96 protein-coding genes, 9 pseudogenes and 1 CRISPR repeat array are annotated in these 112,891 nt (G+C 68.2%); of the genes and pseudogenes, 58 read left to right on the forward strand and 47 right to left on the reverse strand.

Features of this window, described 5'->3' with window-relative positions; translation table 11 throughout:
* Positions 1-68: 68 nt before the first annotated feature.
* On the forward strand, positions 69-1,187 hold the full coding sequence (locus tag ACIRRY_RS46975) for a hypothetical protein (RefSeq protein ID WP_403985725.1): 1,119 nt from the start codon (positions 69-71) through the stop codon (positions 1,185-1,187).
* Positions 1,188-1,288: 101 nt separating this feature from the next.
* A complete protein-coding gene (locus ACIRRY_RS46980) occupies positions 1,289-1,762 on the forward strand; it encodes a nuclear transport factor 2 family protein (protein WP_403985727.1) in 474 nt (157 codons plus the stop codon).
* 77 nt (positions 1,763-1,839) lie between these two features.
* Here ACIRRY_RS46980 and ACIRRY_RS46985 read toward each other — a convergent pair whose 3' ends face one another.
* The 6 genes from ACIRRY_RS46985 to ACIRRY_RS47010 all read right to left on the reverse strand — a co-directional run bounded on the left by ACIRRY_RS46985 (position 1,840) and on the right by ACIRRY_RS47010 (position 8,008).
* Positions 1,840-2,844 carry an IS3 family transposase gene (locus tag ACIRRY_RS46985; RefSeq protein WP_403985729.1) on the reverse strand — a complete coding sequence of 335 codons (1,005 nt, stop codon included), beginning with the start codon at positions 2,842-2,844 and terminating at the stop codon, positions 1,840-1,842.
* A 17-nt stretch (positions 2,845-2,861) separates the two neighbouring features.
* Complete coding sequence (locus ACIRRY_RS46990; RefSeq protein ID WP_403985731.1) at positions 2,862-3,251, reverse strand: transposase; 390 nt, start codon at positions 3,249-3,251, stop codon at positions 2,862-2,864.
* A 267-nt stretch (positions 3,252-3,518) separates the two neighbouring features.
* The gene (locus ACIRRY_RS46995; protein WP_403985733.1) at positions 3,519-4,346 is read right to left on the reverse strand and encodes a recombinase family protein; all 828 of its coding nucleotides are present in this window, start codon (positions 4,344-4,346) and stop codon (positions 3,519-3,521) included.
* A gap of 570 nt (positions 4,347-4,916) precedes the next feature.
* On the reverse strand, positions 4,917-5,954 hold the full coding sequence (locus tag ACIRRY_RS47000) for a hypothetical protein (RefSeq protein WP_403985735.1): 1,038 nt from the start codon (positions 5,952-5,954) through the stop codon (positions 4,917-4,919).
* Positions 5,955-6,258: 304 nt separating this feature from the next.
* Positions 6,259-7,077: an SDR family oxidoreductase gene (locus tag ACIRRY_RS47005; RefSeq protein WP_356049675.1), complete on the reverse strand. Its 819-nt coding sequence runs from the start codon at positions 7,075-7,077 to the stop codon at positions 6,259-6,261.
* A 112-nt stretch (positions 7,078-7,189) separates the two neighbouring features.
* Positions 7,190-8,008 carry an SDR family NAD(P)-dependent oxidoreductase gene (locus ACIRRY_RS47010; RefSeq protein WP_403985738.1) on the reverse strand — a complete coding sequence of 273 codons (819 nt, stop codon included), beginning with the start codon at positions 8,006-8,008 and terminating at the stop codon, positions 7,190-7,192.
* 93 nt (positions 8,009-8,101) lie between these two features.
* Between ACIRRY_RS47010 and ACIRRY_RS47015 the strand changes: the two genes are divergently transcribed.
* A complete protein-coding gene (locus tag ACIRRY_RS47015; protein WP_403985740.1) occupies positions 8,102-8,722 on the forward strand; it encodes a TetR/AcrR family transcriptional regulator in 621 nt (206 codons plus the stop codon).
* 73 nt (positions 8,723-8,795) lie between these two features.
* Here the strand turns inward: ACIRRY_RS47015 and ACIRRY_RS47020 are convergent.
* Together ACIRRY_RS47020 and ACIRRY_RS47025 are read right to left on the reverse strand one after the other, a co-directional pair.
* A pseudogene (locus ACIRRY_RS47020) lies at positions 8,796-9,700 on the reverse strand (Tn3 family transposase); the annotation flags it as partial.
* 184 nt (positions 9,701-9,884) lie between these two features.
* Positions 9,885-10,460: pseudogene (locus ACIRRY_RS47025) on the reverse strand (transposase); the annotation flags it as partial.
* 126 nt (positions 10,461-10,586) lie between these two features.
* Here ACIRRY_RS47025 and ACIRRY_RS47030 point away from each other — a divergent pair.
* Together ACIRRY_RS47030 and ACIRRY_RS47035 are read left to right on the forward strand one after the other, a co-directional pair.
* Positions 10,587-12,011 carry an RICIN domain-containing protein gene (locus ACIRRY_RS47030; RefSeq protein WP_403985743.1) on the forward strand — a complete coding sequence of 475 codons (1,425 nt, stop codon included), beginning with the start codon at positions 10,587-10,589 and terminating at the stop codon, positions 12,009-12,011.
* Positions 12,012-12,055: 44 nt separating this feature from the next.
* Positions 12,056-12,532, forward strand: a pseudogene (locus ACIRRY_RS47035) (transposase).
* Positions 12,533-12,732: 200 nt separating this feature from the next.
* Here the strand turns inward: ACIRRY_RS47035 and ACIRRY_RS47040 are convergent.
* Complete coding sequence (locus ACIRRY_RS47040) at positions 12,733-13,098, reverse strand: hypothetical protein (protein WP_403985745.1); 366 nt, start codon at positions 13,096-13,098, stop codon at positions 12,733-12,735.
* A gap of 754 nt (positions 13,099-13,852) precedes the next feature.
* On the opposite strand from ACIRRY_RS47040, the gene ACIRRY_RS47045 reads away from it, so the two are divergent.
* Positions 13,853-14,191 carry a MerR family transcriptional regulator gene (locus ACIRRY_RS47045; protein ID WP_403985747.1) on the forward strand — a complete coding sequence of 113 codons (339 nt, stop codon included), beginning with the start codon at positions 13,853-13,855 and terminating at the stop codon, positions 14,189-14,191.
* Positions 14,192-14,208: 17 nt separating this feature from the next.
* Here ACIRRY_RS47045 and ACIRRY_RS47050 read toward each other — a convergent pair whose 3' ends face one another.
* Both ACIRRY_RS47050 and ACIRRY_RS47055 read right to left on the reverse strand, forming a co-directional pair.
* Positions 14,209-14,811, reverse strand: a complete 603-nt coding sequence (locus tag ACIRRY_RS47050) for an ATP-binding protein (protein ID WP_403985749.1) — start codon at positions 14,809-14,811, stop codon at positions 14,209-14,211.
* Between the two features lie 13 nt (positions 14,812-14,824).
* Positions 14,825-15,142 (reverse strand): hypothetical protein, encoded by a 318-nt coding sequence (locus ACIRRY_RS47055; RefSeq protein ID WP_403985751.1) that lies wholly within the window; start codon positions 15,140-15,142, stop codon positions 14,825-14,827.
* Positions 15,143-15,336: 194 nt separating this feature from the next.
* Between ACIRRY_RS47055 and ACIRRY_RS47060 the strand changes: the two genes are divergently transcribed.
* On the forward strand, positions 15,337-15,633 hold the full coding sequence (locus ACIRRY_RS47060; RefSeq protein WP_403985753.1) for a DUF4240 domain-containing protein: 297 nt from the start codon (positions 15,337-15,339) through the stop codon (positions 15,631-15,633).
* Positions 15,634-16,007: 374 nt separating this feature from the next.
* Positions 16,008-16,217: a CRISPR direct-repeat array (repeat unit 28 nt; unit sequence GACACACCCCCACGCGTGTGGGGAAGAC).
* Between the two features lie 501 nt (positions 16,218-16,718).
* Here the strand turns inward: ACIRRY_RS47060 and ACIRRY_RS47065 are convergent.
* Positions 16,719-17,129: a hypothetical protein gene (locus ACIRRY_RS47065; protein ID WP_403985755.1), complete on the reverse strand. Its 411-nt coding sequence runs from the start codon at positions 17,127-17,129 to the stop codon at positions 16,719-16,721.
* Positions 17,130-17,267: 138 nt separating this feature from the next.
* On the opposite strand from ACIRRY_RS47065, the gene ACIRRY_RS47070 reads away from it, so the two are divergent.
* From ACIRRY_RS47070 to ACIRRY_RS47110, 9 genes are all read left to right on the forward strand, one after another.
* Positions 17,268-19,820: a hypothetical protein gene (locus tag ACIRRY_RS47070; RefSeq protein ID WP_403985757.1), complete on the forward strand. Its 2,553-nt coding sequence runs from the start codon at positions 17,268-17,270 to the stop codon at positions 19,818-19,820.
* 857 nt (positions 19,821-20,677) lie between these two features.
* Complete coding sequence (locus ACIRRY_RS47075) at positions 20,678-23,539, forward strand: CRISPR-associated endonuclease Cas3'' (RefSeq protein ID WP_403985759.1); 2,862 nt, start codon at positions 20,678-20,680, stop codon at positions 23,537-23,539.
* Between the two features lie 626 nt (positions 23,540-24,165).
* Positions 24,166-25,776 (forward strand): type I-E CRISPR-associated protein Cse1/CasA, encoded by a 1,611-nt coding sequence (gene casA / locus ACIRRY_RS47080; protein ID WP_403985761.1) that lies wholly within the window; start codon positions 24,166-24,168, stop codon positions 25,774-25,776.
* A gap of 46 nt (positions 25,777-25,822) precedes the next feature.
* Positions 25,823-26,515: a type I-E CRISPR-associated protein Cse2/CasB gene (locus ACIRRY_RS47085; protein WP_403985763.1), complete on the forward strand. Its 693-nt coding sequence runs from the start codon at positions 25,823-25,825 to the stop codon at positions 26,513-26,515.
* Position 26,516: 1 nt separating this feature from the next.
* Positions 26,517-27,731, forward strand: coding sequence for a type I-E CRISPR-associated protein Cas7/Cse4/CasC (cas7e, locus tag ACIRRY_RS47090; RefSeq protein ID WP_403985765.1), 1,215 nt, complete (start codon positions 26,517-26,519; stop codon positions 27,729-27,731).
* On the forward strand, positions 27,728-28,510 hold the full coding sequence (cas5e, locus tag ACIRRY_RS47095) for a type I-E CRISPR-associated protein Cas5/CasD (RefSeq protein ID WP_403985767.1): 783 nt from the start codon (positions 27,728-27,730) through the stop codon (positions 28,508-28,510). Before cas7e ends, cas5e begins: the two co-directional genes overlap by 4 nt.
* Positions 28,507-29,223 carry a type I-E CRISPR-associated protein Cas6/Cse3/CasE gene (gene cas6e / locus ACIRRY_RS47100; RefSeq protein ID WP_403985769.1) on the forward strand — a complete coding sequence of 239 codons (717 nt, stop codon included), beginning with the start codon at positions 28,507-28,509 and terminating at the stop codon, positions 29,221-29,223. The genes cas5e and cas6e overlap by 4 nt, the downstream gene beginning before the upstream one ends.
* Positions 29,224-29,263: 40 nt before the next feature.
* A complete protein-coding gene (locus ACIRRY_RS47105; RefSeq protein WP_403985771.1) occupies positions 29,264-30,850 on the forward strand; it encodes a transposase family protein in 1,587 nt (528 codons plus the stop codon).
* Entirely contained in the window at positions 30,847-31,707 is an 861-nt protein-coding gene (locus ACIRRY_RS47110) for an AAA family ATPase (RefSeq protein ID WP_403985773.1), read from the forward strand. The genes ACIRRY_RS47105 and ACIRRY_RS47110 overlap by 4 nt, the downstream gene beginning before the upstream one ends.
* A gap of 399 nt (positions 31,708-32,106) precedes the next feature.
* Here ACIRRY_RS47110 and ACIRRY_RS47115 read toward each other — a convergent pair whose 3' ends face one another.
* The 10 genes and pseudogenes from ACIRRY_RS47115 to ACIRRY_RS47160 all read right to left on the reverse strand — a co-directional run bounded on the left by ACIRRY_RS47115 (position 32,107) and on the right by ACIRRY_RS47160 (position 44,274).
* Positions 32,107-32,724, reverse strand: a complete 618-nt coding sequence (locus ACIRRY_RS47115; RefSeq protein WP_403985775.1) for a hypothetical protein — start codon at positions 32,722-32,724, stop codon at positions 32,107-32,109.
* On the reverse strand, positions 32,721-33,071 hold the full coding sequence (locus tag ACIRRY_RS47120; protein ID WP_403985777.1) for a hypothetical protein: 351 nt from the start codon (positions 33,069-33,071) through the stop codon (positions 32,721-32,723). Before ACIRRY_RS47120 ends, ACIRRY_RS47115 begins: the two co-directional genes overlap by 4 nt.
* Positions 33,072-33,096: 25 nt before the next feature.
* Positions 33,097-36,138 (reverse strand): CHAT domain-containing protein, encoded by a 3,042-nt coding sequence (locus ACIRRY_RS47125; RefSeq protein ID WP_403985779.1) that lies wholly within the window; start codon positions 36,136-36,138, stop codon positions 33,097-33,099.
* A 514-nt stretch (positions 36,139-36,652) separates the two neighbouring features.
* The gene (locus ACIRRY_RS47130; protein WP_403985781.1) at positions 36,653-37,114 is read right to left on the reverse strand and encodes a hypothetical protein; all 462 of its coding nucleotides are present in this window, start codon (positions 37,112-37,114) and stop codon (positions 36,653-36,655) included.
* Between the two features lie 263 nt (positions 37,115-37,377).
* Positions 37,378-37,917, reverse strand: a complete 540-nt coding sequence (locus ACIRRY_RS47135) for a hypothetical protein (protein WP_403985783.1) — start codon at positions 37,915-37,917, stop codon at positions 37,378-37,380.
* A gap of 164 nt (positions 37,918-38,081) precedes the next feature.
* A pseudogene (locus ACIRRY_RS47140) lies at positions 38,082-38,315 on the reverse strand (helix-turn-helix domain-containing protein); the annotation flags it as partial.
* A gap of 585 nt (positions 38,316-38,900) precedes the next feature.
* A pseudogene (locus ACIRRY_RS47145) lies at positions 38,901-40,078 on the reverse strand (transposase); the annotation flags it as partial.
* Positions 40,079-40,210: 132 nt separating this feature from the next.
* The gene (locus ACIRRY_RS47150) at positions 40,211-40,624 is read right to left on the reverse strand and encodes a hypothetical protein (RefSeq protein ID WP_403985785.1); all 414 of its coding nucleotides are present in this window, start codon (positions 40,622-40,624) and stop codon (positions 40,211-40,213) included.
* A 1,771-nt stretch (positions 40,625-42,395) separates the two neighbouring features.
* Positions 42,396-43,025 carry a hypothetical protein gene (locus ACIRRY_RS47155; RefSeq protein WP_403985787.1) on the reverse strand — a complete coding sequence of 210 codons (630 nt, stop codon included), beginning with the start codon at positions 43,023-43,025 and terminating at the stop codon, positions 42,396-42,398.
* Between the two features lie 127 nt (positions 43,026-43,152).
* Positions 43,153-44,274 (reverse strand): hypothetical protein, encoded by a 1,122-nt coding sequence (locus ACIRRY_RS47160; RefSeq protein WP_403985789.1) that lies wholly within the window; start codon positions 44,272-44,274, stop codon positions 43,153-43,155.
* Positions 44,275-44,467: 193 nt separating this feature from the next.
* Here ACIRRY_RS47160 and ACIRRY_RS47165 point away from each other — a divergent pair, with 193 nt between their 5' ends.
* The 4 genes from ACIRRY_RS47165 (at position 44,468) to ACIRRY_RS47180 (ending at position 47,730) form a co-directional block, all read left to right on the forward strand.
* Positions 44,468-44,731 carry a helix-turn-helix transcriptional regulator gene (locus ACIRRY_RS47165; protein WP_403985791.1) on the forward strand — a complete coding sequence of 88 codons (264 nt, stop codon included), beginning with the start codon at positions 44,468-44,470 and terminating at the stop codon, positions 44,729-44,731.
* 169 nt (positions 44,732-44,900) lie between these two features.
* On the forward strand, positions 44,901-45,749 hold the full coding sequence (locus ACIRRY_RS47170; RefSeq protein WP_403985793.1) for a DUF6083 domain-containing protein: 849 nt from the start codon (positions 44,901-44,903) through the stop codon (positions 45,747-45,749).
* On the forward strand, positions 45,746-46,228 hold the full coding sequence (locus ACIRRY_RS47175; RefSeq protein WP_403985795.1) for a hypothetical protein: 483 nt from the start codon (positions 45,746-45,748) through the stop codon (positions 46,226-46,228). Before ACIRRY_RS47170 ends, ACIRRY_RS47175 begins: the two co-directional genes overlap by 4 nt.
* Positions 46,225-47,730, forward strand: coding sequence for a UvrD-helicase domain-containing protein (locus ACIRRY_RS47180; protein WP_403985797.1), 1,506 nt, complete (start codon positions 46,225-46,227; stop codon positions 47,728-47,730). The genes ACIRRY_RS47175 and ACIRRY_RS47180 overlap by 4 nt, the downstream gene beginning before the upstream one ends.
* Here ACIRRY_RS47180 and ACIRRY_RS47185 read toward each other — a convergent pair.
* The gene (locus ACIRRY_RS47185; protein WP_403985923.1) at positions 47,721-47,870 is read right to left on the reverse strand and encodes an MBL fold metallo-hydrolase; all 150 of its coding nucleotides are present in this window, start codon (positions 47,868-47,870) and stop codon (positions 47,721-47,723) included. The genes ACIRRY_RS47180 and ACIRRY_RS47185 overlap by 10 nt on opposite strands.
* Positions 47,871-48,026: 156 nt before the next feature.
* Between ACIRRY_RS47185 and ACIRRY_RS47190 the strand changes: the two genes are divergently transcribed.
* Both ACIRRY_RS47190 and ACIRRY_RS47195 read left to right on the forward strand, forming a co-directional pair.
* Positions 48,027-48,272: a DUF3761 domain-containing protein gene (locus ACIRRY_RS47190; protein WP_403985799.1), complete on the forward strand. Its 246-nt coding sequence runs from the start codon at positions 48,027-48,029 to the stop codon at positions 48,270-48,272.
* 503 nt (positions 48,273-48,775) lie between these two features.
* Positions 48,776-49,153: a hypothetical protein gene (locus ACIRRY_RS47195; protein ID WP_403985801.1), complete on the forward strand. Its 378-nt coding sequence runs from the start codon at positions 48,776-48,778 to the stop codon at positions 49,151-49,153.
* 258 nt (positions 49,154-49,411) lie between these two features.
* On the opposite strand, the pseudogene ACIRRY_RS47200 reads toward ACIRRY_RS47195, so the two are convergent.
* Positions 49,412-51,109: pseudogene (locus tag ACIRRY_RS47200) on the reverse strand (PP2C family protein-serine/threonine phosphatase); the annotation flags it as partial.
* Positions 51,084-51,623 (reverse strand): RNA polymerase sigma factor, encoded by a 540-nt coding sequence (locus tag ACIRRY_RS47205; protein WP_403985803.1) that lies wholly within the window; start codon positions 51,621-51,623, stop codon positions 51,084-51,086. The pseudogene ACIRRY_RS47200 and the gene ACIRRY_RS47205, both read right to left, overlap by 26 nt.
* 1,979 nt (positions 51,624-53,602) lie before the next feature.
* On the opposite strand from ACIRRY_RS47205, the gene ACIRRY_RS47210 reads away from it, so the two are divergent.
* From ACIRRY_RS47210 to ACIRRY_RS47235, 6 genes and pseudogenes are all read left to right on the forward strand, one after another.
* Positions 53,603-54,019, forward strand: coding sequence for a hypothetical protein (locus ACIRRY_RS47210; RefSeq protein WP_403985805.1), 417 nt, complete (start codon positions 53,603-53,605; stop codon positions 54,017-54,019).
* The gene (locus ACIRRY_RS47215) at positions 54,006-54,962 is read left to right on the forward strand and encodes a helix-turn-helix domain-containing protein (protein ID WP_403985807.1); all 957 of its coding nucleotides are present in this window, start codon (positions 54,006-54,008) and stop codon (positions 54,960-54,962) included. The genes ACIRRY_RS47210 and ACIRRY_RS47215 overlap by 14 nt, the downstream gene beginning before the upstream one ends.
* An 89-nt stretch (positions 54,963-55,051) precedes the next feature.
* Positions 55,052-55,390, forward strand: coding sequence for a relaxase domain-containing protein (locus tag ACIRRY_RS47220; RefSeq protein WP_403985809.1), 339 nt, complete (start codon positions 55,052-55,054; stop codon positions 55,388-55,390).
* A gap of 26 nt (positions 55,391-55,416) precedes the next feature.
* Positions 55,417-56,484, forward strand: a complete 1,068-nt coding sequence (locus ACIRRY_RS47225) for a hypothetical protein (RefSeq protein WP_403985811.1) — start codon at positions 55,417-55,419, stop codon at positions 56,482-56,484.
* 105 nt (positions 56,485-56,589) lie between these two features.
* Positions 56,590-56,806 (forward strand): annotated as a pseudogene (locus ACIRRY_RS47230) (DUF6207 family protein).
* 53 nt (positions 56,807-56,859) lie between these two features.
* Positions 56,860-57,141 carry a hypothetical protein gene (locus tag ACIRRY_RS47235; protein ID WP_403985813.1) on the forward strand — a complete coding sequence of 94 codons (282 nt, stop codon included), beginning with the start codon at positions 56,860-56,862 and terminating at the stop codon, positions 57,139-57,141.
* A gap of 346 nt (positions 57,142-57,487) precedes the next feature.
* On the opposite strand, the gene ACIRRY_RS47240 is transcribed toward ACIRRY_RS47235, so the two are convergent.
* Complete coding sequence (locus tag ACIRRY_RS47240; protein ID WP_403985815.1) at positions 57,488-57,955, reverse strand: DUF5959 family protein; 468 nt, start codon at positions 57,953-57,955, stop codon at positions 57,488-57,490.
* Between the two features lie 274 nt (positions 57,956-58,229).
* On the opposite strand from ACIRRY_RS47240, the gene tap reads away from it, so the two are divergent.
* The 4 genes from tap (at position 58,230) to ACIRRY_RS47260 (ending at position 62,695) form a co-directional block, all read left to right on the forward strand.
* Positions 58,230-60,482: a telomere-associated protein Tap gene (gene tap / locus ACIRRY_RS47245; protein WP_403985817.1), complete on the forward strand. Its 2,253-nt coding sequence runs from the start codon at positions 58,230-58,232 to the stop codon at positions 60,480-60,482.
* Positions 60,483-60,495: 13 nt separating this feature from the next.
* Positions 60,496-61,053 carry a telomere-protecting terminal protein Tpg gene (gene tpg / locus ACIRRY_RS47250; RefSeq protein ID WP_403985819.1) on the forward strand — a complete coding sequence of 186 codons (558 nt, stop codon included), beginning with the start codon at positions 60,496-60,498 and terminating at the stop codon, positions 61,051-61,053.
* Positions 61,054-61,337: 284 nt separating this feature from the next.
* Positions 61,338-61,886, forward strand: a complete 549-nt coding sequence (locus tag ACIRRY_RS47255) for a hypothetical protein (protein WP_403985821.1) — start codon at positions 61,338-61,340, stop codon at positions 61,884-61,886.
* Positions 61,887-61,963: 77 nt separating this feature from the next.
* On the forward strand, positions 61,964-62,695 hold the full coding sequence (locus tag ACIRRY_RS47260) for a GNAT family N-acetyltransferase (RefSeq protein WP_403985823.1): 732 nt from the start codon (positions 61,964-61,966) through the stop codon (positions 62,693-62,695).
* Here ACIRRY_RS47260 and ACIRRY_RS47265 read toward each other — a convergent pair.
* Both ACIRRY_RS47265 and ACIRRY_RS47270 read right to left on the reverse strand, forming a co-directional pair.
* On the reverse strand, positions 62,668-63,213 hold the full coding sequence (locus ACIRRY_RS47265; protein WP_403985825.1) for a hypothetical protein: 546 nt from the start codon (positions 63,211-63,213) through the stop codon (positions 62,668-62,670). The two genes, ACIRRY_RS47260 and ACIRRY_RS47265, sit on opposite strands and share 28 nt — an antisense overlap.
* Positions 63,214-63,305: 92 nt before the next feature.
* On the reverse strand, positions 63,306-63,593 hold the full coding sequence (locus ACIRRY_RS47270; protein ID WP_403985827.1) for a nucleic acid-binding protein: 288 nt from the start codon (positions 63,591-63,593) through the stop codon (positions 63,306-63,308).
* Between the two features lie 123 nt (positions 63,594-63,716).
* Here ACIRRY_RS47270 and ACIRRY_RS47275 point away from each other — a divergent pair, with 123 nt between their 5' ends.
* Positions 63,717-63,953, forward strand: coding sequence for a hypothetical protein (locus ACIRRY_RS47275; protein WP_403985829.1), 237 nt, complete (start codon positions 63,717-63,719; stop codon positions 63,951-63,953).
* 140 nt (positions 63,954-64,093) lie between these two features.
* On the opposite strand, the gene ACIRRY_RS47280 is transcribed toward ACIRRY_RS47275, so the two are convergent.
* Positions 64,094-64,852: a hypothetical protein gene (locus tag ACIRRY_RS47280; protein ID WP_403985831.1), complete on the reverse strand. Its 759-nt coding sequence runs from the start codon at positions 64,850-64,852 to the stop codon at positions 64,094-64,096.
* A gap of 759 nt (positions 64,853-65,611) precedes the next feature.
* Here ACIRRY_RS47280 and ACIRRY_RS47285 point away from each other — a divergent pair.
* The 8 genes from ACIRRY_RS47285 (at position 65,612) to ACIRRY_RS47320 (ending at position 75,461) form a co-directional block, all read left to right on the forward strand.
* Complete coding sequence (locus tag ACIRRY_RS47285) at positions 65,612-69,253, forward strand: CHAT domain-containing protein (RefSeq protein ID WP_403985833.1); 3,642 nt, start codon at positions 65,612-65,614, stop codon at positions 69,251-69,253.
* Between the two features lie 820 nt (positions 69,254-70,073).
* The gene (locus ACIRRY_RS47290; RefSeq protein WP_403985835.1) at positions 70,074-71,423 is read left to right on the forward strand and encodes a hypothetical protein; all 1,350 of its coding nucleotides are present in this window, start codon (positions 70,074-70,076) and stop codon (positions 71,421-71,423) included.
* A gap of 37 nt (positions 71,424-71,460) precedes the next feature.
* Positions 71,461-72,051: a telomere-protecting terminal protein Tpg gene (gene tpg / locus ACIRRY_RS47295; RefSeq protein WP_403985837.1), complete on the forward strand. Its 591-nt coding sequence runs from the start codon at positions 71,461-71,463 to the stop codon at positions 72,049-72,051.
* A gap of 217 nt (positions 72,052-72,268) precedes the next feature.
* Complete coding sequence (locus ACIRRY_RS47300) at positions 72,269-72,922, forward strand: hypothetical protein (protein WP_403985839.1); 654 nt, start codon at positions 72,269-72,271, stop codon at positions 72,920-72,922.
* A 498-nt stretch (positions 72,923-73,420) separates the two neighbouring features.
* Positions 73,421-74,266, forward strand: coding sequence for a hypothetical protein (locus ACIRRY_RS47305; RefSeq protein ID WP_403985841.1), 846 nt, complete (start codon positions 73,421-73,423; stop codon positions 74,264-74,266).
* 159 nt (positions 74,267-74,425) lie between these two features.
* Positions 74,426-74,659 carry a hypothetical protein gene (locus tag ACIRRY_RS47310; protein ID WP_403985843.1) on the forward strand — a complete coding sequence of 78 codons (234 nt, stop codon included), beginning with the start codon at positions 74,426-74,428 and terminating at the stop codon, positions 74,657-74,659.
* A complete protein-coding gene (locus tag ACIRRY_RS47315) occupies positions 74,659-74,928 on the forward strand; it encodes a hypothetical protein (RefSeq protein WP_403985845.1) in 270 nt (89 codons plus the stop codon). The genes ACIRRY_RS47310 and ACIRRY_RS47315 overlap by 1 nt, the downstream gene beginning before the upstream one ends.
* A 17-nt stretch (positions 74,929-74,945) precedes the next feature.
* Positions 74,946-75,461 (forward strand): hypothetical protein, encoded by a 516-nt coding sequence (locus ACIRRY_RS47320; protein ID WP_403985847.1) that lies wholly within the window; start codon positions 74,946-74,948, stop codon positions 75,459-75,461.
* Between the two features lie 102 nt (positions 75,462-75,563).
* Here ACIRRY_RS47320 and ACIRRY_RS47325 read toward each other — a convergent pair whose 3' ends face one another.
* Positions 75,564-76,439, reverse strand: a complete 876-nt coding sequence (locus ACIRRY_RS47325; RefSeq protein WP_403985849.1) for a hypothetical protein — start codon at positions 76,437-76,439, stop codon at positions 75,564-75,566.
* A gap of 568 nt (positions 76,440-77,007) precedes the next feature.
* On the opposite strand from ACIRRY_RS47325, the gene ACIRRY_RS47330 reads away from it, so the two are divergent.
* The 4 genes from ACIRRY_RS47330 (at position 77,008) to ACIRRY_RS47345 (ending at position 81,669) form a co-directional block, all read left to right on the forward strand.
* Positions 77,008-78,894, forward strand: coding sequence for an ATP-binding cassette domain-containing protein (locus ACIRRY_RS47330; RefSeq protein ID WP_403985851.1), 1,887 nt, complete (start codon positions 77,008-77,010; stop codon positions 78,892-78,894).
* Between the two features lie 165 nt (positions 78,895-79,059).
* Entirely contained in the window at positions 79,060-80,469 is a 1,410-nt protein-coding gene (locus ACIRRY_RS47335) for an IS701 family transposase (RefSeq protein WP_403985853.1), read from the forward strand.
* Positions 80,470-80,578: 109 nt separating this feature from the next.
* Entirely contained in the window at positions 80,579-81,154 is a 576-nt protein-coding gene (locus ACIRRY_RS47340; protein ID WP_403985855.1) for a transposase, read from the forward strand.
* A 23-nt stretch (positions 81,155-81,177) separates the two neighbouring features.
* The gene (locus tag ACIRRY_RS47345; protein WP_403985857.1) at positions 81,178-81,669 is read left to right on the forward strand and encodes a transposase; all 492 of its coding nucleotides are present in this window, start codon (positions 81,178-81,180) and stop codon (positions 81,667-81,669) included.
* Positions 81,670-81,698: 29 nt separating this feature from the next.
* Here ACIRRY_RS47345 and ACIRRY_RS47350 read toward each other — a convergent pair.
* Positions 81,699-82,929 (reverse strand): annotated as a pseudogene (locus ACIRRY_RS47350) (IS256 family transposase).
* A gap of 38 nt (positions 82,930-82,967) precedes the next feature.
* Here ACIRRY_RS47350 and ACIRRY_RS47355 point away from each other — a divergent pair.
* Positions 82,968-83,468 (forward strand): hypothetical protein, encoded by a 501-nt coding sequence (locus ACIRRY_RS47355; protein WP_403985859.1) that lies wholly within the window; start codon positions 82,968-82,970, stop codon positions 83,466-83,468.
* A 5-nt stretch (positions 83,469-83,473) separates the two neighbouring features.
* Here ACIRRY_RS47355 and ACIRRY_RS47360 read toward each other — a convergent pair.
* A pseudogene (locus ACIRRY_RS47360) lies at positions 83,474-83,890 on the reverse strand (transposase); the annotation flags it as partial.
* On the opposite strand from ACIRRY_RS47360, the gene ACIRRY_RS47365 reads away from it, so the two are divergent.
* Positions 83,843-84,316: a hypothetical protein gene (locus tag ACIRRY_RS47365; protein WP_403985861.1), complete on the forward strand. Its 474-nt coding sequence runs from the start codon at positions 83,843-83,845 to the stop codon at positions 84,314-84,316. The pseudogene ACIRRY_RS47360 and the gene ACIRRY_RS47365 sit on opposite strands and share 48 nt — an antisense overlap.
* A 72-nt stretch (positions 84,317-84,388) precedes the next feature.
* On the opposite strand, the gene ACIRRY_RS47370 is transcribed toward ACIRRY_RS47365, so the two are convergent.
* From ACIRRY_RS47370 to ACIRRY_RS47385, 4 genes are read right to left on the reverse strand one after another with little or no spacing between them, the layout of a single operon-like run.
* A complete protein-coding gene (locus tag ACIRRY_RS47370) occupies positions 84,389-87,817 on the reverse strand; it encodes an SAV_2336 N-terminal domain-related protein (RefSeq protein ID WP_403985863.1) in 3,429 nt (1,142 codons plus the stop codon).
* On the reverse strand, positions 87,814-88,839 hold the full coding sequence (locus ACIRRY_RS47375) for an AAA family ATPase (RefSeq protein WP_403985865.1): 1,026 nt from the start codon (positions 88,837-88,839) through the stop codon (positions 87,814-87,816). The genes ACIRRY_RS47370 and ACIRRY_RS47375 overlap by 4 nt, the downstream gene beginning before the upstream one ends.
* Positions 88,832-90,781 carry a trypsin-like peptidase domain-containing protein gene (locus tag ACIRRY_RS47380; protein ID WP_403985867.1) on the reverse strand — a complete coding sequence of 650 codons (1,950 nt, stop codon included), beginning with the start codon at positions 90,779-90,781 and terminating at the stop codon, positions 88,832-88,834. The genes ACIRRY_RS47375 and ACIRRY_RS47380 overlap by 8 nt, the downstream gene beginning before the upstream one ends.
* Positions 90,782-90,826: 45 nt before the next feature.
* Entirely contained in the window at positions 90,827-91,198 is a 372-nt protein-coding gene (locus ACIRRY_RS47385) for a CU044_2847 family protein (RefSeq protein ID WP_403985869.1), read from the reverse strand.
* Between the two features lie 196 nt (positions 91,199-91,394).
* On the opposite strand from ACIRRY_RS47385, the gene ACIRRY_RS47390 reads away from it, so the two are divergent.
* Complete coding sequence (locus tag ACIRRY_RS47390) at positions 91,395-91,628, forward strand: hypothetical protein (protein WP_403985871.1); 234 nt, start codon at positions 91,395-91,397, stop codon at positions 91,626-91,628.
* A gap of 203 nt (positions 91,629-91,831) precedes the next feature.
* Here the strand turns inward: ACIRRY_RS47390 and ACIRRY_RS47395 are convergent, their stop codons facing one another.
* Both ACIRRY_RS47395 and ACIRRY_RS47400 read right to left on the reverse strand, forming a co-directional pair.
* Complete coding sequence (locus tag ACIRRY_RS47395) at positions 91,832-92,527, reverse strand: transposase (RefSeq protein ID WP_403985873.1); 696 nt, start codon at positions 92,525-92,527, stop codon at positions 91,832-91,834.
* Positions 92,528-92,535: 8 nt separating this feature from the next.
* A complete protein-coding gene (locus ACIRRY_RS47400; RefSeq protein ID WP_403985875.1) occupies positions 92,536-93,459 on the reverse strand; it encodes an ISL3 family transposase in 924 nt (307 codons plus the stop codon).
* A gap of 151 nt (positions 93,460-93,610) precedes the next feature.
* On the opposite strand from ACIRRY_RS47400, the gene ACIRRY_RS47405 reads away from it, so the two are divergent.
* The gene (locus ACIRRY_RS47405; RefSeq protein WP_403985877.1) at positions 93,611-93,871 is read left to right on the forward strand and encodes a transposase; all 261 of its coding nucleotides are present in this window, start codon (positions 93,611-93,613) and stop codon (positions 93,869-93,871) included.
* A 33-nt stretch (positions 93,872-93,904) separates the two neighbouring features.
* Here ACIRRY_RS47405 and ACIRRY_RS47410 read toward each other — a convergent pair whose 3' ends face one another.
* The 4 genes from ACIRRY_RS47410 to ACIRRY_RS47425 all read right to left on the reverse strand — a co-directional run bounded on the left by ACIRRY_RS47410 (position 93,905) and on the right by ACIRRY_RS47425 (position 100,086).
* Positions 93,905-94,222: a hypothetical protein gene (locus ACIRRY_RS47410; RefSeq protein ID WP_403985879.1), complete on the reverse strand. Its 318-nt coding sequence runs from the start codon at positions 94,220-94,222 to the stop codon at positions 93,905-93,907.
* Between the two features lie 413 nt (positions 94,223-94,635).
* Positions 94,636-96,534 carry a protein kinase gene (locus ACIRRY_RS47415; protein ID WP_403985881.1) on the reverse strand — a complete coding sequence of 633 codons (1,899 nt, stop codon included), beginning with the start codon at positions 96,532-96,534 and terminating at the stop codon, positions 94,636-94,638.
* A 267-nt stretch (positions 96,535-96,801) separates the two neighbouring features.
* Positions 96,802-97,800, reverse strand: a complete 999-nt coding sequence (locus ACIRRY_RS47420; RefSeq protein ID WP_403985883.1) for an S-4TM family putative pore-forming effector — start codon at positions 97,798-97,800, stop codon at positions 96,802-96,804.
* Positions 97,801-97,869: 69 nt separating this feature from the next.
* Positions 97,870-100,086 carry a hypothetical protein gene (locus tag ACIRRY_RS47425; RefSeq protein WP_403985885.1) on the reverse strand — a complete coding sequence of 739 codons (2,217 nt, stop codon included), beginning with the start codon at positions 100,084-100,086 and terminating at the stop codon, positions 97,870-97,872.
* Positions 100,087-100,523: 437 nt separating this feature from the next.
* Here ACIRRY_RS47425 and ACIRRY_RS47430 point away from each other — a divergent pair, with 437 nt between their 5' ends.
* The 4 genes from ACIRRY_RS47430 (at position 100,524) to ACIRRY_RS47445 (ending at position 102,633) form a co-directional block, all read left to right on the forward strand.
* Positions 100,524-101,321, forward strand: a complete 798-nt coding sequence (locus ACIRRY_RS47430) for a 2'-5' RNA ligase family protein (protein ID WP_403985887.1) — start codon at positions 100,524-100,526, stop codon at positions 101,319-101,321.
* Positions 101,318-101,623 (forward strand): hypothetical protein, encoded by a 306-nt coding sequence (locus ACIRRY_RS47435; RefSeq protein ID WP_403985889.1) that lies wholly within the window; start codon positions 101,318-101,320, stop codon positions 101,621-101,623. Before ACIRRY_RS47430 ends, ACIRRY_RS47435 begins: the two co-directional genes overlap by 4 nt.
* 80 nt (positions 101,624-101,703) lie before the next feature.
* Complete coding sequence (locus tag ACIRRY_RS47440; protein ID WP_403985891.1) at positions 101,704-101,949, forward strand: DUF6207 family protein; 246 nt, start codon at positions 101,704-101,706, stop codon at positions 101,947-101,949.
* Between the two features lie 87 nt (positions 101,950-102,036).
* Entirely contained in the window at positions 102,037-102,633 is a 597-nt protein-coding gene (locus ACIRRY_RS47445; protein WP_403985893.1) for a hypothetical protein, read from the forward strand.
* 9 nt (positions 102,634-102,642) lie between these two features.
* On the opposite strand, the gene ACIRRY_RS47450 is transcribed toward ACIRRY_RS47445, so the two are convergent.
* Together ACIRRY_RS47450 and ACIRRY_RS47455 are read right to left on the reverse strand one after the other, a co-directional pair.
* Entirely contained in the window at positions 102,643-103,509 is an 867-nt protein-coding gene (locus tag ACIRRY_RS47450; RefSeq protein WP_403985895.1) for a DNA ligase, read from the reverse strand.
* 235 nt (positions 103,510-103,744) lie between these two features.
* Positions 103,745-104,449: a hypothetical protein gene (locus ACIRRY_RS47455; RefSeq protein WP_403985897.1), complete on the reverse strand. Its 705-nt coding sequence runs from the start codon at positions 104,447-104,449 to the stop codon at positions 103,745-103,747.
* Between the two features lie 184 nt (positions 104,450-104,633).
* Between ACIRRY_RS47455 and ACIRRY_RS47460 the strand changes: the two genes are divergently transcribed.
* From ACIRRY_RS47460 to ACIRRY_RS47480, 5 genes are all read left to right on the forward strand, one after another.
* Complete coding sequence (locus tag ACIRRY_RS47460) at positions 104,634-105,665, forward strand: YaaC family protein (protein ID WP_403985899.1); 1,032 nt, start codon at positions 104,634-104,636, stop codon at positions 105,663-105,665.
* Positions 105,666-105,793: 128 nt separating this feature from the next.
* On the forward strand, positions 105,794-106,126 hold the full coding sequence (locus ACIRRY_RS47465; protein WP_403985902.1) for a hypothetical protein: 333 nt from the start codon (positions 105,794-105,796) through the stop codon (positions 106,124-106,126).
* A 316-nt stretch (positions 106,127-106,442) separates the two neighbouring features.
* Positions 106,443-106,688 carry a hypothetical protein gene (locus tag ACIRRY_RS47470; protein WP_403985905.1) on the forward strand — a complete coding sequence of 82 codons (246 nt, stop codon included), beginning with the start codon at positions 106,443-106,445 and terminating at the stop codon, positions 106,686-106,688.
* Between the two features lie 12 nt (positions 106,689-106,700).
* Positions 106,701-106,925: a hypothetical protein gene (locus tag ACIRRY_RS47475; protein ID WP_403985908.1), complete on the forward strand. Its 225-nt coding sequence runs from the start codon at positions 106,701-106,703 to the stop codon at positions 106,923-106,925.
* 604 nt (positions 106,926-107,529) lie between these two features.
* The gene (locus tag ACIRRY_RS47480) at positions 107,530-108,099 is read left to right on the forward strand and encodes a hypothetical protein (RefSeq protein ID WP_403985911.1); all 570 of its coding nucleotides are present in this window, start codon (positions 107,530-107,532) and stop codon (positions 108,097-108,099) included.
* A gap of 86 nt (positions 108,100-108,185) precedes the next feature.
* Here the strand turns inward: ACIRRY_RS47480 and ACIRRY_RS47485 are convergent, their stop codons facing one another.
* From ACIRRY_RS47485 to ACIRRY_RS47495, 3 genes are all read right to left on the reverse strand, one after another.
* Positions 108,186-108,476, reverse strand: coding sequence for a hypothetical protein (locus ACIRRY_RS47485; RefSeq protein WP_403985914.1), 291 nt, complete (start codon positions 108,474-108,476; stop codon positions 108,186-108,188).
* 485 nt (positions 108,477-108,961) lie between these two features.
* Complete coding sequence (locus ACIRRY_RS47490) at positions 108,962-111,499, reverse strand: Helicase associated domain protein (RefSeq protein WP_403985917.1); 2,538 nt, start codon at positions 111,497-111,499, stop codon at positions 108,962-108,964.
* On the reverse strand, positions 111,474-112,118 hold the full coding sequence (locus ACIRRY_RS47495) for a hypothetical protein (protein ID WP_403985920.1): 645 nt from the start codon (positions 112,116-112,118) through the stop codon (positions 111,474-111,476). The genes ACIRRY_RS47490 and ACIRRY_RS47495 overlap by 26 nt, the downstream gene beginning before the upstream one ends.
* Positions 112,119-112,891 lie beyond the last annotated feature (773 nt).

Genomic DNA, 112,891 nt, shown 5'->3' on the forward strand with positions numbered 1-112,891 from the left:
TCGACACCTCGAAGCGTGAAGAACGGCCGTCCTGCTGTCTCACGAACACAGCAAGATCAGCAGGTCGAGTGACCAGCGAGGATAAACGCCAAGCTAAGTACCTCGCCTACCAGCTCGCCGAGGCCCGTGGCTGGGGACGCGGCATCCGCATCGCCGTCAACCGCGGCCTGGCCCTCGTGCTCACCGGCTACGTCGAGGGCGACGTCATCCGACACACGGAGACCTTCGCCCCGCTGCGGGCCCTGGACCTGCGGTTCGGCCACGTCGTCACGGTCCTGGAGGAAATGGGGATCTTCGAGAACGACAGCGAACCCTCCTTCGAGAGCTGGCTCGCCGAGAGGCTGGAGGGACTCGTACCCGGCATCCGCTCGGAAGCCGAGCGCTGGACCCGCGTCCTGCACGACGGCGGCCCCCGCAGCCTCCCGCGACGGGAAGACACGGTCTGGCTCTACCTCAACCGAGTCCGCCCGGCCCTGCTGGAATGGTCGAACCGCTACGACCACCTGCGGGAAGTGACCCGCGACGACGTCCTCACCTACGTCAAGACACTGCACGGCCGCCACCGACATGACCAACTCGTGGCCCTGCGTTCGCTGTTCACCTGGGCCAAGCGGAACGGGCTGCTCTTCCGCAACCCGACCAGCCGGATCAGGGTCGGCCAGTACGAGTACGCCGTGCTGCAACCGCTCGTCCCCGAACAGATTGACCGCTCCGTCGCGGCGGCCACCACCCCGGCGACGCGGCTCATCCTCGCCTTCGCCGCGGTCCACGCCGCCCGGGTCGCCCAGATCGCCACCCTCATGCTCGACGACGTCGACCTCGGCAACTGCCGACTGACCATCGCCGGCCGTGTCCGCCCGCTCGATGACCTCACCCTGAAACTGCTGCTGGACTGGCTGGAGCACCGGCGAAGCCGGTGGCCGAACACCGCGAACCTCCACCTGCTGATCAACAACCAGACCGCCACCAAGACCAGCCGTGCCAGCAACCACTGGGTCAGTGCCTCGATGCGCGGGCAGGACGCGACGCTGGAGCGGCTCCGCGTCGACCGGCAACTCGAAGAGGCCCTGGCCCACGGGGCCGATCCGCTCCACCTCGCCGAGGTGTTCGGGCTCGACGAGAAGACCGCGATGCGCTACGCGGACTCCGCCCGCCGACTCCTGGAGCGACCCGTCGAGCGGCTATGACTGCCGTGCCACGTCGAAGATGACGGCGCGTTCACGGGCCGGGGGAATCTGGAGCCAAAAAGCTATCGCGATGCCCCACAGAGGGCTGGTAGCAATTGATGATGCCGACTGAAGCCCTTGACCCGATGGAACGTCTCTTCGCCGAGCGAGCCTGCGAGCGTCTGATCGTCGAGTTCGTGCGCCGCCTTGACCTGGGAGATCCGAGCAGCGTCGCGGACCTCTTCACACCTGACGGGGTGTGGGAGTGGCCTCACGGCGACCGCAGGGTGGAAGGGCGTGAGGCGCTCCGCAGCTACTTCGGTTCGCGACCCAAGGACCGGCTGTCACGCCGCATGTCTACGAACATCCTGGTCATGGTGAATTCTGTGTCGGCGGCTACCGCTACCTCCTACTTTGCCACTTACCGAGTCGACGGCTATACCGATGGCATGGTGCCCCCGAGGCTCCCCGCGAACGTGGGCCACTACGAGGACACGTTCCGGAAGGTCGAGGACACCTGGCTCCTCACCAGCCGAGTCACGCACCTACCATTCGGCGGAGAGACGGCGCGACTCAGTCACTCCGACCAGTCCTGACTGCGGGGCCCAGCCTGGCTATGTCCACCCGCCGCCGTCGCACCGGAAGCTGTCAAGTCAAATGAGACGGTTTGCGGTCATGCATTCTGTTGTGCGGAGTCTGTCTCCTGCTTCGGTTCGTTGATCCAGACCTGCTTGGGTATCGGGGGCGGTTCGGGTTTGCGCGCGAAGCGTGCGGGGTGGCGGGCGTATGCCTCGGCGAGTGTCACGGCTCGCTGTTCGCGGACCAGGTCGGCGGTGGCGAAGTGGACGGAGGCCGGGGTGTGCAGTCCGATGCCGGAATGACGGTGTTCGTGGTTGTAGTACGCGATGAAGCTCTCGCACCATTCCCGTGCGTGGCCAAGGGAGTTGAAGGACTCCGGGTACTCGCCGCAGTACTTGATCGTTTTGAAGTTCGCTTCGCTGAAGGGATTGTCGTTGGACACCTTCGGGCGTGAGTGGGAGCGGGTCACGCCGAGATCGATCAGCAGCTGGGAGACCTTCTTCGAGGTCATCGAGGTGCCCCGGTCGGCATGCACGGTCTCGGGGACGATCCCGTTGCGTTCGATGGTCTCCCGTATCAGCTCCTCGGCGCGCTCGGCCGATTCGGCCCGCTCGACGGTGAAGCCGCAGATATAGCGGCTGAAGATGTCGATGATCACGTAGAGGTGGTACCACTCACCCTTGTCCGGACCACGGAGTTTGGTGATGTCCCAGGTCAGGACCTGGCACGGGGCATCGGCCTGCAGCTGCGGAACGGTCTTGGCCGGGTGGGTGGCCTGGCGGCGGCGCTCGCCGCTCTGTCCGGACGCGGCAAGGATGCGGTACATCGTCCGCTCCGAGCACCAGTAGCGCCCCGCGTCCAGCTCGCGCGCCCAGACCTGGGCCGGCGGCAGGTCCGCGTACTCCGCCTTGTTCAGCACCGCCAGAATCTCCGCCCGCTCGACGCCGGACAGGGCCGAGGGCGGCGACGGTCTGGGCTTGCGCACCCGCGGCACCGGATGACGATGGCGGTAGTGGGTGGCGCGCGAGCGTCCCGTCAGCCGGCAGGCCACCGCAATGCCCAACTGCCCCTGAACGCCGGTGAACGCGTCGTCGACCACCGGGTCGGCGGCATGCTTCAGTCCGCGCTCTCGGAGAGCAGTTCCAAGAGCGCGTTGGCTTTTCCCATGACCTCCAGCGCGGCATCGCGGCGGGCCAGGTCCTTCTCCAGACGGGCGACCTTCTTGCGCAGCCGCTCCAGCTCGGCCTGCTCGGCCGCCTTCTTCGGCCGCACCGCCGAAGTCCGCCGGTCGGTGAGCGCGCCAAGCGCACCGGCCTCGCGGGCCTGACGCCACTCGATGATGTGCGAGTGATACAGCCGCTCCCGGCGCAGGACCGCACCCTTCTCGCCGGGCGGGGCGGCGTCGTACTCGGCGACCATGCGCAGCTTGTACTCGGCGGTGAACGTGCGTCGCTTCGGACGCGGCGCCGGATCCGATCCGGAGCTGGTGGGGGTGGTGCTGGCCATGCCGGGGTGTACTCCTGTCTCGCCCATCCAGGCTAACCCGACAAAACGGGTGCCTCAGCCGAGGCTGTCAGAGAGGGCACTGGCCTCGCGACTTCGCCACGAACCCACGGATCCGATGTCGCGAGGCACGGCGACAGACCCTCGGGTTCCCGCCGAGAACCCTTCAGTTTTCGCGAACTCGCGGGGCTCCTCGGGTATGAGACTGGTAGGAACATCGGTACAGCGGTTGGCGCTGAGATTGATCTTGATGGTTGCTTGCCCTGAGTCTCATGCTCCCGCCGCCGGGGCGGCCTGTTCGTCGTGCTCCCGCAGCATCCTCATGACGGTGGCGGGCGAGGGGGGCTGGCCCTTCTTCACGCCCGTGGTGATGACGAGCCGCTTGGCGATGTCGCGCAGGCTCATTTCCTGGTCGCGCAGGTGGAGGGCCATGGACAGCATGGACTCGTCGGTGACGCTGGCCCCGCCGATGGTCTTGCCGCGCTTGCGGGCGGACCCGTGGCCTTCGAGGGTGCGGTCGCGGATGTACTCGCGCTCCATGCCGGACATTGCGGCGAGCACCGTGAACACGATCCCGGAGGGATCGTGCGAGCCCTTCAGTTCTCCGGTGAGGAACTCCAGGCCGACGTCGCTGGCCTTCAGTTCCTCGGCGAGCATGGCGAGTTCGATGCCGCGGCCGAGGCGCTTGTGCTCGTGTACGACGAGGGTGACGGCGACGCCGGAGGAGTGGATCTCCCCGGCGAGCTTCACGGCGGCCTCCAGCTCCGGTCGTCTGGTGGCGCGGGTGGAGATCTTCTCCGAGAAGACGCGGGTGACCCCCGCCTCGGTGAGGGAGTCGAGTTGTGCGTCGAGGGACTGCCGGGCGGTCGAGGCGCGGGCGTAGCCGAGGCGGACGTGTCCGACCGGTTCGGTGCCGGCGCGCACGGGTCGGGGCAGTTCGGTCCACGCCGAGCCCGGCTTGCGTATGGCTGGGGTCGGCACGCTCAGCGCCTTGGCGAGTTGGGGTACGAGGCGGAAACGTGCGGTGTGGTACTGGATGGCCACCTTGTTCTTCCCGGTCTGGCACGGGGAGCCCGCGGGTGCGGCGCAGGTGGACATCGGGCAGGGTTGCGATCCCACGCGCTTGAAGTCGTCGCTCACAAGCTCGGACTGTTTCATGAGGGCGTTTCAGACGCCCAGTCGTTTGCAACAACTCATGAAACACGATCGCCGCAGTTGGACCGCCGGGCGGCCGGGTGTTTCATGAGCGGTCACCTATGCAACATCCCGTTCCGGGTGGGAAAGGCGATCAACCAGTCCGCGGGGCACCGGGGCGGCATGGCTGCCTGACTTCTGGCCGCTGCGGCGGCGCGGCGCAGACGCGCCCTGCCCTTGAGGGACAGAGCGCGGAGCGCGGGCGGACAACGTGCGCGCCGGCGTGAAGGCACTCGTCGCCGACTGTCTGGCCCAGGGGCAGCAAAGCCCCGACCGGAGGCCCGCAAGCGCATGGTCGACCTGGCGTGCGCGGCCCTGCGCGCCCAGCGGTAGCGATGTCTGCCGACCGCGCCCAGGATCGGGCGGGGCCGTTATCGCACGGTGCCGCAGGGCGTCCGGGGCGTCGAAGGCGTACCTGTTCTCGCTGCTTGACCGCATCGTTGGCTGCCTGATCGGCACGGCGAGTGGTCGTGGCTACGCGTTCGCCTGCTTGCTGTCGGCCCGGCGGGAAGCGGGGCTGTGGGTGAGGATGCGGCGGAGTTCGGCGGTCTGCTTGTCGACGGCCTGCGGGCCGTTGCCGGTGAGCAGCCGCACGGTCGGCTCGTAGGCGGTTTGCGGGGCGGACATGTTGAGGGAGGACGCGACGGTGAAGCCGGCTTCCTTGATGGCCACGTCGACGAAGTAGGGGAGTCGGGTCTTCTTGCCCGGGACGTGCGGGTAGAGAAAACTCAGCGCGAACAGCTCGCCCGTCTTGGGGACGGTCGAGATGGGGGCGGCGAGGAACGGGTTGTCCTTCACGGAGTAGGCGGCGCCCTGCGCGTCGATGCGCTGCCGGGTGGAGGTCACCGCGATGGGCGCGTGGCAGATCAACGAGATGGTGACGCCGTTCTCCCGGGCCACGTGGAGGGTTTCGCCGAGCCACGGATTGTCGCGGAAGTCGACCATGGGGGCGTGACCGCCGGGGGTGTGGATGAAGTCGAAGTCGGCGAAGGTGAACGCGTCGGCCGCGTCGCGGTGGCGCTGGACGAGGTCCTGCAGCGAGTGGAAGGTGCCCTCGGGCAGCTTGTCGAGGCGGCGGACCAGTTCGGGGCGGTACTCGGCGAGCTCCGGTTCGCTGTTGGGCAGGAGGTCGGAGACCGGGATCCGGCCGATGTGCCGCTCAAGCAGCCCAACTTCCTGCTCGCGGCGGGCGACCAGCTCGGGGTAGCGCTCCCGGAAGCCGTTGACGGTGAACGAGCGGCGGCGCTGCTGCATGCGCAGGGGGATCGTCCTGGCGCCGATCTTTTCGATGTAGTGCATGGACAGGGCCATGCCGTTGATATCGAGTTGCGGGGCGTTGCCGTCGGGCGTGGCGAAGGTGAACTCGTAGTCGTCCTCGAACTCCTTGAGCACTTGAGCCACCTCCACCAGGAAGAACCCGGTCGAGATCGACTTGACCTCGGCCGGCGCTGCCAGCGGCAGCCGGTGGCCGGACGAGATGATGATCAGTGCGCGACGCTTGGTGGTGGGCATTACGGGGCTCCCTTCAGTGGGCCTCGATGGCGTGGGCTGGGTGGGCCCGGTCGGCCCACTCCTGGTTGTGTTGCTGTTTGTTGTGCGGGACGAGTTGCTCGGACTACCGGCCGAGAGGCATCCGCAACGGGGTCGGCATGGTGCTTGCGGAAGCAGGGGATGTCGCATCCCGCTGGGGAAGGGCCTGCTGCCTGCGGGGGTGAGGGAGCCTGGGCGGGTGTGCCGCCCGGGCTCCCTCAGGTGTCGGCGGTGCGGTGACACGCCGTGGTGCGGGCGTGTCATGGCCCCGCGGGCCGGGCGTTTTCTACTTGCCTTCCGCGGCCTTGGACACGTGCGCCCACTGATCCCACTCGGCCAGGCGCTGCTGGTACACCGCGGGTATCCACTGGGTGGGCTGCTCGCCGAAGAACACGCGCAGCGGCGGCTCCTCGGCGTCGACGAGCGTGAGGATCGCGGACTTGAAGCCGATCGGCTCCGGGAGTACGACCTGCGCCCGCTGCGCGGCCATGTTCTCGTGCAGAGCCGCGTACGCGGGATGCGCGTCGGCGACGATGGCGGATGCACCGGACCAGTCGGTGGCGAAGCCGCCGGGTTCGACCAGGGTGACCTTGATGCCGAAGCCGGCGACTTCCTGGGCGAGTGCGTCCGTCATCCCTTCCAGCGCCCACTTCGACGCGTGGTAGGCACCGAGGGTCGGGTACGCGATGATGCCGCCGATGGTCGAGATCTGGATGATGTGGCCCGCGCGCTGCTCGCGGAGGATCGGGAGGACCGCCTGCGTGACATGGAAGACACCGAACAGGTTCGTCTCGATCTGGTCGCGCAGCTGCTGCTCGGTGATCTCCTCGACCGTTCCGAAGAGCCCGTAGCCCGCGTTGTTGATGACGACGTCGATCCGCCCGAACTTCTTGTGCGCGGACTTCACCGCGGCGAACACCTGGTCGCGGTGGGTGACGTCGAGCTCGACCGGGAGGACGGCGTCGCCGTACTGCTCGACCAGGTCACGCAGAGTGTCCGTGTTGCGGGCGGTCGCTGCGACCTTGTCGCCACGCTCGAGGGCGCCGAGGGCGAACTCGCGGCCGAAGCCTTTCGATGCGCCGGTGATGAACCAAACTTTGCTCATGATGTAGACCTTCTCTTCGTGTGGTGGGTGTGCCGCCCGGGCTCGCTCAGGTGTCGGCGGTGCGGTGACACGCCGTGGTGTGGGCGTGCCATGGCCGCGGGCCGGGCGCTGCCTAGTTGCCTTCCGCGGCCTTGGACACGTGCGCCCACTCTGCCCAGGTGTCCAGGCGCTGCTGGTACACCGCGGGTATCCACTGGGTGGGCTGCTCGCCGAAGAACACGCGCAGCGGCGGCTCCTCGGCGTCGACGATCTTCAGGATCGCCGCGCCGACCCCCTCGGGGTCGGGTGCCTGGGCGGAGGCGCCCATCTCGGTCAGCGACGCGTACAGGGGGCCGTAGGCGTCCTGGCCGTGCGCGGTGAAGACCGCCGAGCTCGCGAAGTCGGTGGCGAAGGCGCCGGGCTCGATCAGCGTGACCTTGATGCCGAAGGGCGCAACCTCCTGGGAGAGGGCCTCGCTCATCCCTTCCAGCGCCCACTTGGAGGCGCTGTAGCCGCCGGTGCCGCCGAAGGTGGCCACCCCCATGGCCGAGGAGATCTGGACGATGTGGCCGCTGCCCTGCGCCCGCAGGACGGGCAGTACCGCCTGGGTGACGTGGAAGACGCCGAAGACGTTGGTCTCCAGCTGGTCGCGCAGCTCCTGCTCGCCGAGGTCCTCCACGGCGCCGATCAGGGAATAGCCGGCGTTGTTGACTACCACGTCCAGCCGGCCGAACCGCTCTGTGGCCGCCGCGACCGCCTCGAACACCTGGGGGCGGTCGGTGACGTCCAGCTGCAGCGGCAGCACCGCGTCACCGAACCGCTCGGCCAGGTCTGCCAGCGCCTTGGTGTTGCGGGCGGTGGCCGCGACCTTGTCGCCGCGCCGCAGGGCGGCCTCGGCGAACTGGCGGCCGAAGCCGCGCGAGGAACCCGTGATGAACCAGATCTTGCTCATGGGAACACCCCTACTCGAAACAACGTCTTACGTGAAGACTGTAACTCAACTTGAGACGCAGTATCAAGTTGAGATTTCGTGTACTCTGCGGGTATGAGTGACTCCGCCGCTACGCCCACCCGCTCCACGGCCAAGCCCGGGCTGCGCGAGCGCCAGCGCGCCACGATCCGGGCGGAAGTGACAGTCGTGGCCCTCAGGCTCTTCGCCGAGCAGGGATTCGACCGGACGACCGTCGACCAGATCGCCGCCGAAGCCGGGCTGTCGCGCGCCAGCCTGTTCCGCCATTTCGGCACGAAAGAAGACATCGTTCTGGCCGACCTGGACGAGATCGGCCGCCAGGTCACCGACGCGCTCGCCGCCCGGCCCGACGCAGAGCGGCCCTGGGAGGCACTGCGCCGCGTGTTCGATGTGATGACGCGGATGCTCGAGGCGGAACCCGAGCGGATGCTCAGCTATCTGCGGATGCTCCAGGAGACGCCCTCGCTGCGCGCCCGGCACTTCGAGAAGCAGATGCACTGGCAGGAGATAATGGCCCCGGAGATCGCACGCCGGCTGGGGGCCAGTCCCGGCCAGCTGGATGATCCCCGGCCGGCGGCCCTCGTCGCGGCCGCCCTCGCCTGCGCCGACGCGGCTTCGGCGGCGTGGGTGGCCTGCGAGGGAGCAGTTCCACTGACCATGCTGCTCGACCGCGCCATGGGCGCATTCACCGACTAGCCGTTCTGCCCGCGCGCGTACCCACTCCGCCGTTCGCCGCCGTGCCGGGCGCCCATGCCGCCCGGCACCCGGCTCACTCCTCCGTACCGTCGTCGTCCTCGTCGAGACCGACCGCGTCGGGGTCACGCAGGGGCCGCAGGCCGCCTGCCGGGGTGGACGGGGTGAAGCTGTAGCGGCCGAGCACGTTGAGGTTCTTGTGCTTGAGCGGGGACAGCCGGGCGATGTCCTCGTCGCGGATCTCGTGGCCCTCGACACGCAGCTGGGCGACCGCGGCGTCGATGTACTTCGTCGTCCACAGCACGACAGCGTTCAGCACCAGCCCCAGCGAGCCGAGTTGGTCCATCCCGTCTCGGTACGCCTGGTGGATAGTGCCCCGCTTGCCGTGGCAGATGTCCCGGGCGAGGGTGTGGCGGGACTCCTGGACGCTGAGCTGCTTGCCCATCTGCCGTCGGTAGGTGTCATCGACCGGGTCGACGACCTGGAGCAGGTGCAGGGTCTTGGCAATGCGCCCGTACTCGGCGAACGCCTGCCCCAGCGGCGTCGGTCGTCCATGGTTGCCGAACATCCGCAGCAGGTCATAGACCCGCACCTGGTTGGTGACCAGGGAGCCGGCCACCTTCAGCATGTCCTCCCACTGGGTGGTCACCTTGTTCAGCAGGACGTCCAGGATGTGCAGGGAGTCGCGGGGCGTGCCCGGGACGACCATCTGCCCGATGCCGAAGACCTGGTCGTTTTACCGGGGTTCAGCCAGGTGATGCCGCGCTTGAAGCCGAAGTACTTCGGATTCGGGGCGGTGCTGATGGAGCGGACCGGGACGACGAAGCGCAGTCCGTCGACGGAGGCGAGCAGCCCGTTGCCCCAGTGCGCCACGATCGGCACCTTCGCCTGGGCCTCGATCAGGGCGGCGTTGGCCGCGGCGATGGTGTCGGCCCGCAGGTAGTACTGGTCGACGTGGACCAGCCGGTAGCGGGTCAGCGCCTAAGCGGCTTTGGTGAGGTTCTCTGCTGATTGGCGGATGCGGTCGCGTTGGCGGGTCAGGGCCTGATCGACGGCGGCGCCGAGGGCATCGGTGCTGGTGTGAGCGCGTTGCGGGTAGCACCGGGCGCAGCTGGCCGGCGGTGGACTGCTGGACGTGATCGCCGGGGCGCAGGCGGCGTGCGTCGAGCGGGGCGGTCCAGGAGGTGGGGCCGCTGGTGAGCGCGGCGACGATGGAGTACGCCCAGCCGGGGATCATCTCGTGTGCGCCCTCGGCGCGTCTGTAGGTGTGGCAGAAGGTGCGCTGGTCGCTGGTGTCCGCGTCGGGGCGGGGCCAGGGGGTGACGTCGACGGCGAGCACGATGCCGCCGCCGGGGCCGTGCGGGAGGTCACGCAGCGCGAAGGAGCAGTGCAGGCGCTCGATGTCGAGTGCTCCGTCGTTCATGGCGCGCTGCACGGAGCCGTGGGAGCGGGCGTGTTCGGGCACGAGGGTCAGTTCGGCGAGATTGCGCACGGGGCCGTCCGTGCACAGCACGGCGTCGGTGATCTCGAAGGGCGCGTCTCCCCAGCGGGTGAGGCAGGCGTGCAGGTCGACGCGGAACTCCTTGAGTTCGAGCAGGGCTGCGTGGCGTCCTTCGGGGTCGGGCACACTGAGCGCGATGGCTACGTCGCTCTTCGTGGGTGTCACAACCCGAGGATGACGGCGTAGCCGTCGCCTTGCCCCCGCGTTTCCCCATGTGGGGGACTCGAACGCCCCCTCCACGCATCCACAGGTTTTATCTCAAGCTGAGGGCTTCGCCCCTAAGGGAACGTCCTGTGCCTCTTCCGCACGGGAATCGTGCCCGAAGGGTCCCTGACCGGCCCTGGACCGCCTCACTAGCATCGGCCCGTGAGCCTGTGGACCTCCCTGGAACCCGCCTCTGCGACCGTCGATCCGGGCGGCAGCACGCGCGTCCGCCTGCGGCTGCGTAACACCGGTGACGTCGTCGACGAGTACCGCTTCGAACCGGTGGGACCCATCGCCCCGTGGACGACCGTCGAGCCCCAGACGCTCCGGCTCTACCCTGGTACGACGGGCACCGTCGAGCTGACCTTCGCCCCGCCGCGGACGCCCGACGCGACGGCCGGCCCGAACCCCTACGCCGTCCGGATCACGCCCACCGAGCATCCGGAGGCCGTCACCGTCCCTGAGGGCACCCTCATCATCACCCCCTTCACCGAGCTGCGCGCGGAACTGGTCCCGCCGACGGTCAAGGGCCGTTTCCGGGGCCGCCCCAAGCTCGCCATCGACAACCTCGGCAACACCAAGCTGACCGCCTCCGTCGGCGGCAGCGACAACGGCGACCAGCTGTCGTACGACATCCGCCCGAGCAACGTGCAGATCGAACCGGGCCGGGCCGCCTTCATCGATGCCACCCTCAAACCCCGGAAGATCATCTGGTTCGGGTCGAAGGAGCAGCGGCCGTACCAGCTGACCGTGCAGCGCTCGGGGGTCAAGCCGGAGCCGGTCGACGGCACCTACATCCAGGGCGGATTCCTGCCCCGTTGGCTGGCCACCCTCTTCGGCACCCTGATGGCCCTCGCCCTCACCTTCGCCCTGATCTGGTTCAACTACAAAACCCCGGTCAAGAGCCTCGCCCAGGAACAGGTCCAGGAGGCGGGCGTGAGCAGTATCGCCCCCAGCCCCTCGCTGGCCGCCGCCCCGCCACCCACGCAGTCGGCGGTCACGCAGCAACCGGAGAACGACACCCCCGCCACTGCGGACACCCAGTCGGGCAGCGGCGGCCAGGACCAGTCGTCCCCCACGCCGAAGAAGACCGCCAAACCGGTCGTACCGGCCTCCGACATCCTGCTGCGCAACACGACGACGAAGAAGTGCGCGGACCTTCCCGGCAACGACGCCGGGACCAGCAACGGCCCAGTGCGGGAGTACACCTGCACCGAGAGCACCGCCGACAACCAGCTGTGGAACCTGGAGGTGCGCTACGCGAAGGACGGCCCCGGCTCGACCGCGCTCTTCCAGATCCGCAACGTCAAGGACCAGCTCTGCATGGACCTGCCCGACTTCGGTTCGGCCAAGCTGTCCTCGCCGATCACCGAGTACACGTGCGACGGGACGAAGGCCGACAACCAGCTCTGGTGGATCGACGAGCAGCCCAGTGGTGCCTACTGGATCCGCAACTTCGCCAGCAACAACCTCTGCCTGGACGTGGCCGGTTACAGCACCGGCGGCAACGACACCAACCTCACCCTGTTCTACTGCTCCAACACCGACGACCAGGAGTGGCAGATCGTCCACCCGTCGGGCGACTAGGGCGTGTTGTGAAAGTGGATCACCATCGTGGATGATCACTGGCCGTGGGGCGTGGTGATCTGACGAACGGCCAGTGGGTCCGGCTGGAGCCGCTGCTGCCGCAAGGCAAGAAGCCTGGCCGACCGCCGACATGGACGCGTCGGCAGTTGATCGACGGCATAAGGTGGCGGACTCGGACAGGAGCGCCGTAGCGGGACGTGCCCGAACGGTACGGGCCCTGGGACCGGGTCTACGACTTGTTCCGACGCTGGCAACGGGACGGCACCTGGAAGCTGATCTTCGTGCAGCTGCAAGCCGAGGCCGATGCGAAGGGCTTGATCACATGGGACGTGAGCGTGGACTCCACGGTCGCCGCCGTCCCCGGCGGGCGGCATGACCGCCCGCCGGTGCAGGGAGAAGCCGGGGTCGAGCATCACCGCGCCGCTGAGCAGTCCGGAGACCTGTTGTTCCATGTAGTCGGCGGCGAGCGGGGAGAGCGCCGGCGCGGCGGGCACCGTACCGGCGAGGGAGGCGAGGACTAGGTCCACGGCGGCGGTCTCCCCGGCGATCTGGTCGGCGTCGGCCGGTCTGGTGTGCGTTGTCATACCCGGCCAACGACCCCGGGCAGGGTGAGGGTTCGGCTGCGGACCCGGCGCCCGGTACGGGCCCAGGGCCTCCTGGACGCGTCACCCGACCACCTTGCTCGCCCGGGCCCTTGTTGCAGGGGCAGTCCGGTCGCGGACTACTCCGGGGGCCTTCCGGTTTCCGTGCGGTGCCGGTCCCCGAGGATTCGTCGGCCTCGCGGGTGGGGGAGGGCCTGGTGGTCGCTGTCGGCGGGGAACTGCTGCGGCGTGGTGGCTCGTTCGGCGGCCGGCAGCCGTGGTGCCGGGGCTGCCGGGGGTGTGGTGCTGGGGGCGCCCGGGCCGGTGCCGGGCTGTCGTCGTGCGGTGTTCATGAGGGAAGTCTCGCGCCTGCGGCCCTCGTACATCGCCAGGCCCGACCACAGGCCCGGCCACGGCAGGTCAGTGCGGTCGAAGCGGTGGTCGGTCAGACACGGGTGGCGGGTGCTGATGAACCGTACGACGGTTCCCCATCTCTGCCCGCTCACCGAATCCGACCCGTCCGCACTGGTCTGCCCCGGCGGCCGCCGCCTCCTGAGTCACCACGCTTGTGTCCCATCCCGTCCGCCCGGCACGGTCCTCTCGCCGCGTCGTGTTCGGGGTCGGTTACCCCTGCCGACGGACGTGCGGAAATCTCTGTTTGTTGGAGTAGACATTGGGGCTGGGTCGTGGTTATGGTTCTCTCGTAGCCCGGAGAGACAGCAGGGCCTGGCAGACACGAACTGTCGGGCAGAGCGGTATCGCAGGTGCAGTTCGCAGGACCCAGCAGTGAAGTGAGTGAGCAGCACCTCGGTGAAGGCGTCGGCTGCGGACGCGCGCACCGGGAGGTCCGGCAGTGGGGTTCCAAGCCAGGGCAGACGCAGGACGGGCGACGGGGCTGGCTGCCGGAGAGCGGCGCTGTCACAGGCCGCTGAGCAGTAGGCAGTTATCTGCAGTACGTATCACCAGCAGTGCGCAGTACCGAGTTTGCAGGCAGTTGATCCCAGAGGGAAGAACGGAGGAGCGAAGCGCCATCAGGATCGCCCGGGCCAGCATCTTGAACCCGGGTACCGCAGGACATCGATAGTGAGGTGGCCCCCGGTCAAGCAACCGCGATCCCAGCACCCCCGACAGCATCAAGGTCGTGGCTGCGGATACACAAGGCCGACGCAGGACAAGGGTCGGCAGATGGTGTAGCAGTTCCTTCGGGGCCCTGGTGCGATGAGCACCAGGGCCCCTCCACGCGTCCACAGAGAGGCACAGATGACAGCAGACGACTCGTTCGGCCGTATCGACGACGACGACTACCCCGCCTACACGATGGGCCGGGCCGCCGAACTGCTCGGCACCACCCAGGGCTTCCTGCGCGCCATCGGCGAAGCGCGCCTGATCACCCCGCTCCGCTCCGCCGGCGGACACCGCCGCTACTCCCGCTACCAGCTGCGCATCGCCGCCCGCGCCCGCGAACTCGTCGACCACGGGACCCCCATCGAGGCTGCCTGCCGGATCATCGTCCTCGAGGACCAGCTCGAAGAAGCCCAGCGCATCAACGCCGCACACCACCGCACCACAGAATCAGCGAACACGGCATCCGCGGCCTGACACGGCCAGGACCTCCGTCACCCCGCCCCCGCAGACTCACGCGGGCCTGAGCAGGCCACGGTCACATCAGAAGGCCCGCCGGGGTCGTCGGGGTCGTCGGCCAGCATGATGGCGGCCTTGATGCGTTTGCCCACCGGCTCGCGGCGCATCTCAAAGCTGTGGCACACGCGGATCACGATCTCCAGACCGTGCTGCCCGACCCGGCCCGGATCAGCGGCCCGGGCCAGTGGCAGCGTCGGATCGGTGTCCCACACGCTGATCTTTACGGTGCCGTCGCTGATCTCCAGGTCCATCAGGCACGGGCCGGGCGCGTATGTGTGCGCATTGGTCACCAGCTCGCTGACCACCAGCTCCACCACGCCCATCGCACGGTCCGACACCGGGATTCCGTCCACGGCCTGCACCCTTGTCAGGAACTCGCGGGCCGCATGCCGGGCTTCGGCCACCGGCTCCTGGCCGGCGAAGGCCGCGGCCGACAGTATCGGGCGGTGGGGCAGTGCCGGATCATCGATCGGGACAAGCTCGCTGAAGTCAACCTCTTCGAGACCGCGGCCGGCCGGATCGTCCTCGCGCCCGGCTGCAACCTGAGTGGCTATGTCAGAACCCGTGCGCCGGCCCATGGCGGAAGTCGCTTCAACCGGTCACGTCTCTGATCCTCTTGAGCACCGAACTGAACGTGTCCACCACGGTGTTGTGCCGCCTCGCGTCCGCCGCCCGGTCTGCCGGCACCAGCCGCGTGGCGGTCTGGACGGCGTAGGCGTCCGGGTCGCCGAAGGCGGTCCGCGGGTGCTCTCCGGTATCCGCGCAGTGCGCCGTGACCTCCTTGACCGCCCGGAGGACGACTGTCCGGTCCACGCCCGGTTGCATGGCCAGCCGTACTTGGAAGCGCGCCGTCCACTTTTCGCGGTCCTCCTCCCCTGCCGCCTCCGTCGTCTGGTCCCTGTTCGCCATGTGCTCTCCCGGGTGATCGGCGGTCGTCCGTCGTGGAGTTAGACGTCGGGGCATCGGCGTGAGTTGCGGAAGTGAGAAGAGTTTCAGGTGCCGGCTGGGGGAACCCCACCAGGATCGGCATCGTGGGGCGCAGATTGGTGAGAGAGAAGCACTGACGATCCGGCCTGTCACACTCGTCCGTCATGCTCTGCGACATGAACGAAGACGTCTTCTGGCAGCTCATCGACGAGTGCAGCCCTTCACCTCCTGACCCTGACGGCCATCAGCTCGCCGCTGCTCTGACAACCCGTCTGGCGAAGGGACCCGTGTTCAACGTGGTCGGCTTCGCCGAGCAGCTCGCCTGGGCGCTGTACAGACTGGATCGCAAGGAATATGGCGATGACCTGTTGCGACTTCTCATTTTGATGTCACCAGTGGTTCTCATCTGGATGCCATGCATCTCTGCTGGTCGGAGTGCAGTAGTAATGACATCAAGTGAGAAGTCTTGGTGACATCAAGTGAGAATTCCCAGCGCGTTGAAATGAGAAGGCCTTAGGGATGGCTGTCTGACCTCTTGTTTTGCGCTTCGACCTTGCTGGTCAAGAGCCGTGTGTGGCGGCTGAGGAGCGTGATCTTCAAGGACCGCCGCTGGCTCGAATGAACATGAACCTGATGTTGTGACCGGGCGTTGGAGGTTGCGGGCTGTGTCCGTCTGACGGTCGATCAACCGAGTGGGAGTACGCAAGCACGGTGCTCCGACGGTTCGTTCGTGGTGACAGACCCCCACGTGTGTGGGGACGACGGCTGCGGAGGAAGGCGTTCACGTCTTCCTCGACCTCGGCACGCATCGCGCATTCGCCGTCGGGCTCGCCGGTGAGCAACAAGCAGGTCTGACCCACGAGTGTGGGGAAGACCCGGACTGCGTGGATGACCTGCGCCGTGTGGGCGACACACCCCCACGCGTGTGGGGAAGACACCATCGCCGGGAACACGGTGTCCCGGCTCGGGACACACCCCCACGCGTGTGGGGAAGACGCAGTCGGGCTGCTGCTGACAGGCATCGAGGTGGACACACCCCCACGCGTGTGGGGAAGACCTTTACTGATCTGCAGGTTTGAAGATCAGCAGGCCGTGTTTTGTTGACTTTACATGACTGGCCGCGTTGGCCAGGACTGTTGTCTGGCGGTTGTGGCTTGGGCGGTTGAGTTCTGAACTGCCCGGCCGATAGATGGTTTTGGAGCCACGTGCAGCACTGGGCAGGGACGATGGTGGAACGGCCAGTTGGTGCCGGGAGAGGGCTGGCGCTGTGCCCGCATTCCGTCAACGGTGCATCCGTCGCTGGACGGTGATGCGAGACCTTCGGGGCGGAACGCCGTCGGATGGTGGGGCGGAGGGAGCGCTGCGGTGTCGGTGGTTGCAGGGTTCCCGATCGGCGCTGCACTGCTGCCCTGGGTTTATGGATTCCCTTTTGGAGCTTGAGGGTTGGTTGTACCTTGTATGTTCTCGTGTCGACCTTATGTAGGTGTCGGGACGGATAAGTGCATGGTTCTCGTCGGCCGTGGGGCCCTTCACCGTGAAGGGCCCCACGGCGGCGCGGTCAGTTGTCGTTGCCGCGGTTGTCCCGCGGCTGGGTGGGGTTGTTCTCCAGGGTGAGCCGGTGGACGTCCGCCGCGAGGTTCATCAGTTCCTGGGGGCTGATCTTCGCTGACAGGAGGTCCTCGCGTGCGAACTGCCGGACTTCCCGCAGCGCTGTACGCAGCGTCAGACGCCAGATCACGATGCGGGCGAGATCGGGGGTGTGGCGCGCGATGACGCTGACGACCGTGACGCCAGCGGCTGTGACCACGGCCCACGGGAGGCTGTGGCTCAGCAGTGCCGTCGAGAGAGTGATACCGGAGAGGCCGGAGCCTTTCAGGGCCTTCGCGCGGATGAGCCGGTGTCGAAGGGTGGTGAGCTGCTGTTCGCCCTCGGTCGGGGTGGGGCGGTGGTGCTGGGTGCGACGGGACATGGAGTCCTCCGTTGATGCCGCGAGGTATCGGACGGAGGCCCAGGGCGAACAGCCTGCGTGTTTCCCGGAGTTCGCGAAGATTCTTTTACCGGAGTTCCGTGAGCTGTCATTGCTGCAGCTCACGCGGGGGGAGTACCAGTGGGGGACCGTGGACGCAGGCCGGACGACAAGCCGGTCGGAGATCGCGAGCTGGTCGGTTGGGCGCTGGACGCATCGCAGCCCAAATGGCGCAAGAACGCTGTGGAGCTGATCGCGGAGCGCTACCTGCATGATGTGCTGGTGTCGACGACCCGCCGGATGGGAGACGCGGAAGCGGCGGCCGAAGTCACGCAGGAGACCTTCGCCGACGTATGCGACAAGCTGTTGAAGGGGGAAGGGCCGCAGAACCCGGACCGTCTGGGCGGCTGGCTCAACAACTTCAGCCGCAACCGTGAACGCAACTACTACAGGCGTCGTGACACGGCCCGCGAGCGTCTGACGCCGGGCGATGTGCAGGGCGACGGATTCGGCCCAGGCGTCTCCCGGGTAGGCCTGGCGCGGGATGACGAGGGACGACTGGCCCAGGCGCGTGACATCGCGGGCCGGGTCGGGCGCACCCTGGCCGCAGAGGAGCAGGAGATCTACCGGCTCTACTACGAGCGGGGACTGTCCGTCGACGAGGTGACCCGGCAACTGGCCCTGGCCGGATGGCCCCTGTCGCAGAAGACCGTGCAGAACAAGGTCACGAGGGTGGCGGCAGTCGTCGCCGTCGGCTTCGAGGCGTATCTCCTCGTGCAGCAGGACCGCACGCTGTGCAAACAGCTGACCGGCATCATCGGCCGCCACCCCCAGGAGTTCGGCAGCGAACTGCGGGATCACGTCCTCAAACATGCCCGCAAATGCGCCGACTGCGGAACCTGCGTGGTGTGTCCCACCTGCAGAGTGCGCGATGTGCTGGCCATCGAGAGGTGCGAGAAGTCCGCGAACTGCCGTCGCTGCAGGACATGCGACAGCGAACGGATGGCCCTGAAGGCCGAATGGGCACCGGCCGTTGTCGTCCTCCTGTTCCTTCGTCCGGTGCGGACCGTCGTCCTCCAGACCATCAACCAGGCCTGGTCGACGGCCATCTCGGTCTTGTCGTCACCGCCCACCAATCCCCCCAGCGGCCCTGCCGGGCCACCGTCCGCCGCCGGACCGCTACGCCGCCCTAAGGCCAAGGCGGCCACCGCGGCGGCCACTACGGCAGCCGTCATCGTGGGAGCACTGCTCCTGACCCGCCCCGATACGAACCCCGTACCGCAGACCGCGCCGGTCGTCGCGGCTCTGCCGACCATCGCGTACGCCACTCCCACACAGGTCCGTGTCCAGACCAAGGACAAGGCCACCACCGTCGGCAGAGTGGAGGCCGGCAACACCGTCACGGACCTTGTCTGGTCAGCCGACCGACACCACCTGGGATGGCTTGCCAAACCCGCCCAGGGCACGGCAGCCACCCTCCACTCCGCAGACCTGTCGACAGGACAAAGCCGGACCTGGAACTGCAACGACTGCGCCGGGCTCGCCTTCCAGGGAGCAAACCTGGTCAGTGTGCGCCAGCGCGCCCAGATCCTGTCCTACCCGCCTACCGGGAAGACCCCCCGCACTCTTCAATTACAGGGCATCGACACCACGAACGCCGCCCTGCAGCTGTTCCTCGTGGGGAGCATTGCCTCCGGGAGCGAGCTGCTGATCTTCACGTTGGACAACAACACCGGTGGTTCCGACGGCAACAAGATGTACCGGATGGCCGCCAACAGCATGGTGACAACGGTCGTCGACGACACACTCACCCAGATCCCGGGCGGCGCACGCCAACCCGGCCAGTACACGGCAACCAGCCCGGACGGTGCACAGTTCGCCTACGGCGGCAACGTCTCGGGCGGAACTCCCTGCGGCCCACCGGACGGGGTAACCGTCGTGAACCTCGACACCGACAAGCAGACCACGATCGCCCTGCCCGACAGCGGGTCACCCGCTCAACTGCGGATCACGGGAATCTGGTTCGACCCCCGGGGAGAGGTGGTGGCCAGCGCCTTCCGCGAGCCAGCCGAAGCCTGCACCACGGACGGGCAAGGAGCGGCGACCAAGAGGCAGCAGACCGTCCTCTACCGCCTGGCCTCCGGCACCTGGACCAAGACCGGCCAGGGAACTGCCACGGGCCAGACAACCCCCAGCGGCTGGAACGCGCAACGGAACGGAACCGTCGCACTGAACGACTACCGGCCCCCGCCCTCTCCGCTCATGATCACCAACCCGAAGAAGCAGCAGGTCTCCCTCGGCGACTCCGTAGCTGCATTCGCCTGGGCTCCCACGGTCTCGCCGACCACCCCGCTCCTGGGCACCCTGTGGGCCCCCAACCAGAAGGGGTACGGGCTGCCCAAGCCGACGATGTTCTTCAACGGCGGCAGCCCCTCCGGAATGGTCCGTGACCTGACCTGGACATCCTGGGGCGAGCAACGCGCCACGGGAACAGGGGAAGAGGTCTATGTCACCAACGCATCAGTGGCCGACAGCCCCTGGGAGAAGAACTCCGTCGTGGCCTTCGACCTGGGGGACTGCGATGGCGTCCGGACCTACCGGAAGATCAGCACCTTCTTTCCGCAGCACGGCGGACGCTTTGACCCGACCCAGTACATCGACGTGTGCACAGGGGAGTACTCAAATGCCCCCTGAGCCGAAGTGCGACTCCACGACGGGCAGGCCCGTCGCCGTTCCCGCAGCCGCCTGCGTGGCCGAGACGAAGAGTCCTCGAGCGGACCGGTGCCACTTTGCGCGTCGCAGCACCGAGACGCCGTTCACCCGAGCCGATCAAGGGCCGACGGATGCGAACTATCCGTCAGCCGACGGCTGTCACCGTTGAGAGGGCCCGGACGGGAATCACGGGTCGGGACCGAGGGACAGCACGAGCACGGTGCTCCGACGGTTCGTCTGCAGCAACGGCCTGTACAGCCTCACGGAATACCCGGCGGCCGAGAGACTCCCACGCGTGTGGGGAAGACGACGCTGCCGTGGTGATGTCTCATGATGGCGCCGATAGACCCCACGCGTGTGGGGAAGACCACACCAGCGACCTCGAAAAACACCACCACGCCGAACAACCCCCACGTGTGTGGGGAACACGCCAGGACCGGCGCCCCGTCGTACCAGAACAGGGACACACCCCCACGGGTGTGGGGACGACGCGTATCTCTCCAACTTCATCGAAGGCACCGAAGACGGACCCCCACGTGGGCGGGGAAGCCAAGGCGAAGACACTCGCCCGCTACCTCCTGCAGGACAGACCCCCACGAGTGTGGGAAGGACCCTTGCTGAGCTGTGGGTCTGAAAATCGGCAAGCTGCTTTTTGCTCACTCTACCGGAGCCGCTTGTGTCGGTGGTCCCCGATCCCGGCGAGTGGTGGCCGTGTATGTCCGTGTGCATGTGCCCAGGCAGTCGGATCTCGGCTCTGATCCATAACTGGGATCATGGTATGACCCGGATACGGTCAATGTTCCTCTGCTGGGAGGAAGTTGATGGCAGAGGAGTAGCTGGTGGGAGTGCGGGAGGATGCCCGGCGTGGCGGGATCGACATGACGCCGTGGGGGAAGTTCGACCGTGGGCGCGGGGCGGTGTATGCGTTGCTGTTTCATCTGCTGGATGTCGCGGCGATCGCGGGCGTGGTCTGGGACCGGTATCTGACGCGCAGTCAGCGTCGTCTGATCGCCGCCGGGCTGGGCCTTTCCCTGGATGAGGCGCGTTGCCTGGTCATGTTCATCGCCGGTCTGCATGATTTGGGCAAGTTGTCAGCTTTTCAGGGGCAGGAGGCGGTTCCCTGGGCCCAGGTCAGTGACACTCTGCGCGGAGATGCCCGTGGCTGGAAGCGTATGCCGCATGAGCGGGCGTCCATGCACAGTGCGCTGCATCTGCTGGCCGAGGCGGGTTATCCGGTGGACACCTCCGACAGTGTCGGGGTGCTGGTGGCGCAGATCCTGGGCGGCCATCACGGCCGGTTCCTGCAGGTCGACATCGACGGTGCGGCCAGGGCCTCCCGGGTCGGCGTGACGTTGGGCGGGCCGGCCTGGCGGGATCTGCGCCGCCGTTACTTCGCCCTGCTGCGCCATCTGACCGGCGCCACCGCGGTGCCCGCGGACGTGTCGGTGCCGGCGGCCGTGCTGATCACCGGGGTCGGTGTCATCGCGGACCGGCTGGCCAGCCAGGGGCATTACTGGCTGCCCAAGGCTCAGGCGCCCGCCTTCGGCGCCGCCGACCACTACGCACAGGCCGTGCGTGAGGCCCCCGGAGTGCTCGAGCAGTCCGGTCTGACGCGCATCACCCTGCCGCACACGTCCTTCAGCCGCGCGCACGGCGGCCTGGAGACCCCGAACGCTCTGCAAGCATCGGTGATCGGGCAACTCGCCCCGGTGGTGGGGGAGAAGGGGGCCGGGATCGTGGTGGTCACCGATGCCACCGGTGGCGGTAAGAGCGTCACCGCCCTGGAAGCCGCCCGGATCTTCAACGCCTGCGGTGACACGGCTGGCATCCTGTGGCTGCTGCCGACCATGGCCACCACCGACGCCGCCTACGACGTCCTGGAGGCCTACGTCGCCGCCCACCGGCCCGGACACGCCCCGGTCTCCGTGGTCCACAGCCACAGCTACCGCAACGCCGCCTACACCGATCACCGGCTCGCCGCTCACGAGCCGTCGACCAGCGACGCCTTCTGGCCCGGCGACGACGGCGACGGTGGTGATGGCGGTGTGCCGGCGGGGGAGCGGCCGGAGGAGAAGGTGACGGTGCCCGACGGCTGGCTGCGCGGCTGGGACCGCGCCCTGCTGGCCCAGTTCACCGTCGCCACCCACGACCAGGCCCTCATGGCCGTGTTGCCCGTCCGGTTCAGCGCCCTCCGCATGCTGGCCCTTTCCGGGCGGACCGTCATCGTCGACGAAGTCCACGCCCTGCCCCCGTTCATGCGGCTGATGCTGGGGCGGCTGCTGCACTGGCTGGGCGCCCTGGGCTGCCCCGTGGTGCTGCTGTCCGCGACCCTGCCCCAGCACGTCAGCAGGGAACTCGTCCGCAGTTACCTCGACGGCGCCGGCCACCCCTACTCCGAAACAGCCGCTCTGGACTGCCAGCCGCCGTATCCCGGCTGGCTCTACGCCGCGGCCTTCGACGCCTCCCTCACCCGCATCAGCCCTGCCGCGGCCGCCGCCCACGCAGAGCGGCACCGCCGCCGCGCCGACATCCGCCTCCACCCGGTGCACCACCCGTCCTGCACCGACCCCGAGGACGCGCCGCCCCGGGAGACCCGCCTTGAGCGGACAGCCCAGGAGATCGCGCCCGTTGCCGAATCCGGCGGCTGCGCCGCCGTCTACTGCGCCACCGTGGCCGACGCCCAGGCCACCTACGAACACCTGCGCACCGCCCTGGACTGGCCGGACGGCGGACCCGAAGGCCAACTGGTCCTGCTGCACGCCCGTCTTCCCGGCGACCAGGGCGAAGCCCTCAACCGGCATGTCCGCACCGTCCTGTCCCGCGGTGGCCGGCGGCCGCGACGCCTGGTGGTCGTCACCACCAGCCTGCTGGACATGAGCCTCGACATCGACGTCGACGTCATGGTCAGCGACCTGGCCGCCCTGCACACCCTCCTGCAGCGCCTGGGCCGCCTGTGGCGTTTCGACTCCGTCGCGCGGCCCGCCTGGATGCGCGGTCACCCCCGCCCCCGCCTGAGCGTCCTGCAGCCCACCGACCACCACGGGCGCACCCTCCTGCCGCCCGCCTGGCGCGCCCTGGACTCCCCGTTCCTGCCACTCGCCACCGCCGAGTACCTCGCGCACCGCCACCAAGGCCCGCTCACCCTGCCCGACGACATCCAGCACCTCGTGCAGAGCGTGCACGGCGACGCCGAGGACCTCGCCACCGCCAGCGCCGCCCTGCGCCGCAGCCACACCCTCCACCTGGCCCGCCGGCGTACCGAAGAACACCACAGTGCGCTGCACCTCGTGCCCGCCTGGCACGAGACCCTCTCGCTGTCCGACCTGCACCGCCAGAACCTGCACGCGAGAGAGGCCGCCACCCGGCTGGGCGTCATGCCCCGCCGCCTCCTGCCCGTCTACCGCACCTCCGGCGGGCGCCTCACCCTGGACGCCGCCGGCACCCGGCCGCTGCCCCGGCAGCGGAAACCGACCACCGCACAGACCCGCACGATCCTCCGGCACACCCTGCCGGTGCCCGCCGCCTGGGTCCCCGGCCGCAGCCTGCGCAACCAGGTCCCCGCCTCCTGGCGTACGCACGCCCTCCTCGCCGACCTCGTCCTGCTGGTGCAGGACGCCGACAACCCGGCGCAGCCGGTGCGGTTCGGACGCCACCTCCTGCACCTCGACGCCACCCTGGGCCTGGTCCACACCCGGGAGTGAACCGCCGTCCCCCGCCGGCCTGCCGGCGCCTACCTCTTTTCCCGGGCCCTTCGGGCGGCTGCGGCCGCCGGCCGTGAGCCGCGCCGGGCGGTGACGGCCGGGAGAACGCTGCCGCCCCAACACCCCCCGGTGCGCCCGCACCTGACGGCCGCCCAGGCCGGCCCCGGTGACGCCGGCGCGCCGCGCCCCGGGGCTCCCGGGCCGGTTCGTCGTGCCCGCCGGGCGGCGGCGAAAAGACGACGGCGGCCGGGGGATCCGTGAATAGGCCCCGCTTATCCGGTAATTGACGTCGGGTCAAAAAAGGGAAACCGACCGGTAATTGCGGAGTGAACAATGTGGTTCGGGATGCTGCCGCAATGTGCCTAATATGGAACCGCCAAGTCGGACACGCGTTCGAGTTCGACTGTGACTGCTGCGCTGCGCACCTCACCCCCGGTGTTCCCGCGCAGTGCCGTACTGTCCGCCGGCACTGGCCTGACCCGGCCCGTGACCGCCCGGTCCGGCCCCCCTGCTCCTCCGCATGCACCCGCCGTGCCGTAACCCGGGCGGACCCCTGTTCTCCGGCAGGCAGCTCTATACCGAAAACCCCGTACTCCTCTTTTCCCACGCCCGGCAATGGAGGCCGTGTGCCTGCCCCGCAATACGCGACCGACCGAGAGCCCTGCATTCCTGTCCTGTTCCTGAACGGGCGCCAGGAATACCTGGGATGGCGGGATGTGCTGCTGAACGCCCACCTCATCCAGGACCTGGCGTTACCCCTGCCGCCGGCGGCATCCGGCGTTCTGCGCCTGCTCGTGGCGATGGCCGCACGGGTGAGCGGCCTGGACGCACAGGCAGAGGGCCGCATGACGGCACGGCAGTGGGCGCAGCGCCGCCGTGACCTGCTGAAGAACCCCGCGGGATTCGACCCGGACGCCGTCCACGACTACTTCGACCGCTACATCTGGGACCTGTTCCACCCGCAGCGGCCGTTCCTGCAGGACCCGCGGCTGGCCGCGCAGTGCGAGAAGCGGGCCGGTGTCAACAAGCTGGTCTTCGGCCGCCCCGAGGGCAACAACCTTTCCTGGCTCAGCGTGCACACCGACACCGATCCCCAGCCCGTCCCCAGCGAGCAGGCCCTGTGGCACCTGCTCATCCACCACTACTACGGCGCGGCCGGCCAGTGCTCCGCGCGCACCGTGGACGGACGCTCCCTCGCGAACGCCAAGGCCGGACCGCTGCGCTCCACGCTCTCCTTCCACCCGCTGGGCCGCACCCTGTACGAAACCCTCCTGGCCGGCATGCCCAAGCCGTCCCGGTTGTGGCCGGACGTGGAGGACCGCTGCCCCTGGGAGGAGCCGCTTCCCGTCCCGGACCCGGACCCTGACCCGGCCCCGGACAGCGGTCCCGACCCTGATGCCGCACCGCCGCCGGTGTCCTCCCCGGGCAGGCTGCTGACCGGCCGCTCCCGGCACGCCGTCCTCCTCATCCCCTCCGCCGACGGCCGGCAGGTGACCGACGCCTACCTGACCTGGGCAACCCAGAAGAAGCTCCCCGCCCTCGACCCCTACCTCATCCACCACGTCCATACCGGCCGCAACGTCACCCAACGGCACACGGCGCGCCCGGCGGACGCCGACCGGGCCCTGTGGCGGGACCTGGACGCCCTGCTGCTGGCGGGAGACGAGGACGGCCGCAAAAGACGGACAGGCAAAGCCGGTCCCGCCTACAGCGTCCAGCGTCCCGACGCCTTCACCACACTCAACGACCTGCCCCCGGATCTGCGGGCCGCCCTGCGGGTGAGGGTCTACGGCTTCGACCAGGACGACAAGACCCTCAACCGCACCTGGTACACGGCCCTGACCTCGCCGATCTGGCCCTGGACGCAGGAACACGACCCGGCCGCGGCCGAGCGCATCGCCGAATGCCGCAAGGCCGCCGAGGAGATCGGCGGACACCTCGACACCGTCTCCAAGTCCGCCTGGAGCCAGGTCACCTCCCCGGCCGGCGCCAAGACCGGGCGCCAGCCCAGGCACCTGCCGTCATGGACCCACACCGCCCGCACCCTCTACTGGCCCCGTGCCGAGACCACGTTCTGGGCCCTCCTGGACGACACCGCGCGCCCCGCACGCGCGGCGTTCACCGCCGACGCCGTCCACGCACTGCGTACGGCCACCCGCCCGGCTATCGCCCAGCACTTCCGCGCCGCCGAGGCCATCGCCCACGCGGTGGCCGACCTGCGCGGCCACCGTCCCTGACCCCCGGCCTGCCTCTCGCCGCCACCCCATCGAAGGCCCCGCACCCATGTCCTTCACCACCGCGCAGCGCCGCGCCCACTACGACGACTTCGTCCATCAGGTCATCACCCTGTGCGCGGTAACCAGCATCCGAGCCGACCTCAACTCAGGATGCGGACGCCCCGTCGCCGAATGCCCCCGGATGCCCGAACACCTCACCCGGCACATCGCCGGCTTCGGAGCCCGCCGCGCCCATTACACCGTGGCCGGCCTCATCGCCCGCAACCGCGACCTGCCCCACGAACACGACCCCTACCAGCCGGAACAGGTCACCCCTGCCGCGGAGCACACCGCCTGCCCCGCCACAGCGCCGGCCACCACCGCCACCGCACCCGCCGGCGCTGTGCCCGAGCCGGGCCCGGCACCCGCACCACCGGCCGCTGCCGGCAGTGCCGTACGGCTCTGGCGCAGCCGACCCGACCTCGGCACCCACCTCGCCATCGCCGTGGCCCGGTACGGCTTCAAAGAAGCCGTCATGACCAACCGCGTCAAAATCCTCACCCAGCTCGACACCGAACTCCTCCACCCCCGGCTGTGGTCACTGACCAGCCACCTGAACAGCCACGGCGCCGCCCGCCTCGACTTCGCCGTCCTCCTCGATGACCTGGCCTGGTGGGACCACGACCGGCTGGAGACGGCCGCCCGCTGGCGCGAGAACTACTTCCTCACCCTGCACACCCTGTCCGCCAAGGAGCACTGACATGGCCGCCTACGCACCCGCCCGGTACATCGACCTCCACGCCCTGCACCCGCTGCCCGCCTCCGTCCTGAACCGAGGCGAGGACGACCTGCCCAAAACACTGCAACTCGGCGGCGTGCTACGCCCCATGGTGTCCTCGCAGTCCTGGAAGCGGGCCATCCGCATGTGGCTGGAGAACCACCTCGACGAGCACGCCGCACGCACCCGCATGCTGCCCCTGCGCGTCGCCGACGCGCTGCGCGAGGCCGGCTGGCCCGCAGACCTGGCCACGTTCGCCGGCGCCCAGATCGTGCGCTCGGCCACCAGGGAGGGACTGAAGACCGAGGAAGACCAAGGAGGCATCACCTCCGTCACCCTCTACCTGCCGCGCACCATCCTCGACGACCTCACCGACCTGTGCACCGAACACCGCCCCCAGCTGGAAGAGGCCCTCGCCCAGGAAACGGCGGACAAGGCCAAGCAGGCCGACGCCGACGCCAAGGGCGCGCGCAGGAAGACCAAGAAGGAGACGGCGGCCGTCCTGCCCACACCCGCCGTCGCCGCCCTCATCCGCCAGCGCACCGCCACCATCAACCTCTTCGGCCGCATGCTCGCCGAGGTACCCGGCGCCCAGGTCGACGGCGCCGTACAGATGGCCCACGCCTTCGGCGTCCACCAAAGCAGCCAGCAGCCCGACTACTTCACCGCGGTGGAGGACTGGTCACTGCCCCACGAGAACGGCAGCGCACACCTGCAGACCAGCTTCTTCACCACCGGCCTGCTCTACCGCTACGCCACTGTCAACCTCACCGAACTCACCCGCAACCTCAACGGCGACCACGACCAGGCCCTCCACCTGCTGGAACTGTTCGCCGAGTCCTTCATCGACGCCATGCCCGGCGCGAAGAAGACGGCCACCGCCCCGCACACCTACCCCCACCTGGTGCACTACGCGGTACGCGACCGCCGCCCCGTTTCCCTCGCCGCCGCCTTCGAACAGCCCGTCAAAACCGCCCCCGGCGGCGGCTACCTCACCCCCGCCATCCAGGCCCTCTCCCAGCACGCCGGCGCCTACCACCGGCTGCTGGGCACGAGCCGTCTGATCGGCTCCGGCTACGCCACCGCGCACGACGCACCCGTCGACCACCTCGGCACCGTCCACACCGGCTTCGACGACCTCACCCGTGCCCTCGCCCAGACCGCCGCCCTCGCCTCCCCGGCCCTGGCGGCCGCATGAACGGCATCCTGCTGCGCCTGTCTGCCCCGCTGATGTCCTTCGGGGAACACGCCGCCTTCCACTACCGCGACACCCTCCCCTTCCCCACCCGCTCCGCCCTCATCGGCCTGTTCGCCGCCGCCGACGGACGCCCGCGGGAAGAAGCCCTCACCCCTGGTGCCCATCAAGTCCCCTACACGGACCTGGAGTTCACCGTCCGCATCGACCGGCCCGGCCACCGCCACACCGACTACCACACCGCTGGCGGCGGCCGCCCCCACAAACAAGGCCTGCGCACCAGCTCCGGCGGCTACCGCGCACAGAACAAATCCACCCTCATCAGCAGGCGTGTCTACCTCGCCGACGCCGTCTTCACCCTCGCCGTCCAAGGCCCCGACCCGCTCCTGGAACACCTCATCCAGCGGCTCGAACAACCCGCCTTCGCCCCCTACCTGGGCCGGCGCGCCTGCGTCCCCGACGAACCCCTCGTCCTGCGCGGCCCCCACCCCGACCCCGTCGGGCAACTCCGCCACCGCATTCCTCTCAGCCTGGCCGCCCCGCCCCCTCCCGGGCAGGCCATCGTCCCCGTGGACTTCATCTGGGAACGCCAGCCCGACCACGTGCCCGCAGCCCCCTCCCACCGTGAAGTCGCCGACGTACCCGCCGACTTCACCCACGCCCGGCGACTCCACCACACCCGCTACGTCTGGCGCACCACCGAACCCCTACCCGCCGCCCTCTACACCGCACGCCCCCCGATCGAAGCACTGACCGCCTACATCCAGCAGGACACCCCATGACCCCGCCGCCCGCGACCGTGATCGCGCCGGTCACCGCGACGCTGACCCGCATCCGCCTCAACCGCAACAGCCCCGACGCACGCCGCGACCTGACCCAGCCCCACAGCCTGCACAAAACCGTCATGCTGCTCGCCCCCGAAAGCCTGGGCGAGCACCCGCGCCAGGAGGCAGGACTCCTTTTCCGGCTGGAACACGCCACCGACCACACCCCGCCCACCCTGCTCATCCAGTCACAGCTGCCGCCCGACGTCAGCCGCCTCTCCCGCGCCTACGGCACCATCCAGACCCGCGACCTCACCCCCATGCTCCAAGCCCTGGCCGCCGGCAGGAGCGTGCGCTACCGCATCACTGCCAATGCCAGCACCCGCCGCAAGGTGAAAGTCCTCGACGCAGACCCCTTCTTCGACCCCGAGGTCCGCCACAAGGATGTCCCCCTCCACGGCGACGACGCACTTGCCTGGTGGCAGCGCAAAGCCGCCCACGCAGGCCTGTCCCTGACCAGCACCGACCTCATCCCTGTCGGACCCTTCCGCAGCCCCGTCAGGAAAAGACACAACGCACACAGCGAGCCGGACGTCTTCCGGCACGCCCTGACCCGCTTCGACGGCACCGCCACCATCACCGACCCCGACCAACTGCGCCACGCGCTGCTCACCGGCATCGGCCGCGGCAAGCCCTACGGCGCCGGCCTGCTCTCCCTGGCCCCCGCCTGACACACCACCACCCGCAGCCGCCCGGAAGGACACGCCCCTCGTGCCCGCCACACCACCACCCGACGGCCCCTACGACCTCACCTCCCTGCGCGCCGCCGCCGTACGCCGACTGCTGCGGCTGCGCGCCGCAGACCGCCTCGCCCACCACGAGGTCCGCACCGTCGCCGCCGCCTTCACCGTCCACTGGCGCACCGTGCGCCGCTGGATGGACAACGCCACCACCCACAACGGCACCTACACCCCCCAAGGCCGCCGCCACTTCACCCTCACCCCGGCCATGCACGAAGCCCTGGCCCAATGGCAGGGCAACGCGGCAGCCACCTACCGCGAACTCGTCACCGACGGCATCTTCGGCAGCCCGCCCCGCGTGTCCCAGGCGACCTTCTACCGCGCCGTAGACCGGGAACTCACCCCCGGCCAGCGTGCCGCCCTCAAGGGCGGAGAAGCAGCCCGCCGCCGCCACGACGTCCACGCCCTGCGCCCGCACGGCAACCGCAACGACGTCTGGGAGACCGACCACGTCGAAGCCAGCGTCTTCGTCAACGTCGACGGCCGCCGCTGCAAACCCTGGATCACCTGGTTCATCGACCACGCCACCGCCGTCATCTGCGGGCTGGCCATCACTCCCCACCAGCCCAGCCAGGACGCCATCCTGGCCGCCGCCCGCGACGCCATCCTCTGCACTGATCACCACCGGCCCTTCGGCGGCATCCCCCGCAAGGTCCGCACCGACCGAGGCCGCGACTTCCTCGGCAAGTGCGTGGCCGAGGCGTTCCAGAAGTTCGGCACCGAACTCATCGTCCTGCCGCCCTACAGCCCCCACCTCAAAGGCACCGTCGAAGCCATCAACGGCGCCGCCAAGCACATGCTGTTCAAAGGCCTGCCCGGCTACGCCCACACCCCCCGAAGCCGCCGCGACCGCCGCGGCCAGCCCTTGTGGGCACTGCACGAACTCCTCGACTACGAAACCTTCATCACCATCGTCCTGAACTGGGTCGACTGGTGGAACAACGACCACACCATCGCCCGCCTCTACCGGCGCACCCCTGCTCAGGCCTGGCGCGCCGACCTGACCCCCATCGACACCCTCGACGCGCACGACCTGCACACCTACACCCTCAACGACGGCGGCCCGCCCCTGAAGATCACCAGCAAGGGTGTCCGCTGGAAGAGCGCCTACTACGTCGGCACATGGATGCAGGGCCACGGCAGCGCAGGGGAGATGGTCCGCCTGCGCCACGAACCCCACCACTACCACCGTGTCGAGCTCTACGACGCAGACACCCTCGCCTACCGCGGACCCGCCTTCCGCAGCGACGAGATGAGCCCCCGTCAGGCCCGCGAACTGCGCAACGCCCGCCGGAGCGAAGCCGACCGCTACGCCGCCAAGGCCCGCCGGGCCCGCAAGAACGCCAAGCCCCGCTTCGCCGCCACGAGCCGCGCCAGCGCTCCGGAGCCGCTCAACCGGCTCACCGCCAGCCAGGCAGCCGCCCAGCTACGCGAGCTGCAGACACCGGAGCGGGACCTGCACGCAGAGGCCCGGCCCGACCTCCTCAACCGCCCCCAGCCCGCCTCCACCCGCTGGACCAAACCCCTGCCCGCCCCCAAACCCCAGGACACTCCATGACCTTCACGCCCGGCGACCAGCCGGCCACCGGCTCCGGCTACCACTACATGGGCCTGCCGGGCGCCCGCGCCATGCTGACCAGCGCCAGCGCAGAGACCTACGCCAACCTCGTCACCACCCTCAAAGCCGACGCCGGCAAGGGCGCCATCATGTGTGTCCACGGCGGCGTCGGCCTGGGCAAGACCTTCGCCGTCAACCTCCACCTCGACGAACTCGCCCCCCACACCACCCTGCGCATCAAAGTCGGCTCCGCCAAAATCCAGGCCCTGCGCGCCGCCCTGTACAAAAAGCTCGACCTGCCCGGCGAGGCACCCCTCAACAGCACCCGCTGCGAAGCCATGCTCAAGGAAGCACTGTCCGACACCCCGCGCGTCCTGGTCGTCGACGAAGCGCAGTGGCTGGACACCCGCGCCTTCGAGTTCATCCGCGAACTCTGGGACGACGAGGACACCCGCCTCGCCGTCGTCCTCGTCGGCGCCGAAAACTGCTACCAGAAGATCAAGAACCGGCCCGCCCTCGACTCCCGCATCCTCATCTGGCAGCGTTACAAGCCCCTCACCCCCGCAGAAGTCCTCACCGTTATCCCCCAGTACCATCCGCTCTGGGCAGACGTACCCACCGACGAACTGCTGTGGATCGACGACGTCGTCTGCCACGGCAACTTCCGCCAGTGGGCCAAAATCACCTACCTGCTCCGGGAAGAGCACGGCGGCCCCGACATGAAGGGGCCCGGTACCGCAGATCCGCCACACCAGCCCACGCCAGACGGCGCGGCCGCACCGGTCTCCGCCTACAGTCGGGACCTGGTGCGCGCCATTCTCAGCCGCCTTGACCCCACCCAACGCCACACTGACTGAACGGGGCCAGGTTTGACGGCCCCGGAAATCTGGCTGCACCAGCGCCAGGACGGGAGCTAGGCGGCGCTGACGGCTGCCATGGTGATGCTCCCGCTCCCGGCGGCCGTCACCGTGGGGCAGTAGCCAGCACATCCGCCTGCGGTGCCGAACAAGGGCCACCCACCGTGTGCTTCAGCGGTCGGTTGTGGCCGGGCGCGTACGAAGCGGGTGACGTTACCCAGCGGGTCGATGCGGGAGGTCAACCTGGTCCAGTGAGTTCACGACGGAGTGCATGTCGTGGCCGGGCGAATCGGTGATCGTGCTCCTAGGGGTCGTCGGTGTAGGTGAAGGCCGAGCGCTGGTGTCCGGTTCCTCCGGACTGGTGGGTGTGGCGGTCCTGTTCGCCGTGAATCCGTCGGCTCACGGGCAGGGTGTACCTGCGCGGGCGGTGACGATGCTGCCGGACGGAAGGGTGATTATGCCGTGGTCTGTGGTCAGACCGATGCCGCCGCGGCTGGCGGTTAGTGCGCTGCCGCAGAAAGCTGCGCCGTTGGGGAAGGTGACGTGGATACCCGGACCGTCGGCGGCCGCGCCGTACCAAGTGGCGCCTACGGCGGCGACCAAGGCCACGGTGCACACGGCTGTGGCGACAATGCCTCGAAACAGCCGACGTGCGCCAAGGACGGCTTCCCCGTGATCGGAGGCCGGCGGTCCGTTGCTCAGCGAGAAGACCTTGGGCAACCCGTGTGCCGCTGTCATCAGCCACATTGCCGCGGCAGCCCCTGCGAGGAGTGCCGCCAGCAGCAGTAAACCCACTGCAGCCGCCCAGCCGGAGGTGAGGTCGGAGATGTCGGAGCGGCCCTTGACCAGCCCGAAACCGATGAGTCCGGCCAGAAGTGCGGCCAGTCCGTTGCGCCAGGCCAGAGCGGCCTCCCGCACCCGAGGTAGTTCGGAGCGCAGTAGTTCGCGCTCTCTGCGGGCCTGTTGGAGGTCGGCTGGTCCGGGCGGTTCGTCCGCCGGTCGGAAGGTGAACGTCACGGCACCCGCTCTTCCATCAGTACCGCCCAGTAGGCGCCGCATCCGTCGGGTATGTCGTCCGGCCGTCCGGAGTGCTCGCCGGGGCAAGGGCAGGCGATGGTGATCGACAACTCTGCGCGCGGGGCCGTGCTCGCCGTTGCTGCGGGTGTCGTGGTCGCTGCCGAGCGCACCACGGTCAGGGTCGCTTCAGTCGTGAAGGTGAAGCCGCAGCGCGGGCATCGGCCGGTCAGGAGGTGGACGGCGTCGGCCAGGGGTTCGTGGATGAAGCCGCCCGACAGGTACGTCTGCGCGTAGTGCTCTTTGGTGATCTCTTCGAACGGCTCGGTACGGTGTGGATGAGCGCTCATTGTGCGCGGGTCCTCCTTAGGCGTGTCAGGGGCCGGTGTGGGTGAAGGCCACCCAACTGTGGCGGGGCTGCGAGGAGTCAGCACGTAGCCGGAGAGCAGCATGGCGGAGCGCTTCGGCGGAACGTATTGAGTTGAAGGTGCCCCCGGGGCCGGTCAACATTCGGTGCACATCCTCGGCGACAGCGGAGGCCGCCACTGTGTCGACCGACCACTGCGTGCCGATGACATGGCGGTATCCGGTGACGTGCAGGGCGGCGCCGAGGCTGATGACCTCATCAGGATGGACACTGCCAACGGTGACGGACTGACACGCGGACAACATGACGAAATCACCGTCATGCCGGGCTGATGCGATGTCACGTACTGTCAACAGTCCGTCGTGGAGTGCGAGTCCGCCCGCTGACGGCCGATCAGTGTTCTGCATTCCGTGGCAGCCGATATGCGCCCGAGGATGGCTGCGCAGCGCTGCGGCCACAGCAGCACGGCTCGCCCCGGGCCCCTCCAGGCAGGTCAGGCGGCTTGACGGCCACAGATCGCGTAGCACGTCACGTTCGTGCTCGACATCTGGAAGTGGGTTCTGGCCCGGCGTGTTCGGCAGCGCGACGACCAGCATCTCCGGCCCATCCGCTCGGGCGGTCACCGAGGCGACAGTTGTATCGCGGTGGGCCCGGGCGAGGCTCATCACAGTCGGGATGACCGAGCACGTGAACCGGTCGAGCAGTGTCCGCGGCAGGCCCGCCGTTGGCGCGGCCGATCCGTCCGGCTGCTCATAGTGGCCGGCCGCGTGCAGAGGCAGGAGCGCCAGGGGACCGGTCGGGCACCACCACAAGCGGGCGCCGTCCTCTGCCGCAGGCAGCACGTGCAGCACCGGTTCGGCCACGGTGTCCCACAAGTCACGCAGGATCGCGTCCAGTAGCTCACCCCATGCACGGGCGGCCGCAACCTCCGTGGACCGCGCCGCCTGCTCCCGTCGGGCTCCGGAGAGACCCTGAGCTCGTGCGTTCGCAGCCTGGGCCGTCAGACGCTCGTGCCGGGCGCCCTCCAGCTCGGCGTGCGCTGTCAGATGCTCGCGTGCCGAGCGCTCGGCGGTGCCGGCTGTCAGACCCGGCAGAGGGACTGATGTGATCTGCTTGGATGTCACAACGAATGCGTCGCAGCCCCACTGGCTGACATTGACGACCACTACCGGTCCGTGTGCCGCCGCGGCCAGCAGGTCGGCGATCGCCGGGGGTTCGAGGAATCCCCCGTTGCCGGCGGCGATCACCTTGGTGGTGAGCCGGCGGTATTCCTGCGACAGCGCGGCGCGCCGGTCGGTGCGACGGGATGCGCCGTCAAGGAGCCCGCCGTCCTCACCGGCCGGATCGTCAACCGCCTCAAGAAGGCGGCCGAGTTCCGCCAACCGCTCAGCGACTTCAGGGTCCGAGCGTTGGATGCTCGTAGTACGGCCCTGGAGTTCGACTGTGCGCGCCCACAGCACGGCCCGTCCTGACTCCAGCAGGCTCAGCGCCCGCGCGGGCTCACCCCCGGCCCTCAGCATGGCAGCGGCAGCATCGCGCCCCAGCCCGGCAAACGGCCCGAGCATGGCTTCGGTGCCTGAGCGGTCAGCACCCCGCCACGCGGTGAACGGCAGCAGCCGTACCGCCCGTTCGTACCACTCGACGGCTGTGACCGGATCCCCGGTGAGCATCAGGGCGTCTGCGGCCAGCGTGCAGTTTCCCAGCCGCATTCGCCAGGGAACCCGTTCGCTCCCTACGATCTCCGAGGACAAGCCCAACGCTTCACCGAGGTTCGCGGGGTCACGCACCGCCTCGTATCGCATCAGAAGGGCTGCACCGAGGTTCACCACCGCGCGAGCACCCGCCTCGCTGAACCGGGCCTCGCCGGGGAACGCTTGGACGGCTTCCCGGAGCAGTGCGATCACCGGATCGAGGTCGTCGGACGTTGGCACCTCCGGCAGCGTGTCGAGTCGGACAAAGCCGAGATTGCCCAGCACGACGCCGCGTTGCGGATCGTCAGGTTGCATCAGGAGCGCTGCCTCTCGGAAGCACTCTTCGGCCTTGGCCAGGGACTCAGGATTCCGTGAGGCACCGTGAAGGACGATCCACGCGTTCCCTTCGAAGACGGCCGCCCGACCGGCGAGCAGCGGATGCCCCGTCGCCTCGGTCCTCAGCCGTTGGGCCGCCGTGACGCTGTCCCGCGCCGTCCTGGCGGCGGCCTGAAGGTCACCTTGATCGAGCTGTGCCTCCGCGATTGCCCGGAATACGTGGGCCCGGGTGGCACCGAGCTGGGTGGAGTAGCGAGTCGCTGGGGTTGTATCGCTCTCTTGCATGAGGCGTTCCGCAGCGTCCAGATCTTCCCGTGCGGCGAGGGCGCGCCAGCGCAGGATGAGCAGTTCGGCGAGGTTGGTCACGTGGATCGCGGTCTCGGGATGACCGGACGGCATAGCGTCGAGCAGTTCGCGTTGCAGAGGCAGCGCCTGGTCCAGTGCAGCGCTGTCCTCGTCGCCTCGCAGGAGATGGTGGGCACGGAGCGCAGCTGTGACATTCCCCAGAACGGAGATGCGGTGGGGAGATCGGGGCCCAGCGGTTTCCAGGATCTCCCGTACGACCTCCAGCGCTTCGTCGAGCGCGGCCATGTCGGAACGCCGGTTGACGAGGTGAGTGAGGGTGCCAAGCAGTGCTCCGAGCGCGAGGACGCGCTGTGGTCCTTGGTAAGTGGCGGCTGCGGTGCGACCCAGCTCCACCGCCTCGTCCAAGTCATCGTCGCTCCCCGTCCGGGCGTAGCGAATCATTAGGAAGGTGGCCAGATTGGAGCGGAAGCCGCCCATCCGCGGATCCTCCGGGATCCCTTCCTCGACGGCCCGGCGAGCATGTCGCACCGCGCGGTCGAGCACGTCCAGCTCCCCGCTCAGCTGGTAGAACTGCAACTCTGTGCCCGCCAGAATGGCATACGCACCAGGCCGATCTACATGCCCCTGATGCAGGAACCGCAGCGCATGCTGCGCGTGATCTCGTGCTGTCTCAAGCGTCGTCAGACCGCCATGGCGGTCGTACCGGTAGGCCAGCATCGCCCCAAGGTCCAGGTGGCAGATGCCAGCCAGAGTTACGTCCCCCGACCGGTCAGCATGCTCTAGGGCGCGCCCGGCCAGTGCGAGAGCGCGTTCCTCGTGTGCCTCGCCGGCTCCGGATAAAAAGGCCTGTCGCGCTTTGGCGGCCTCACGGGAGAGTCGCTGGGCGCTCGCCGCGTCGTCAGAATCAGGCACAGGTACCCCCTGGCATCGAGCGACCTGAGATCACGTCAGGTTAATGTCGGGAAGCAGCGTATGTGCGTGGATCTACCACACTGGCGAACACGCCGTTATCGAGGGCACGCTGATTCGCCTTCAGGCTGGCCGTCTGCCCGACGGCCGTAACTTGCTGTCGATCTGTCATGTCTCTCCACTGCTCCGCGCAGCAGCCCCAGTTCGTGAAGTGGCAGATTCTCCACGGTGCCCTCCTCGATCGGCTGCCAGGATTCCACGAGCAGGGTGCATAAGGGACTGCAAGATCCGAGACCATCACCGAACTGGAGGAGATACAGACTCACTGGGTTCGGGAGCTGAGGCGGCAGGCGGGGCATGCCTTGGGGCTGCGGGGGCCGTAGCGGTGGATGGGGGTGGCGCAGAGCATGCAGGGCCCGATCTCCCAGGGCGGGCACTTCAGGTCCGCAGCGACTGCCAGGCGTTCGCGCGGGGTGAGGTGCAGAGCGATGGGTCTGCTGGGCTGGAGCAGGGTGTGGTCGGGGGCGTGGTCGAAGGTGTGCAAGCCGGTCGCGGAGCTCAGGTCCCGGTGCGGGCGCGGACTGCTGGTGTGGGGCCCTTCTTCTCCGTAGCGGCAGGAACTGTCGAGTTCCTGTTCGGTGTAGGCGACCGGCTCGTCGTCGGCCGCGCCGGACTCCGGCGGGACATCGGTTTCGCCTGTGATCTCGCGCCAGCGCCGGACGTCACGGGCCAGGGCCCACAGGTAGGAGGCGCGCCGGGCATCGTGCAGGCTTCGTGAGCGCACGGGCAGGTGCTCTCCGTCGGCGCTGGTGACGACGAGTTCGTCCAGCGGCGTGGCGCGTTCCTGGGGCAGGCACAGGGCGGGCAGGAACCAGCCGCTGTGCCACTTCCCGCAGACGCTGCCTGTTTCCGGGCAGGGACGCTCGCTGCTGGGGGTGCATTTCTAGATCTGTAGGTGCCGGACCCCGCCGCGGATGATGAGGGCGAGTGGGGAGACGATGCGCTGCCAGGGGACGTCGTCGACGCGGGTCCAGGGGGCACGGTCTATCAGTGCGGACGTGTCATCCGCGGTGACCCACAGGGGCGCGATGTTGCGTTCGCGGGCTTTGGCGGAGCGTCTGCGGACGGTGTTGGCGGTGACGGGGGAGTACTGGGCTTCCCAGCCGACGCGGCGCCGACGCCGGTCACGAGGACATCGGTGATGACGCGGCCATCCTCCGACCGTGCCTCGGTCTGCACGTCCAGCCCGTGCCGTGCTGCGGTGCGCGCGATCCGTTCATTCATCGCCTTGTGTTTGTCGCTCTCCCGAGGCGTTGCCGCGTGGGTGAGGGGAAGGTGCGCTGCTACCCACGTCACCCGGCCGCCTGCGCGCTGCCTTCGCACGAACATCCACGGCGATTTGCCGTCCAGGGCGCACTGGCACTGCCCGCCCTCGTAGTCCGTCAGGCACTGCAGCAAGTGCCGGGGCCGCTGTCCGACGGGCTGGGTGATCTCTTCCAGCAGACCTTTGTAGCCCGGGTTGCTAAGGTCCTCGCGTGTCAGATTGATCCTTATGCCGTATCCGGTGTGGAACACCCCGCTGGCCATGCAATCGACGGTAAGTCTCTGTACGGAGTGGTGGAAGAGCACCGCTGTGCATCGGCCGGTTTGGACGTGTGGCTGTTGCGGGTGCCGTGTCCGTCATCCAGCGGAACATCACACGCGGTCCAGTACGGCCTGCCCATCCTTGCTCAGGTATTGGCCGCAGTCCCGCGTTCCCAGCCGATCCGCTCCGCGATCACCGTGGCCGGCATCGCCGGTGTCTCCCGCAGCAGCTCGCGGATCTGCACCTCGACCGTGTCGACGGCCGAGCCCTTGAGCGGTCTCTCGTACTTCGGCGGCCGGTCGTGCGCCGCCAGCGCCCGCTTCACGGTGTTCTTCGAGATGCCCAGGTGCCGCGCGATCGCCCGGATCGGCATCTGCTCGGCCCGGTGCAACCGGCGGATCTCTGCTTAGTCCTCCGCAAGGATCACCCCTTCCTCCTAACCTTGACCAACAAGGTCAAATTTGAGCAAAGGGTGCAAAGTGGTTCAGATTTGATACGCCGTCAGTGACCCCGTCTTCGGCCGTCGCCGAGAGCGCTGCCGCGCATCTGTTCTGGTGGCAGCATCCGCGCTCATCCGCTCAACCTCCTTGCGCTGCAGCCGTCTGAAGACGGGGCGGCCTCTTTCGGCACAACTCACCGGATTCCCCTGATGGGGCAGAGATGACGACTCAGAGGGATCGTCCCGGTAGCAGGCGCCGTACAACACGCCGCATCGAGCGTGGCACCGGTAAGCAGGAACACCCCCTGTGCATGTTCGGACTGCGCTGCCTCGCTGTGACCCTGGACACGTGATCCTTTGGGTTTGATGACCAAGTGCTCGGACCATGTGCTTCGCATACGCAACGTGATATGTGGCCGGTCTGCAGGCGAACTCGGTGACAGGGGACGCCGCTTCGACCGCACGCGAGGACGAACTTGCCTCCACGCCGTGCAGTTGTCGGGGGACCCGCAGCAGACCGTCGTAATGGGTACCCCTACGGGTTTCGTCAATCCGCGGGGGTGAGGTGGGGGCGCAGAAGATGCCGCCGCGGAGCATCACGAGGAACAACATCGGCTCGCCGTCTCGCGAGGCGGAGGAGTGCTTGGGTGTGGTGCTTTCCCTGACGATCTTCTTGTCGTAGGAGCTCCGCGAGACCGGATCGGCCAAGGCCGCGAACGCGGACGGGAAGAAGGTCTGCTTGAACTGCTTGTTTCCTCGCCGGAAGGGTTGTTCACCCCGGATCGAAGAGCCCGAGCGGCGGGACGTCGGCGCCAGCCTGGCAGAAGAGATCGGATGAGAGGTGGACGGGAAGGCGGTGCCGTCGCCGACGTCGATGACAATCCTCGCCGCGGTCCTGACGCCGTCCCCCGGCATGGACGTCAGGACCTTGGAGAAGGTGGTCCTCCAGCAGTTCCTCGACCCCGACCCGAGGAGTACGTGCTGGTCGAGCGCTGCCTGAAGCGAGTTGGCGAGGCTGGGAACGATCAGCGCGGCGGTGTCCGTGCCGGGGACGACGACGGTCGGTTTGTCGAGCACGGTGAAGATGCAGCCGATCAGATGCCCGACCATCTGCAGGGCGCTGGGCCGTATCAGTGATCAGCCGACGGCGTCCGGCCTCGGAATCTGGGCCCAGGAGCCGAACCGGCCGAGCCGTTCGAGCACGGCCTGGTGCTGGATGCGTGGGCCGACCACTCGCTCCAGGCGCGGATGGATCTGCGTGAGGAGACTGCGGAGCCGGTTGGAGACCGTGGTGACCTTGCCGGCCAGGTCGTCGTCGAAGCCGGTGAACATCTCCAGCTCGGCGACGGTCTCGTCCTCCAGCTCGATCGAACGGAGGGCGTGCGGCATGGACCGGGCGGCGTCCGCGATGACGAACGCGTCGTGGGCATCGGTTTTGGCCTCGCCGGGAGAGACCAGCGATCCGCCGCATCGTCAGACCTGGCAGATGGGCCACCGCGCAGCCCATGCCCCGCGCGACCGCGATCGATAGGGAGCCGGTCGACGACCACGACCACGGTGCCGTGCTTGGCCGTCACCTTGCCGAAGACCTCGCGGAGTTCGGATTCGTTGTTGGGCAGCCGCTTGTCGAAGTCCTTCCTGGTCGGGATGACGTCGGTGACATGGTGTTCGCCCTCGCCGACGGCCAGGCCGAGGAAGGCGCCGATGCCGCTGGTATCGATCACGTGCTCCGGGCGTACTCGCCCGCCCTTCCCGACACCGGTGCCCCGGAGCCGCCCGCGACGTTCGAACCGGGAAAACCGGATGGGGCCGGAGCAGCATCTGCTGCTCCGGCCCCATCCGGCCGATCCACCGACTCAGCGGCGCTTCTTGCCCTTCTTGCCGGCCTTGCCCTTCGGGCCGGACTTGTTGACCGGCGGCCTGGTCTCCGGCGTATAGTCGACGGCCGCGCCGCTGCCGTGTGTCTTCGCCTTGAAGACGAAGAACACCACCACGAGCGCGACGAAGGCCCCTACCGCAGCGCAGACCATGCAGCCCACGGGCCCCATGCCCACCCAGAAGGCCAAAGCTCCGGCACCGACGGCGGTACCGAGCACCCCGGTCGAGGCCGTGAGGGAGGCCGCGCTCACGCCCAGGTGCGAGTCGCGGTGCGTCGAGGTCCCGACGACCACCCGCTTGGGGCCCACCTCGATGCTCAGGGTCTCCATCACCGGGTCCGCCCGCGGGGTGGGCTCCTCGTTCGACAGATCGACGTGCTTCCGCTTACCCATTTCTTGCCTTTCGTTTCTCTCTCCCTGGCCGTCCGCCCGGATTTGGGTGAACGGAGCCCTGCTATCCCACCTTCATTTTACCAGGGGTACTCGCGATGACCGCGCGAAGTATGTGCATCAACTGCGTGTGCCGCATGCTTAGTTCGCCGAAATGCATACGCAACGCATCTAGGTGCAGAATGCAAACAGTCAGGTGCATGACAAGTTGGGCTTGAGGGTCCTGCTGAATGAGCTGCTCCGCTTGTTGCTGAGGTGAGTTGTAGCTGCAAGTGCAGTACCTTTCCCTTCGTGTCCGACTTCGCTTGATGGAGGCGGCGGCGCACTGCGGGGACGTTTTGGGCGGGTCGGCGCAGGGCATCAAGAGAGGGGCTTCCTTGTGGCAGGTTTTACTTGACTCGACCGCACGTTAAGCGCATCATGTATGTATGAAGCCCTACCGGGGATGTCTGCAAGCATGCTCCCGGCAGGGAAAACCAAGGAGGGAAGAACATGTCCAGGACTGCTGGCACCACTGTCGATGGAGGGCGTCCAGCTGCACCGGGACGAGGCGTTAGCCCCCTGGAGCGCGTCACGGTCAACCTGACAAGCCGAGCGTCCAAGGCGCTTGAAACGGCGGTGGGGATCACCGGGGACAGCAAGACCGACAGCATTAACCGAGCACTCAGCGTGTACGCCTACGTTGAGCAAGTGCTGGAGCAGGGTGGATCGATTACGGTCCAAGAGGGTCCCGACGCCGTCCCGCAGAAGCTGGTCATCTTCTAACTTCCGGCCAGCCCTCTCCCGCCGGCTGCCCATCCCGTGTGTGCGTTTCTCTCTGCCCTCGCTATCCCAAGTCACGGCAGGTCTTGCGCGTACGGCGGTATCCCCGAGGATGCATCGGTTTTCCTTGTCGGGGGAGAGGCGGTCGGCGCCCCAAGGAAGACAAGTGCGAGACGGCGTGCAGGGCCCGAGTCGCACGCCGTCTCGTGCTTGATACGGGACTGGCGGCCAACTGAACGGAGCGCAGGCGTTTTAGCCCTGCCTGGGGAACTGGCCTGACAACCTCGACTTCCGTCTCCCGCCGGACAATGTAGTCAGCTGGCATACCAGGACGAAACAGGCGCCAATCGTCGGGCGGAAGTTCCTCGCAGGTGTTGCCTGGTCGTGCAGTCATCCGAAAGGCAGCAGGAAAGTCGAACTGGGCAGCCCAAAGATCACAGCCGCCTTCGCGGCGGGACCACTCGGCCGTCGACGCAGACCTAGCCTGTTGGTGCCTTCCCGGGCTGAGGCAGATGACGCATTCCAGGCCTGGCGGCGCACTTTCCCTGCCACGGGACAGACCTGAACCGGTTGCTTCCCGAAGGCTCGCGTCGCGGCTAACGCGGGTGACGCATTTTTTCCTCCGCCCTTCTGCTGAGCGACGGAACTGGCGTCCGCCACTGTCACAGGGCTGGTCTTCACTGCCAGCTCTGTTTTGGTTCTGCCTCGCAGCGAGGAGGCTTCTGGGGGTCGTACAGCCCGAACCGGCCACCTCCGGCACTTCCTGCCGCCTGCGCCCCCATCTACCTGCTGCGTCCACCCCTTTCCCGCTGGCGATGTGCTGGACAGTGCGCTCATGGAATCCCAGATGGGCCTCTGTGGGATGGAGTTGATCAGGCCGCGCATGCCCTGGCGCAACCTCGCCGATGTCGGACTGGCTACCGCGGAAGGGGACGGATGACGGCGCGTACGCCTCGGACTTGTTGATTTAGACCGTGAGTGGCTGGTGGTGTGCGGTTGCTGCCTTGTGGCTTCAGTGCTCGACGTCTTCAGGCTTCTTCTCGGTCTGGGGCGCAGCCGTCGGCTCCGGCGTGCCGGGAGAGGTGTAGTAGACCGAGGCGCCCTGCTTGGCGCGCTGGGCCTGGCTCTTGGCCACGAGCCCTTCGAGAGTGACGCGCACGACCTTGGTCTTGATGCCACGCTCGGGGTGAGCCTGGCTGAGTGCGGTGGAGATTTCGGCGGCGGAGCGTGGCTCGTCCTGGTCGGCGAGGTGGCGGCGGATGAGTTCCACCAGGGTGGGCCGGTTCGCCGTCGTGCCGGACTTGGGTGTGGCTGGTTTCTTGGCCGTCGTTTCCCGCACGGCTGTGGTCTTTCGTGCCCTTCGCTTGCCGGGGGGTGCGGCCTCGGTCTTCTGCTGGGGAGAGGGCACTGCGGCGCTCTCGACTGCAGCCGACGGCTTATGCGGTTCGTGCGTGACACCGAGTGCCTGCTGCATGGTCACCAGCACACTGTGGTCCTGCTGCAGGGCAGTCAGCTGCTTCTGCAGTGCGGCGACTTCCGCGCCGATGCGTTCCTGCTCCTTGAGGTTGCTTTCGAGGTCGCCGGCTACCTGGGCGATGTACTGGGATGTCAGTCCCGTGGTGCCAGTCGTGCTCTCGGACATGGGCTGGCCTTTCCTCGGTGTGCGGCGGTGATCGATGCGAGCGGCCTTGAACCGGGGCAGAACTCCTCTGCGCTGTACTGGCGGCACGGACGCTGTAACTGCTGCAAATTGCCTTGGCGTAGAGATACTACGGACAGGCGGAACCAGTTGTTCCCCTCAAGCGGCGTCCCCTGTCCTGCGCGGACGCCCGGGCCATGCTGTCCGGTGCCTTTGCGGCGTTGCCGCAGAGCGGGTTCGTACGCGAGGGCGGGGGTAGTTGCCAGACTGCCTCGTCGGTCTCCCGGTTGTGGTGCCAGGTTGTCAGGGTGCCTGTTGTCACCAGCCGGTCGAGGAGTTCTCCGGTCTGCTGCGGGGAGTGCCCGCACAGGCGGGCGAGGATGTCCATTTCGGTGCTGTGCTCGGTGTCGAGTGAGGTGTGTGCGGCCAGGGCCAGAGCGGTCAGACGCAAGGCGGGCGATGCTGCCGGCAGGGTCAAAGGCACGGGGTGCAGCGCCCAGTGGGCGGCGTGTCGGCGGGCGCGGCGGCCGGGCGCCTGGTCCAGGACCGTGGCATCGAGCAGCCGCAGCTGCAGGGGTGCCGACCTGGTGCCCGGCGGCTCGAGCCAGCCGGCGTGGGCCAGTTCCTGCCATAGCTCCTGGTGCCCGCGCAGACGCATGCCGTGCAACAGCCCCGCCGGCAGCCGGACATGACCACGGGCATCGGCGCGCAGGGCGCACTGCAGGGCGAGTAGCCGGGCGGCGGGGGAGGTGAACCGGGGCAGTGCTGTGGCGAGGTAGGTGAGCATTTCGCGTACGCGCTGCTGTTCTGCCGGGCCGAACGCAGGCGTATTGCGCGCACGGGGCGACGTGGTGGGGGGTGCCGGGGTGCGGCCGGTGCCGAGCAGGGTGGGCGGTACGACGGCGGTGTGGCTCATCGCCGCCGCGCAGGCGGCGCAGGCGTCGGCCAGCCGCCACGCGCGGCCGCTGCGGTCGCAGGTCAGGGCGAGCAGGACGGGCCCAGCGCAGCCGCGGTGGCGGGGGTGCCAGTGGCAGCCCCTCGTCCGGCACTGGCAGGTGCGCAGATGTCCGGGCAGCGCGTCGGCGCGGGCGTGGCGCGCCAGATGGGTGAGAGCGGCCGAGCGGGCGGAGGCGGCCGGCAGGGCAGGACCGGGTGTGCAGCGCGGACAGGCCAGAGCCGGTCCGCCCGTCTGCGGGCGCAGGTGCACTGTCCAGATGCGCTGCACCGTGGCGTGTGTGCTGGCAAGCCGCATCAGCTCGTCGTCCCCTTCCCTTCCGGTCCGCGCCGGCCTCGTGCGGTGGTCTCCCGGTACGGACGCGGGAGCCGCCCGCACCGTAGTGCAGATCTCTGCACTCGCGCAGTGCGGGAGTCCGGCGCGCCCACCTGTACTGATAGTGCAGAAATCCGCACTGACAGGGCAGGTGTCTGCACCGTCGGATGGTGGGGTGACGATCTTGCCGCCCGACCCGGACCGCGACGCCCTGCGTGTGACGCTGGCGCGGCTGAGGAACGCGCGCGGGTGGACCTTCGACGAACTCGCCGACCGCAGTGGCCTGGCCCGGCGCACGCTGATCGACCTCGAACACGGCCGGGCCGCCGGCACCGTCACCACCTGGCACGCCCTCGCGCACGCCTTCGATGTTCCCATCGAGCAGCTGCTCGGCCCGCTCTGCGACGACCACACCCCGCCCGGCCTCAAGGCCACCTGACTCCGCTCGCGTCAGGCCTGGCCCGCGGCGTAAATCACCCGAACCGGCGAATATGCATAGAACGCACACTCGCTGGACCGCGTCGCTGTTCGACAGTGCTGGGCCGCCCGGGGGACTGCCCGCCCGCCGGCCCCGCCCTTGAGGTGTGCCGTCTGGCACGGTCCTCGCCATGCGCCCCAACTCCACCCCTGGCTGCCACGGGGACGGCAGCCCCCGCACCGCCCCGGCGTGCCGTCCGCTGCGGGTGGCCGCCACCAGCCCCAGCCGCTTGCTGCGTGCCGGTCAGAGCGGCCGCTGTCCCCGGTGCGGCAACCGCATCGACTTCTACCCGCGTGCCGACGGGAGGCCCATCGCCCTGCATCCCGCCGAACTGGCCACCGCCCACGTCCCCGCCTCCTGCCGCTGGCACCTGAGCTCCGGCATCGCCCACCCGCACAGCGACGGCAGCGCATGGTGCCGCATCCCGCACGCCGTGCTCTGCCCGCAGCGCACTCCCACCTGCCGGATCGGCCCGCCCCTCACGTCGGTGCGCCGCCAACTCGCTGTACGGACCCGCCGCCTGATCGACACCGGGGTCTTCACCACTCCCGCGGCTGCCCCCACCAGCGCAGCGCCCGGCGGCCCCGACCGCCCCGTCGTGCGGATGCTGCTGGGCCACTACCTCGCCGACGGTCCCGTGGAGGCCATCCGCTGCGTAGCCCAGACGAGCCACCGACACCGCTGCCCACGCCCCGTCCTGGCCCCGGACGCCCCGCCCGGATCCTGGAGGCTGCTGCCTGTCGGCCGCCGACGCGGCCAACTCGCCCTGCCCGAGCAGACGACGGCCGTCTACGACCTCAGCCAGCTGCCCCATGCCGAACAACGGCGCTGGCGCATCCAGCGCTGCCCCGCACACGCCACCGTCCACGGCGCCGCCGACCTGGCCCTGGCTGGATGGCAGGTCTTCGATCCCCTCCTGCACGCCAAGCACCTGCACACCGCTCTGCCCTACCCACCGGCACACGGCGGAGAGAGGTGACGATGCCGCACCACGCCCTGGAAATCCTCCTGACCCGCCCCCTGACCCCGGCTGAACTCCGCGCCGCCGCCCGCGTGCTGCCGCTCGCGGCCAACCACGACACCACCCGCCTCATGGCCCTCGTACACGCCAAAACCCCCGACCGCGCCGCACACCGGCTGCGCCAGTACCTCGCCACCCGGCTCCCCGTGGACGTGATCACCACCCACTACCCGGACGCCGACGGGCAGGTCCTGCTCAACCTCGCCTTCCCGCCCGCCGTCCACGCCACGATCCGCCAGACCGCCCGCGAAACGGGGCAGAGCCCGGAACGCTTCGTGAAACTGGCCCTGCACCGCGCACTGGCCCAGCACGCCAGCGACGAGTCCGACCGGCTCGACCGGGCCGTGCAGCAACTGCTCGCCGGCACCACGGCCGCACGCCTCTTGGCCGCCGTCGGCCACGCCCTGACCCGCACCCCCGGAGCAGCCCCCGCATGAACCCGACCGACGAACAGACGGCCGCGGCCGACGCCTTCCACGCCGGCCACCACCTGGCCCTGCAGGCCGGTGCGGGTACCGGCAAGACCACCACCCTCGCCCTCCTTGCCCACGCCACTCAGCGTCGAGGCCGCTACCTCGCCTACAACCGGGCCATCGCTCAGGACGCCACCGCACGCTTTCCCCGCAACGTCCTGTGCAAGACCGCTCACGCGCTGGCCTACGCGGCCGTCGGCCACCGCTACACCCGCCGCCTGAACGCTCCCCGCCGCCCGGCCTGGCAGACCGGGCAGGTCCTCGGCATCACCAAGCCGATCCGCATCGGCGAACGCGACCTCTCACAAAAGACCCTCTCCAACGCCGTCCTGCGCACCGTCACCCGCTTCTGCCACACCGCGGACGAAGCCATCACCACCCATCACGTGCCCCGCCTGCGCGGCCTGGAAGACACCGGCCTCCACGCCCAACTCGCCGCCCACGTCGTGCCCTTCGCCCGCAAAGCCTGGACAGACCTGCAACGTCCCGACGACGGAGCTGTCCGCTTCGACCACGACCACTACCTGAAAATGTGGGCCCTCACCCAGCCGCGCATCGCCACCGACTTCCTGCTCCTGGACGAGGCCCAGGACACCAACCCCGTCATCGAACAGATCTTCCTCGCCCAGCGCGACCACGCCCAGCTGGTCATGGTCGGCGACTCCGCCCAGGCCATCTACCAGTGGCGCGGCGCCAAAGACGTCATGACCGGCTTCGACGGCACCCAGCTGACCCTGTCGCAGTCCTTCCGCTTCGGCCCCGACCTCGCCACGGAAGCCAACCGCTGGCTGCACCTCGCCGACGCCCCCATCCGCCTCACCGGTACCCCCGCCATGCCCACCGAACTCGGCCCCGTCACCCAGCCGGACGCCGTCCTGTGCCGCACCAACGTAGGCGCCATGGCCCAGGTCATGACCCTCATGGCCGCCGGACACCGCGTCGCCCTGGCCGGCGGAGGAGACAGCCTGCACGCCCTGGCCCTCGCCGCCCGCGACCTGAAAGAAGGCCGCCGCACCCACCACCCCGAACTCATCCTCTTCCCCTGCTGGGGAGACCTGCAGGACTACGCCGCCCACGACCCCGCCGGCCGCGACCTCCAGCCCCTGATCAATCTCGTCGACACCCACGGCGCCGACGCCATCCTCACCGCCGTCGCCCAGCTCGCCCCCGAACCGCACGCCCACGTCACCGTCTCCACCGCCCACAGAGCGAAAGGACGCGAATGGTCCCGCGTACTCATCGCAGACGACTTCGCCCGGCCCAAGGACAGCACCGTCGACGAGACAGGCGCCACGACACCACCCGACCCCATCGACGACGCCGAAGCCCGCCTGGCCTACGTAGCCGTCACCCGCACCCGCCGACGCCTCGACCTGGGAGGACTGTCCTGGATCCATGACCACCCCGACGGCACCCCACCCGGCTCGAACCAGCCTCCTCGTCGTCGAACTCGAGGTCAGGGGTGACCGGTGCTTTCAACCCGCACATGACACTGGGGGCCAGCGCCCGGCCGAGGGGCCGGCGCGGGGTCACATGCAACGCGGGCGCCGGTGGCCTCACGTAGGGCGTCGGCAGCGCCGACGTGGTCGTAGTGGAAGTGCGTCAGTAGCTCCCTGGCCCGGCCACTTGTTCGCGTGCTTCGAACTCAGGGCGACGGCCCTGCTACGCCGGTCACTGCTCGGTGACAGTGCGCTCGGTCGGCGAGGGTGCCTCTGTTGGCGGATGCATGCTTGCCTCTGCGAACCGTTCAGAGGGGGGAATCATGCTGACGAAAGTCCGGGGCACGATTGCGGCGGCGGTAGTGATGGGGGCGCTCCTGGTGCCCGTGGCCGTGGCGAGCGACGCGGCAGCCGCGTCCTGCGCGCGGCACACCACGGGCGTGTGCAAGGCGAACTTGCCGCATCCGCGCGGTGCTACCGCGAAGTGCAAGGACGGCTCCTACTCCTACAGTGCTCACGCCCGCGGGACGTGCTCGCACCACCGGGGCGTCAAGTACTGGTACCGGTAGAGGTCCAACGGCGCCGCTGCCCGGGCCTACTCCGGGCAGCTGCCGAGGGTGTCCTGCCCAGTGGTGCAACGGGTCACGGTGCGTGCACGCGCTGGTGCCGCCAGCCTTCTGCCGAAGATAGTGGATCTTGAGCTTGCCGCCGCAACTCCGGTCCGTTGGTGCCGCGTTGGCGGTCCAAAGAAGCAGGTCCCGCTTCCTGCGAGAAGATGCAGGTGCAAGGCCTGCCCGCAGCTTGGCAACGAACCCCGTCCCGCGGATGTGCGGGACGGGGTTCGTGCGTTGCCCGCGGATAGCGCCGGTGGTGCGGTCCCTGCGCGCCGTACCCCCGCGCGAGGTAGAGCGGCAGCCGGGTAGGGCCGCATCTGCTCAGTTTCCGCCTGCCCGTGAGGGGGCGTCATGCGTTCCACCCGCCGTGCCGCATTGTCCGTGCTGTTCGCCTGCCTGGTGCTCGCGGGCTGCTCGCCCACGTCGCTGCTCGGCAGCTCGGGGCGGGCGATCGCGGTGTGGGCCCGCAGAAGCACTACACCGTGCAGCAGCAGCCGGCTGCGGGCAGTTGCAAGTACCGGTGCCTCAAAGGAGAGCCGCTGGAGGACTCGGCGTGTACGCCGGGCGCGGTCTCGCCTGCAGTCACCCAGTCGAATGTGAAGTCGACGATCTGCCGCAAGGGCGGCTACACCTCCGGTGTGCGCCCCTCCACGTACGTCACGGGCAAGGGGAAGAAGCTGAACGCGGCCTCCTACGGTTTCACCGGCCGCATGGGGGATGCGGAGTACGACCACCTCATCAGCCTGCAGTTGGGCGGGGATCCGAACGACTACCGCAATCTGTGGGTGGAGCGGCCGATCCTGGCCACAAGAAGGGCTCGGGGGCCAACAACCTGAAGGATCCGGTGGAGACGAAGCTGCAAACCGCGGTCTGCACGGGGAAGGTCACGCTCGCCGCTGCGCAGCAGGCGATTGTCGCCGACTGGACCACCGTCCTCAGCCTGCTCGGCCTCGGCTGAGGCACCACGCCAGGCCCTCACCGGCTGGCTTCGGCACAGTTCACTCGGCTCCGCCAGCCTCGGCAGGACCGCCGATGCGATCGGTCAGCTCTCCCGGACTGGCTGGCTCCTGCTAGCTGTCAGTTCAGCCCGTGGGATCGAAGCGGGCGGCGAGCAGTGCGATGTCGTCGTCCCGGTCGATCGGGGAGAGTATGTCGAGGACCTCGTTGCACAGGGCTTCCAGGGGCGGCGGATGGTCCGGTCCGGTGAGCTGCGCGACCGCGGCCAGCTTCTCGCGCAGCTGCTCTATCCCGGTCCACACGTCCCGCAGCCGTGACTCGACCAGTCCGTCCGTGTACAGGAGCAGCGTGGCCCCGGCGGGCGCGTCCAGTTCTACGGCTTCGAAGTCGGCCTCGCCGATGCCGATCGGGGCGCCGGGCGGCACCTGCAGGACCTCGGCCCGGCCGTCCAGGTGCAGCAGTACTGGCGGTGGATGGCCCGCGTTGGCGATGGTGATGCGGTGTGAGACCGGGTCGTAGACCGCGTACAGGCAGGTTGCCATGTGGTCGGGTCCGAAGTCTTGCATCAGGACGCTCAGGTGCCGCAGGAGTTCAGCCGGCTGCTGATCGGTTCGACTCAGAGCGCGGATGGTGGTGCGGAGTTGGCCCATGATCGCGGCGGAGGTCAGGGAGTGGCCCATGACGTCGCCGACGACGAGGGCGACCCGGCTGCCGGGCAGCGGGATCGCGTCGTACCAGTCGCCGCCGATGCGTGCCGTTTCGGCGGCCGGGAGGTAGCGGGAGGCCAGCCGCACACCGGTCGGCTGGGGAAGCGTCTTGGGCAGCATGGCGCGCTGGAGCTCGTCGGCGATGTACGCCTCACGGCCGTAGAGCACCGCCTTGTCGATGCCCAGGGCGCTGTGCGTGGCGAGTTGGGCGGCGACCAGGAGGTCGTCGGCCTCGAACGCCATGCGCTCGGGGCGGCGGAGGAAGAGCGCGGCGCCGATCACCCGGCGTCGGCCGCGCAACGGTGCGAGGATCGCGCGCTGGCCCGCGGGGACGATCAACTCACCGCCCTCGCCGAGGAGTTCCGGCAGCGCGGCGCGCGCGGCCGAGGAATCGGCGAACATCGGACGTACGCCCCGCAGTACTTCGTTCAGCGCGCCGCCGGGCCTGACCTCGCACAACTCGGCGGTGACCGCCGAGAGTTCGGACGGCTGCTCGGGCTGGAGCGCGGGCATGAAGCCGTTCTCCGTGTCCCGCTCCTCCGGGATCCGGTCCGTCCGGCGCAGCCGCAGCACGACGGGGCCCGTGGGCCGCTCGTCGCCGACCGGCAGCGGGTCGCGCAGATAGACCAGGATCGCGTCCGAGAAGGTCGGCACGGTCGCCCGGCACAGCCCCATCACGATCTCGTCCAGGTCGATACCGCGGGCGATCCGCCGGGTCGCGGCACCCACGAAGCGCAGCCGGTCCCCGTCCCGCCGCATCGGCATGGGGCCGCCGGGGGGCGACTCCTGCCTCGCATGACGTTCCTCGGCAAGGCGGTCTTGAGGCTCTCCGGAACGGCCGGGAAGCCGCTGCCGGAGCACGGCAAGAGAGGCCTCGACGTCCAGGACCGGGGCCAGTGCCTCGGCAACGGCGGCTTCGGATGCCCGTGTCACCGACGTCAGAGCCGCTGCCTCTTCTTCATCGCCCAGCGGCGGGATGACATGGGGCTTGGGCGGATCTGCCGGAGGAACGTTGGGAGAGGTCGCACCAGGAGCACGCCTCGTTGCCCTGGGCGGCTCACCGCTCATCGCCCGTTCGGAGGCAGTGAGTTCAGCAGGCCTCTCAGCCACGGCGTCCTCCCTCCTCATCGTTCAACATGCCCAATTGCCGCAATTCGATCCGTAGCGGCTCCAGCGCCCGGCGGGCCTCGGCAAGATGAACCCGTACCGTCGACTGTGTAATTCCCATCTCCTCGGCAACCTCGGCAGTGCTCAGCCCCGCGATACAGCGCAAGGCCATTGCCTGGCGAGGCCGTTCCTTCAAGCGTGCCATCTCGTCGCACACCCTGCGGTAGACCTCCTTGAGCTGGACCTCAACGGCCAGATCGGGAGCAGTGACTGCACTGTCGTGTCGCCCCAGGTCGAAGGGAACCTCCTGGCTGCGACGCCGCAGCGCTTCACGGACCACCGTGGTCGACAGCCATCCGCCCCAGTGCTGCACAGGTGGCCCGTAGGGGTCATTCATCCGGCGCCAGCACTGCACGAAGGCCTCTTGCGCTGCGTCCTCGGCCGCATTGAGATGGCCCGCTGTGACCAGGAAGGCCTTGGCCACCAAAGCTCGGTACCACGTGCGGTAGAGGGTGTCGAAGGAGTCCCCACTCACCCCGGCCCGTCCCCCTCACACCCACGGGAGTGTAAAACCCAGGTGATCCCGTTCTCGTCGGTGACCTGAACGCTGCCGCCCCGTTGCGGCATTCTGCACAGCACAGCCGTCATTGTCTTGCGCCGACTCCGCTCGCGCAGCTGAAAGGCCAAAGCCCGTAACGCCGCGACCACCCCGGCGCCTCCCGCCATCGCCAACGCGGGGTATACGGCCGACCACGTGACCACCGATCCTCCTCCTCGGTCACCGAACCGAACCTGCTCGATGACTTACAGAGGCGCTGGCATCGAAAAGCGCTTGCGCGCAGTTTTCCTCACCGGCTACCAGTCACCGGCGATCTTCACGGAGGCCCGGTAACGCCGCAGCGGGGCATACACGGCAGTCCCCCTTCGCTCTCTGCGCCAGGTGCTGGGCGGCTTCCGGACCGGCACCTCCTTCGCCTCGGCGCCCTTGGTGCTCCGCGCCGGGGATCAAAGTGCTCTTTCAGAGAAGCCGTGGCTGCCGGCGTCGTGACCGCGTTCGCCGTCCGGGCCATGATCGCCGCGCGCTGCACGGACGTCACCGAGCCCCGCACCGCGCGCGGTCACTGTCCTGAGTACCGTCTGTACGCTGCTCGTTGGGCCCGCCCAGGCCCACGACCCGCATGGCACCGGCCGGCGGTCACTCCCGAGCACGAAGCCGATCGTAAACAGCCCACCGACCCGGCTGCTTACGACCTTCCGCCGGACAAGGGGTAGTGGCAGATTCGGCGCGAGCCGCTGCGCTACGACCGCGCCGTCATCGCTGGAACCGTGCTGCCGGCGCCGGTCACGGACCGCGCGTCTCGGGGGCCGTGACCGGTACGGCGTTGGCGCGCACCAGCAGGGCTCGGGTGATTAACAGATGCCGGGAAGTGATCGATGAGTACGGAGGCGCGAACCAGCCCTGCTCGTATCGGGAACCGTGCGGGAGGGATGCCGGGGGCGAGTGCATGGGGGAGCGGGGTTGCCCGGTTCTTGCCGTGCGTGACAAACATGCGTCGGGCACCGGGACCCTCGCCGGTATCTGCTTCGGCACTGACTGTACGGACGCAGGAATAGTCGTACATCACGAGTAATGACGGGAAAGCTGCTTCTGGTCGATCTTGGGACTTTTGTTGGCTTCAGGTGGGGCGGATGAGCATCCGACACGGCAGGCCCCGGGAAGAAGTTCAGGTGTCCTGCGTCACAGGCCGGAGGATTGTCGGTCCTGATCACCGGCGTCCGTTGTTCACGCACGTGCAGGGCATCCCCCGTAGGGGACCGTCTCGTTCATCGCTTCTGGAGAAGCGGAAGCCTCTGGCCCCCCGTTGCACCGGGGGGCTCAGCCAAGGTGCACTCACGCCAGAGAGACGCCTTGGGCGGGGCTGGCGCGCGGCCAGCCGATGACCCCCATGGTGTCGTGCCATGGGGAGTTTGTGAGGTCGGAATCCGTTCCTGACACGAGATGTTAGGTCTTCCTAATCAATCTGATCAACCATCGGTTACGGAGGGTGGGTTTTGACCTGCGTTTTTCCGGTTGTTCAGACGCTCGGCGTCCTGCTTGTTCACGCTGACGCCGTATGCATCTGACGTGCATACGGTCCAGAGCGGACTTATCCGATCGTTCGCTGATCAGAACTGTCCGCCCCTGACAGTGAGTAGACGGTAGATCAGATGTTGCACCGTCAACTAGCAGTCGTTGCAGGTCAGACGACATCGTTGTCGATCGGCGGCGGGGAACAAGTCGACACAGCGTCCCCTCAGCACTGAGGCAGAATGCACTCAGCGCTCTCGGGCGGCGGTTGCACCCGCCACCTGAATCACACGAGCGTCGCTCCGCCCGCGCGCATGTGACGGCCAGTCACGTCGAAGCGGTGCTCCGCCAAGTCACTCACGCCACATCCCGTCCCCGCCCGCACGGGCGGGGACCCTTATGAGTACCCCGCCCTCGGCCGCGGGGTACAGAGAGACAGGTCCTTGATGCGCAGCAAGCTGCGTATGTACATCGCCGCCGGCTCGGCCGGCACCACGGGCTCGGCAACGGGCCTCATCGCCGCGCACATGGGCATGGACCCGGTGCAGGCGGCCAGCCTGGGCTCCGTGGTCTCCGGCGCCACCGGCGACCTCCTTCGGCAGCTGCTGGGTGTGTCCGAGCACGATCTGCCGAACACGTCCACGGCGTCCGCCGTCACGGCCCGGACAGCCGCGAACACCAGTAGCACTGCCCTGGAGGTGTTCCGTCCCCTCCCGCGGCAGCGTCCGCCGCTCCCGGCGGCGACGGGTCCGATGGCGCGGCGCGTGGCCCACCACGGCCGCCACCGCCAGCTCCAGCGCACCGCGTGGCGGTTCTCGCAGCGTGCCGCCGTGCGGGAGGGGGACGGGCATGGCGCGGCCTGAGAAGGAGATCGATCCCAATGCGTCGCTGTCCCTGCGCTCGCTCGCGATCGAGCTGCGCAGGCTGCGCAAGCGGAGCCATCTCACCTACAGCCAGCTCGCGGCGCGCTCGCACTACTCCACCGCCGCCCTGTCCACGGCCGCCTCCGGCAAGGCGGTGCCGACCTGGGAGACCGTGCAGGCCTTCGTGCTCGGCTGCGGCTACGACGGCGACATGACCCGGTTCAAGCGCATGCACCGCGCCGCGCGCCGCGACGCTGGCCGCAGTACCAGCGAGGACACCGGCAGCAACCCGCTGCCGCGTCAGCCTGTCGGCGCCCGTGTGACGCGGGCGCTGCGACGGCCCGCAGCCGAACTGGTCCCCACGGATCCCCCTCCCGTCCTCATCCCCATCTCCACGCCGACGCCCGCCCCGGCTCAGCCGGACGGGCTGCTCGCACTGGTACAGCTGGCACTTGAGTACGAGCGTCAGGACGGACGGGTCACCAAGGTCATGGCGGCCGATCACGTGCACACCGCGCTCGCGCTGTGCACCACCGCCGAGGACGTGATCGAGCTGATGAACGAGCTCGTCCGGGAGAAAGGGCTGTCGCTCCCGGATCTGGTGGAGCGCAGCATGAGCATCTATCCGATTTCCGAGGCGACCTTCGCCCAGGTACTGGGCGGCAACCAGCTGCCCACCACGGAGTGGCTCTACATCTTCCTGGCCGCGTGCGGACTGGAAGAGGACCGCACGGTGATCTGGCACTTCACCGTGACCCGCATAAAGATCGCCAACATGCGCCACCAGTGGCACGAGGACGTCATCCCCGGGGAGATCCCGCAGCACCGCGGACCGTTTACGGCGGCCAGGCACAGCCTCAAGCGCCACCTCATGGGAGCCGCCGCACTGATCATGGGGATCGGCTCCTCCACGATGTACATCGCGGGGGCCATCAGGCACTGATCCGACATGGCTACGGCCCCGGAGGGTGGGATACCCCCTGCGGCCCCGGCAGTCCGCCGTGCCCGGCTCCGGTAAGCCGGTCCGCCGGGATGGTGGAGACGGTGAGGTCCGCAGGCCGGGCGCAGACCGCAGCCGATGTCCCTGATCCCGCGCAGTTGCGTTCCTTGTTCGGCCAGGGTCGGCACCCGGACGCCGACCGGCTCGTGGCCGTGCGGCTGGCGACGGTGAAGGTAACCGGGGCCGACCTCGTCTTCCGCCCGCAGCCGACCCTGCAACTGCTGTGGGCGCTGAGGGATGAGGAGACGCGGAAGGTGATCGAGGCCGTGCACGAGCAGGCGATCGCCGTGGTGCTGGCCGGGAGCGGTGTGGTTAATGGGATGGATGGCTTGCTGGACAGCGCGGCATGCTGTCCAGCAAGTGCCACGTAGCCGGGTCTGGTTGCGAAGGGGGAACGATGGGAAGCGGCGCGCAAGAGAGCCCCGACGGGCGGTACCGGAAGTGCCTTGAGGCTTATGTCGTGCGTGCGCGCCGGGTGGAAGAGCACTCGCTCGCGGTGGACTGGGACGCGCTCGTGGCCCTGACCGACATACAGATGAAGGTTGTCCAGCTCGACGATGGCGAGACACGGATCCGGCAGGAGTTCCCGGCCGAGGAAGTCGTGGAGTCCGCCGCTGCGCGACTCAGGCCGATCCTGCTGAATGGCGACGCGTGCTTCTATCAGAAGGCGCTGAAGGCGGTGGGTTACTTCTGCCGGGAGTTGCCGCAGGACACGGAGTGGGTGCGGGCCGCACGTGCCGAGTGGCGGTCACGGGTGGAGCCGGCCACGGCTGCGGAAGCCGGGTACTGGGTCGTGATCAACAACACGGCCACTGGCGAGAATCACGACCTCGACCGCCACAAGCTGGCCATGGCGTGGATCTACGGGGACGTGGTGCATCACGACACCGAACGACGGGCCGAAGGCGACGCGTTCGGATTGTTCGAGCGGTTCCGTGGCGCCGTGCCACTCGTCGCCTGGGCCATGGTTGGAACGATCGAGCTTCTGAACTGCATCCGTGCACTGCACCAGGACGGCGTCCTGCGACTGCGGCAGGAGGTTTTCGAAGAGAGGGTCGCGTTGAAGTCGACGACGCTGGATTACCGTGGCGAGGTGTTCTTTGCTCCTGTCGGAACGAAACCTCCGGCGAACGCGGGTACTTTGCCGCCCAAGGAGGAGTGGATCCGGTTGGGGAAGGAGGCTGATCTCTCGTGCTTCCAGAACGGGTTCGGGGGACAACTGATGCACGCTGTCCGTTCATCTCACATGCCCGAACTGCCCTCACCTGAAGAGATCGAAGCCGCCCGTACGCCTGCCGGTGGCTGGAAGCGCGACCAGCTTGATGCCTGGGGTGTGCCGTGGCCGCCGCCCAAAGGGTGGAGGGACGAGCTGATCGAGCGCTGGCGTGACGCACAGCAACAGGAAGGACCGCCGCCGCCCCAACCCGCCGTGGGTCCGGTCCAGAACACGCTGGGCTTCGGCTGAGTGGCGAGCTCGTTCCAGCCGGGGAGCGTCTCGCTCGGCATCAAGCACGAGTGAAAGCACCGAACGCAGGGAACTGTTCCTGGGCGTCCGGGCGTAGTGCCGTACATGGACCCGATCAACGAGACGCACGTCAACGAACCGGGGCTGGACGCTGCGGCCGCCGATGACGCGACCGCACTCGCCTTCCAGCAGTTGATCGCCGACCGTTGGGCGACTGTGACTGCGGACGACGCGGGACGTGGGTGAGCCCGGCGTGCGGCTGCGCTGCTATTTGGACCTGAATCAGCCGGCCCGGCCGCGGGGTGACGGCCCGAGGGCCTGACGCTGTCAGGTACGTCCGCGTAGCCTGGTGAGGCACCGAGACCGGAGGTCGCCATGTCTGCCGAACCCCGCGGCCCCGTTCCGGGGCCGATCGACCGGCCGCGCACGGTCGGCGCGATCCGCCGTGCGCTTCCGCCGGAGCTGCGTGACCGCTTCCAGACGGTCCTGGACGACGCGGTCCCCGAAGACCTGTTCGCGCTGGTGGCCCAGTGGGCGGCTGTGGCGCAGACCGCGAGCGACGGGGACGCGGGCGCGGCAGCCGACGCCGTCCGCTCCGGGACCGCGGCCACCCATGAGATCGGCGATGTGTTCCCCGCACTGGCGGGGATGCTGTGACGGGACGCTATCGGGTGGTCTTCACGGACAGCGCCCGGTAGTCCCTGCGTGAGCTGGACGGCGCGGAGCGGCTGGCCTCCATCGCCCCGGTGCGCTGTCGTGTGAGGCTCTGAGAGCGCTGCTCGCCGGCACGCTGTTGGAGGACCTGGAGACGTTGGCGGCTGATCCGTCGGTGGGCCGACCCTGGCGCGTACGGCCGAGGCGGAGGACGACCGTACGGGCCTGCTCGGCGCGCTGGCGGTCACGTACGTGGTGAGTCCCGCCACTCAGCCGTCCGTGATCACAGGGACCACCATCCGGCCGCACAACCCTCGGATGCGCACTCATCTGCTGGCGACGCTTGAACTCAATGCCAGTAGGTTCTTGACCGAGGCGTCGTCACCACCTCGTTCGGCCACGTCTGCCGGACCCGAACGAGATGCTCACGCAGCTCGTCCATCCAGCCGTTGCCCGGGTCCAGGACGACGCGGACGGAAACCCCGGACTCGCCACTGTCGTCGACCGTGACGATGGGACGCGGCACCGAGAATTGTCTGTCGACGTCAATCCGGATCTCGGTCTCGCCCCTGGCCGTCCAGCGGATGCCCTGCCTGTCGGAGAGCTCGGCCAGTGCCGATGACCAGTCATCCAAGGCTTCGGGTGGCAGGCACAGAGCAAGGCGCCCGCTGGCGAAGGCGCTCGTGATGACGAGCTCGGCATCGAGGTAGTCGTTGTACGGCGTGTCCCCGGGCCTCTTCCGTCCCAGCACGCGCACCCGAACGCTGCTGTCCGGATCGACCAAGCGGATCAGGTCCACCCCGTCGTCCTCATCCACGCGCCCTCCCGATACCCACAACGTTCCCGTTCATCTTGCACGAGCCGCGAACTGGCCCCAGTCGGTATTCCGTTGGGAGTTCTAAACGACGGCCGCTGCGACGACCAGCTCGGGGCCGGTCGCACATGCCTACAGAAGAGCGGGACCGCCTCCACATCACAGAGACAGGACACCTGACTAGCGGCACGATCCAATAGTCAATGTTCGCTGTACGTACGCACTTAGTACGCGATCCGTACGGTTAAAGCTATGCTTGGGTGACAGGAGGTGTTCCATGTCCGAGTTGTTCGACCGGATCGACGCGCTGGTCGCGTCCCGGTCCCCGCTGCCGCCGCCGGCGGAGCGCAAGCGGCTGCGTACCGCGCACGGCCTGACCCTGGACGAGGTGGCCGGAGCGCTGGAGGTGCGGCGGGCGACCGTCAGCGGCTGGGAGTCCAGCACGAAGGCGACCGAGCCGCGGGGCAAGGAGCGCGAGGCGTACGCCCGTCTGCTCGCGCAGCTCGCGGAGCTCTACCCCGCTGATGCCAACGCCGTGGCGCCCGTGCAGGACACTGCGGTTCCCGCGACGTTCGCGAGTGCTCCCGCCTCGGCTCCGGAACCACGGACTCTGTCCACAGGCCCGGCGCCTGAGTCTGCGGTCATGACGGCCGAAGAGAACACCCAGCCCGGTCCCGCCTCCGACTCCGCTGCTCTGGCTGCTGTGTCGCGTCCGGCGCCCGCCGTCAGGCCGTCGTCGACGTCCCGGCGTCCGGCCTCGAGGAAGGCGGCCCCGGCGAACACCCCGGCCGGCGCCGACCCGCGCTTCGTCAACGGTCCGCTCGCGGTCGTCGACGTCGACGACGACGGGCAGGTGTCCGCGTACTGCGTCGGCGGCCTGGTCCTGGACGTGCCCGCCAAGTCCCTGCCCTCCCTGGTCGACTGGACGCTGAAGGAGGCGAAGCTCGGTCAGCCGAAGCTGTCCGGGCCGGGCAAGGACGCCGACCCGCTGATCGTGCTCACCGAGTCCGCGCTGGAGCGCTACGGCCTCCCCGTCGCTTTCACCGAGGAGGAGAAGGTCGCCGGGCGTATCCCGGAAGGCCACAAGGTCATCAAGCAGCTGGCCCGCGCGGAGTGGAAGTTGACCAAGCGCGGCTTCGGGCCGTGGGCGCGGATCTACCGCCCCGCCACGGGGTCGGAGCGCAACTGCGTGCAGCTGTGCATCCCGTCGTGGAACGCGCTCGATCCCCGCAGCTGGGGCCACGCCGCGCAGCTCGCGCCGGCGGACCTCGCCCGGGTCCTGGGGGTGTACGCGGCGCGGGTGATGACGCCGCGCGGCTCCACCGCCGTCACCGGCCTGGAGCTGCTGACCGCTATCCATCCGCCGACCCGCGCCTCCGAGCCCGATGAGACGGGTAAGCGGCACTCCGAGCACAACCCCGGCTCACTGGGCAAGGACCCGGTGGACTGCGCGCCGTGCGAGGCCCCGGACGGACACCCACTGCTGAAGGACCTGCCGCGCTTCCACCAGCGCGGCCCGGCGGAGAAGCTGTTCGAGGAGGCGTACGACTGGGCTCGCCCGCTCACCGACACCGAATGCACCCGGCGGTACCTGGTGGGCATCGACGTGAACATGGCGTTCGCCGCCGGAGCCAACGGGCTGACCGTCGGCCTCGGTGCGCCGACGTACGTCAAGGCGCCGGTGTTCGATGCGAAGCTGCCCGGCGCGTGGCTGGTCGACCTGTCCCACGTCGACCTGTCGAGGGTGAAGGTCGCCAAGGACACGTGGGTGGACCTGGACGGCCCTCTGCTGCCGAGCCCGTTCACGCCGTCGGGTGACCGGCCGGAGGGGCCGGCCTGGTATGCGACGCCGACCGTGGCGTACGCGGTGGAGCTCGGCTACGACGTCACGCCCCTCGAGGCATACGTGCGCTACGACAACGGCCGGTACCTGGACGGCTGGTACAACCGGCTGCGCGACGCCTTCCTCGCCACGATGGCCGACCTCGGCGTCGACGCGGACATGGCGCCGGCGGACTTCCTGACGGCGATGGACGGCTGGCGTAGCCGTGAGCCGGACCTGGCGATCGTCGTGGACGCCGTCAAGGCGACGGTCAAGGGCGGCCTGGGCAAGCTGCGCGAACGCCCGCGCGGGGAGGGATGGAAGCCGGGTGAGCCGTGGCGGGCGCTGTCCCGCCCGACGTGGCGGCCGGAAATCCGTGCGGCGGTCATCTCCCGCACCCGGATCAACCTGCACCGCAAGATCGTCAAACACGCGGCGTTCACCGGGCAGTACCCGGTAGCGATCCTCTCCGACTGCGTCGTGTACGCGGTCGACGGCGAGTCGCCGCTGGACTTCCTGCCCTACCGCGACGGCAAGCCGCTGCCGGGCGGCTTCAAGCTCGGCATCAACCCGGGCCTGGTGAAGCGGGAAGGCACCCAGGAAGTGCTGTGGGGCGAAGGCGTGCGGGAACAGTTCAACGCCCCGGAGCTCAACTTGGCCCGGTACATCAAGGACGGCACCGTCACCGACGTCGACAACGGCGAGTAGAGGGTAGGCAGGCATGAGCGTGTTCGGGGACGGCCTGGACGCCGCGGTGCAGAAGGCGTTCACCCGCCCGGCGCCCAAGAGCGCGGGCGCGCAAATGCGGTACCTCGTCAAGCAGTTGGGGGGCACCAGGGCGGTCGCCCAGATGCTGCGGTTGTCCCAGCGCACCGTGGAGCGGTACGTGAAGGACCAGATCAAGAAGCCCCGCCCAGACCTCGCCGCCCGCCTGGAGCGGGAGGTGAAGGCCCGGTGGCAGCCTCAGATCCGGGCCAAGGCCCGGGCGAAGGCGGCGAGCACCGGCGGCATCGTCATCGACACCCGCGCCCGCCTCGGCTACACCGCGCCGATCGGGTCGACGGACCAGGACCGCATCCGGCACCTGACCGTCGCCCTGCCCCCGCAGTACGCCGCCCGCCTCTTCGACGCCCAGGAAGCCGGTGCCACCGACCAGGAACTGAAGGAGATCGCGGCCGAAGCGCTCAAGGAGGTGTACTTCCAGGACAACGGCCGCCGCGCCGGCTCCCTGGAGGAAGTCCGGTTCACCGACGTCGAACACCTCGAGTTCGACCTGTAGCAGCCGACCCCGAACAGCCCGCGAGTCCGGACCACCGGAAGGGGACTGGGGGCGACGGGCTCACCACCGTCTTCGCACTCAGTAAAAGCACAAACACGTTACGGAATCAGAAGGGGGTAATACGTATACCGGCGAGGTGGAACGCTTGCGCTTACACCGCCGATCGGGGGGCATTCATGGCAATTCCACCTCCACCTTCAGTTCCACCTGCACCGCCTCATGGCGAGCCACATGTCAAGAAGTCGCCCGAACACTGGACGGCCGTTGCCGCCGTCATCACCGCCGTGACCGGTGTCGTCACCTTCCTCGTAGGCTTCATCGGTCTGCCGGCAGCTGGAGTCAACTCGCCTGCCTCCAGCGTCGAGACGGCAACAGCCACGATCACCGCCACGACAACGGCCACAGTCACGGCAACAGCGTCTGCACCTTCAGATGCCTCCGACGCGCCAGCTTCCGGCTCTCCTGCCGTGCGCTGGTCCGGTTCACTGCTCGTCTCAGGTGACTTCGACCTGGACGCGATTCCACCCCGTGCTGTCCTCCCGACTGACGGCGACATCGCGTTGTACCAAATCAGTGCCGGACAAGAGGCCGAATTGACGAGCGTTAGGGCGAGCTTGGCGGTAGTCCCTGCAGGGGAGAACCCGGATTCCGCAAAATGCGCCCTGCTCTCACAGACCCAGGGACAGCGCAACGCAACCCTTCCGCTCACTGCGGGAGGCAAGCTCTGTCTGATCACCAACGAAGGACGTAGCGCGCTCGTCACCGTGACTACCGTGCACCCGCAAGCCCGGAACGCGAGCCTTGACGTCATCATCTGGCAGAAGACCGACTGACACCGAAGCCTCCTGGCCGGCGGAGCCGAGTGCCTGCCCTGAGTGCCAGCCGGTGCGGCGGTGGGTAGCTCTCAGAGATGGCGAAGAAGACGAAGAAGAGGCCGGGGTCGTCCAGTGGGCTGACTCGGCTGACGAAGCAGAAGGTGATCGACGGCTTATCCGGGCCGGACGGCGTGCGGATCCGGTACGCGGTGCCGGAGGAGGCCGGCGCAGTGACCGAGCTGGCGAAGATGGCCGACGACGACATGGAGACCGGCCATCTCGAAGCGCTCGCCGCAGGGCAGTGCGGCACGTGGCTGCTGGACTCGCTCGCCGGCATCGACCCGGCCGAACCGCTCGTACGGGCGCTGTCGGCGGGAGATCTCCAGCCGGCGGCTGCCGCCCTGTCCCTGCCCCTGGTCGCCCGGGACCGCGACGGACAGGTCGTCGGGGCGCTGCTGGCCGTCCCGTCGGGGAGGATCACCTCCGGCATCGCCCAACTGCCGGGCTCCCGGCAGCAGGCGCTGCTGTCGATGCTGAAGTACGCGAAGATCAAAGCAGTCGCGGTGCGCGAGGATGCCCGGGGGCGTGGGATCGGGGCCGCGCTGCTGAAGCGGTGTGTGCAGGTGTACTGGCAGCTGGACTACATGCTGCTGTTCGGCGAGTTCGCCACCGAGCGCGACCTCGGGCCCTACTACACACGGCAGGGCTTCACGGTGCTGGGGTCCGGGCAGGCGATCGATGTCGGTACCCTCACCGGCGTGCCGCTCCAGCTCTTTGCGGGGCCGGGCGAGACGTTCTTCTACCGGTGGCGCGGCAACTTCCGCTGAAGTGGCCGGCCGGTCACCTGCGGAGCAGGTCCGGGCGGGCGTCGGCGAGCACGAAGGCCCGCTGGAGCCCCGTCTACGAGGACCGGCGTGATGCGGTAGCGGCGTGCGCGTTCGTCGCGCTCCAGCAGCATGGACCGGCTGTCGGGACCGATCCGCCGGCGCACCGCCCGGATGCTGGTCAGGGTCCCGCCGATCGTCCTCGGCGAGATTGGCGTGTCCGGGTGGCCGGTGAAGTAGTGCTGTATCTCGTCGTAGGTGGCGGTGCCGCCCAGGTCGGCGATACGGCGCAGCACGGCCCGGGCTCCGGGCACCAGTGCCGCAACTGGCTCGAACAGTATCCGGTCCGACCAGCCCTCACCCAGGTCGTCGGCGCTGAGATCCTCCGGGCCCGGGCGGGGTTCGACGGCCGGGGCCCCCAACCAGCCGGCCGGGACGACGGGGCGCAGCCCGAACGCGGCCTGCACCGCGGCGATCGCCTCGTCGTAGGTGTCCGTCTCGGTGTCGATCGTCAGCCGCACCCCGCCCCCTTTCCACGATCGGCGTCACCGATCTTGCCCCAACAGCCCACCGTCGGCAGCCCGTTGCCGATGCACGCCCCAGCGCCACCGGCTTACGCCACCTGCTTCCCGCCGTCTGGGGCCGCCGTGAGGGCGTGCTTGAGCTGGCTGCGGGCGTCGGCGCGGTCGGGTGCGGCAACCTCGCTCCAGAAGGTGTGCGTGACGATCGCGGTGGACACCTTGCGTTCCTGCTCCCGCAGTGCGGCGACGTCCTGCTGTTCCTGCTCGGTCCATCCCGGCGAGTCGGAGCGGGCCGGGGACGCGGCGAGCCAGTGGCCCTCGGGGCGCTGCCACCCTTCCATCGCCTCGCCGAGTAGGGCGGCCTCCTCCTCTACCGGCACCGCGACCTCCTCGAACGCGTCCACGCCGCCGCAGCCGTCCCACCGGAAGAAGGCCGGATCGCGGCCGTCAGCCGGGCCTCGCTGCAGTCAGATCTGACCAACGCGCTGGAGCGGAATAGACGGATGGCAGTCCGGGTCCGGCAGCTGGAGAAGCGTCTTTCCGAGAAGCTCGGTGAAACCGCCTGGCAGGAATCCGGCCTCGGTGCGTCACCCGACATCGACCAGCTTCAAGGCTGCATCACGATGCTCGAACAAGACCTGGCCGACATCAGGGGTCTGCTCTATGAGCGGACCGAGGAACTCGATGCCGCGCGAGCGGCCAACCGGGAACTGACCCGGGCACTGAACCACGCCCGCTGACGCCATCTGCGCAGCCCCGACATCTGTTCACGCCCGTCACCCTTAGCGGTCGATCTGCTCGGCCGGTCGCCTCCTGTCCGTCGTGGTTCCACCGAAGATCCCGCCGCCTTCCTGGCGGCACAGGGCGAACAGGCCGGTTTTCAGGTGCCGATGACAAGGGTGTCATCTGGTGGCTGCGGAGGGGGGCTGGGGGACAGGTGGTGTCTAAGGGCGCCGCCGGATTCGCGGGTGAAGGGGCCGGCGGGGTCCAGACCGAGGCGGCTGGCGAGGTCGCGGGCGTGGAGGCGGGCGGCGGCCTCCAGCAAGGTGGCGTAGATGTCGGCGGCAGAGCGGGTGCGGCGCCAGCTGGTGACAGCGAGGACTGCCGAGATGGCGGCGGCGGGCCACCACCACGCGGCAAGGGGGAGGTAGAGCAGGGCCCAGGCGGTCAGGGTCGTGGCCCGGGTGAGGGCCTGGCGAGCGGCGGTGATCTCAGTGCGCACGGTGTCGGGCAGGATCAGCCATAGGTGCGGCCACAGGGCAGCCAGGTCGAGGTGGTAGTCGCGCTCCAGGCGTACGGCTACGGCCTGGATGCGGTCGCCGCTCCAAGTGGGGCGTTCGGGGCACTCGGGGGAGATGCGGATCATCGCCGCACGGGCGGCCCGCCGTGCTGCGGGGTCGACCTGTGCGCCTCGGGCGCGGGCGCGGGCTGCTTCGTCTCGGTAGCGGTGCCAGGCTTCGGCGGCCGTCACCCAGTGGGTTTGCCGCCATGCGGTGGCCCGGCGTGCCAGGTTGCGGACCCCGACAGGCCAGGTGTGCCAGTCAGCGGCGAGGTGAAGCTGTTCGGCCAGGGAACCGAGAGCTTGCGCGACCACTCCCGCCGTGGCGGCGCCGCCCAGCACCGAGGCCAGCAAAATCACTTGGCCTCCGGCGCTCCCAGCGGCAGGGGCGTTGGCCCACTCGGTGATCTGGCCGGTGAGCCGGTGAAGGTCGAAGGGGTGGCTATGGCCAAGGGTGCGGGCAGCAGCGACTACGGCCAGGTAGAGAGCTCCGGGCAGGACCAGTAGGGACAGCCATCGTTCAGCGAGCTTTTTGCCGAGTTCCGCCAGCATGCCCCCCATCTGCTACAACCGGTCCCGGCGCAGAGCATCCCCACTGATCGCGCAGCAGGGCACGGGGACAAGTCCCTGCGGCCACCAAAAGCGTGTGCACCGCCCGGCCGGGCACAGGTACACAGGCTCAGGCGAGCGCTCCCGATCAACGCCCGTGGGGTGAACACCACTGCGATCTGCTGTACCCCCGTTGTCGCTGTATGCGTACAGGCCTTGGACGTCGCCGAGAGCCTGCAGTGCGGCGTGCAGCACATTTACCGGGCCAGCTATCTCTCCGCCGCTGCGTGCTGCGGTCAGCACTTCCTCGAGAATGGTGTCGTTTCCGGCCCGGCTCTGACACAGACGCCTGCGAATGTCCTCCGCTTTCGCACAGACGATCGCCAGTCTGTCCTGCACCATCGCATCCAGATCAGTCATGCGTTTCCCCCAGCCCCCTGGCTCGGTCCGGTCAGCGCTACTGCTCACGCTGCCCAGACCGCCCAGACAATGGGAGCGTATCCCAGCATCTCCCCATCACTCAACGGATTGTGCTACAACCATCACATTACGTGAGTGGTCGGGGGTGCAGTGCGTGATGAACGGCTGGCTGCAGTGTGGGCACGACTGCAGTGGATCGGCGAGACCCATGATCTGTCCGCCATACTTGAACTCGAAGCTCTCCGAGAAGCGCAGGAACTCGCCGACAATCACGACGAGCGTGATCTGGAAGTCCAGTTCACGCTCGGTTGGTTCCACTTGCACCGCTACTACGCGCTACCTGAAGGTGCAGATCAAGCAGCTCTGACGGCCGCCGTTGAAGCGTTCACTCCGTGTTTCGCTGCCGGCATCCGCGGTCTGCCAGAGCCGTTGCTGCCGCATCTTGCTGATGCCGTAGCCCCGCTTGCCGTCCAGATGGGCCAGTATGCGCAGTTCTCGCCCGACGTCGGCCATCTCTCCGCCGCGGCAGATCTCTGGCAGCGCATCGTGCAGGTAACCCCGGTCAACCACCCCGACTGCCCTGAGAGGCTGTCTAACCTCGGGGCCGTGCTGGGATTCAGGTTCGAGCGGACTGGTGCGCTGGAGGATGTGGATGCGGCTATCGGTCATCTTCGGGAGGCGGTGTCCGCCGCCCCCGCCGACCACCCCAACCGCATCAGAATGCTGTCCAGCCTAGGAGCTGGGCTGGGAGCCAGGTTCGAGCGGACTGGTGCGCTGGAGGATGTGGATGAGGCTATCGGTCATCTTCGGGAGGCGGTGTCCGCCGCCCCCGCCGACCACCCCAACCGCCCTGGGATGCTGTCTAATCTCGGCAACGTGCTGGGATTCAGGTTCGAGCGGACTGGTGCGCTGGAGGATGTGGATGCGGCTATCGGTCATCTTCGGGAGGCGGTGTCCGCCACTCCGGCCGACCACCCCAACCGCCCCATGCGGCTGTCCAATCTCGGCACCACGCTGAGGTCCAGGTTCAAGCGGACTGGTGCGCTGGAGGATGTGGATGAGGCTATCGGTCATCTTCGGGAGGCAGTGTCCGCCACTCCGGCCGACCACCCCAACCACGGGCTGTGGCTCTACAACCTCGGGAACGCGCTGGACAGCCGGTCTAGGCGGACTGGTGCGCTGGAGGATGTGGATGAGGCTATCGGTCATCTTCGGGAGGCGGTGTCCGCCACTCCGGCCGACCACCCCAAGCGCCTCGATATGCTGTCTAGTCTCGCGGGTGCGCTGGGAGTCCGGTTTGGGCGGACAGGTTCGCTGGAGGATCTGGACACTGCGATCAGCTACCACCACCAGGCAGTGGCCGCCACTCCCATCGACCAACCCAACCGCCACATCACGCTGTCTAACCTTGGCATCGCTCTGAGCAAACGGTTCGAGCGGACTGGTGCGCTGGAGGATGTGGATGCCGCTATCGGTCATCTTCGGCAGGCAGTGGCCGCCATTTCGGCCGACCATCCAAACCGCCCTTTGATCCTTTCCAGCCTCGGGGGCGTGCTGGGATTCAGGTTCGAGCGGACTGGTGCGCTGGAGGATGTGGATGAGGCTATCGGTCATCTTCGGGAGGCGGTGTCCGCCGCCCCCGCCGACCACCCCAACCGACCGGTGATGCTGTCCAACCTCGGAAGCACGTTGGACATCCGGTTTGGGCGGACTGCTGCGCTGGAAGATCTGGAATCTGCGATCGGCTACCACCGCCAGGCGGTGGTAGCCACACCCGCCGACCACACCCATCGTCCTGGAATGCTGTCCAACCTTGCGGTCGCGCTGGCCAGCCGGTCTAGGCGGACGGGTGCGCCGGGGGATATGGATGCGGCTATTGATCATCTTCGGCAGGCGGTGGCCGCTACTCCCGACGAACACCCTGAACGCGGGCAGTTGCTCTGGAACTTCGGGGACGTCCTGCACGCCCGGTTCGATCAAGTCGGGGCGCCAGAGGACTTGGAATGGGCAGCGTCTTGTTGGCTGGAGGCGTCAGAGGTTGACGCGGCGGCTCCCGCACTCCGTGTCCGGGCTGGGGCGGCGGCGGCTCGTCTGATTGCGCAGTCCGGTGATGTGGGGCAGGCAGCGGAAGTAGCGGAGACGGCGGTGCGGTTGCTGCCCCAAGTGGCCCCACGCCGTCTGGAACGCATGGATCAGCAGCATGCGCTCGGAGGTGTCGTCGGGCTTGCCGGTACGGCCGCTGCATTGGCGCTCGCCGCCCCTGGCGGAACCGCTACCAGCCGGGCGGAGCGGGCCTTGGGGGTGCTGGAGGCGGGCCGGGCGGTGCTGCTCAGTCAGGCGCTGGAAACCCGAAGCGATCTGACCGATCTGCGTGAGCATCACCCCGGGCTGGCACGCCGGTTCGCCGAGCTGCGTCAAAAGCTGGATGAGCCCACGAGTACCACGGCCCCCGCAGAAGCCAGCATCGAAGCCGAAGTCCTGGGGCTTCAACAGGACCACCTGGTGCAGGACAGGCACCGGCTGGCGGAGGAGCTCACCGCCCTCCTGACCGAGATCCGCAACCTGGACGGCTTTTCCTCCTTCGCCCTGCCACCCACCACGGACGAACTCCTTACGCAGGCATCCCAGGGCCCGGTGGTGGTGTTCAACATCAGCGACCTCCGCAGCGATGCCCTGCTGCTCACCACCGAGGGCATCACCAGTGTGAAACTGCCCCGCCTCATCCCCAACACGGTGATCGACCAGATCAACACCTTCCGGCGGGCGCTGCATCTGGCGGTGGCCGGGGCTGACCCGTCTGAGCGGGAGAACGCTCAGGCCGCACTCACGGAGATCCTTCAGTGGCTATGGGACGCAGCCACCGGCCCCGTGCTGGAAAAATTGGGATACGACGGTGCGCCCGCAGTAGAGAGCGAGGACTGCGAGGAGCGATGGCCACAGGTGTGGTGGGCACCGGGCGGACTGCTGGGTCTGCTGCCGCTACATGCGGCGGGCTACCACACCGATGCGGCTGACGACCCACGTCAGCGTTCCGTGATGGACAGGGTCATCTCCTCCTACACGCCCACCGTGCGCGCGCTGCGGTACGCGCGCGAGCGCGCCCATTCCCCCACAGCGGCGCGGAATCTGATCGTCGCCATGCCGACCACACCCGGGCTGCCCGACCACGGCCGGTTGCGCTTCGTCGACGCCGAAGCCACGATGCTCCAATCCCGCCTGCCCAACCCTGTGCTGCTGAAGGAGCCAGACCCCGCTGACGGACCTGCCGAGCCGTCTCCGCCCCTGCCGATGAAGGCCCACGTTCTGGAACACCTGCCGCGATGCGCGATCGCGCACTTCGCCTGCCACGGTGCCAGCAACCCCTCCGACCCCTCGAAGAGCCAGCTGCTGCTCCACGACCACGCGGACGATCCGCTGACCGTCGCCAGCCTCGCCCCCGTCATGCTCGGCCAGGCCAGACTGGCCTACCTGTCCGCCTGCCGCACTGCAGTCATCGACACAGCCAAACTGCTCGATGAGGCCATCCACCTCACCTCTGCCTTCCAGCTCACCGGGTTCCCCCATGTGATCGGCACCCTGTGGGAGATCAACGACGACATCGCCTTCACCATCGCCGACCTGTTCTACGCCGCTCTACAGACCAACTCCGCAGGTTTAGACCCTGACCGGGCAGCCCACGCTCTCCACAATGCCGTACGCAAGGTCCGCGACGGCCACGACCTGTTGCCAGCCCTCATCGACCGCAGGCAAGTTCCTCTGCTGTGGGCCGCCCACCTGCATGCCGGCGCGTGAACACTACGACCTCGCCGGTGAGAGGTGCCGGTTCGGCAGACTCGTACGAAGCCACACCCGCCCGGATGCCGTTATGAACGCACCACCCACGAGTCCGGCTACAAGCCCCTTTCGGAGACTCGAACCCACGACCGTTTCCCATAGGCCGTAGGACGCCGGGGCCTGCGCAGAGCGTCGTGGATCACCCAGCTGCCAACAGCGACACCCCAACGAGCGACAGCACCACAGCTGTTGCACTGGCTAGAGTTCAACCACGAGCGGCTGCGCTGCACATACCCGAGAGGTACACCTCTACTACAGCCTCACTCTCCCAGAGAACTTGGGAAAGTCCTAGCTCACCGCATAACACTAGTTCGACTCACGCCGTCAGGCGCACGACGTGCCGGGCAGGCGAACTTCGCAGCGATAACGACCGTGGGAGGCTGGATGCCTGGGCCAGCCTCCCACTCACGTTCCGGTCAAGCGTGTCCGGCCTACAAGTGATCGCGGAGCCAAGCGGCCAGCATCCCGATAGCGAGGGCCCCGACGGCACTGGCGGCACCGCGGACGAAGCCGGCCACGGCAGTGCGGGACAGCCTTCGGCGAGTTATGCGCGTGAGCGAGGGTGCTCGCTTGTCGCGGCACGCGGTCATGTACGTGTTCCCTTCGCGTGAGTGTGCCCTCTCGCTGTAGTGGATCTCGACCGTCGAACACCAGTGGTGAAGAGTTGCGGGATCCGCCCCGCGAGGCGGCGTGTGTCTGGGAGCATGCGCATGCCGCAGGTTCTTGCACAACTCGCAAAAACCCCTGTGAGCTGGGACTTTGTCACGGAGGAGAAAGAGTGGGCGACGCGTTCTTAGCCAAGCCCGGCGACAGTGTCGGCCCTCGCGCCGGGCAGAGTCGGCCCGGCCGCCCGACGACGGAGCCGGACTCGCTGCTCGGGCCCGAGCTGATCGCCTGGATTCGCTGGCTGAGCGGGATCGTCGATCAGACATGGCCGACCAGGCGGGAAGCGGCACGGGCACTGAAGATCCGGGAGGATGAGCTGTCCCGGATGCTGACGGGCCAGCGGATGCCACCCCGGGAGTGGCTGGACGGCATCCTCGTCGAGGCAGTCCGCCGGGCCACGGGCCACACGGCACAATTCCAGGAGCGGGAACAAGCCCGCCTCCGCTACATGGATGCTCTCCGGCACTTCGAGGAACAAGAGAAACAACGGCCGGGCAAACGTCAGGCAAGGCGCCCCACTTGGTACGAATACACCCTTCATGATCAGGCTGAGGAAGCCGCACGTCGTGAGGAGACCATCCTTGGCCAGCTTGAACGGGCTCATACGCAGCAGCGCACACTCCGTGCAGAACTGCACAACCTGCGCGAGCGCTGGAAAACAGCAGTTGCGGAGTTGGAACAGGCCCGTCGGCAAGCGGGCGAGAACACAGAGCAGGCGACCCGCCTGGTACGTGATCTAGAGGAACAGATCGAGGCCCGCGAGCTGCAGCGGACCACGATGCTCGCCCGCATCCGCAGTCAGCAGACTGAGCTGGGCATGCTCCGCAGAAACGGCGATCAGATGCACCATGAGCTGCGCGATCTCAAGCAGCGCCACGAGTGGCGCACCGACCTGGGCCATCAGCTGAAAGAATGGATCAGCGTAAGAGAGCACGCACAGAACATCACCACGGCCAGCATCGGCGTCGGAACGGCGACGTGGCTGGTCAACGGATTCACACTCCAGGGCGGAACAGGCCAGAAGGCGACTGCCGTACTCGTCTGTACCGCAGGGCTTTGGATTATCTTCGGGATGTTCTCCGTGATCGTGGTGTTCCCCACCCGCTGGGCCATGACCGCTGTGAGCCTGGCCTCCTACTTCAACTGGCGGCGCGTAGACCGTCACCTGATGACGATCGTGCCCCTGTTGAGCATCCTGGCCATGGCTGCAGGATGCGTCCTCTTCCCGTACTCCCTGTGGCTGTCCTCGAACTCGCTGTGCCACGAATGGCTGGGCCTGCCCATCACCCTGGAGGCTGGTCTGCCCACCGTGATGGCCACTTTGGTCATGGTCGTGGCCGCCATCCTGTCCCATGCGGTCATCAACCTTCTGGCAGCTCCTGCTCGGATCCTCCGCGCGATCATGCTCGTGCGTCAGATCAAGCAAGAGAATGACCCTGCTGACGCCAGCTTGCCACGCTAAGTCCAAGCACTCAGGGCCGACCGCATGCGCTCCGCCCGTGGCCGTCCTCATGGATGATCAGCACGACTCGCAGCAGCTGGCCCCGCGAGGCGGCAAGGTCCTGGACGCCCTCACCAGGGCGGAACGCAAGACCGCCACCCGGCCCGCGCCGAAATCCGCGAAGGCTCAGATGAAATTCCTTCTCACACACGCGGAGGGGTCGACGAAGGCCCTCGCCGAACGCCTGGGTGTCTCCCGCCGTACGGTGCAGTGCTACCGCGCCGGGCAGCAGACGAAGCCTCAGAAGAAGCTCCGCGCGGCCCTGGTGGAGGAGACCGCCACGGAGTGGCAGCCACAGGTCAGGGCACAGGCGTGGGAGCGCGCGGCCACATCGAGCGGCATGGTGGTGGAGGTCTACGCCTCCTTCGGGTTCACCTGCTCGGGCAGTTCTGACGACGGGCGCGAACGGTTCATCAGCACCCCAATCCCGCCCGTCTACGTCAAGGAGATCCTCCGTCTCCAGAAGACCATAGCGACGGAGAGGACCTCCATCCGATCGTCGCCGACGCTATCACCGAGTCATATTTCACGGAATGTGGCACACGCGTGGAGGGACTCCGAGCAGATTTCATACACGTCAGGTCGATAGATTTCCAGTTCTGAAAAATTGGAATTCAGGGTCTGCTATAAACAGATTCGCGGGCCGTCGTGCAGCGCTCTGACAGCGGCCCGCCTTTCTTTTCCCGGCGACGAAATGCGAGGCCCTGATAAGCACCCCCTGGACCCGGCGGAGCACCCGTCGGCCTCTCGCCGGACGCGCGGCCGCGCCCCGCGAGGCGGTCGGCCCCGCACGCATCGGCCGGCAGGTGGTCCGCCCCCGCGCGACGGGGATGACGGCCGCCGACGTCGCGGCGGCCCTCGAGGACGCCCGTTTCGACGCGCGACATGACTCCCGACACGAGCACCTGGCCGACGACGAACGCGGCCGCGCGGAGCTCGTGGAGTGGGAGCGCATCGAGCAGCTGCTCGCCGACGCCGCATCGGGCGCCGTTTACGACCCAGGCGTCGACGTCCACGAGGAGCTCGTCGCCGAAGCCGCGTCCGCCACCGCCCGGGAAGCCGAGTGGTGCGAAGCCGCCCGGATCGCGGCCCGCGCCGACGAGCTCCAAGCGCTGCGCGAGCTCGGCACGTTGGAGCAGACCGAGCCGTGTACCGGAGACGAAGCCGTCCGCGACGAACTCACCCGGCGAGCCGGCGGGTACGTCCAGGCCGACGTCGACGCCTGGCTCGCGCATGCTCTGGCTGCGCACGTCGGGCACTACCGCGATCCGGCCGCCCGCGAGGAAGCCGCCGGCCTTCTCACCCCGCCGGTCCTGGCGTACGCCGCGCTGCTCGTCGAACTCGTCCGCCTGGTCCCCGGCCCCGACGTCGACCAGCTGGCGTTCGCGGCCCGGTTCGCCACCGTCGAGCCCGAAGCCGTCGGCGCGCTCGCCGCGTTCCTCACCCGCGCCCGGCCGTAGCACCGCATCCGTGACCTCCGGGAGCGGCTGCCGCGTCGTCACACCGACTGGTGTCACACCGACCGAACTGGCCCAGAAACGCGGGCCCGAAGGCCGGTTCCGCGTCACCTGCGGATCAATGTGACACGGGTTTCGAGTACAACTACGTTCCACATCTGATGGGGAAGCAGCGCGGGGTAGTGATGGGGCGCGGGTCTGGTTCCTTCTGCTGGTCAGCGATCCAAGCACTCAGGACGAATGCCGACATCACCACTGCCAGGGCAGCCCACGCCCGTATGGCTACCGGGAGGCTGCTCCACCACAAGCGCCACTCTGTCGCGTTCTTCGGCCGGTATGGCTCAACAGCTGCGCGATGCCCGGCCCTTCGGGCGTGTTCGAGTTGGGCTTCGGACCTCTGGCCTTCTTTTCTGCCCCTGATCAGAGCGCCGCACTCGCGGCACCTCCACATGTCCTTGCGCGTCAGCCCCACCTTGGCGTGGTCCCCTGCCGTGGTCTTCGTTGAAGACCCCCATTCTCGCGGGCACGACCGGCGATCTCGTCGAGGATGCTTGCTTCCAATCGCGGCTGAACTCCCGGCACCCGGAATCCCTCTTGCTCTGGTTCAGCGCCAGTTGGAGCATGGGCCGCATGGACTACCGCCCCCTGCTCGCCCAGCATGCCCTCCCGCTCACCCACGAGGTGGATGAGTGGAACAAAGCTGCCCATGCCACGGGCCTGAAGGCCTACGAGTGCAAGGCTTCGTACATCTGCGGCGCGATGCGCGAGTTCATGCAGGCTTCCGGACTCAACTTGGCGAACGAGTACCACCTCGGGGCACTCTTTCTCGCTCTCGACGCCACAGAGCTGCTCGGACGTGTCGTCTCTGGTACGCGTCGCCCCACTAGCTCACGCCGCAAAGGCCCCCGCGAGCCCAGTCTCACTGAGGTACTCCGCAGGGGCGTCAAATACGTGGGTGACCATGCCGACCCGCAGGTCAGGTCTCTACCGCACACGCCTCAAGACTATGCGAAGCTACGAAACTTCGCCGGTCACGGTGCCACCTATCTGGCGAAGGGAGTAAATTTCGATCCCGACTCGACGCGCCTTCTGCTCCGCCACTTGTCCCACACTCTGAACACAATGTGGGACGACCGGGCGGTACCCACCAAGCTGGCCGCAGTTGAGATCCATCCGGTCTACTCCGAGAAAAACGGCATTCGCCAACTGGTGTACGTCCAAGAGATCCAAGACCATCTCAAAGAGAACGGGCCAGGAGACAGACTGCGCGACAACGACTGGCAGAACCAACCCGACAACATCGTAAGCATTGACAACTCCTCTCCCCCGGTCACCGGCGCTGGCTAGAACCCCGGCACCATCCAAAACTCGACGAGACTGGCCGTCCTCTTGATCTACGTCACGCCCCGTCTAACTGAGCGCGGACCGGTGCCGCCGGAAGGCTCCCGGCATCCTGAAGCGGCCGATACCGTTGCAGAGGAAGCCAGTTCCCCCATGGAGGCCTTGATGAGTGAACAGCCGGCCCCCTCCGATCATGCCCGGCAGCAGCTGGAGCCCGCGGCCGCCGACGCGGTCCGCGCGTACGCGGCCCGGACCCGCGAGAGCGCCGACCAGCTCGCCGCCGTCCTGGAGGACATCGCCACCAACGGCCTGCCCTCGGTGGAGGACTGCACGCCGTGGGAGGAACTGCGCGAGGCCCACCTCGCCCGGCTCGCAGCCCAGCGCCCGGCCGTCGCCTGATGCCTGCACCACACGGCCCGCGTCGCGCCCGGATCGCGTTCTCCGACTCCGCCGCCAAGCAGCTGAACGCCATCACCCGCGAAGCCGAGCTGCACGCCCTGGACCGCGCCCTGGTCGTCATCTCCGTCGACCTCGAGGTCGGCGAACTGCTCCCCGGCGACAGCAGCGGGCCGCGGCTGCGCCAATACGTCGACGACGTCGAACGCGTCCGTCTCGTGTACTGGGTGACCGCGCTGAAGATCGTCGTCGTCGCCTTCATCGAGGTCTGACCCACTAAGGAGCCGCCGTGCCGACCGCCCTCCAGCAGCTCTCCGCCCACCGCGAACTCAGCGCCCTGCGCGCCGTACTGGAGTGTCCCCAGAAGGCGAGCGCCCTGCGCGAGGGCGCCGCCGGGGACTCCGGCACCGGCCCGGCCTGGCTGATGTTCCTGTGCTTCGAGCACTCCGAGCAACTGCCCGGGTGGCCCGGCGTCCGCACGCACGACGACCACGGCTCGATGCCGTGCGGCAGCGTCCTGGACTACCGGCCGACGGAGCAGCTGCTCCAATCGCACGCCGACCTGTGGCTGACCCCGCTTACCGGCGTCGACCCGGCCGCGTCCGGCGGTGCGTGGTCCGACGTCCTGGACCAGGCCGACCGCGCTCTGCTCGCCCGCGCGGAGCGGGAAGCCGGCGGCGAGGACCCACCGCTGCAGAGCATGCTGACGATGATGGGAATGGCCTGCCGGTCAGCTGCCGAGGACGACCTCAAGCAGGCCGCTCTGGCGCTGGGCTACTGCGAGACGATCGCACTCAGCCTGTAGCCGCGGGACGGTGCGCAGCATTCGCACGACCGCCTGCGTCGACGCCTCCGTGCAGCACCTTGCACCCTTCACGACCTGCGACGTCAGAGAGTAAAGCCAAGGTTAGAACTCGTTAATGTACAGCTCGCCGTCAGTGCCGATTACCAGTGCGTCGACGCGTCCCGTGCCCCGGCTCGCGGTGGTTACCCCGTGGTTGGTGATACCGCCCAGACTCTCCCAACCTGACCATCCGCCGTCGAACCACTTGTGGTAGACGGCTCTGTCATCTCCGCGGTGGAAAAGATCGATGCGTCCCGGCGACCATGAGCTGGCGGCTATTCCCCGTTCGGTGAAGCCGCCGATGTCCTCCCAGCCGGACCAGCCAGCGCCGTCGGCAGCGGTCCACTTGTGGTGGATGCTGCGGTCATCGCCCACGGCGAAGACACCGACCCGGCCGCCTCCCCAGGTCTGCGCCGCGGGAGTTAACTGTCGCCCGAAGTGGCCGCCAAGGCTTTCCCAGTCCGACCATCCATTCCGGTATCGCTTGTGGAGCAGCGAGAAGTCGGTGCCCGAGATGCAGAAGACGTCAAGTCGGCCATCGCTGTCGACGCAGGAGGCCGGGGAGCTGCCCAGAATGGGGCCGCCAGGTGGCCCACCGCCTAGATTCTCCCAGTCCGACCACCCGTATGGACGCTGCATCGATCGGTGCAGCAAACTGGTCGCGGCGTTCACAAACAGGTCGTGGCGGTCACCGTCCTGCCATGAGGTGAGCGCGGGCGATCCGATGATCGCGCGCCCCTGCGGCTGTCCGATATTGCTATAGGGAGACCAGTAGTCGTTCCCCAGATATGGCTGCTCCCACAGATCGCCGCTGTACGGATTCTTGTCTTCCTGGCAGACGACGTCCAAGACGCCGCCGTAGCCGGATGCGGCAGGTGCACTGGCAGGGTGAAAGACACCTGGTCCGAAGGTGGTTCGCTTCCATCCAGACCAGCCCATGGGATGGCTCCTTCCTTTGGCGCGGCCAAGGAGTGAACGGTACATAGCCTATCGAACTAGGCCGCGCAGGGTTACGCGATCTGGAAGTTCGCCGATCGCGCGGGCGAGACACTAGGGTTCTGGCCTACTGGGGCGCGGACCAGGTCAGCTCTCGCGCGGGGCCCTACGCGGCTTCCTTGATAGCCACCCGCCTTGGTCGGGTAGCTCTCACCCTGCGCGACGATCTAGCCGTTGCCGGCCTTGCGCCGGAACCGCCACTGGTGGGCCGTATCTTCGTAGACCTCGAAATGTGCCGACACGCAAAACGCTTTAATTCGGCGCATTTCGAGGTCTACAGCCCCGCCGTTTTCGTCCCGCAGTGTTCAGGATCGCTGCGTCGTGTGAGACGTCCGTGCCCGGGGGCGCGGGTGGGGATGGCTGGGCGTAGATGTGTCCGCGGAGCTGGTGAGGGAGAAGCAGCGGCTCCTGAATGCGAGGGAGAGCCGGCCGGTCATTCGACATGTCAACACACTCCGCATCCCGGGGGAACCTCACAATCGGCCCTCTGAGCTCCGGCGGACGCGCAAGGATGGGGAGGGTGACCGAGTCCTCACCCGCCCCGAAAACCTCCGGTTCCCCGCAGCAGGTCGGCTACCGGAGCGACCCCCACTTCGAGGACATCGCGAACGCCTCCTGGTGGCAGATGGCCGCCCGTCTCCCCAAGACGCTCGCCGCCGCCGCGCGCCTCGGGTGGGCCGCCGACCGGCCCGCGATGCTCTGGCTCGCCGCCTGCCAGCTGGTCGTCGCGGTGTCCTCGGCCGTCGCGCTCGGCGCGCTGCCCGGCGCGATGAACCACCTGTTCACCGGCGGCCCGGTCGCCGACAGGGTGTCCTCGGCGACCGGCTCGCTGATCGTGGTCGCCGTCGCCACCGGGGTACGGGCCGGGGCCGACGCGCTCGCCGTATACGCCTCCGCCCGGCTCGCGCCGGAGGTCGCCACCGAGGCGGACCTCCAGATCATCGCTGCGACCCCCGAGGTCGAGCTGGAGGCGTACGACCGACCCGGGTTCACCGACCGCCTCCAGGCCGCCGGCAGGGGAGCGGAGGCGACCGAGAACCTCATCGGGGATGCCCAGGCCCTGGTTTCCGCACTCGCCCAGCTCGTCGCCGCCGCCTCTGTATTGACGGTGCTTCACCCGCTGTTGCTGCCTCTCCTGCTGTTGGCCGTGGTGCCCAAGGGGGCCGCGGCCATCGCCTCGGCCCGTGTCCAGCACCGCGCGGACTACCAGAACATTTCGGACAACCACCTGCGCTACCTGCTCAGGTACTACTCCACCGACCGGCGCACCGCCGCCGAGGTCCGCGCCACCACGATGGCCGGGTTCCTGACCTCCTGGTATCGGGAGATCACCGACCGGATCAAGGCCACCCACCGGTCGGCGGCGCCCCGCGTCCTGCGCGTCACCCTGCTCGGCGCCGCGATCAGCGGGCTGATGCTCGCGGCGACGTGGGCGGCGCTCGGCTGGCTCGCCGCGAGTGGCCGGATGGACCTGGCGATCGCCGCGACCGCGGTCATCGCCGTGCGGACGTCGACCGGCGCGCTGACCTCCATGGTGATGGCGGCGGCGAGGCTGTTCCGGACGTCGCTGTATCTGGAGGACTGGCAGGCGTTCCTGCGCCGGGCGAAGGCCCTGCGCGCCGTACGCGGCACGACGGAAGTACCGGCCGAAGGCCCGGCCGAGATCCGCGCCGAGAACGTCACATACACCTACCCGGGCGCCGAGACCCCGGCGGTCGACGGCGTCAGCCTCACCCTGCGGCGCGGCGAACTGGTCGCCCTGATCGGCGAGAACGGCAGCGGCAAGACCACCCTCACCGCCCTCCTCACCGGCCTGCGCACCGCCACCGGCGGCACCGTGACCTGGGATGGGACCGACCTGAAGGAGGCGGACCCGCACAGCGTGTGGGCCCGGGTCGGCCTGGTGCCGCAGGACTACACCCGCTGGCCCATGGACCTGCGCGCCAACATCCACCTCGGCCAGCCCCGCACCGAAGACGACACGCTCCTGATGGAGGCCGCTCGCGCGGCCGGCGCGGACAGCGTCATCGCGAAGTCCCCGTACGGCCTCGACACGTTGGTCGCGAGCTCGAACTGGGGCGGCACGGATCTGTCCGGCGGGCAGTGGCAGCGCATCGCGGTCGCTCGCGCGTTCTACAGGGATGCCGCCATGCTGATGCTGGATGAGCCCACGTCCGCGATGGACCCGCGCGCCGAACACCTCGTGATCAGCAGGTTCAAGGAACTCGCCGCGGGCAAGGCCGCCATCTTCGTCACCCACAACCTGGAGAACGCCCGGATCGCCGACCGCATCATCGTCCTCGACGGCGGCCAGGTCCGGGAAACCGGGACGTGGCAGGAGCTGATGGACCTCGGCGGATTGCTGGCCGAACTCTACAAGCTGGCCCAGGACCGGTGATCACCAACCGGATCCCGCCCGGCTCGACCACCAGCGCGCGCATCCATGACGTCCTCCTCTGCGGTTACCGGTGGTTCGTTAGATCCGGTGGTGATGTGGGTTGACGGCCGGTCGGGTTGGTCGTAGGCCGGTGGTAGGAGGCAACTGCCTTGCCGGAGGCTGAAGATGACTGCTCGCCGTCCGTGTCCGCCCGCGCCGGGGCCGTTGGAGGACTACGCGGCCCGGTTCGACGACCTCTTCTTCAGCCTGGCGCAACGGCGAGGGTTCCGCGAGTACCTGACCGGGCTGCTGGCGCCGCGGGAGCGGAACAAGACGATCACCTGCCTGGCCGGGGCGGAGCCGGTGGCGGGTGCAGGGATGCCGGGGGTGCAGCGGCTGCAGTTCTTCCTGTCTGAGTCGCCCTGGGAGGCCGAGCGGGTCAACGACCGGCGCCTTGAGCTGCTGCGCGAGGAGCCGGCGACGGCTCCGCACGATGGCGGGGTGATCGTGATCGACGACTCCGGAGACCGCAAGGACGGCACCGCCACCGCGCATCTCGGTCGGCAGTGGCTGGGGCGGCTGGGCAAGACGGACAACGGCATCGTCACGGTGACCACGGTGTGGACCGACGGCCGCGTGTACTACCCGCTGCATGCGACTCCCTGCACCCCTGCCCATCATTTCGCCCGCGGCCGGTCCGATCCCGCCTTCCGTACGAAACCGCAGCTGTCCGCTGCTCTCGCTGCCCGTGGAAAGGCGGCGGGCTTCGGCTGCCGGGCGGTGGTCGCCGACTGCGCCTACTCGGTCAGCGACACCTGGTATCTCGCACTGCGCGAGGCCGGCCCGGCCTACGTGGTCGCGCTCAGGCCGCACCGCGGCACCTGGGCCCGGGCCGACCAGCCGCACACCCCCATCGAAGCAGCCCACGCCTTGGCCTGGCACGATGCCGAGCATCCCGGCGACTGGACACCCGTGGAACGTCACTTCCGCGACGGACACACCGAGACCTGGTGGGCCGCCGATGCCCACTTGAGTGGCTACGGACCCGACTCACCCTGCCGTCTGGTCGTGGCCACCACCGACCCGGCCACCCTGCCGCCGAAGGCCACCTGGTACCTGGCCACCAACCTGCCCCACCCCCACGCACCCCACGCCACCACCGGCCCCCACTCATCGGCCGACCGCACCGAAATCGTCCGCCTCTACGGCCTGCGGCCCTGGATCGAGCAGAGCTACAAACAGATCAAGGACGAACTCGGCTGGGCCGACTTCCAGGTCCGCTCCGACCGCGCCATCCGCCGCCACCAGACTCTGGTCAACTGCGCCTTCTCCTTCTGCTGGGACCAGTGGTTCACCCCATCGGGACCCCTGGATCCCATCGCACAGGACTCGTGCCCCGACGACCGGCCAGAGAGGGGGACCAAGCAAACCCCACCCACCCCAACTGCCCTGCTGGCCCAGGGCACTACGTTCAGTCCGCGCATGGCTCACCCCCGCCACCACCCTCAATCAATGGTGGCGAGCCTGGACGGACACGGACCCGCCCGCCGAGCTGCAGGCCCTGATCCACGCGGTCACCAACGGACAGGGCATTGACCTCTACCGCCGGATCTAACGAACTACCGGTAGTGCTGGATTCCTCTTTGGCTGGGTATATGTCCTGGTGGCGGGGTAGTTGACGGTGCTCGGGGGCGGGTGCTGGGCGATGGTTTTACGAGCACGGCCGGGGCGTGATGAGGACGAGCGGAGCGTCGTTCGGCGGTTGTCGCGGGCGCGGAAGGCTCCGCGTGATGCGGTGATGCGGGCCCGGATGATCGAGCTGAGCTGGTCGGGGCTGCGGGTGCCGGCCATCGCTGTTGAGCTGGACTGCAGCCAGAAAACAGTGCGGTGCTGGCTGCACCGCTTCAACCGCTCGGGCCTGGACGGGCTGGAGGATCTGGGCGGGCAGGGCCGCAAGCGGCGGATCACCGAGGAGGAACGCTCCAGAATCATCTCCCTGGTCAAGACCGTGCCGCCGGGGCGTCTGAGGTGGGAACCGGTCGGGGAACTGTGGGCCTTCGACGAGTCCGGTCCGGCCGAGTGGACCCTGGATTCGCTGGCCGCAGCAGCCTGGGCGGAGGGGATCGAAGTGGGCCGCTCGCAGGTCCGCCGTATCCTGCTCGCCGAGGGCGTGCGCTGGCGCCGCACCCGGTCCTGGACGCGGTCGAAGGACCCGGACTTCGTCCCAAAAGGACAAGGATCATCGGCCTCTACACCCACCCGCCCGACGGCGGCACGGTGATCTGCGCCGACGAGCTGGGGCCAGTGATCCCCCGCACGTTCCCGCCCGCACCTGCCTGGTCACCGGACGGCCACCGGATCAAGGCGGAACTCGACTACAGCCGCGGACCGGAGAAGACCTGGGTCTACGGAGGCTTACGTGTCCGGGACGGCCGGCAGATCACCATGACCGCTTCCTCCCGCAACAGCGTCTTTTACCAGCAGTTCCTGCAACAGGTCGAGGACGCCAACCCGGCCGGCGACATCTGGATCGTCACCGACAACCTGTCCTCCCACAACAGCCTGTCCACCCGGACCTGGCTGGAGGACCATCCCCGCATCCACCACGCCTTCATCCCCGTCGGCGCCTGCTGGCTCAACCTGCAGGAAGGCTGGTGGCGAATCTTCCGAAAAACCGCCCTCGCCGGCCGCTCCTTCGCCAACCCCGACGACATCACATACGCCACGACCCTGGCGACCGACCAGCTCAACGCCCGTGCCAGACCATGGATCTGGGGCAGCCCACAGGGTCTGTAAAGCGAGCGGTGTAACTGGGCTTGGTCTGGCTAGAGTTGGCCTGCGGTGAGGCGACCGTCGAAGGCCAGGTCGAAGGCGTTCATGGCGCCTTTCCAGCGCATGGTCCAGCGTTTACGGCCGGCGCCGGTCGGGTCGAGGCTCATGACAGCCATGTAGACGCATTTGAGGGCGGCCTGCTCTGTGGGGAAGTGCCCGCGGGAGCGGACGGCCTTGCGGATGCGGGCGTTGACGCTCTCGATGCTGTTGGTTGTGCACACAATGCGGCGTATTTCTGCATCAAACTGGAGGAAAGGCGTGAACTCGGGCCAGCTGGACTCCCAGAGGCGGACGGAACCGTGTCGTGGCCGCGTCCTCGGTCGGCGCGGTGTAGACGGGCTTGAGTGCCTTCGCGATCTTGTCCCAGTCCTGCCGGGCCGCGTAACGGAACGACGCCCGCAGCAGGTGAACCACGCACGTTTGCACCACAGTTCGCGGCCAGACCTCGCCGACTGCGTCGGGCAGCCCCTTCAACCCGTCGCAGACCAGCATGAGGACGTCTTCGACGCCCCTGTTCTTGAGTTCGGAAAGTACTCGGAGCCAGTGTTTCGCGCCTTCGCCGCCGTCGCCGGCCCAGAGGCCGAGGATGTCACGGTGTCCCTCGGCGGTGACCGCCAACGCCACGTAGATCGGCCTGTTCGCTACTTGGCCATCGCGAATCTTGACGTTGATAGCGTCAATGAAGACGACCGGGTACACGCGGTCGAGCGGACGGCTCTGCCATTCCGCCATGCCATCCATCACCTTGTCGGTGATCGTGCTGATGGTCGTCTTGGACACTGCCGCGCCGTAGACCTCGGCCAGGTGCGCGGAGATCTCCCCGTGCGTGAGGCCCTTCGCGGACAGCGAGAGCACCATCTCGTCGACGCCGGTCAGCCGTCGCTGCCGCTTCTTGACGATGGCAGGCTCGAAGGAGCTGTCCCGGTCACGGGGCACGTCGATCTCGACCGGCCCGATGTCCGTCAGCACCGTCTTGGACCGTGTGCCGTTACGGGAGTTGCCGCCGTCCTTGCCCGCCGGGTCGTGTTTGTCATAACCGAGATGGTCGGTGATCTCGCCCTCCAGAGCGGACTCCAGAACCGCCTTGGTCAGCTGCTGCAGCAGCCCGCCCTCGCCGGTGAGCTGCAGCCCCTTGCTGCGGGCCTGCCCGACGAGCTGGTCGATCAATTTTTGCTCGACCGTCGCAGCATCCGGCGACGGATCCGCCTGGTCATCGGCGGCCACGAACTCGGTCACGGTGTCAGTCACTTGATGTCTCTTCCATGATCATCAATTACACCGGTGAGCGTACAGACCCCACAGCCGAGGCAAGCGGTGTCAAGCATCAGGTGAAGCCGCAGCGTCAACTATCAACCGAGACAGGACAGCTTGCCGTGGGCACGGGCCGATACGACGGTGGCTACTTCTTCGAGGGCGAGCTGCTGCTGCTCCATCTGGAGACCGGCGAGACCCGATCACTCATCGAGCACGAGATCGGCCGGCAGGTCCTGGGGTTGGAGTGGCTCGACGAGCAGGCCCTTCAGGTCCTCATGGCGCCGCCCGATGACTGGCAGGACAAGCAAGCCTGGGTGGAAGGACACGTCGCAGTGGTGCACCGGGAGAACTGGGCTGCTGTCCCCGGCCGGTCGCTCACCGGACTTGATCTTGCTGGTCCGAGGGTGCCTGCCCCGCGCCCGGACGGCCGCGAGGCTGCTCGCCGTGTGCTCGCTGAAGTCAGTGCAGCCTGGCGCATGCAGGCCACCGGTCATGCGGACGATCTGTGATCGCCTCAAACCGCTTCGGCTAGCAAGGTGGGGAAAGCCGTCTGTTCGTCGAAGAGCTCGCGTTTCTGGAGGCAGTGGTAGAGCTGGCCGATCATGCGGTTGAAGAGGTTGCGCTGGGCGGCCGCGTGCCAGTCGCCTTGTTCGCGGCGGCGCCGGTACTGGGTGTTGGCCCCGGGGGATGCCCGTAGTGAGGAGAAGGCCCAGAGGTATCCGGCGTGGTTGAGCCGGTCGTTCTTCACCCACCGTCTGGTGATGGCGGACTTCTTGCCGGAAGCACGAGTGATGGGTGAGGAGCCGGCGTAGGCCTTGAGGCCGCGGGCGTCGGCGAACCGGGCACGGTCGTCGCCGATCTCGGCGAGGACGCGGGCGGCGAGTTGGATGCCGAGGCCGGAGAAGCTCAGCAGGATCTCGGCGTCCGGGTGCTGGGGGAGGGCCTCGACGAAGACAAGCCACTCGAGAAGGAACTTGGCCGGGACCTGCGCGACTTCCTACGCGGGCAAGGCCTGCGCGTCGATCTGGAAGTCAGCAATGTAGGAGCCGGCCGCGTCGACATCGCCTGGCGCCCTCACGACGAACTCATCACCCTCGAACTCAAGCGGGACTGGAAGTCCCCCACCTGGGACGCCTACGCCAACGCTTTCCTGGACCAGGCCATCTCCTACCAGGTCAACGGGCCGCCTGTGAATTTCCTCGTCGTCCTCGATCTCACCGACAAACCTAAGGGCCTGGCCTCGGTACCAGCCTGCGTCCACGTCCGCACCGTCCCCGGGCCCGCCGGCGACCCCCGCCCTCGCACTGTCATCATGCTGCGAATCCAGGGCAACAAGCGTGATCCGTACGGCCTTTGACTCAGAATAGGGTTGATGGGGCTATTTGAATCTCCTCAGCTGCTGATCAGCTGCGGGGTAGGGGTGGACTAGTCAGCCGTGGTTTGGGCCTGGCTGTGGAGGTTTTGTGGCGGACTCGTTCGTCACATCCCCTATCCGCAGTGCGGCGACTGCCCCGGTATCAGCGTGGATGTCCATGTTCTGGGTGGTGACCTGCCCGTCATCGGACGCCGATACCTCACCGGTTCCAGAGGTGGCGACCTGTAGCTGCGTGAGCAGTTCGTCCAGTGCCGCAGCGAACCTGGGATCCCGCTCGACCTCCTGTTCCAAAGAGAGTTCCAGACGCTGCCGGGTGAGCGGTGTGAGTTCGTGCTGCCCGGCTGCGGCCTCCGCGTGGACCTTCGCGAGATTCGGATCGTCACCGAGCTTGCGGCTGACTAGGTCGTGTAAGCGGTCCATGGCTGCATTCAGCTCACGGTCGGTGTGCCCTGCGACCTGGCGGAACTTGTGCACCTCCCAGGCGAACACGTATCTGACCGCGACCTGGGTACCCGTCTCGTCCGGCCCCCAGCCGTACGAGTCCGGAAGGCGAAAGACTTCTACCTCGGTGCCCAGTTCGGATACGAGTTGCGTCGAGTCATCAGCGATGACGAACCGTATGCCGGGGAGCTGCCGCAGGGGGCGAATCACTTTGTCTATGATGCTCCGGCGCTGGCTCGGGGAAGCCTCGTGGAGCCGGTCCAGTAGTACGAGCACCGTGTCCGGGGAGCTGGCCACTTGGGTTATCCAACGGTTTTTGGAGTATCTTCCGAATCCGAGCTGGAGGACCAATTCCCGTGACACGTCGTCTGCAGTGCCGGGAATCGAGCTCAGCAGAACGGTCCTTATTCTCTCGTCCTGCTCGCGACCGCTGGTGTCGGCAGCTCGACTGCTGCGTCGGGTCAGATGGCTTTTGAGTAGCCGCAGCACCGTCGTCTTGCCGGATCCCTGTGGTCCAGTTACGATTCTGGGTCTGCTATCGGCTGGCTGGTACAGCAACCAATCCACGATGGCCTCGAGAACATTTGACTGAGCGATACGTGGAACTATTTCCACTGGCAGGGGTGGGTGAGCTGCGGCGCGTGGTCGGTATGGGGCAGGGAAGAAGCGGGAGAAGGCGTACCGTTTGTCTGGACTCCACGCCTTAATGGAGGTGTCGTTAGTCCTCTGGTCCGAGAGAATCCGGTTCCTGATGCGCGCTGCAAGGTTTTCCAGGTCCGGGCTGGCTGAAGAACGATGCAATCTCGACAACTCTGCAGTCAGCGCGTGGGAAAACGTGCCGCCACTGCGTTCCTGCCTGTGCTGATGGCACGACAGTACCCACAGGGGGGGATCTTCCAGGTCGGCCGGGACGCCGGAAAGGACTGGGAAGCCTGTGTCGAGAATGAGCATGGCACGACCCACGCGGCCGGACAGAACCCGGTGTAGTCGCGGAATGGAGATACCGCTCGGTTGCTCGGTGGATAGATCACTGTCGAAGGCCATGAGCTGGTCAGTGCCGTCGCTCATGACCTTCGTGTGGCTCGCGAAGTAGACAACCACCACATCGGGGGGGCGGACGCTCTCGCTGCTGGCCCAGGCTTCGATGCTGTGCAGCACGGCGGATACCGACGGGTTGTTTGCCAGTTTGGGCAGGACAGGGGTGTACCCGAGTGCCTCGAACGCCTCGCGTACCCGGGCGACGTCCTGAGAGACCTGCGGAAGCTCCGGCAGATCGGACGTGAACCGTGAGATGCCGATGGTGATCAGGAAGCGCCTGCGTTTATTGCGGTCGGGCATGACCGTAATCGGGTCATCGGTAGGGGCCGGGGCTAGTTGCGCGGCTGAGGGTTTGGGGGCGCGGTGCGGTCCCGGTTCCCGTCTCACGTCGCGTCCGCGCACGAGGGCAGGATCCAGGTGCTCTGTGTGGTGCGCCGGGGTCCTGCGACGTCGGCGCACCAGGTTCTGCACTTCGGCCCAGTGCCGGGCCCCGGCCGGCAGGAGCAGTGAGCCATCCGGGTCGGCGACCGCCGCGGTGAAGCGTGTAGCACCGGCTGGTATATGACGCTCGACGTAGGCGGAGACGTTGGCGATGACCTGGGCGGCTTCGTCGCGCCGCAGGGTGCTCAGTAGATGCTCGCGGATGCCAGGCGTGAATTCGTATGCCTGTTGAAGCGGATCGCCGCCCGTGCTGCTTGCGGGAAGCCTGCGCAGGAGGCCGCTGAAGACGATCTCGGCGAGGTCCGAGGGTGGGCTGTTGGGGAGCATCGCCGACTGCACCAGTCGCATGACGGCGAGGTTGAGCGGGGCAGCGGACAGGTAGGCCGCGAGGCGGAAGACTCCAGGCTGCGCCTGCGCGAGGAATTCCTCGAAGCCGATCGGCTGCCCGGCAGGGGGTGGCGTGAGGGCATGGACCGCTGCTTTCTCGCCCGCCGGCAGGCGGACTGCCGCGCCGTCGAACTCGCCCATGCCGGCGACGGACTTGGCCCAGGGGGCCAGCCATTCAGGATGAATGGCCAGCACCGGTAGGGGAACCTCGCCGGGCTGCGGCGTGGGGGAACCGAGGGCGTAGGGGGTGAAGTGCAGCTGCGTAGGCGTGCCGCCCGTCTCGGTGCTGCGGAAGCGGCCTGGTTCCGGTGCCAGTGCTGTCTGCCCCCATAGATGTTCAGGAAGCGTCTGCAGGACTGCGGCGGGGCCGCTGCGAGCCCATTGCCGCAGCATGCTGCGCAGGGTTGCGGTACCCCAGCCCGGGTCGACTCCGTCGGTGAGAAGCAAAGTGACCGTGCGTCCGGTGGGATCGCTCGCGGTCGCGGCCGAGCGCGGCGCCTGGTGCGGGCTCGCGGCCAGCCCGGGCGTGCCATCAGGGCGACGACGCAGCCAGTACATCCGAATGTTGCGGAAGGCCCCCAGCTGCTGCAGCACGCCGAGCAGTTCGCGGGCCAACGGCTGCCACAGGGCGGCGCCGTCCCCGTGGACGTCGATGACGAGCGCGAGGTCGAGCCATCGGTCCTGGGCGGGGACGAGGACGGGCATCCACCGGGCCTCGTCGGCGATACGGTCGGCGGTGGCTTCCTCATCCAGGACCAGATGCGTCGTCGAGGGCACTCGGCGCTTGAGCGGCCGCAGCGACCTGGTCAGGGCGCGCCGGCGTGGCAGCGCGGGCGCGCCGGCGACGCGGATGAGGGAGGCGGGATGGGTGTGCTCCTGGCTGGGGACCTCGGTGTCCGGCAGGTACAAGCGGCCGTCCGGCCCCGCATCACCCCGATCGGCGGCTGCCGCCGACGCATCGGCGGCAGCCGCCTCCTGGACCGGGTGCGATGGTGGCGTCTCATCCACAGCGCGTTCGCCAGATGCTGTCTGCGCCCGGACGAGGGCACCGGCAGGCAGGTTGGCGGCCAGCCACAGCAGCTCGGCGATCTCCCGTGGACCGGTCGGTGGCCCGTGTGGGTCGAGGGCGCCGAGCAGCGCGCTGAGCCGTGCGATGCCGCCGCTGTCGCTCGTCACTCGACGGGAGCTGTCACGTTCAGATGCTGAAGCATCAGCCTGGTGATCCCGTCTTGATCGGGTGCGCCCTCCTGGACGGTCCGGCTCATCAGATATACCGCGTTGAGTAGCTGGTCGGTGGCGAGTTCACCGGTCGCCGCCCGCTCCATGAACAACTCGATGATTTCGTCCGCCCGGCCGTCGGCGCCTGGAAGATGGGCGCGCACAATGGCCCGCAGTCGCGTCTCGTCTTCGGTGACTGCTGGCAGTTGGAGGCGGATGCACCGCCGTAGGAATGCAGGAGGAAACTCTCGTTCCCCGTTGCTGGTCAGGACGACGAACGGGAAGGCATGGCAGCGGACCATGCCGCGGTGCACAGTGACGTGATCGCCGCCGTCGGCCGGCCGGATCATGATCGTCTCGTGGGTGTCCGCGGCCCGTGCCAGCTCAGGGATCTCGAATCCGCCTTCCTCGAAGACGTCGAGGAGATCGTTCGGCAGGTCGATGTCGCTTTTGTCGATCTCGTCGATCAGTAGCACGCGTGGCAGCCGGTAGGGGGCCAGAGCGGTGCCCAGCGGGCCGAGGCTGACGTACCGGCCGGGCCCTGCAGGTTGCGGCTGCGCGCCCTGTCGTGTCTGGCGCCTGTTGACGCTGGCCTCCTCCAGGCGGCCCAGCGAGTCGTACCGGTACAGTCCGTCGCGCAGTGTGGTCTTGCTGTTCACGGGCCAGCGCAGCACGGTGCCCAGTTTCAACTCGCTCGCCACCGCGTCTGCGAGCGTCGATTTGCCGACGCCGGGGTCTCCGGTGACCAGGAGCGGCCTGCGCAGATACAGGGCCGTGTTCACCGCCTCGATGATGCTTGTGTCAGCCTGGTAGGCCGCGGCCCGCGGTAGCCGGCGTCGGCCCTGCTCGGGTACCTCCCGGTCGAAGGGAGTCACCTCGTCCCCGGCGTTGCCGAAGTCACGCCACGGCGGCGGATCGGGCAGGCGGTCGATGCCATCGTGCGGCTCGCCGACGCCCTGATAGATCCTCCACTCACTCAACGGGTTGTCCTTCCTCGACCGGGGCTGCCGGGACTAGGGGAGTGCGGGGAATCCGCCGGCTGGGGTCGTCCCACAGCAGCACGACGTGCTCGCCGATGTGACCATCGCCTTCGGTTTCGATTTCCGCATCGTTGCGCAGCGCGCAGACCCTGTCGGGCACGTCGTCCCGCGGGGTGTCGGAGAGGAACTCACGTGCCTGAGTGAGGAACCCCGGGTCGGGGCAGACGTGCCGGCCCGGGATTCCGCAGGGACTTCCGCAGACCGGCGTGCCGGGTACGGAACCTCGTCGCCACAACATCATCGGCACTCCGGACGTGAGCGCGACCATGTACGCCTCAGCGACCGGACGTTGGCGCGGAGACCCTGCCAGCGCCAGTGCCGCCAGTGTCGGGTCGTTGTTGAACATGGCGTCGAGTGCCGCCTGACGCTGACGGTCGCGCCCGCAGACACAGACCAGCGCCTCACCCACCCGTTTTCCCTCCAGATGACGCCAGCGCTCTTCCCAGGCCGCGTGGAGGTACGGAGCCTCGTGGCGTTCCAGCGGCCGCACCACCAGGTCGTACTTGCGTCCCAGCGACCAGTACCCGACCTCCGGCCACAGCCTCCAGTCGGCGAAGTCCTCGTCGAGGACCTCGCGCGGAAGGATCAGTTCGATCAGCCCCCGGCGCTGAGGAGTGTCACCCATCAGGTCGATCTGCTGAGCCAGCAGGTCGGAGAGCAGGACGAGGGCCTCCCGCAGGGGGAGGGCCGAGGATTCCGAGGCGCCCGGGACGATGTCGTGCGGCGACCGGAACCGCCAGACCATGACGTGGTAAAGACTGCGGTCCCGGAGCGAGTGCCGAACCCTGCCGATCACAGAGGGCCGCCGGGCTGGCGCTCCGTCGTCCGCCAGCCGGGCCCGTATCGCGTTGCCGAGTCCGAGCCGGCCGGCGGCGATCAGCACCTGGTCGCGCAATGCGGTCACCGCGTCCGACGCGTCGGACGGCGAGCCCGCCAGCTCGCGGGCGAGGTCGGCGCAGAAGGCGAGTTCGTAGGGGAGTTCGCCGTCCAGTGGCGGCAGGAGCGCGGTCAACTCTGTGTAGACGTCGCGATGGGTGAGCATGGGCCGCTCGGGCAGCGGCGTCCCAGGCGCGGCAACGGCCAGGAACGCGGCGTGATGTGACCGATCGGCGTCGTGGGAGTCGGGCAGCGCGGCCAGTAGACCGAGGAAGTGCCGGTCGAAGGCACCCTCGGAGACCTCGCCGGCGGGAGCCTGTTCCACCCGATCGGACAAATCGCGCCATCGGGGGTCCGACTGGTGGAAGCAGTCGTGTTTCCTGATGACGGTCCGGTACACCGCTGGGTCGATCAGCCGCAATGCGTCGACAGGCACTGCGAACCCGCCCATGGCGGTGTCCTCTAAGCGGGTTGCCTTGACGACCGCGCACACTCCGGCACTGGTGTGATCGAGCACAGGGCCTCCGGAGAGCCCCGGATTGATCTCTCCTTCGACGAGTTCCACCAGCTGGCCGCTCGCCTGGGCGGTACGGCCACCAGCGGTCAGCCTCACCAGGCGTGGCGCGGCCGCGCCAGCTTGGAGCGTGTCCGTGAAGCCCACTGCCGTCAACTCACTTCCCTGCAGGGGCCTGGCCATGTCGAGCCACGCACAAGGATGACCGTCAGGTGGATCAAGGAGCTTCACGACGGCCAAGTCGGGGAATGCGTACAGCGCGCTGCTGCGGTCTTGGGCATCCGCAGAGGCCGCAACGACCACGGCTTCGTAGTCCCGACCGTCCCACCGAACCAGTGAGGGCAGCCCCGCTTCCGTGCCGGCGACGTGGGCGCAGGAGACCACGAATCCGGGCGCAACGAAAAATCCCGTTCCGTCGGTGGCGCCTTCCACGAGCACACGGCAGTTCTCCAGGAGCTCCTGGAGTGCGGCGACCGGGTTAAATCCGCGCATAGCAACCGTCGGAATCGCAGATGCTTCTGACGAAGTGGGACAATGTCACCCCTCGTCAGAGGGCGCAGGCACGACAACCCCGTCCTGCTGCGGCGCTTGGACGGGGCTGGGTGCAGTCGCGGCCCACTTCAACGTCACCTTGAACGCGGCCTTCCCACCGACGCCCGTCAGCGCGGCAACCACTCCGTGTTTGCCCGCAGCCAGTTCCAGCCCGAACTCGACACCCACCTCGTCCGGCCGGGCGGTCGCCACCGCAGCCCGCACGTTCACAGCCACGGCATGCAGCGACTCCTGGAAGCCCTCAATCCGCTGCGTAACCTGGTCACCGAGTCCGGTGTCCCGCGGCCCCTGCCTCTCAACCATGGCCCAGACCATCTGCCCGTCCGGCATGGCGAGTTCGATCGGCTGCTGTGCCAAGGTCCCCCCTCAGAAACTGCGTGACACTCAAGCTGGCGGACATCGTATCCACGACTGATCCCTCGCGCTGGCCAAGTGCTGATTGCCGACTCAGCGCATGACGAATGCCGCTAACCGAGTGCGCGCGCCGGAAGGACAGCTGCGGACCTGGCGGGAAACAGCCTCCGCCGTGATCTGACCCTTCTTTCGGCTCGTCGTGGACGAGCACGTAGTCGGCGAGGTCACGGTGCACGACGGGCCCCTCGTCCAGGTCGTGTACATGGTGCTGGAGGCGGCCGCCGAGGAAGAGGTGAGTGCAGGCCTACTGCGGGCGGCCGCCCGCATTCCCGACGAGAACGAACTGACATACGCCGACTGCATGTTCACCCTCCAGGAGGCTGTCCGCTTCGCGCGTACCGCCGCTGATCTCGCCGTCACCTCGGCCGCTTAGTCCACGAGGACGGTCCTGCTGCCCCCGCGCCGCGCCCGGCATGGGGGCAGCGGCCCGATCTCTCCCCGGTGTTCGGCGGTTGCCGGAGGCCGGCGCCGCCAGGTACAGACCGGGGCCGCCGTTTCGGCGCGGTCCTCGGCTGTCTTTGCTAGGGCGGGCGTCAGCGGGCTCTGGCACAGATCTTGGACAGCGGTCGCGGAGGGTCACTGGAGCAGGATCATCTTGCGGAGTAGTTCAAATCCGGCGCGTCCGTAGAGCTGCCGCTTGATCTTCTTGATGCGGGTCACGGCGCCTTCGACGCTTCCGGAGCTCCAGTCAAGGGTCAGGCCGGCGACGACGGCTTCGATGTCGGTGGTCAGTCCACCGGCGAAGCCGGTGATGCCAGGCAGTTGTACGGAGCGGGCTCTGCTGATCCACTCAGGCAGCAGATGGCCGGTGCGTGTCGTGAGCATCTCCGCGAAATCGCGTACCAGTTGATGGGCCTGGTCGAGTTCCGGGCAGGCGGCCGGCACGGCCTTGAACTGCTGGATCTCGTCCTGGGCGAGGGTGTCCGGGTGGCGGGTGAACCAGCCGGACACCCTCCGGACGGACGGTGCCGCCATGGGGGGAGCGGGAGCGTCGGGCCGGACAGGCCGTTGCAGACGGGTGCGCGCCCAGTCGCGCAGGCTGGTGTAGGGCACCGGCTGGCCGCGTTCTGCGAGATCCTCGTGCAGTTCCTTGATGGTGACGTTGCCTTCGGCTTCGTCGATGCGGTGGTGCAGGTAGGACTGGTGGCGGTCAAGGTGGCTGGTCCGGGTGCGGCGGTCGGTGACGGTGTCCTGCCAGCGGGCCGCGCGGGCGTACCGCTGCACGGTGTGCCGGCCCCAGCGCAGGTGACGGGCGATGGTGCGCAGCCCCATGCCCTCGCTCAACAGGTCGTGGACGAGGGCATGGTGTGCTCGGTGGCGTTCGGCCCGTAGGCCGGTCGGCAGCGGGACCTGGTCCCGATCATCGGCAGGGGCAGGGCCGTTGTCCGTGCCCCTGGCCTCCGTTTCGCGCGGCGGCAGGTCGAAGGCGCGCAGCTGGTCGCGGTGGGCGGCCACGCACTTCTCGACGGCCTGACCAAGGTTTGCCACAGGTGGAAGCGATCCGCGATCTGGCGGGCGTCGGGGGCGCCGAGCGTGGCGCCCTCGGCATAAGCGCCGGCCCGGTCCCGGCAGATCACTTCCACTCCCGGATGTGCCTTCAGCCAGTTTGCCAACGGTGCTGCATCCCGTCCGGGCAGGACATCGATCGGGCGGTGGCGTTCACCGTCCGTGATCACCGTGGCATACGTGTGGCCGCGGCGGGTGGAGAAATCGTCGACCCCGAGGACCCGTGGCGTGTCGAACTCCGGGTCCGGCAGGGCTATCACCCGGCGCAGGAGCGTCATCCGACCGGCACCGAGACCCAGTTGGGCCGCGAGCCTCGCACCGGCCCGTCCGGCCAGCGCGAGCCCGACACGCTCCAGCACGCGGTCGAGCCGGACGGTGAAGCGAGCGTACGGACAGGCGAGCCCCGTGAATGGCTCGGCGAAGGTGCGACGCGGACAGACCCTCGCCCCGCAGACGAAGCGCCGGACCTTCAACAGGATCACAACACGCAGCTCACCGGGCGGGAGATCCCGTAATCTGCGCTGGTAGGAGCCACGCGTGCGCTGCGAATAGTGGCCGCAGTCCGGACAGGCCGCACCGGTCCGGCGACCCCGGGCCACGATATCGACCGTCCCGAAGGCAGCGGTCACCCTCACGACGTCCACGTTGTCGATCCCGGCGAATACCAGCGTTTCCCAGGACAGCGCGTCGGCGTGCATGACCGGCACCGTCACCGGAACGCAGAATTCCGAACCTACTTGACGGAGTGTCAGCAACCGTCGTGGTGGCACAGCGCGCGCCGTCTCACGGAAGAGCAGACCGCCACAATCGAACAACGTGGTGACACTCCGCGACCGCTGTCCAAGATCTGTGCCAGAGCCCGCCGACGCCCGCCCTAGCCACGTCAACGAGTTCGCCCATGGCCACGGCATGCGCCGCTGCCGCTACCGAGGACAGGGAAAGGCCCACATCCAGCACATCCTGACCGCCATCGCCGTCAACATCGAGCGCCTCAGCGCACTGACACCGACCGAGGAAGCACCCATACCTCGCCGGCCGACCGCCTTCCAGAACTACCTCGACCAGCGCGAACTACCCCGGCCAAAGTCCTGGCGAACCCTCGGCACCTGACCTCGACCATTCAAGATCACCGACAGAGTCAAGTTAGCCGATCTTCTTCCAGGGCTTGCAGTCGGTGGTCTGGAACGCTCTGTCACCTGCGGAGACCTTGACGATGGCCGGGCCCTCGGCATTGCCGTTGGCGATGATGGCGTCCCCCTCGCCGGTCGTGTCGCTCAAGCGCGCCCAGTAGCAGCCGTACTTGTTCTTGCCCTTGCTGCGGTAGGTGCCGGCCTGGATGTCCTTGCCCACCAGGAAGGTCCCGTCGCCCGGGATCCCTCCCTTGGGTGCGTCCTCCTGCTGCTCTCCGGCAGTGGCCACGGGGGAAGCGGCACCCGCCTGTGCGTCTGCAGCCGTCGCCATGGTGGTCACGGTCACCGTCGCGGAAGGAGAGTCCGCGCCCCCTCCAGACCCGACGATGCCGAGCAGGACTCCCACCAGCAGTCCACCGATGGCGGCCGCGGTGTAGGCGAACCATCTGCGTCGGGATGGAGCCTGGGCGCCAGGGGACGATGTGTGATCCGACGTCGGTCCCGGAGGCGGCCCTACAGGTGTGTTTCCACTCATGTTCACAGAGTGCGCCTGCCTTCTGCGGGGTGCACGACGGCGCTTGTTTGCCGCAGGAGCCTGCCGACCTGGGCCGGTCGGGCCGCGGGCGACGGTCGGGCCGGTCACCTGCTCGGCAAGACCTCACAGACCGTCCGCACGAGGGGCAGATGTCTGGCCGGAGCAGCAATGAGAGCGCCAGTTTCCAGGTAACCGACCTTCCTGACATGTCAGGGCAGGGAGGCGTCGCTGTAGTCCCCGCTGCACGAGTAGGAGAACGTGCTGTTCGCCCCGACGGCCGGGAAGTTCATGACGCCGTAGTAGAAGAAGTTCAGGGTCTTCTCGCTGCGGTTGAGCTCGAGGTTTTTCGTGTGTTCTTCACCAGTACCCCGGTTCAGACAGGACGTGTTGGGATCGCGCAGGTCCGGCGGCCCGGTGGAGGCAAAGACCAGCTGCAGTCCGCGGGACGTGCGGTCCGCCGACAGGACGACGGCAAAATACCTCGGATCGGTATACCGGGAGATGCTCATGTGAGGCACGCTCGCGGTACCAAGGTCGACACCCGTGTAGTCGCTCTGGCAGGAATAGCGCAGCGTGTACCGTCCGGATACGAGCAGCGGGAAGGCCAGTGTCCCGTCGAAAGCGCCAGGTCGCTCTGTACGGGCATGCTTCGCGAACGGAAGCACCGTGAACGTTCCCTCCGCCCCCTGCACCTCAAGACACGTAGTCTCCGCTTCCCGCAGGTCTGATCTGCCCCTCGCGCTCACGGTCACTGTCAGCTGATTCCGGGCAGCGGCCACCGAAGTCACTGCGGCCCTGTACTCAGGGTCCCGGTAGCGGGAGACTCCCAGTGGGCCCCGGGTGAAACTGGGGGACTTGGGTGGTGCGGCGGACGGCAGTCGAGCGGGCTTTGGTGAGGGTTGCCAGGTCTCCGAGGACCGGGGCGAAGCAGGCTTGGCGTTGTCGGGCCGGCCTGACGCAGTGACGGTGACTGTTGCGCTCGGCGTGGCTTCCTGCCCGCTATCACTGCGCTGTCCGGCCAGCGAGAAACCTGCCACCCCGATCAGCAGGAACAGGGCCGCCCCGATCATTGCTTTTGCCCCGCTTATCTTCTTTTCGGCGGGAGGAGAAAGGGACGTTGTCGCGTGGGGCGGGACAACGGTGGCGCCGCGCGGCATCCTCGCGGTGGCTGTTTCCTGCTGGTGACCGCCGGCGAAGCGGGGATCGAGGGCGGTCACCGGATGAGTGACAGCCAGTAGTTCCTGTGACGTCCTGCGTGCAAGAAGAAGGACGGAGTCCGGAAGCCATCGGGTGCCCTCGCAGTGAGGGCGCGCACTCGTGGTCAGCATGCCGGGAAGCTCGTCTGCCGCTGGCCTGTCCTCCGGACTCTGGGAAAGGCACTTGTGGATGACGTTCCGCACGTCTGGCGGGAGCGATGACAGGGCAGGGGTGCGGCCGTCGACGATGGCGGCGGCAAGCGGATCAATGGGCATGGCCAGTCCGGCGGCTTCGGCGAGGACCACGCCGAGTGAGAAGACGTCGCTGGGCGGATCAGCCCTGTGGGCGAGGAGTTGTTCGGGGGAGGCGTAGGCGGATGTGCCGATGAACTGTCGTGTGGCGGTCAGGCCTTCCTGGCCCAGAGGGCGGGCGATCCCGAAGTCGAGGAGACGGGGTCCGCCCTCGGAAAGGATGATGTTGGAAGGCTTCAAGTCACGGTGCACGATACGTGCGGCGTGGATGGCTGTGAGAGCCCCAGCCAGGCCGAGTGCCAGGACTCGCACTGTTTCGGCTGGCAGCGGTCCGTGTTTGGCCAATACCTCAGCCAGGTTCGGGCCGGGCACGAGGGCTGTCGCCAGCCAGGGGCTCGCTGGCCCGGGGGCGAAGTCGACGAGTTGGGCGATGTACAGGCTGCGGACCGTGCGGGCGACCTCGATCTCGCGGGCGAAACGCTCCTGGTAGCCGGGCTCCTTCGCTAGATCGGCCCGGATTGTCTTGACCGCAACCAGACATCCAGACCCCGTGTTTCGGGCGAGGTACACGACACCCATGCCGCCGGACCCCAGACGCCCCATCACCTCGTACGGTCCGATGCGCAGAGGATCGGTCCCGTACTGGAGCGGTTTCACCACGTTGCACCCTTACTCGTCCGCCGACGAACCTGACAACAGCCACGCCGTCTGCCAGAAGCCACGACCGACGATCGGGAGCGGGCCAAACACGGCCACACCGCAAGCCCCGGTGCCGTCTGCCCGCCTCGGCCCCGCGTCGGAGCCGGGGATACATTCTGGCGATCCGCATCCACCTGCAACAGAGCGCACCGGTAGCGCGACACGGCGTACACCTCGGCGGTTCACGCTCCCCCCGAAGGGAGGCACGTCCATCGAGCGACGCTGCTCCTACGGGGTAGCAGCCAGCTGGTCCAGTTCCCGCATCGCCCGCACGAAGTCGGTGCGGTCCGACGTCTGGAACCGTTTGAAGAACCAGTCGGGCACCCGGGCCTGCCGCAGCCGCGTGAGCAGCAAAGTGTCCTGGATCTGCCGGGCCAGAAGCAGGAGCCCCGGAGTGTCCCCAGCGGGACTGCCCCGCCGGATGTGTGCACGAAGCGCCTGCAGCAGCACGGCCTGTGCATGCTCACGGACGCGGGCGGTCTCCCTCTGGGAGGCGGCGGTGTCCACGCCCAGCAATAAAAGGCCCAACGAAGGGACGAACCAGTGCAGCAGCATCTCGGTGACCGTCATCGCCCGGGCCAGACCAAGTCCGATGCCCGCCACGCTCCACAACACCAGCCCTCCGGACACCGCGGCGGCGTAACGCCGCCGGATCCGGGCACCCCAGCCCAGGTTCTGCATCTGGCAGGCCAGCACATCGAGCGGCCTAGGAAGCCTGGTGACCTCGTAGAAGTAATCCTCCAGCCGAGACTCCGCCCCCGTGTACCGGCCCGCCGCCCGGCTCACCTCCTGCGCCGCAGGCTCCTCCCCGCCGGCAAGAACCGTATTCCAGTCAATGCACAAAAGCCGTACGTCGAACATTTCCTGGAAGAGTGCCGCACGGCGCATCTCCTGCGCTCCCCACACCCGGGCACCCGCGGTATAGGCCAAAGCCCACACGAGCCCCAGCAGCGTGACCGGCGTCTGCAGCGCACTGACGAACACCCCGGCCACGCCCAGACCCGCCAGCAGAACAGAAAGCGTCATGTGCGAAGAGGTCAGCCTCTTGGCGCGCCGGTGCGCTACCGAAGCCGCTTTCAGAATGCGCAGCAGTTCCGGATCATTCTGCCGAGTGAAGATCGATGTGCTTGCTGCCCCCACAGCCACCCCCGAGTGACGCGCGGGCCGGGCGACGCCGACGACGCCCTGGCCGCACGAGAAGTCATGCCCGTCTCCCACAGCGGCCATGCGCACCCCCTCTGAACGCGCCTCCCGCCAGCGCCCAGCCCATAGCCAGCAGATGGCGGTCCGCCCAGGTCACAGATCCCAGACCTCCAGCCGGCCTTCGCTGCCGAGCATCGCCATCAGCCTCCCATCACGGGAGGTGGCCACGTCGACATAACGGCCCGACTGGCGCAACTGGATCCCGCCGTCGATGGTCGGGCAGGACAGCCGGCCCCGCTTGAGACAGAACAGCGTGCCCGTCTCGGTGCACAGCAGACGCATACCCTCCCCGCCCAATGCCTCACGGGCCTCCCGGTCCGTCAGCTTGCGGCGGTACACCTCCCTGCCATCCTCTGTACTCCACACCAGTACTTCCTCAAAGGTCACGCATCCGACATGGCTGCCCGAGGGGGAGACTGCCAGCTGACAGCCCGGGCCCACCAGCGAGGAAAACTTCCTGAGCAGGCCGGTCCGGAAGTAGAGCATGGAGTTGGCCATCGACCGTTGCAGCGTCGGACGGCCCCTGCGATGAATGAACACTTCCTGCGAGCGCGCCAAGGCGATCACCGATGCGTCGAGACTCACCGCGCTAGCCGCCAGCGAAGCAGGGCAGGGAACGCGCTCCACCACCGAGCCGTCCTCGAAACTGCGAACGGTCAGCGACTTCCTGTCGTGCGTGGCGAACACGTCACCACCACTGGTGACCAGAAAATTCTCCCCGCCGTCGAAATGGACCGGATCCGAGCGGAACACCCCCGCATCCTGCGGAAAACGCAGGATCTCCAGTTCCTTTGGCCAGGCGGTCACCAGACTGTGCGTCAGAGAAGACACCAATGCCTGATGGCCGACCCTGATGCGAGCCGGACGACCCTCCGCCCCAGGCAGAGAATCTCCCCCCACACTCCACCGCCGGACGCGACCTTGCCCGTCGACCAACACCACCGTGTGATCCGGGCCGAATCCGAGCACCGCCCGCTCGTCCCGCACCCCCGAGTCCGTCTCCCAGCGCCGCCGCTGCGGTTCCTGGTCAGGCACAAACCCGGCGGAACCCCGGCTCCCCGCCACGCCAACGGCACTGAACTGCGTCGTCGTGAAGGAGTCCCTTCCCGGCTCCAGAGGCGGGGGCCACGCTTGCCCGCCCTGACGCCTCGCCGTCCGCGCCAGGAGCTCGCCCCCGGCATGTGCGGCAAGCCGCACGAGCCATCCGCGGCCCGCCACACCGATTCCCGTGTACGTCGTGAACATCAGAGCGCGCGCCATCAGCGAGAGCAGGAACTGCGCGTCCCACGAGTCCCGCCAGTGGCTCATCTCCCGCTGGGCGGTCACCGTCACCGCCTGCACCAGCGTCTTTGCACGCGGCACGATGTAGGCGCCGTGGGTAGCGTGCGGGGCCACGATGAAACGGAGCAGAGCGTGCCGCTGATCTGGCGGCAGCTCGTGCTCGACGAAGGGAATCAGCGCGGACAGCAGCACCGTCGCAGCGTCCCCGCCAAGGTCAGCCCGGGCGCTGAACGTGCACAGATCGATAAGACGGTACGCCTCGGCCTGTACTGTCCCCTCCATCTGGGGCACGAGGATGTTGTCCAGATGCAGGTCGCCGTGACCCAGACCGCGCAGCACACGCAGTTCGGGATCCGGCAGGGCCGGCCCGCCCTTGACCATCAGATACGGATTGGGCAGCCGCATACCGTCGCTGTACAGCCACGGGGGCGCGGGATCGAGAACGCCCAGAGACCTTCCCCACGCCTGAAGCGAGCCGTCGCCCTGCCACACGCCGTTCAACTCCTCGCGCAGGAAGGCAGAGACCTTCACAGGCTCGGGGACAGCCAGCTTGAGGACTTCGGCATTCCAGCACGACAACAGCCCCCGGATCAGATGCTCGACCACCCGCGCCCTGTGTTGCCCGTCAAGGCCTCCAACAGTCGTCGTGCTCCGCAGGCTGTCGCCGGCGACCTTCTGGAACATCAGCGTCCTGCCGTCCGGCAGCGGCACGGGATCGAACGGCTGCTTGACCAGATGCAGGTCGGTGAAAGTTTCGACAGCCTCAGCGGCAGCCGCGGCAGCAGCGGGCTCACGTCCGGCTGCGCCTGCGGGAACGATCTTGAGGATGATCTGCTGTGCAGGCGGTGCGACTTCGACCGCCAACAGGACAGCGTCGGTGTAGCTGCGGCCCTGTGCGGTCCACTCGGGCCGATGCAGGTACAGGTCCGTCCAGGCGTGCTCGGCGGCCTGCTCTTCCAGCACGTCGATGATCTCGGGTCCGCAGGTCTCCCGGATGAACCTGGCGTCCTCGTTGGGGATGTGCAGCACAACTGACCCTTCAGCAGGGGAGCGGACGACGCGACCAGCGTGCCAGCCGACGGCTGCCGCAGATACAGAAACGGGTCAGAAGGTCACAGACGTGCGCTTTGGCCCGACAGTGTCCAACACGCCCGACCGCACCCACTGGTGCGCCTCGTTCGAGCCCCGTCCTGGTGCGCCCTCAAGGAAGCTGGACCGGCCCATGAGGCGGCCCGCACGGCCGTGAAGCGCCGGCTCGAGCACATCGAGCACCGGCCGCAGGTGGAAGAAGACCTGACTGAGTTGGCCAGCGAGGCGATTCGACCGGAGAGGCTTGGGTCAGCACGCGGGCGGGACACACTCGAGCCCTGCTTCGGACCCCCGAATCGCTCGACTGCGAAGACTGGTGCGCCCCGCAGGGGCTGGCCAGCACGCCGACGCGATCGGCCACCCACGACATCAGTGGCGTGCGGGACATCACGACCGGCGACTGCCTGCAGCTGCGCCACATCGAGGTCAGCGTCCTGCGCAAGGCCCCGACCTCGCGGACGCTGTTCTACACGCTCCTGAAGGACCTGGGAAACTTCCCCCCTAACGCGCCCGCGACGCTTCGGTCGGTGTCGACGTACGCGGGCCAGTCCAGCGCCGAGGAACTGGTGGATCGCTACCACGTTCAGTGCCGGCCGGTCCGTGTGAGCGATCATGAAATTCCCCAGGTGGGGTGGGTTCCGCGTCACGTGAATTACGTGATCGTTCACACATACAAGGCATTCGACCGGCCGGGACTGTGGAGCGTGCCGGCAGGGCGTCTCCACTGCACGGTCCTGCACGCCGTCGGCCTGGGCGCCGCCGACGTCAACACGGACGCGCTCATCGAGGACGTCGCCGACTACGCGCGGACACGGCATCCGTTCGTCCTGACCTTCGACCGGCCCGCCGTGGCCGCCGTCGCTGTTGAGATCAGCGGATGGCCGGGCCGTCCCTTCACCGAGATCGTGGACGCCGTCACCCAGGCGGCGATCCGCACCGGAGTTCCTTTCAAGCCCGCTCCGAGCCGCTACCCCCATGTCTCCGTCGCCTACACCGCAGACGGTGCCCAGGACGTCGACCCGGTCGGCCTGCGGGCCGAACTGGCCGACATCGAGCATCCGGTGTCTCAGACCCTGATCGTCGACCGGCTGCACCTCGTGGAGCAGTGGCACGACGGCGCACAGCTCATATGGGACCCGGTCGCCGAAATCCCTCTCGCCGGAGCTGCAGCATGAGCGATGGATTCCCTGGCTACACCCCGGTCCACGGCGACACCGTCCAGCTCACCGCCGACACACTCGTAGTGACCATCACCGGAAAGATCACGTCCCGGGGAGTGCTGCGCGACGGCGCCGGGTTCGCCGAACTCGTCCTTCCCGACGGCGACCCCCAGCAGCGGCGCGACCTCGAACGCGCCACGTGGCTCCACTACCGCCTCTACGGCGGGGGCGCGCTCCTCTACTCGTCTGGACACTTGCAAGTCCGCGACGTCCGGAGGGACGCAGACGGAGCACTGGTGGTGGCCGGCTCACCCTGACGGCGTCCTCGGCACACCTCGGTCGGGTGAAGAGACCCCACGTACGGAACTCTTTCCGGCAGCCGGGCGTGGTGCCCTACATGGATCCGATCAGCGAGGTACACGTCAGCAGGCCGGGCCTGGTCGTCGTCGACGTCGCGGCCGCCGACGAAACCGCGCTTGCCTTCCAGCAGCTCCTCACCGACCGGTGGGCGACCGCACCCGCGCTGCACACGACGCGGGACCCGGGGGAACCCGGCGTACGGCTGCGCTGTTACCTGGACCTGCGGCAGTCGATCAGCCTGGCCGTGCCAAGGGAAGCAGTCTTGTCGCGGGGCGCAGGCTGATCCCGCTTCTCTCGTCCGGGGGACTCTTTCACGGTCCGTTCGACCGAATCCGGCCCGACGCACCTCGCGCACCGGAAGACTGCTGGCATGCCATACGACAGCAGTCGCGTGAAGACCGTGAGCACCTACTCGCCCGGCACGAAGTGGACGTTCTCCGCTCGTAGTAACGGCTTTGAGCACACTGAAGAACTCGTCCTGTATGCCGAGCCGAACGGAGCGGCCATCAGCGACGACTACCTGCCCGACGAAATCAGCGCTGGTGAGCTGTGGCGGTTATGGGCCGACAAGTACGCGAACCAGTACCACCAGGAGTGGCCGTCCCTGTACCGGCAGGGCGAGGTGCTCATCGACTGGACCGTTGCCCAGCCCATGCTCACTGGCATCTTCGAACGAGCGCCATATGCCAGGACAACGCCAGCGGCCCCTGAGCTCGTGAAACTGTTCGGTGACGTGCCGAACGAGGACTTCCTCACCCACTACACGCACCCCGTGAACGCCGACACCGGAGAGCGGTTGAACTGGATGCGCCTTCCCGTACTGGACCAGGGATGGAACGAGACAGCTCGGCACAGGGCGGGCTTCATCCAGGAAGCGACGGGTTGGAAGCCGTCGGCTCTCCAGCAGACGATGGACGTGGTGCAGATCGCGAAGGTGGCTGGCCTCTACGTGCCAACGCTGAGCTGAGCAAGAAGGTCAGCGCAGGCGGACAACGGTGACGACTGCATGCCGGGTGGTGCCCGCCACGACCTCCACCACCGGGTCGTCGACGGCGGGCGTGTAGGAGTCGCCGGCCTTCGTGGACGCCTGCCCGGCCTGGGGGACCAGGCGCGGGCCGACGACGGAGGCGAGCGCCGTGGTCAACCTCTGGGACAGCGCGACTCGTCCGCCGGGCAGCCGTACGGCGAGCGCCTTCGGATGCCGGGCCGTGCCGGTGAAGCCGACCACGGCGACGTCGACGGTGTCCGCGTGCCTCACCTTCGACCACACCCGGCCCGCCTTGTACGCCGACCGCAGCGGCTTCGCCACGATTCCCTCCACGCCCGTCCCTTCGAGCGTCGTGTACCAGAGCAGGGCCTCGTCCCGGTCGGTGGTCGACCACACCGGCTCGATCGGCGGGCCGACGTCGGCGAGCACGTCCAGGAGGACCTGGCGCCGTTCCGCGTACGGATGCGGCCGCAGGTCGGGTAGGCCCGCAGCAGGATGGGCGAGGACGTCGAACGCGACGTACGTCGCGGGGTGTTGGTCGGCGAGCTCCCTCGCGCGGCGGGGGTGGGAGAGCGCGCGGGACTGCGCCGAGGCGAAGCTGATGTGCGCGGTGCCGTTGTCGTCGGCGATGTACACCACGGCCTCGCCGTCCAGGATCGCGCCGGGCGGCAGGCGCATGGCGGCCACGGCCAGGTCCATCCAGAGCGCGGTGACGTCGCGGCCGGTCCTCGACTGGAGCCGGACGCCGTCCTCGGTTCGCCACAGCACGGTCCGGTGGCCGTCGACCTTGATTTCGTACGCCCACGACGGGCCTGTCGGCAGCTGCGTCACGGGCCGCGCGAGGGCGACGTCCACGGGCCACTCCACCCCATCAGCCTGCACCTGTGGGACACCGGCCGCCTGCTGGCGCACTCCCGCACGGCCAGCAGGCGGCCCGGCGGCACGGCTGCTGCGGAACAGCCGCGCCGCACGGCGCGAGCCCGGCCGCGCAGCGCGACCGGGCCCTGAAGTGGTCTTGGGTGTTCTCGACTTTCTGCTGAGCGTCTCGCCGAACCGCCCGGCTGTCATCACCCACACGGGCGACGCCCGCTCACGCCGCGGCGGCCTCCTTCTCCTGCTGCTTGGCCTTCACCAGGGCGGCGAGCGGGGAGCGCCGGCCTTTCCCGACGCTGCGCAGCTGCTCCCAGTCGACCTCGGGGTGAGCGTCGGGCAGGGCGTCGACGGACGCCGTGGTGAACAGCGGGACCATCACGGCCCCGGCTCGTGACGTGCCGAAACGCACCTCACGCCGTTCCGCCGGACGCACCCACAACAGCTCCCGCATGTAGTCGAAGTCGACCCTCCTCACGCCCAGCCGGGCAGCGGCCTGGTCCGGCCCGAGCGGCGCTTCGGCGGCGAGCCGCTGCGCCAGGCCCTCGATGCCGCAGACCTCCGTCACCTGGTCGGGGTTGATTAGCACGGCCTCCGGGTTCGCTGTCAGGTCGGCCAGCAGCCCAGCGGCGATGAGTCGGCGCACCGCGAAGGCACTCACGACCGGCGGTTCGCCGGGCACGTTCGGTGTGCCCAGGGCCTGGGCGATGTGGTCCGCAGCCACGGCGGCGGGGATCGGCTCGTGGGGGAGCGCGGCCCGGATCGCGTCCGCGTCCATCGCCTCCACGGCGGCCCGCGACCACTGCCAGGAGGAGACGTCCGGGGCCGGGACGAGGCCGGTGTGTCGCGCCCACCGGAAGGCGGCGACGGGGACGCGCAGGCGCTTCGCCGCCTGGGCGTCGTCGTACTCGGTCAGTCGTGCCATGGGGATCTCCATCTCTCGTGGTCCGCCCGGAGCGGGCGAACAAGACCGTGACAGAACACCTGAAAAGCTGTCAAGAGCCAAGAAAACAAGGCAAGTTGGACTCTTGCGACTAGATCCGTGCACGCGTACACGAGGGAAAAAATCACCCAGCGGCGTCAACTCGACAGCGGGTAGCGTCCCGGCCATGAACGATCTCGATGCCGATGAGGCGTGGGAACGGCTGCGGGCCAGCCGCTCCGATCCACCGGTCAGGGCCGATAACGCCGCTCGCTGCAAGACGTACACGGCGTCCCTGGAGCAGGCTCAGCAGCTGTTCCGCGCCGCCGCCGTCGTGGGCCCGGCCACGAGCCCGATCCTGGCCTTCTACGGTCTCAGCCAGGCCGGCCGCGCCATCACGGCCGCCGCCCGATCCCTTGAGGGCGAGGACTGGCGCCTCAAGGCCCACGGGATCAAGACCACGGGGTTCCATCTGGCCTTCCCCAACATCGAGATCCGCACCGACCCGCTTGGCACCCAGGGCAGTTTCGTGAAGGTCAGCGAGGTCCTCGACTCACCCGTGTGGGAGAAGGACCCGATGCGCCTGGAAGACATCTGGGACCTGCTGCCGACGAACCTCCGCCACCCGCTCACCACCAGGGACCGGCTCACCCCGCTCTACACAAGCGAGGGCAGCGTCGACGAAGGCGACCACTCCCTGCTCAGCGTCTTCGTGTGCAACATCCCGGACCGGGTCGTCAAGGCCGGCACTCGTGAGGCGCTGGCCGACCTTCTGACCGCCTACCCGGCTGTCGCCCAGCACGAGAGCTACAGGAATGTGGGAGAGGCGGCGCTTCCGTTCTACGTCCGTTACGACCACGGCGGGGGCCAGCTGTCCATGAACTGGATGATGCCCGAGGGCGTGGGCACGGGGTTCAACGGGATGGCGACCATGGCCGAACGGCAGGCGCACCTGCGAACCCTGACCCGCGGCTACGCCGGGGACCGGTACTTCCTGCCGGTCCTGGGCTCGATGAAGCGGGATCTACACCCCCTGATGGCCTGGTGGGCCGTGCTGTACACGCTGTCCATGCTCGCCCGCTACGAGCCCGCAGTCTGGGGCAAGCACATCAACGTCGACAGCAGCCCGCACGCGGTCCCGATCGAGCGACTCCTGGAACGTGCGATCAACCACCTGCCCGTCCTGATCGCGGACACCATCACAGAGGTGAGCACCTAGACCGCCCAGCACGAGGCCCCAGGGGTACCTGGGGCCTCCCACACGCTGATCACGCTGAACGCCTCAGCCGGGCACCGAACGTGAGGAAGAGACGACGACACTGCCCTGGACCGCGAAAGGATGGGGGCATGATTCAGCTCCCCACTCTTGCCACCGACCGGTCCGGCGACCGCGCCGCGCAGCTCACCATCACCCAGGCCCGGCGCTCCGAACATCCCGACCGCACGACCTGGGGACCCGATGACACCGCGCCCGCAGATGGCTACTGGGACTGGCAGGCGTTCGTCGTGGACGGCGAGGGTGACCTCTGGATCCGCCTCACCAGCGACGGCCCGCACAAGGGCGAGTGGCAGCTGCGCGGCTACAAACTGCGGCTGCCCTTCGAAGAGAAGAGCAAGCCGGTGTCGTGGCAGGCTCTGGCCGCCACGTATGGGCCGCTCACGGACCTCCCCAGTGACTGATACCGCGAGCGCAACGAGATCCTGGAAGCGGTCGCCGGTGCGATGAACGACATGGACGACATCCTCTTCCACGCCTGGGGCGCCCACACGCTCGGCACCGACCGCGAACACGGCCCGCTGGTCGACGACGACGCCAGGGACGATGACATCGTCCGCCACGCTCAGAACGTCGCCGATCGAGGACCCAGCAAGCCGCCAAGATTCGGACGGCCCTGGCGGCGGCACACCTGGTCACGCCCTCCGAGCACACGAACTGACCGTCGGCTGACGAGGCATGAAGCCGGAACCGGCCATGCTGGGGCCGTACCATGCGTCCATGGCCAGACAGGGTGAAAAGATCTCGGATCACGACCGGATCGAAGAGATGCAGGCGCTGTTGAGCGCGCTGGTGCCGGCTGTTGAGAAGCTCATGCAGGCGACCGAGATCCTCAGCACGGAAGCAACCGAGACGACTCAAGCGCGAGTTCGCCCCTTGATCGAGGCAGCACGGATCGCCTACGTCTCGGGCAAGATCCGCGCGGACGATGTCGTTGATCGCGCCGTCCCGTCTCCGGTCCAATAGGTGCTGGTAGACGTGCCCAGCCTGCCCTCCCCCGAAGAGATCGAAGCCGCCCGCACGCCAGCCGGCGGATGGAAGCGCGACCAGCTTGCCGCCTGGGGCGTCCCGTGGCCCCCGCCCAAGGGATGGAAGGACGAGCTGACCCAGCGCTGGCAGGCCGCATGCCAGGGCGGGGCACCACCGTCCCTGCCCCGCCTGGTCCCGGCCGACTTCGCACAGGAGGCGCTCGACTTCGGCTGACGACAGCGAGGCGGGACAGGATCACCCTGCCCGGCCCCTCTGTCGGTTGTCAGCGTGACTGGATCCAGAGGCCGCTGTACGCCACGACGGCGCCGCCGACCGCGGTTGCGGCCCCTCGGATCAGATACAGGCCGGCCTCGTTGCGGAGCCGCCGGGCACGTTTGGCCCACCGGGTCTGCGATGACGCACCTTCCGGCGTTGGGAGGGGTTCCGGGTCTGGGCTGTTGCCCCTAGTCTCGGGCGTGGACATGAGCTTCTCCTTCGTCGGGGACGTTCGGTCTTCTGCAGACGGCTCCCTGTGCCCCAGGGGGCCGTCGCCGTTTTCCGGTGCCGGCCTTGCCGTTGTCCACTCCTTGAGACGCGTCTCGGTTCTGGAGTGAACAGGCTCAACAAAAGCACCTCGAAATAGCCCCTGACCAGCGAAAACAGCTCTTTGTTGAAAGGGGTTTCCCTGGGCTGAAAGCGGTCTACGAGTGGCTGACACGTGCTCAACTGTGCTGAAGAGCAGTCAGAGTGAGGTCACTTGGGGTTTCCCATGGTGTGATGCCAAGTTCAAATGAGGGTTCCTGTGTCTAACTGGGCCTGACCATGGCAGAGTTGGCGGATGCCACGAATGCTGCGGATGCCTGGCAAGGACGTCCTGCCACCGGGCCCCAAGAGGGAACTTGTTGCCGAGCTCTACGTCTACTACCGCGAGGCTGGGCGGCCGCCGCTCCCGCACATCGAGACGCTCACCCAGAAAATGCCGAACCCGCACAAGGTGAGCCGAGAAACCATCCGGCGCCTGCTCACCGGGCAGACCACGAGCCAATGGGCTGTAGTCGATGCCCTTGTGCGCGCTCTGTGCGAACTGCAGGCCCGCGCCCCCGACGACCGCCGTTGGCCGGAGCCGGACGACCAGTACGAGGAAGACAACCCAGAGACCTGCCGTGAGTACCTGCGCAGGCTGTGGAACGACGACATCGACGGGCTCGAACCAGGCGAAGCACCCACGGTCCCGCCCGCAGTGTCCGCACTCCCGACTTCCGGAGGATGGGGCGGCACCCCACCCGCGTCGACCGGGGGCTGGGGGAATGCCCCCTCGCAGCCGAAGCAGGACGACCCCTGGGCGACTGGAACCCCTCCTCAGCTCTCACAGCAGACACGTGGCTATTCGGACGAACCGCCCTTCTGATCGGCCCTCTTCGACCGCTGTACGCATGGCCGGGCCCTGCTACCCGGAGATAGCGTGCGGCGCGTTGCTCCGGGCAGCAGGGCCAGTCACATGCCGAGTACGCGGCGCACGGCGTCGGCTGGGTCGATGCCCAGCACAAAGGCGACGCCGACCGCACCCAGGACGAGCGCGGTGGTGGCGCCGGCCTTGTTGGCGAAGCCCTTGACGAACTCCTCCACGGACAGTTTCACCAGCTTCCAGACGATGGCCCTGGTGCGGGCGGTGATGATGCGCAGACGCCGGGCCAGGCGCTGCGACCGGTTCGGGCCGGCAGGTATGGCGGCTTGGTGGTCGGGGGAGGGCTGCGCGGGCAGCTCGGGATCAGTGTCCCGGGGCATGGTGGGACTCCTCTGGGCGGGGAGAACGGGGATCGCGGACACCTGCGTGGTGTCGTCCGCGTGGGCGTGCGCCTCGCGGTCGGCGTTCCTGCGGCTCTCTGCCTGAGAGCGTCCCTGTGGAGCCTCGGCTCGTGCCCAGGGTGGCATCTCCAGCCTAGCGACGATCGGCATGTCCGTTCCCCCGGCTGTCTGGTGAGTGGTCATCAGCGGTTCCTCTCGTTCGCGTTGGTGCCGGGCGGGCAGCACAGTGACCGGGGCTCGGTGCTTGTGTCGCGGGCTCGCGAAAATCGGCGACTTCACCCCTTGAGCTGCGGCAAGAGCCATGGACAGCAGCCCGACCGGAGAATTCGCGAGACATTGCGAAGGCCCGGACCACCTGGTCCGGGCCTCACACCCCCTGAGGAACTGTCAGGGAGTCGGTGACTTCACGTTCTTGGCTTACAGAGAAGTTATGGGGGAACCGCGGGCCGATGTGACGCTGCGGTCTACGCCCACCGCATCCCGATGGCGGACAGCTCTTCCACCCGCTCCGGCGACAGCGTCGCCGCGCGCGAGCGCTGGTTGCCGATCCATGCACCGAGCCGGAGCTCCCGCTGCTCCTGGTCGATGCCGTTGTCACTGGTGACGACGATGGTCTCCACATGCTTGCGCGGCACCCGCAGGTGCCCCTCGCGTTCGTAGAACTGCTTGGCGGCGAGGAAGTTGAGGGTCCATTTATCGGCCTGGGTTCGGCGTGGCTTCGGCTTCTCGTCCTCGGTGGCGGGTTCGATCCCGAGGACTTGCTCGCACATCCACTGCTGTACGGCGGTGAGCTGGTCGAAGCCGAGCCGCTGGGCACGCACCCAGCGGCCGAGGTCCTCGCCCTGGCGCACGACCACACCCGGCTCGGTCGGCAGCACGCCGCCGCCGTCCAGGTGCTGGCGGGTGAGGTGGAACGCCCGCTGCCACTCCACGGGCCACGTGGGGCACCACGACGCGTCGATGTCCTCCAGCTGCTCGCGCCGTTCGTCGGACAGAGCGCCGGCCAACGACCCGACCGGGAGCCCCTCGGCACGCCGCTGCTCGATCTCGATCGCCTTCCGCGTGGCGGCCCGCGCGTTCTTCAGCCAGATGCCCACCTTCGCGCCTTGGAAGGTGGCGTCCAGCGGGGCCAGAAGGTGCCCGTTCTCCTCAGCCCAGCCGCGGGCGGCGGACAGGCCCTCCTCCCACGCGACGTCGTAGTGCGACCACACCATGCCGAGCTTCTCCAGCTGCTCGATGCGGTCGGTGTCCATGTCGCCGCGGGCGTAGAAGCGCCGGTTGTCGGCGATCCACTGCCCGAGCGGGAAGTTCGCGAGCGAGGCCGGCCACCTCTCGGCTTCCGCGTCCTGGTCGTCGACGGCCGGCACGCGGAACGTGAAGGGGACCTTCAGGTCGCCGTGCTCGCGGGCGTAGATGACGGCGGCCTCCACGCCGCGCCGCCAGTGCTCGTGCTCGGGGTTGAGGACCCGCAGGTTGATGAACGCGGCCAGCTGCGCCGGATCACGCGGCGTGCTGAACTTCAGCAGTCGCCGGGCGGGCGCCGACGGACCCCCGGACGCCTTCCCCTCACCCCGGCCCTCCTGGTCCTGCGCGGCCTTCGAGGCGGGCTTGTAGGCGCTCGGGGCCTGCTGCTCAGCGAGTTGCTCCACCACCCGGGCGTCGTGCGCCCTGAGCGCCTCCAGGAGCTTCGCCAGCCCGCCGAACGCCCGGCTGGTCAGCATGCTGTCGGCCGTCTCGCCCGGCCCGAGCAGCACGGGCACCACGAGGGAGGCGACCTTGCCCTCGCCGGGCTGCATCCGCAGCGCGCGCCCGACGGCCTGGACGAGGTCGGGCATGGAGCCGCGGACGTCAGCCCAGTAGACGGAGTCGCAGTTCTTGGTGTCGACGCCCTCGCCCAGCACCTTCACCGAGCACAGGAAGCACTTCTCCACGACCGTGCCGTCCGAAGCGATCCCGGCGGCGAACTCACCCAGCCGACGCCGGCGGTGCAGCGGCTTGTGCTCCCCGCACAGCCAGTCCGCCCAGATCACCTTCGGATACAGCTTCGGGTCGGCGGCGTGCAGCTGCGCGGCGACGTGGGGGAGGCCCGCCGCGAACGCCTCGGCTTCTTTGACGACATGGTGGAAGACCAGGGTGCGCTTGAAGTTCTCCTCCGAGGACGCCTTCAGCAGCGCCGTCTGGAGCGCGGCGAGCCGGGCCCCGCGGACCTCGTCCGAACGCCCCTCGGCACCGAGCAACTGGGCGGCCTGGAGCTGAGTGTCGGTGATGTCCACGCACACCACCTGGTACGGCGCGCAGATCCCCCTGTCGATCGCCTCCGACAGCGTCAGCGTGTAGCAGCGGGCACCGAACTGGCCCTCCGGGTCGTTCTCCATCGACGCGACCAGCTCGCCCGGTGCGCCCTCGGAGTCCTCGTCCAGCTGCCACACCCGGGGCGTGGCCGTCATGTACAACCTGCGCAGCGACGGGATCTTCTGGTTGTCGTGAGCGACTGCCCAGGGCTTCCCGATCCGGCCGGAACAGCGGTGGGCTTCGTCCACGACGATCAGGTCCCAAGCAGGAAGGCCGGCGGCGTGAGCGCGCTCCAGGGTGCCCAGCCCGAGCGAGGCGTACGTGGCGAACACCGTGACCTTGTCCAACGGCCGTACCCAGTCGACCAGTTCGCCCACGTCCGTGGTGTTGGGGAAGAGCGCCTCCTCACCCCGCAAGGACGAGACACCGATCGCCGGGCCCCGGCGGCCGGCCTCCCGCCACGCCGACTCGGTCTGCACGAGCAGATCCAACGAGGGCACGAGCACCAGCACACGGCCCGCGCGGAGCTCCTCGGAGCTGCGCGCCGCGACCCGGGTCTTGCCCGACCCGGTCGCCATGATCACCTGAGTCCGCAGACCCCGCTCCGGCACAAGAGATCTTGCAGGCAATTTCAAGGCACGGAGAACAGCGTCAATAGCCTCTCGCTGAGCCGCATCGCGCTGATTAGCGGTCATTCTCGCCGTCCTCATCCCTCGTGTCGTACGCGGTTTTCTCCGCACTGGTACGGGCGGCTTCCAGGTACAGGCCGTAGTGGTCCAGGTAGGCCAGGAGGAACAGGGCCAGGGCGCGGCCGGGGTCGCTGGCGTGCTCACTGGACGGCTGCTCGCTGATCCAGCCGAACGTGGCCTGGTGAGCCCGGGGATGCACGCCGGTGGTGTGCGGGTCGGGGAAGGTGATGGCGCGGGTGAAGAAGTCGTCCAGGCGGCGGACCTGGTCCGCGTCCGGGTCTTCCAGCTCACGGCCGCGCACGGTGGCGGTGGCGTTCTCCAGGATGGTGGTCAGGTACCGCCGGCGGGCTCCCTCCTGCTGCCGCACCTCGCTGTCCCCGCCTTCCTCCGCTACCTCCACCACGCGGTACAGACCCTGGTCCCCGTACACGCCGCCCGGCTTCTCGTGCGCCTGACGCACCTTCGCCACGGCCTCCTCCACCGACTCCGCATACGCGTAGTGCGTCAGCGTGACGGCCCCCGGGTGCGCCGGATCGGTCCGCTGCGCCACGATCCGGTAGCGGATCAGCTCCGGGGCCAGCCCCTCCGCACTGCTCGCGCCCGCCTGACGCCTTTCCAGCTCCTGGCGCCAGCGGTGCACCTCGGCATCGCTCTCGGGAGAGTAGGTCTCCCCCCCCCCCCCCCCCCCCGCTGGACATCAGGTTCCAGATACGCCCCAGCTCGTTCCTCCGGACCGCCGCCAGCCGATCCTCCGCACTGAGCGGCCTCGGCAGATCCTCTCGACTCTCCAGTCCACCCGCAGCTACCAACCGCTCATGGATTTGCTGCACCGTCATTCCGATAACTTTACGGTGGATTTCCTCGCGCGCTTCAAAGCGCATTCCGAAGCTCAGCGAATTCGAATCCATTGCTTCTTCTTCGCTTTCCGAATCGACCGGTGCCGCGCTCTCGGTGCTGCCCTGTGAGTCCAGAGTCTATCTCTTGCTTCAAACTGAAGCACAGGGAACGCCAAAAGTCTCCCGAACGTGACTTGATCCTGTTAGTGTTGCCCTATGGTCACCCCAGAGATCAGTCACGAGGACGAGACTCAACCCACTCGAACACCCTGCTCATGACCATCCGTCACCCCCCTTCCTTGCTGCCGCTTTCCCTCTCACCGGCCCACTACTGACTGAGGGTTGGGGGCTGGAGCGCAGCGGAGGCCCCGTTCCGAGGGGTCTCGGAGCCGGCCGCTTGCGGCCGCTGCGCGGGGCGCGCAGCGGCTCGCGTTCAACTCGCGTGCGCAGCACGTGAGTTGGTGCCGTGTCACGCAGTGACACGGCTGGCGCTCACGCGGAGCGGGAGCGCAACGGTTGCGCGCAGCGCAACCGTTCGCTGTCTACGGGCGCAGCCCGTAGGGACCCGCTTCGCGGG

Source organism: Streptomyces sp. NPDC101776, assembly GCF_044766845.1.
Taxonomy (GTDB): domain Bacteria; phylum Actinomycetota; class Actinomycetes; order Streptomycetales; family Streptomycetaceae; genus Streptomyces.

What these genes read in the sequence shown, in the direction of transcription:
- ACIRRY_RS46980 (WP_403985727.1), top strand. Translation starts at nt 1,289, where the DNA reads ATGCCGACTGAAGCCCTTGACCCGATGGAACGTCTCTTCGCCGAGCGA.
- ACIRRY_RS46990 (WP_403985731.1), bottom strand. Translation starts at nt 3,251, where the DNA reads ATGGCCAGCACCACCCCCACCAGCTCCGGATCGGATCCGGCGCCGCGT.
- ACIRRY_RS46995 (WP_403985733.1), bottom strand. Translation starts at nt 4,346, where the DNA reads ATGTCCACCTGCGCCGCACCCGCGGGCTCCCCGTGCCAGACCGGGAAG.
- ACIRRY_RS47000 (WP_403985735.1), bottom strand. Translation starts at nt 5,954, where the DNA reads ATGCCCACCACCAAGCGTCGCGCACTGATCATCATCTCGTCCGGCCAC.
- ACIRRY_RS47005 (WP_356049675.1), bottom strand. Translation starts at nt 7,077, where the DNA reads ATGAGCAAAGTTTGGTTCATCACCGGCGCATCGAAAGGCTTCGGCCGC.
- ACIRRY_RS47010 (WP_403985738.1), bottom strand. Translation starts at nt 8,008, where the DNA reads ATGAGCAAGATCTGGTTCATCACGGGTTCCTCGCGCGGCTTCGGCCGC.
- ACIRRY_RS47015 (WP_403985740.1), top strand. Translation starts at nt 8,102, where the DNA reads ATGAGTGACTCCGCCGCTACGCCCACCCGCTCCACGGCCAAGCCCGGG.
- ACIRRY_RS47045 (WP_403985747.1), top strand. Translation starts at nt 13,853, where the DNA reads ATGACAGCAGACGACTCGTTCGGCCGTATCGACGACGACGACTACCCC.
- ACIRRY_RS47050 (WP_403985749.1), bottom strand. Translation starts at nt 14,811, where the DNA reads ATGGGCCGGCGCACGGGTTCTGACATAGCCACTCAGGTTGCAGCCGGG.
- ACIRRY_RS47055 (WP_403985751.1), bottom strand. Translation starts at nt 15,142, where the DNA reads ATGGCGAACAGGGACCAGACGACGGAGGCGGCAGGGGAGGAGGACCGC.
- ACIRRY_RS47060 (WP_403985753.1), top strand. Translation starts at nt 15,337, where the DNA reads ATGAACGAAGACGTCTTCTGGCAGCTCATCGACGAGTGCAGCCCTTCA.
- ACIRRY_RS47065 (WP_403985755.1), bottom strand. Translation starts at nt 17,129, where the DNA reads ATGTCCCGTCGCACCCAGCACCACCGCCCCACCCCGACCGAGGGCGAA.
- ACIRRY_RS47085 (WP_403985763.1), top strand. Translation starts at nt 25,823, where the DNA reads ATGTCCTTCACCACCGCGCAGCGCCGCGCCCACTACGACGACTTCGTC.
- cas7e (WP_403985765.1), top strand. Translation starts at nt 26,517, where the DNA reads ATGGCCGCCTACGCACCCGCCCGGTACATCGACCTCCACGCCCTGCAC.
- cas5e (WP_403985767.1), top strand. Translation starts at nt 27,728, where the DNA reads ATGAACGGCATCCTGCTGCGCCTGTCTGCCCCGCTGATGTCCTTCGGG.
- cas6e (WP_403985769.1), top strand. Translation starts at nt 28,507, where the DNA reads ATGACCCCGCCGCCCGCGACCGTGATCGCGCCGGTCACCGCGACGCTG.
- ACIRRY_RS47110 (WP_403985773.1), top strand. Translation starts at nt 30,847, where the DNA reads ATGACCTTCACGCCCGGCGACCAGCCGGCCACCGGCTCCGGCTACCAC.
- ACIRRY_RS47120 (WP_403985777.1), bottom strand. Translation starts at nt 33,071, where the DNA reads ATGAGCGCTCATCCACACCGTACCGAGCCGTTCGAAGAGATCACCAAA.
- ACIRRY_RS47125 (WP_403985779.1), bottom strand. Translation starts at nt 36,138, where the DNA reads ATGCTGGCCTACCGGTACGACCGCCATGGCGGTCTGACGACGCTTGAG.
- ACIRRY_RS47135 (WP_403985783.1), bottom strand. Translation starts at nt 37,917, where the DNA reads ATGGCCAGCGGGGTGTTCCACACCGGATACGGCATAAGGATCAATCTG.
- ACIRRY_RS47150 (WP_403985785.1), bottom strand. Translation starts at nt 40,624, where the DNA reads ATGGGTAAGCGGAAGCACGTCGATCTGTCGAACGAGGAGCCCACCCCG.
- ACIRRY_RS47155 (WP_403985787.1), bottom strand. Translation starts at nt 43,025, where the DNA reads ATGTCCGAGAGCACGACTGGCACCACGGGACTGACATCCCAGTACATC.
- ACIRRY_RS47160 (WP_403985789.1), bottom strand. Translation starts at nt 44,274, where the DNA reads ATGCGGCTTGCCAGCACACACGCCACGGTGCAGCGCATCTGGACAGTG.
- ACIRRY_RS47170 (WP_403985793.1), top strand. Translation starts at nt 44,901, where the DNA reads ATGCGCCCCAACTCCACCCCTGGCTGCCACGGGGACGGCAGCCCCCGC.
- ACIRRY_RS47180 (WP_403985797.1), top strand. Translation starts at nt 46,225, where the DNA reads ATGAACCCGACCGACGAACAGACGGCCGCGGCCGACGCCTTCCACGCC.
- ACIRRY_RS47190 (WP_403985799.1), top strand. Translation starts at nt 48,027, where the DNA reads ATGCTGACGAAAGTCCGGGGCACGATTGCGGCGGCGGTAGTGATGGGG.
- ACIRRY_RS47210 (WP_403985805.1), top strand. Translation starts at nt 53,603, where the DNA reads ATGCGCAGCAAGCTGCGTATGTACATCGCCGCCGGCTCGGCCGGCACC.
- ACIRRY_RS47215 (WP_403985807.1), top strand. Translation starts at nt 54,006, where the DNA reads ATGGCGCGGCCTGAGAAGGAGATCGATCCCAATGCGTCGCTGTCCCTG.
- ACIRRY_RS47220 (WP_403985809.1), top strand. Translation starts at nt 55,052, where the DNA reads ATGGTGGAGACGGTGAGGTCCGCAGGCCGGGCGCAGACCGCAGCCGAT.
- ACIRRY_RS47225 (WP_403985811.1), top strand. Translation starts at nt 55,417, where the DNA reads ATGGGAAGCGGCGCGCAAGAGAGCCCCGACGGGCGGTACCGGAAGTGC.
- ACIRRY_RS47235 (WP_403985813.1), top strand. Translation starts at nt 56,860, where the DNA reads ATGTCTGCCGAACCCCGCGGCCCCGTTCCGGGGCCGATCGACCGGCCG.
- tap (WP_403985817.1), top strand. Translation starts at nt 58,230, where the DNA reads ATGTCCGAGTTGTTCGACCGGATCGACGCGCTGGTCGCGTCCCGGTCC.
- tpg (WP_403985819.1), top strand. Translation starts at nt 60,496, where the DNA reads ATGAGCGTGTTCGGGGACGGCCTGGACGCCGCGGTGCAGAAGGCGTTC.
- ACIRRY_RS47260 (WP_403985823.1), top strand. Translation starts at nt 61,964, where the DNA reads ATGGCGAAGAAGACGAAGAAGAGGCCGGGGTCGTCCAGTGGGCTGACT.
- ACIRRY_RS47275 (WP_403985829.1), top strand. Translation starts at nt 63,717, where the DNA reads ATGGCAGTCCGGGTCCGGCAGCTGGAGAAGCGTCTTTCCGAGAAGCTC.
- ACIRRY_RS47310 (WP_403985843.1), top strand. Translation starts at nt 74,426, where the DNA reads ATGAGTGAACAGCCGGCCCCCTCCGATCATGCCCGGCAGCAGCTGGAG.
- ACIRRY_RS47315 (WP_403985845.1), top strand. Translation starts at nt 74,659, where the DNA reads ATGCCTGCACCACACGGCCCGCGTCGCGCCCGGATCGCGTTCTCCGAC.
- ACIRRY_RS47325 (WP_403985849.1), bottom strand. Translation starts at nt 76,439, where the DNA reads ATGGGCTGGTCTGGATGGAAGCGAACCACCTTCGGACCAGGTGTCTTT.
- ACIRRY_RS47330 (WP_403985851.1), top strand. Translation starts at nt 77,008, where the DNA reads ATGGGGAGGGTGACCGAGTCCTCACCCGCCCCGAAAACCTCCGGTTCC.
- ACIRRY_RS47335 (WP_403985853.1), top strand. Translation starts at nt 79,060, where the DNA reads ATGACTGCTCGCCGTCCGTGTCCGCCCGCGCCGGGGCCGTTGGAGGAC.
- ACIRRY_RS47340 (WP_403985855.1), top strand. Translation starts at nt 80,579, where the DNA reads ATGGTTTTACGAGCACGGCCGGGGCGTGATGAGGACGAGCGGAGCGTC.
- ACIRRY_RS47355 (WP_403985859.1), top strand. Translation starts at nt 82,968, where the DNA reads ATGATCATCAATTACACCGGTGAGCGTACAGACCCCACAGCCGAGGCA.
- ACIRRY_RS47380 (WP_403985867.1), bottom strand. Translation starts at nt 90,781, where the DNA reads ATGCGCGGATTTAACCCGGTCGCCGCACTCCAGGAGCTCCTGGAGAAC.
- ACIRRY_RS47395 (WP_403985873.1), bottom strand. Translation starts at nt 92,527, where the DNA reads ATGGGGCTGCGCACCATCGCCCGTCACCTGCGCTGGGGCCGGCACACC.
- ACIRRY_RS47400 (WP_403985875.1), bottom strand. Translation starts at nt 93,459, where the DNA reads ATGCACGCCGACGCGCTGTCCTGGGAAACGCTGGTATTCGCCGGGATC.
- ACIRRY_RS47410 (WP_403985879.1), bottom strand. Translation starts at nt 94,222, where the DNA reads ATGGCGACGGCTGCAGACGCACAGGCGGGTGCCGCTTCCCCCGTGGCC.
- ACIRRY_RS47420 (WP_403985883.1), bottom strand. Translation starts at nt 97,800, where the DNA reads ATGGCCGCTGTGGGAGACGGGCATGACTTCTCGTGCGGCCAGGGCGTC.
- ACIRRY_RS47435 (WP_403985889.1), top strand. Translation starts at nt 101,318, where the DNA reads ATGAGCGATGGATTCCCTGGCTACACCCCGGTCCACGGCGACACCGTC.
- ACIRRY_RS47440 (WP_403985891.1), top strand. Translation starts at nt 101,704, where the DNA reads ATGGATCCGATCAGCGAGGTACACGTCAGCAGGCCGGGCCTGGTCGTC.
- ACIRRY_RS47445 (WP_403985893.1), top strand. Translation starts at nt 102,037, where the DNA reads ATGCCATACGACAGCAGTCGCGTGAAGACCGTGAGCACCTACTCGCCC.
- ACIRRY_RS47455 (WP_403985897.1), bottom strand. Translation starts at nt 104,449, where the DNA reads ATGGCACGACTGACCGAGTACGACGACGCCCAGGCGGCGAAGCGCCTG.
- ACIRRY_RS47460 (WP_403985899.1), top strand. Translation starts at nt 104,634, where the DNA reads ATGAACGATCTCGATGCCGATGAGGCGTGGGAACGGCTGCGGGCCAGC.
- ACIRRY_RS47465 (WP_403985902.1), top strand. Translation starts at nt 105,794, where the DNA reads ATGATTCAGCTCCCCACTCTTGCCACCGACCGGTCCGGCGACCGCGCC.
- ACIRRY_RS47470 (WP_403985905.1), top strand. Translation starts at nt 106,443, where the DNA reads ATGGCCAGACAGGGTGAAAAGATCTCGGATCACGACCGGATCGAAGAG.
- ACIRRY_RS47480 (WP_403985911.1), top strand. Translation starts at nt 107,530, where the DNA reads ATGCCACGAATGCTGCGGATGCCTGGCAAGGACGTCCTGCCACCGGGC.
- ACIRRY_RS47485 (WP_403985914.1), bottom strand. Translation starts at nt 108,476, where the DNA reads ATGCCCCGGGACACTGATCCCGAGCTGCCCGCGCAGCCCTCCCCCGAC.
- ACIRRY_RS47490 (WP_403985917.1), bottom strand. Translation starts at nt 111,499, where the DNA reads ATGAGGACGGCGAGAATGACCGCTAATCAGCGCGATGCGGCTCAGCGA.